Source organism: Flavobacterium sp. (assembly GCF_004295795.1).
GTDB lineage: Bacteria > Bacteroidota > Bacteroidia > Flavobacteriales > Flavobacteriaceae > Flavobacterium.
In genome coordinates this window covers 1-115,343 of sequence record NZ_SEBR01000003.1, presented here as the reverse complement: position 1 = coordinate 115,343, position 115,343 = coordinate 1, and the positions used below count along the sequence as shown (strand labels likewise).

At 46.6% G+C, this 115,343-nt stretch carries 95 protein-coding genes, 2 tRNA genes and 1 pseudogene (1 of these 98 running past the window's edge); 46 read left to right on the top strand and 52 right to left on the bottom strand.

Annotated features, from left to right (window positions below; all coding sequences use genetic code 11):
* A protein-coding gene (locus tag EOO49_RS02945; protein WP_290842570.1) for a PQQ-dependent sugar dehydrogenase crosses the window boundary here: on the top strand, nt 1-1,295 show its 3' portion. The gene continues 85 nt to the left of window position 1, outside the view; 1,295 of the gene's 1,380 nt are visible here — the last part of the coding sequence; its start codon lies off the left edge, out of view; its stop codon occupies nt 1,293-1,295.
* A 70-nt stretch (nt 1,296-1,365) separates the two neighbouring features.
* On the opposite strand, the gene EOO49_RS02940 is transcribed toward EOO49_RS02945, so the two are convergent.
* Both EOO49_RS02940 and EOO49_RS02935 read right to left on the bottom strand, forming a co-directional pair.
* Nucleotides 1,366-2,325 carry an OmpA family protein gene (locus tag EOO49_RS02940; RefSeq protein ID WP_290842568.1) on the bottom strand — a complete coding sequence of 320 codons (960 nt, stop codon included), beginning with the start codon at nt 2,323-2,325 and terminating at the stop codon, nt 1,366-1,368.
* Nucleotides 2,326-2,638: 313 nt separating this feature from the next.
* A complete protein-coding gene (locus tag EOO49_RS02935; protein ID WP_290842566.1) occupies nt 2,639-3,400 on the bottom strand; it encodes an exodeoxyribonuclease III in 762 nt (253 codons plus the stop codon).
* A gap of 324 nt (nt 3,401-3,724) precedes the next feature.
* Here EOO49_RS02935 and EOO49_RS02930 point away from each other — a divergent pair, with 324 nt between their 5' ends.
* Nucleotides 3,725-5,533, top strand: coding sequence for a lysophospholipid acyltransferase family protein (locus EOO49_RS02930; protein WP_290842564.1), 1,809 nt, complete (start codon nt 3,725-3,727; stop codon nt 5,531-5,533).
* Between the two features lie 307 nt (nt 5,534-5,840).
* Here the strand turns inward: EOO49_RS02930 and EOO49_RS02925 are convergent, their stop codons facing one another.
* The 12 genes and pseudogenes from EOO49_RS02925 to serS form a co-directional block, all read right to left on the bottom strand.
* Nucleotides 5,841-6,680 carry a M48 family metallopeptidase gene (locus EOO49_RS02925; RefSeq protein WP_290842562.1) on the bottom strand — a complete coding sequence of 280 codons (840 nt, stop codon included), beginning with the start codon at nt 6,678-6,680 and terminating at the stop codon, nt 5,841-5,843.
* The gene (locus EOO49_RS02920) at nt 6,677-7,102 is read right to left on the bottom strand and encodes a hypothetical protein (protein WP_290842560.1); all 426 of its coding nucleotides are present in this window, start codon (nt 7,100-7,102) and stop codon (nt 6,677-6,679) included. Before EOO49_RS02920 ends, EOO49_RS02925 begins: the two co-directional genes overlap by 4 nt.
* Nucleotides 7,099-7,503 (bottom strand): DUF2752 domain-containing protein, encoded by a 405-nt coding sequence (locus tag EOO49_RS02915; protein ID WP_290842559.1) that lies wholly within the window; start codon nt 7,501-7,503, stop codon nt 7,099-7,101. The genes EOO49_RS02920 and EOO49_RS02915 overlap by 4 nt, the downstream gene beginning before the upstream one ends.
* Nucleotides 7,504-7,506: 3 nt before the next feature.
* Nucleotides 7,507-7,845: a TM2 domain-containing protein gene (locus EOO49_RS02910; protein ID WP_290842557.1), complete on the bottom strand. Its 339-nt coding sequence runs from the start codon at nt 7,843-7,845 to the stop codon at nt 7,507-7,509.
* A gap of 60 nt (nt 7,846-7,905) precedes the next feature.
* Nucleotides 7,906-8,292: a VOC family protein gene (locus tag EOO49_RS19295; RefSeq protein ID WP_366927230.1), complete on the bottom strand. Its 387-nt coding sequence runs from the start codon at nt 8,290-8,292 to the stop codon at nt 7,906-7,908.
* A gap of 15 nt (nt 8,293-8,307) precedes the next feature.
* Nucleotides 8,308-9,252, bottom strand: a pseudogene (locus tag EOO49_RS02905) (2-hydroxyacid dehydrogenase); the annotation flags it as partial.
* 35 nt (nt 9,253-9,287) lie between these two features.
* Nucleotides 9,288-9,935, bottom strand: a complete 648-nt coding sequence (locus EOO49_RS02900) for a hypothetical protein (protein WP_290842555.1) — start codon at nt 9,933-9,935, stop codon at nt 9,288-9,290.
* Between the two features lie 177 nt (nt 9,936-10,112).
* Complete coding sequence (gene mgtE / locus EOO49_RS02895; RefSeq protein WP_290842553.1) at nt 10,113-11,465, bottom strand: magnesium transporter; 1,353 nt, start codon at nt 11,463-11,465, stop codon at nt 10,113-10,115.
* Complete coding sequence (gene rsmA, locus EOO49_RS02890) at nt 11,446-12,234, bottom strand: 16S rRNA (adenine(1518)-N(6)/adenine(1519)-N(6))-dimethyltransferase RsmA (protein ID WP_290842551.1); 789 nt, start codon at nt 12,232-12,234, stop codon at nt 11,446-11,448. Before rsmA ends, mgtE begins: the two co-directional genes overlap by 20 nt.
* Before the next feature lies 1 nt (nt 12,235).
* Nucleotides 12,236-12,556 (bottom strand): DUF4286 family protein, encoded by a 321-nt coding sequence (locus EOO49_RS02885; protein WP_290842549.1) that lies wholly within the window; start codon nt 12,554-12,556, stop codon nt 12,236-12,238.
* A 114-nt stretch (nt 12,557-12,670) separates the two neighbouring features.
* The gene (locus EOO49_RS02880; protein ID WP_290842547.1) at nt 12,671-14,449 is read right to left on the bottom strand and encodes a tetratricopeptide repeat protein; all 1,779 of its coding nucleotides are present in this window, start codon (nt 14,447-14,449) and stop codon (nt 12,671-12,673) included.
* 384 nt (nt 14,450-14,833) lie between these two features.
* Nucleotides 14,834-16,105 carry a serine--tRNA ligase gene (serS, locus tag EOO49_RS02875; RefSeq protein ID WP_290842545.1) on the bottom strand — a complete coding sequence of 424 codons (1,272 nt, stop codon included), beginning with the start codon at nt 16,103-16,105 and terminating at the stop codon, nt 14,834-14,836.
* 616 nt (nt 16,106-16,721) lie between these two features.
* Here serS and EOO49_RS02870 point away from each other — a divergent pair.
* The gene (locus tag EOO49_RS02870; RefSeq protein ID WP_290842543.1) at nt 16,722-18,629 is read left to right on the top strand and encodes a M1 family aminopeptidase; all 1,908 of its coding nucleotides are present in this window, start codon (nt 16,722-16,724) and stop codon (nt 18,627-18,629) included.
* A 111-nt stretch (nt 18,630-18,740) separates the two neighbouring features.
* Here EOO49_RS02870 and EOO49_RS02865 read toward each other — a convergent pair whose 3' ends face one another.
* A complete protein-coding gene (locus EOO49_RS02865; RefSeq protein ID WP_290842541.1) occupies nt 18,741-19,067 on the bottom strand; it encodes a helix-turn-helix domain-containing protein in 327 nt (108 codons plus the stop codon).
* Nucleotides 19,068-19,178: 111 nt separating this feature from the next.
* Here EOO49_RS02865 and EOO49_RS02860 point away from each other — a divergent pair, with 111 nt between their 5' ends.
* Nucleotides 19,179-19,952, top strand: a complete 774-nt coding sequence (locus tag EOO49_RS02860) for an SDR family oxidoreductase (RefSeq protein WP_290842540.1) — start codon at nt 19,179-19,181, stop codon at nt 19,950-19,952.
* Nucleotides 19,953-20,119: 167 nt separating this feature from the next.
* Here the strand turns inward: EOO49_RS02860 and EOO49_RS02855 are convergent, their stop codons facing one another.
* From EOO49_RS02855 to EOO49_RS02830, 6 genes are all read right to left on the bottom strand, one after another.
* Nucleotides 20,120-21,103, bottom strand: coding sequence for an alpha/beta hydrolase (locus tag EOO49_RS02855; protein WP_290842539.1), 984 nt, complete (start codon nt 21,101-21,103; stop codon nt 20,120-20,122).
* Nucleotides 21,104-21,291: 188 nt separating this feature from the next.
* A complete protein-coding gene (locus tag EOO49_RS02850; RefSeq protein WP_290842537.1) occupies nt 21,292-22,074 on the bottom strand; it encodes an SDR family oxidoreductase in 783 nt (260 codons plus the stop codon).
* Nucleotides 22,075-22,111: 37 nt separating this feature from the next.
* Complete coding sequence (locus tag EOO49_RS02845; RefSeq protein ID WP_290842536.1) at nt 22,112-22,624, bottom strand: cupin domain-containing protein; 513 nt, start codon at nt 22,622-22,624, stop codon at nt 22,112-22,114.
* A 38-nt stretch (nt 22,625-22,662) separates the two neighbouring features.
* Nucleotides 22,663-23,628: a D-glycerate dehydrogenase gene (locus EOO49_RS02840; protein WP_290842535.1), complete on the bottom strand. Its 966-nt coding sequence runs from the start codon at nt 23,626-23,628 to the stop codon at nt 22,663-22,665.
* Entirely contained in the window at nt 23,629-24,576 is a 948-nt protein-coding gene (locus EOO49_RS02835; protein WP_290842534.1) for an aldo/keto reductase, read from the bottom strand.
* Between the two features lie 12 nt (nt 24,577-24,588).
* The gene (locus EOO49_RS02830; protein ID WP_290842533.1) at nt 24,589-25,632 is read right to left on the bottom strand and encodes a Gfo/Idh/MocA family oxidoreductase; all 1,044 of its coding nucleotides are present in this window, start codon (nt 25,630-25,632) and stop codon (nt 24,589-24,591) included.
* A gap of 145 nt (nt 25,633-25,777) precedes the next feature.
* Here EOO49_RS02830 and rseP point away from each other — a divergent pair, with 145 nt between their 5' ends.
* Both rseP and EOO49_RS02820 read left to right on the top strand, forming a co-directional pair.
* Nucleotides 25,778-27,121, top strand: coding sequence for an RIP metalloprotease RseP (gene rseP, locus EOO49_RS02825; protein WP_290842532.1), 1,344 nt, complete (start codon nt 25,778-25,780; stop codon nt 27,119-27,121).
* Nucleotides 27,122-27,204: 83 nt separating this feature from the next.
* Nucleotides 27,205-27,278 (top strand) — tRNA-Asn (locus EOO49_RS02820).
* 166 nt (nt 27,279-27,444) lie between these two features.
* Here EOO49_RS02820 and EOO49_RS02815 read toward each other — a convergent pair.
* Together EOO49_RS02815 and EOO49_RS02810 are read right to left on the bottom strand one after the other, a co-directional pair.
* Entirely contained in the window at nt 27,445-27,990 is a 546-nt protein-coding gene (locus EOO49_RS02815) for a serine acetyltransferase (RefSeq protein ID WP_290842531.1), read from the bottom strand.
* 76 nt (nt 27,991-28,066) lie between these two features.
* Nucleotides 28,067-29,254, bottom strand: a complete 1,188-nt coding sequence (locus tag EOO49_RS02810) for an erythromycin esterase family protein (RefSeq protein WP_290842529.1) — start codon at nt 29,252-29,254, stop codon at nt 28,067-28,069.
* A gap of 91 nt (nt 29,255-29,345) precedes the next feature.
* Here EOO49_RS02810 and EOO49_RS02805 point away from each other — a divergent pair.
* Nucleotides 29,346-29,417: transfer RNA gene (locus tag EOO49_RS02805), tRNA-Arg, on the top strand.
* Between the two features lie 96 nt (nt 29,418-29,513).
* Here EOO49_RS02805 and EOO49_RS02800 read toward each other — a convergent pair.
* Nucleotides 29,514-29,915: a hypothetical protein gene (locus EOO49_RS02800; protein ID WP_290842527.1), complete on the bottom strand. Its 402-nt coding sequence runs from the start codon at nt 29,913-29,915 to the stop codon at nt 29,514-29,516.
* A 415-nt stretch (nt 29,916-30,330) separates the two neighbouring features.
* On the opposite strand from EOO49_RS02800, the gene EOO49_RS02795 reads away from it, so the two are divergent.
* Nucleotides 30,331-31,266 carry a fibronectin type III domain-containing protein gene (locus EOO49_RS02795; RefSeq protein WP_290842525.1) on the top strand — a complete coding sequence of 312 codons (936 nt, stop codon included), beginning with the start codon at nt 30,331-30,333 and terminating at the stop codon, nt 31,264-31,266.
* A gap of 286 nt (nt 31,267-31,552) precedes the next feature.
* On the opposite strand, the gene EOO49_RS02790 is transcribed toward EOO49_RS02795, so the two are convergent.
* From EOO49_RS02790 to EOO49_RS02775, 4 genes are all read right to left on the bottom strand, one after another.
* Nucleotides 31,553-32,986, bottom strand: a complete 1,434-nt coding sequence (locus EOO49_RS02790) for a TolC family protein (protein ID WP_290842524.1) — start codon at nt 32,984-32,986, stop codon at nt 31,553-31,555.
* Nucleotides 32,979-36,146, bottom strand: coding sequence for an efflux RND transporter permease subunit (locus tag EOO49_RS02785; RefSeq protein ID WP_290842522.1), 3,168 nt, complete (start codon nt 36,144-36,146; stop codon nt 32,979-32,981). Before EOO49_RS02785 ends, EOO49_RS02790 begins: the two co-directional genes overlap by 8 nt.
* 21 nt (nt 36,147-36,167) lie before the next feature.
* Nucleotides 36,168-37,250, bottom strand: a complete 1,083-nt coding sequence (locus tag EOO49_RS02780; RefSeq protein ID WP_290842520.1) for an efflux RND transporter periplasmic adaptor subunit — start codon at nt 37,248-37,250, stop codon at nt 36,168-36,170.
* A 157-nt stretch (nt 37,251-37,407) separates the two neighbouring features.
* Nucleotides 37,408-37,716, bottom strand: coding sequence for a hypothetical protein (locus tag EOO49_RS02775; protein WP_290842518.1), 309 nt, complete (start codon nt 37,714-37,716; stop codon nt 37,408-37,410).
* 296 nt (nt 37,717-38,012) lie between these two features.
* On the opposite strand from EOO49_RS02775, the gene EOO49_RS02770 reads away from it, so the two are divergent.
* Both EOO49_RS02770 and EOO49_RS02765 read left to right on the top strand, forming a co-directional pair.
* Nucleotides 38,013-39,635, top strand: coding sequence for a DUF6377 domain-containing protein (locus tag EOO49_RS02770; protein WP_290842516.1), 1,623 nt, complete (start codon nt 38,013-38,015; stop codon nt 39,633-39,635).
* A gap of 182 nt (nt 39,636-39,817) precedes the next feature.
* Entirely contained in the window at nt 39,818-42,037 is a 2,220-nt protein-coding gene (locus EOO49_RS02765; RefSeq protein WP_290842514.1) for a glycoside hydrolase family 3 C-terminal domain-containing protein, read from the top strand.
* A 97-nt stretch (nt 42,038-42,134) separates the two neighbouring features.
* Here the strand turns inward: EOO49_RS02765 and EOO49_RS02760 are convergent, their stop codons facing one another.
* On the bottom strand, nt 42,135-43,256 hold the full coding sequence (locus EOO49_RS02760) for an aldo/keto reductase (protein WP_290842512.1): 1,122 nt from the start codon (nt 43,254-43,256) through the stop codon (nt 42,135-42,137).
* 129 nt (nt 43,257-43,385) lie between these two features.
* Between EOO49_RS02760 and EOO49_RS02755 the strand changes: the two genes are divergently transcribed.
* Complete coding sequence (locus EOO49_RS02755) at nt 43,386-43,925, top strand: hypothetical protein (protein ID WP_290842510.1); 540 nt, start codon at nt 43,386-43,388, stop codon at nt 43,923-43,925.
* A 57-nt stretch (nt 43,926-43,982) separates the two neighbouring features.
* On the opposite strand, the gene EOO49_RS02750 is transcribed toward EOO49_RS02755, so the two are convergent.
* Complete coding sequence (locus tag EOO49_RS02750; RefSeq protein ID WP_290842508.1) at nt 43,983-44,459, bottom strand: hypothetical protein; 477 nt, start codon at nt 44,457-44,459, stop codon at nt 43,983-43,985.
* Nucleotides 44,460-44,975: 516 nt separating this feature from the next.
* Between EOO49_RS02750 and EOO49_RS02745 the strand changes: the two genes are divergently transcribed.
* From EOO49_RS02745 to EOO49_RS02730, 4 genes are all read left to right on the top strand, one after another.
* Complete coding sequence (locus EOO49_RS02745) at nt 44,976-47,015, top strand: M13 family metallopeptidase (RefSeq protein WP_290842506.1); 2,040 nt, start codon at nt 44,976-44,978, stop codon at nt 47,013-47,015.
* Between the two features lie 416 nt (nt 47,016-47,431).
* On the top strand, nt 47,432-47,731 hold the full coding sequence (locus EOO49_RS02740; RefSeq protein WP_290842504.1) for a hypothetical protein: 300 nt from the start codon (nt 47,432-47,434) through the stop codon (nt 47,729-47,731).
* A gap of 73 nt (nt 47,732-47,804) precedes the next feature.
* Nucleotides 47,805-48,191, top strand: a complete 387-nt coding sequence (locus EOO49_RS02735; protein ID WP_290842502.1) for a (deoxy)nucleoside triphosphate pyrophosphohydrolase — start codon at nt 47,805-47,807, stop codon at nt 48,189-48,191.
* Nucleotides 48,188-51,322 (top strand): DEAD/DEAH box helicase, encoded by a 3,135-nt coding sequence (locus EOO49_RS02730; protein ID WP_290842500.1) that lies wholly within the window; start codon nt 48,188-48,190, stop codon nt 51,320-51,322. The genes EOO49_RS02735 and EOO49_RS02730 overlap by 4 nt, the downstream gene beginning before the upstream one ends.
* 295 nt (nt 51,323-51,617) lie before the next feature.
* On the opposite strand, the gene EOO49_RS02725 is transcribed toward EOO49_RS02730, so the two are convergent.
* Entirely contained in the window at nt 51,618-52,784 is a 1,167-nt protein-coding gene (locus EOO49_RS02725; protein ID WP_290842499.1) for an MFS transporter, read from the bottom strand.
* A 171-nt stretch (nt 52,785-52,955) separates the two neighbouring features.
* On the opposite strand from EOO49_RS02725, the gene EOO49_RS02720 reads away from it, so the two are divergent.
* From EOO49_RS02720 to EOO49_RS02695, 6 genes are all read left to right on the top strand, one after another.
* Entirely contained in the window at nt 52,956-54,116 is a 1,161-nt protein-coding gene (locus EOO49_RS02720) for a PQQ-dependent sugar dehydrogenase (protein WP_290842496.1), read from the top strand.
* A 4-nt stretch (nt 54,117-54,120) separates the two neighbouring features.
* Nucleotides 54,121-55,077, top strand: coding sequence for a gluconolaconase (locus EOO49_RS02715; RefSeq protein WP_290842494.1), 957 nt, complete (start codon nt 54,121-54,123; stop codon nt 55,075-55,077).
* A gap of 76 nt (nt 55,078-55,153) precedes the next feature.
* Nucleotides 55,154-55,693: a Crp/Fnr family transcriptional regulator gene (locus tag EOO49_RS02710; RefSeq protein WP_290842492.1), complete on the top strand. Its 540-nt coding sequence runs from the start codon at nt 55,154-55,156 to the stop codon at nt 55,691-55,693.
* 57 nt (nt 55,694-55,750) lie between these two features.
* Nucleotides 55,751-56,299 carry a DinB family protein gene (locus EOO49_RS02705; RefSeq protein ID WP_290842490.1) on the top strand — a complete coding sequence of 183 codons (549 nt, stop codon included), beginning with the start codon at nt 55,751-55,753 and terminating at the stop codon, nt 56,297-56,299.
* 176 nt (nt 56,300-56,475) lie between these two features.
* Nucleotides 56,476-57,873, top strand: coding sequence for an ammonium transporter (locus EOO49_RS02700; RefSeq protein ID WP_290842488.1), 1,398 nt, complete (start codon nt 56,476-56,478; stop codon nt 57,871-57,873).
* A 91-nt stretch (nt 57,874-57,964) separates the two neighbouring features.
* Nucleotides 57,965-58,450, top strand: coding sequence for a nuclear transport factor 2 family protein (locus EOO49_RS02695; RefSeq protein ID WP_290842486.1), 486 nt, complete (start codon nt 57,965-57,967; stop codon nt 58,448-58,450).
* 339 nt (nt 58,451-58,789) lie between these two features.
* On the opposite strand, the gene EOO49_RS02690 is transcribed toward EOO49_RS02695, so the two are convergent.
* On the bottom strand, nt 58,790-59,740 hold the full coding sequence (locus EOO49_RS02690; RefSeq protein WP_290842484.1) for an L-threonine 3-dehydrogenase: 951 nt from the start codon (nt 59,738-59,740) through the stop codon (nt 58,790-58,792).
* A 126-nt stretch (nt 59,741-59,866) separates the two neighbouring features.
* On the opposite strand from EOO49_RS02690, the gene EOO49_RS02685 reads away from it, so the two are divergent.
* Both EOO49_RS02685 and mfd read left to right on the top strand, forming a co-directional pair.
* Complete coding sequence (locus EOO49_RS02685) at nt 59,867-60,538, top strand: hypothetical protein (protein ID WP_290842482.1); 672 nt, start codon at nt 59,867-59,869, stop codon at nt 60,536-60,538.
* Complete coding sequence (gene mfd / locus EOO49_RS02680; RefSeq protein ID WP_290842480.1) at nt 60,535-63,894, top strand: transcription-repair coupling factor; 3,360 nt, start codon at nt 60,535-60,537, stop codon at nt 63,892-63,894. The genes EOO49_RS02685 and mfd overlap by 4 nt, the downstream gene beginning before the upstream one ends.
* A gap of 176 nt (nt 63,895-64,070) precedes the next feature.
* Here mfd and EOO49_RS02675 read toward each other — a convergent pair whose 3' ends face one another.
* The 3 genes from EOO49_RS02675 to EOO49_RS02665 form a co-directional block, all read right to left on the bottom strand.
* Nucleotides 64,071-66,257 carry a M12 family metallo-peptidase gene (locus EOO49_RS02675; protein WP_290842478.1) on the bottom strand — a complete coding sequence of 729 codons (2,187 nt, stop codon included), beginning with the start codon at nt 66,255-66,257 and terminating at the stop codon, nt 64,071-64,073.
* Nucleotides 66,258-66,345: 88 nt separating this feature from the next.
* The gene (locus EOO49_RS02670) at nt 66,346-66,705 is read right to left on the bottom strand and encodes a YraN family protein (protein ID WP_290842476.1); all 360 of its coding nucleotides are present in this window, start codon (nt 66,703-66,705) and stop codon (nt 66,346-66,348) included.
* A gap of 64 nt (nt 66,706-66,769) precedes the next feature.
* A complete protein-coding gene (locus EOO49_RS02665) occupies nt 66,770-67,729 on the bottom strand; it encodes an LD-carboxypeptidase (RefSeq protein WP_290842474.1) in 960 nt (319 codons plus the stop codon).
* A 405-nt stretch (nt 67,730-68,134) separates the two neighbouring features.
* On the opposite strand from EOO49_RS02665, the gene metG reads away from it, so the two are divergent.
* From metG to EOO49_RS02635, 5 genes are all read left to right on the top strand, one after another.
* Entirely contained in the window at nt 68,135-70,207 is a 2,073-nt protein-coding gene (metG, locus tag EOO49_RS02660) for a methionine--tRNA ligase (RefSeq protein WP_290842472.1), read from the top strand.
* 48 nt (nt 70,208-70,255) lie between these two features.
* On the top strand, nt 70,256-70,951 hold the full coding sequence (locus EOO49_RS02655; RefSeq protein WP_290842471.1) for an HAD family hydrolase: 696 nt from the start codon (nt 70,256-70,258) through the stop codon (nt 70,949-70,951).
* Nucleotides 70,948-71,574 (top strand): chloramphenicol acetyltransferase, encoded by a 627-nt coding sequence (locus tag EOO49_RS02650; RefSeq protein WP_290842470.1) that lies wholly within the window; start codon nt 70,948-70,950, stop codon nt 71,572-71,574. The genes EOO49_RS02655 and EOO49_RS02650 overlap by 4 nt, the downstream gene beginning before the upstream one ends.
* Nucleotides 71,575-71,657: 83 nt before the next feature.
* Nucleotides 71,658-72,176: a ferritin gene (locus tag EOO49_RS02645; protein WP_290842468.1), complete on the top strand. Its 519-nt coding sequence runs from the start codon at nt 71,658-71,660 to the stop codon at nt 72,174-72,176.
* Between the two features lie 341 nt (nt 72,177-72,517).
* Nucleotides 72,518-73,873 carry a hypothetical protein gene (locus tag EOO49_RS02635; RefSeq protein WP_290842466.1) on the top strand — a complete coding sequence of 452 codons (1,356 nt, stop codon included), beginning with the start codon at nt 72,518-72,520 and terminating at the stop codon, nt 73,871-73,873.
* Here EOO49_RS02635 and ssb read toward each other — a convergent pair whose 3' ends face one another.
* The gene (gene ssb, locus EOO49_RS02630; protein WP_290842464.1) at nt 73,874-74,209 is read right to left on the bottom strand and encodes a single-stranded DNA-binding protein; all 336 of its coding nucleotides are present in this window, start codon (nt 74,207-74,209) and stop codon (nt 73,874-73,876) included.
* 268 nt (nt 74,210-74,477) lie between these two features.
* On the opposite strand from ssb, the gene EOO49_RS02625 reads away from it, so the two are divergent.
* From EOO49_RS02625 to EOO49_RS02615, 3 genes are all read left to right on the top strand, one after another.
* Entirely contained in the window at nt 74,478-74,825 is a 348-nt protein-coding gene (locus EOO49_RS02625) for a hypothetical protein (RefSeq protein ID WP_290842462.1), read from the top strand.
* 28 nt (nt 74,826-74,853) lie between these two features.
* Nucleotides 74,854-77,280: a M28 family peptidase gene (locus EOO49_RS02620; RefSeq protein ID WP_290842460.1), complete on the top strand. Its 2,427-nt coding sequence runs from the start codon at nt 74,854-74,856 to the stop codon at nt 77,278-77,280.
* A 75-nt stretch (nt 77,281-77,355) separates the two neighbouring features.
* Nucleotides 77,356-78,159 (top strand): NAD(P)H-binding protein, encoded by an 804-nt coding sequence (locus EOO49_RS02615; protein ID WP_290842458.1) that lies wholly within the window; start codon nt 77,356-77,358, stop codon nt 78,157-78,159.
* A gap of 54 nt (nt 78,160-78,213) precedes the next feature.
* Here EOO49_RS02615 and EOO49_RS02610 read toward each other — a convergent pair whose 3' ends face one another.
* Entirely contained in the window at nt 78,214-78,624 is a 411-nt protein-coding gene (locus EOO49_RS02610) for a BrxA/BrxB family bacilliredoxin (protein ID WP_290842456.1), read from the bottom strand.
* A gap of 102 nt (nt 78,625-78,726) precedes the next feature.
* Entirely contained in the window at nt 78,727-80,979 is a 2,253-nt protein-coding gene (locus EOO49_RS02605) for a TonB-dependent receptor (protein ID WP_290842454.1), read from the bottom strand.
* Between the two features lie 85 nt (nt 80,980-81,064).
* Between EOO49_RS02605 and EOO49_RS02600 the strand changes: the two genes are divergently transcribed.
* The 3 genes from EOO49_RS02600 to EOO49_RS02590 are packed head-to-tail and all read left to right on the top strand — an operon-like array spanning nt 81,065 to nt 84,483.
* Entirely contained in the window at nt 81,065-82,945 is a 1,881-nt protein-coding gene (locus tag EOO49_RS02600; protein ID WP_290842452.1) for an Nramp family divalent metal transporter, read from the top strand.
* A gap of 47 nt (nt 82,946-82,992) precedes the next feature.
* Nucleotides 82,993-83,646 carry a metal-dependent transcriptional regulator gene (locus EOO49_RS02595; protein WP_290842749.1) on the top strand — a complete coding sequence of 218 codons (654 nt, stop codon included), beginning with the start codon at nt 82,993-82,995 and terminating at the stop codon, nt 83,644-83,646.
* A gap of 24 nt (nt 83,647-83,670) precedes the next feature.
* Nucleotides 83,671-84,483 (top strand): hypothetical protein, encoded by an 813-nt coding sequence (locus tag EOO49_RS02590; RefSeq protein ID WP_290842450.1) that lies wholly within the window; start codon nt 83,671-83,673, stop codon nt 84,481-84,483.
* Between the two features lie 111 nt (nt 84,484-84,594).
* On the opposite strand, the gene EOO49_RS02585 is transcribed toward EOO49_RS02590, so the two are convergent.
* The 7 genes from EOO49_RS02585 to EOO49_RS02555 form a co-directional block, all read right to left on the bottom strand.
* Nucleotides 84,595-84,717, bottom strand: coding sequence for a FeoB-associated Cys-rich membrane protein (locus EOO49_RS02585; protein ID WP_290842448.1), 123 nt, complete (start codon nt 84,715-84,717; stop codon nt 84,595-84,597).
* On the bottom strand, nt 84,714-86,804 hold the full coding sequence (gene feoB / locus EOO49_RS02580; protein ID WP_290842446.1) for a ferrous iron transport protein B: 2,091 nt from the start codon (nt 86,802-86,804) through the stop codon (nt 84,714-84,716). Before feoB ends, EOO49_RS02585 begins: the two co-directional genes overlap by 4 nt.
* Nucleotides 86,805-87,029, bottom strand: coding sequence for a FeoA family protein (locus EOO49_RS02575; protein ID WP_290842443.1), 225 nt, complete (start codon nt 87,027-87,029; stop codon nt 86,805-86,807).
* A 272-nt stretch (nt 87,030-87,301) separates the two neighbouring features.
* The gene (locus tag EOO49_RS02570; RefSeq protein WP_290842440.1) at nt 87,302-87,820 is read right to left on the bottom strand and encodes a hypothetical protein; all 519 of its coding nucleotides are present in this window, start codon (nt 87,818-87,820) and stop codon (nt 87,302-87,304) included.
* Nucleotides 87,804-88,256, bottom strand: a complete 453-nt coding sequence (locus tag EOO49_RS02565) for a hypothetical protein (protein WP_290842437.1) — start codon at nt 88,254-88,256, stop codon at nt 87,804-87,806. Before EOO49_RS02565 ends, EOO49_RS02570 begins: the two co-directional genes overlap by 17 nt.
* Nucleotides 88,257-89,600 carry a DUF2130 domain-containing protein gene (locus EOO49_RS02560; protein WP_290842435.1) on the bottom strand — a complete coding sequence of 448 codons (1,344 nt, stop codon included), beginning with the start codon at nt 89,598-89,600 and terminating at the stop codon, nt 88,257-88,259. It lies immediately after the preceding gene.
* Nucleotides 89,601-89,940: 340 nt separating this feature from the next.
* The gene (locus EOO49_RS02555) at nt 89,941-90,615 is read right to left on the bottom strand and encodes an SCO family protein (RefSeq protein WP_290842433.1); all 675 of its coding nucleotides are present in this window, start codon (nt 90,613-90,615) and stop codon (nt 89,941-89,943) included.
* A 156-nt stretch (nt 90,616-90,771) separates the two neighbouring features.
* Here EOO49_RS02555 and EOO49_RS02550 point away from each other — a divergent pair, with 156 nt between their 5' ends.
* Nucleotides 90,772-92,823, top strand: coding sequence for a M13 family metallopeptidase (locus EOO49_RS02550; RefSeq protein WP_290842431.1), 2,052 nt, complete (start codon nt 90,772-90,774; stop codon nt 92,821-92,823).
* A gap of 54 nt (nt 92,824-92,877) precedes the next feature.
* Here the strand turns inward: EOO49_RS02550 and EOO49_RS02545 are convergent, their stop codons facing one another.
* Both EOO49_RS02545 and EOO49_RS02540 read right to left on the bottom strand, forming a co-directional pair.
* A complete protein-coding gene (locus tag EOO49_RS02545) occupies nt 92,878-93,309 on the bottom strand; it encodes a hypothetical protein (RefSeq protein ID WP_290842429.1) in 432 nt (143 codons plus the stop codon).
* A gap of 152 nt (nt 93,310-93,461) precedes the next feature.
* On the bottom strand, nt 93,462-94,346 hold the full coding sequence (locus tag EOO49_RS02540) for a cation diffusion facilitator family transporter (RefSeq protein WP_290842427.1): 885 nt from the start codon (nt 94,344-94,346) through the stop codon (nt 93,462-93,464).
* 577 nt (nt 94,347-94,923) lie between these two features.
* Between EOO49_RS02540 and EOO49_RS02535 the strand changes: the two genes are divergently transcribed.
* The 7 genes from EOO49_RS02535 to EOO49_RS02505 all read left to right on the top strand — a co-directional run bounded on the left by EOO49_RS02535 (nt 94,924) and on the right by EOO49_RS02505 (nt 103,543).
* Nucleotides 94,924-96,279 carry a rhodanese-related sulfurtransferase gene (locus EOO49_RS02535; RefSeq protein WP_290842425.1) on the top strand — a complete coding sequence of 452 codons (1,356 nt, stop codon included), beginning with the start codon at nt 94,924-94,926 and terminating at the stop codon, nt 96,277-96,279.
* Nucleotides 96,280-97,314, top strand: coding sequence for a radical SAM protein (locus tag EOO49_RS02530; protein WP_290842423.1), 1,035 nt, complete (start codon nt 96,280-96,282; stop codon nt 97,312-97,314).
* A gap of 360 nt (nt 97,315-97,674) precedes the next feature.
* Entirely contained in the window at nt 97,675-99,261 is a 1,587-nt protein-coding gene (gene ricT / locus EOO49_RS02525) for a regulatory iron-sulfur-containing complex subunit RicT (RefSeq protein ID WP_290842421.1), read from the top strand.
* Nucleotides 99,245-99,727, top strand: a complete 483-nt coding sequence (locus tag EOO49_RS02520) for a gliding motility lipoprotein GldH (protein ID WP_290842747.1) — start codon at nt 99,245-99,247, stop codon at nt 99,725-99,727. Before ricT ends, EOO49_RS02520 begins: the two co-directional genes overlap by 17 nt.
* A 3-nt stretch (nt 99,728-99,730) precedes the next feature.
* Nucleotides 99,731-102,058 carry a penicillin-binding protein 1A gene (locus EOO49_RS02515; RefSeq protein ID WP_290842419.1) on the top strand — a complete coding sequence of 776 codons (2,328 nt, stop codon included), beginning with the start codon at nt 99,731-99,733 and terminating at the stop codon, nt 102,056-102,058.
* 122 nt (nt 102,059-102,180) lie between these two features.
* A complete protein-coding gene (locus EOO49_RS02510; protein ID WP_290842417.1) occupies nt 102,181-102,882 on the top strand; it encodes a CoA transferase subunit A in 702 nt (233 codons plus the stop codon).
* Between the two features lies 1 nt (nt 102,883).
* Complete coding sequence (locus tag EOO49_RS02505) at nt 102,884-103,543, top strand: CoA transferase subunit B (protein ID WP_290842415.1); 660 nt, start codon at nt 102,884-102,886, stop codon at nt 103,541-103,543.
* 30 nt (nt 103,544-103,573) lie between these two features.
* Here EOO49_RS02505 and EOO49_RS02500 read toward each other — a convergent pair whose 3' ends face one another.
* Nucleotides 103,574-104,584 (bottom strand): hypothetical protein, encoded by a 1,011-nt coding sequence (locus EOO49_RS02500; RefSeq protein WP_290842413.1) that lies wholly within the window; start codon nt 104,582-104,584, stop codon nt 103,574-103,576.
* Complete coding sequence (locus EOO49_RS02495; RefSeq protein WP_290842411.1) at nt 104,578-105,324, bottom strand: NUDIX domain-containing protein; 747 nt, start codon at nt 105,322-105,324, stop codon at nt 104,578-104,580. Before EOO49_RS02495 ends, EOO49_RS02500 begins: the two co-directional genes overlap by 7 nt.
* 549 nt (nt 105,325-105,873) lie before the next feature.
* Between EOO49_RS02495 and EOO49_RS02490 the strand changes: the two genes are divergently transcribed.
* From EOO49_RS02490 to EOO49_RS02475, 4 genes are read left to right on the top strand one after another with little or no spacing between them, the layout of a single operon-like run.
* The gene (locus tag EOO49_RS02490) at nt 105,874-107,043 is read left to right on the top strand and encodes an esterase (protein WP_290842409.1); all 1,170 of its coding nucleotides are present in this window, start codon (nt 105,874-105,876) and stop codon (nt 107,041-107,043) included.
* Nucleotides 107,043-108,179 carry an acyltransferase gene (locus EOO49_RS02485; RefSeq protein WP_290842407.1) on the top strand — a complete coding sequence of 379 codons (1,137 nt, stop codon included), beginning with the start codon at nt 107,043-107,045 and terminating at the stop codon, nt 108,177-108,179. Before EOO49_RS02490 ends, EOO49_RS02485 begins: the two co-directional genes overlap by 1 nt.
* A gap of 17 nt (nt 108,180-108,196) precedes the next feature.
* Entirely contained in the window at nt 108,197-110,569 is a 2,373-nt protein-coding gene (locus EOO49_RS02480) for a glycoside hydrolase family 3 N-terminal domain-containing protein (protein WP_290842405.1), read from the top strand.
* On the top strand, nt 110,566-112,029 hold the full coding sequence (locus EOO49_RS02475) for a glycoside hydrolase family 30 protein (protein ID WP_290842403.1): 1,464 nt from the start codon (nt 110,566-110,568) through the stop codon (nt 112,027-112,029). Before EOO49_RS02480 ends, EOO49_RS02475 begins: the two co-directional genes overlap by 4 nt.
* Before the next feature lie 184 nt (nt 112,030-112,213).
* Here EOO49_RS02475 and EOO49_RS02470 read toward each other — a convergent pair whose 3' ends face one another.
* The 3 genes from EOO49_RS02470 to EOO49_RS02460 form a co-directional block, all read right to left on the bottom strand.
* Nucleotides 112,214-112,966 (bottom strand): hypothetical protein, encoded by a 753-nt coding sequence (locus EOO49_RS02470; protein WP_290842402.1) that lies wholly within the window; start codon nt 112,964-112,966, stop codon nt 112,214-112,216.
* Nucleotides 112,967-112,968: 2 nt separating this feature from the next.
* Nucleotides 112,969-114,408 (bottom strand): nucleoside recognition domain-containing protein, encoded by a 1,440-nt coding sequence (locus tag EOO49_RS02465; protein ID WP_290842400.1) that lies wholly within the window; start codon nt 114,406-114,408, stop codon nt 112,969-112,971.
* 114 nt (nt 114,409-114,522) lie between these two features.
* On the bottom strand, nt 114,523-114,810 hold the full coding sequence (locus EOO49_RS02460; RefSeq protein WP_290842398.1) for a hypothetical protein: 288 nt from the start codon (nt 114,808-114,810) through the stop codon (nt 114,523-114,525).
* Nucleotides 114,811-115,343 lie beyond the last annotated feature (533 nt).

Below are 115,343 nucleotides of genomic sequence, written 5' to 3'. Positions count from 1 at the left end.
TTACGAATCCTGTCGCAATTGAAAATGCTGGCGACGCACGCCTTTTCGTCGTACAACAAGGAGGCGCGATCCGAATACTGAATCCGGTAACGGGAACCATAAATCCTACGGCCTTTCTGACGCTTACAAATACGACGATTGCCACAGGTGGCGAACGCGGTTTGCTTGGACTCGCCTTTCACCCGAACTACGCGACCAACGGTTACTTTTACGTCTATTACACAAGAGCCGGAGATGGAGCGATCCAGATTTCGCGTTACACGGTCAGCGGAAATCCAGATGTAGCCGATGCGACGACAGGAACGCCAATAATCACAGTCTTGCACCCAACCAATTCGAACCACAACGGCGGAACACTGCGTTTTGGCCCGGACGGCTTCCTATATATAGGAACAGGCGATGGCGGAGGCGGAGGCGACACGTCGAACAACGCTCAGAATCTGAGCCAAAACCTTGGGAAGATGTTGCGCATCGACGTAAATTCGGCTTCTCCTTATGGAATTCCGTCTGGAAATCCTTACGTTGGAATCGCCGGAAATGATGAGATTTTCTACACCGGAATCAGAAATCCATGGAAATGGTCTTTCGATAAAACAACAGGCGATTTGTGGATAGCCGACGTGGGCCAAGGCGAAGTCGAGGAAATCAATAAATTGAGCGCACCTTTGACGCCAGGCCAGAATTTGGGTTGGAGATGTTATGAAGGAAATGTTCCTTATAACACATCGGGTTGTCCTGGAATCGCGACTTTCACTATGCCATTGACGCAATACACGCACACTGCGACGGGCGGATGTTCGATCACTGGCGGATTCGTCTATCGCGGAACGGCTTACCCTAATTTCGCCGGACGCTACTTTTTTGCAGATTATTGCACAAGCGATTTCGGATGGATCGCTCCAGGCGGAACGACAATCAACTGGATCACGAATTTGTCGACAGCCGGAAACGTGATGACTTTTGGAGAAGGTGCAAATGGGGAAATCTATGTAAACGGTGGCGGAACGATCTACAGGATCACCGATACTTCATTGGCCACAGACGACTTTGCAAGAAACGGACTGCGACTTTATCCGAACCCGAGCGAGGGCGAAGTTTTTCTCGAAGCTCCAAACTTGCCTTTCCCGGCCACTTTCCGACTGTATGAAAACACGGGCAAAATGGTCGTTCAAAGAACACTTGAAAACACGATGGCCGGACATTTCGACACGGGCGATCTGGCCAGAGGCGTTTATCTCGTTTACCTAGAAGACAGCCAAGGAAACAGTTACAAGACCAAATTGGCCATTGACTGATAACTTACACCTTAAACAAATAAAAAAAGGTTCCTCGTTTGGGGAACCTTTTTCGTTGTATTTCTATTGGTTAAATCTCGTTGAGCATTTTGGAAATCTCATCGAGTTTTGGCGTAAGGATGATTTCGATGCGACGGTTTTTGGCCTTTCCTTCGACCGAATCATTGCCTGAAATTGGAGAGAATTGGCTTCTTCCGGCGGCTGTGAGATTGCTTGGATTGATGTTTTTGTTCTCGAGCAAAATCTGCACGATTGCCGTTGAACGCTTCGTGGACAAATCCCAGTTGTCAGCGATTGGGCCGGTTCCTTGGTATTTCACGTCGTCTGTGTGGCCTTCGATCTGGACGGTGATGTCAGGATTAACTCCCAGGACTTTCCCGACTTCGGTTACCGCGCGGCGACCTTCTGTTCCGACTGCCCAACTTCCTGAACCAAAAAGCAATTTGTTCTCCATAGAAACATAGACTTTGCCGTTCTTTTGTTCGACCGTAAGACCTTTTCCTTCGAAACTGTTCAGTGCTTTTGACAAGGTTTCCTTGAGTTTTTTCATCGCCGCGTCTTTTTGAGCCATAATATTCTCGAGTTCGGCGAGTCGCTGCGAGCTTGACTGAAGATCGCCTTTGAGTTTGTCAAGACGCGCTTGTTCTGCCGCCAATGCTTTCTCCTTGGCCTCAAGTTTGGCCAAAAGTTCGCGGTTTTTGGTCATGTTCGACTGAAGCTCGTCGCTGCTGTTTTTCTCAAGTGCCGAATAAGAAGACTGCAGATTCTTGAGATTGTTCGAAGCGGCCGTGTAGTCGTTTTGCAATTTGTCGCGGTCTGATTTGGTCTTGGCCAATTCATCCTGGAGCTTTTTGTAGTCGAGGTCGAGCTGGTTTTTCTCTTTGTTCAGTCCGTCGTTTTTGTCTGCAAGGGCGTGGTTTTCCTTTTTGAGTTTGGCGTACTTGTCTTCGAGTTCGGTGTAGAGCTTTTTGGAAACGCAGCTCATCGAAAGTGCCGCCATCAAAAGTGCAACAGAGATTTTCTTGGTCATTTTGAATTTTTTTTGATTCGCTTACGGAATCTGGTTCTGCAATATATGTTTGGTTGAATTGCCGATTGGTAGAACATCGCACAACGCTTGGCGAATTTGCCCGTTGAACGATTGCCTAGCCCGGATAGCCGCGGAAATCCTTTTGCACAAGAAGGCTTGTTTTTGCCGGTTTGCGACAGCGACCGAAGGAAGCTCGTTGCAGACCGCGCAAAAACTGCGTTCTTGAAGAAAGATTGCAGCGGAAAGCCGGAAATAGCTCCTGACAAAAATAAAAACCCACATTCGGCAACCGATGCGGGTTTGGAAAAGTTATTCACTCGATTTCAACAAGCACGGGACAATGGTCCGAATGGAAAGCATCGTTGAGGATTTTGGCCTGCTGCAGCCGATGTTCCATTTCGCGCGTCACCAAAAGGTAATCGAGACGCCAGCCCTTGTTGTTCGCCCGGGCGTTTGCGCGATACGTCCACCAAGTGTAATTGTGCGGATCTTTGTTGAAATGACGGAACGAATCGATGAATCCGGAATCCATAAAAACGCCCAGCCATTCGCGCTCGCGCGGCAAAAAGCCCGAGACATTCGCGTTTCTGATCGGATCGTGAATATCGATCGCGTTGTGGCAAATGTTGTAATCGCCACCGATTATCAGGCTCGGAATTTCGCGTCTCAAATTCGTTATGTACTGGTGGAAATCGTCCATGTACTGGAATTTGTGGTCGAGACGCGCGATGTTCGTGCCTGACGGCAAATACAAACTCATGACCGAAAAATCGTAAAAATCGAGTCTCAGGTTGCGACCTTCGGCGTCCATTGTGGGGATTCCGGTTCCTCGCGCGACGTGGTTCGGTTTAATCTTGGACAGGATTGCTACGCCGGAATAGCCTTTTTTCTCTGCCGAAAAATAGTATTGGTACGGATAACCGGCTGCTGTAATGAGTTCGGTGGGAACCTGATCTTCCATGGCTTTTATTTCCTGAAGGCAGATGACGTCAGGATTTGCGTGCTTGAGCCATTCGATGAAACCTTTGTTGATTGCGGCTCTGATTCCGTTTACGTTATAGGAGATGATTTTCATTTTTGGACAGATAGAGAATAGACGGATAGATGATAGATGCTTTCGCCGTTCAAAGATAAGAATTGGAATTTTTACTCGGATTGCGATTCACGATTAGCAGTTGTTGGAATACACAAGTGCTGTCGATTCGGCAGAATGTCCATTATCTATCCGTCTATCATCCATTATCTCGATCTACTTCTGTTTCTAGACTTACGACGCTAACACCAATTATCTTTTCGATATTTTCTTTGCCAAAAAAGCCCTAATTTTTGTGAGAAATGCAAAACTAACACTCGCTTAACAAACGCTAGTTTTCCTATCTTTGCCGTTAAACCAAACTAAATGGAGCTCGTCACCTCTAAGGAAATCGCTCGTGCGATAAATGCTGACAAATACGGTGCTTTGGGAACTTTTGCCGGCTGGTTGCTGATGAAAGTGCTTCGAATTTCGACCCTCAAAAAAATCTACGATCGGCACAAGGAAGAGCCGGTCAGAGACTTTCTGAACTCGGTCATAGGCGAATTCCAGATCAAGTTTGACATTCCCGAAGAAGATTTCAAACGCCTTCCCAAAGAAGGTCCCTATATCACGATCTCGAACCATCCGCTTGGTGGCATCGACGGGATCTTGCTCCTGAAAATGATGCTTGACCGCGAGCCGAACTTCAAGATCATCGCCAACTTCCTGCTACACAGAGTCGAACCGCTCAAACCGTTTATAATGCCGGTGAATCCGTTCGAATCGCACAAAGAGAAATCGAGTGTCATAGGACTCAAAGAAACGTTCAGGCATTTGAAGGACGGACATCCGCTGGGCATGTTTCCGGCCGGAGAAGTCTCGACTTTCAAAGACGATAAATTGATGGTTGACAGACCGTGGGAAGAAGGCGCGATAAAGGTAATTCGCAAGGCGCAGGTTCCGGTTGTCCCAATTTATTTCCATGCGAAAAACAGCAGGATGTTCTATTTCCTGTCGAAGATTTCAGACACACTTCGAACGGCGAAACTACCGTCAGAGTTGTTAACGCAGAAAAAACGCGTGATTCGTGTACGCATCGGGAAACCGATTACAGTGGCCGAACAGAACGAACACGCAACGCTCGAGGAATACACCGCTTTCCTTCGCACCAAGACTTATATGTTGGCGAACGCTTTCGAGGACGATTCGGTTTTGAACGCCAACAAATTGCTTTCGGCATCGGCCAAACCGCCAAAACAAATCGTGCATCCAGCCAATCAGGACAAGATCTTGCAGGAAATCGAGATGTTGCGCGCCACCGACGATTCCTGTTTTACAAGAAGCAAAAACTACGAGGTTTACTTTACCGAAGCCGAAAAAATTCCCAACATTCTACACGAAGTCGGGCGTTTGCGCGAGATCACTTTCCGCGAGGTCGGTGAAGGCACGAATGAATCGATCGACCTGGACAAATACGACCAATATTACCACCATATGTTTTTGTGGGACGACGAGGCCAAACGCATCGCGGGCGCTTACCGCATGGGATTGGGTTCTGAAATCTATCCGAAATACGGCATCGACGGCTTCTATCTGCACGAACTTTTCCGCTTCGAACCCGAACTTTTCCCCATGATGAGCCAATCGATCGAAATGGGTCGCGCGTTCATCACATCCGAATACCAACAAAAACCGATGCCGCTTTTCCTACTCTGGAAAGGCATCGTGCACACGACTTTGCGTTACCCCGAAAACAAATTCCTGATTGGCGGCGTGAGTATTTCGAACCAATTCTCGAATTTCTCGAAATCGCTCATGATCGAGTTCATGAAGTCGCATTACTACGACCCTTACGTAGCGCAATATGTGTCTCCAAAAAAGGAATTCAAGGTAAAACTGAAGGACGCCGACAAAGATTTCGTGTTCAACGAAGCCGAGGCCGATTTGAACAAATTCGACAAAATCATCGACGAGATCGAACCGGGAAGTTTGCGTTTGCCTGTGCTCATCAAAAAGTACATCAAGCAAAACGCGAAAGTGATCGCTTTCAACGTCGATCCATTGTTCAACAATTCGGTCGATGGTTTGATGTACATCCGGATCGCCGATTTGCCTGACAGCACTGTGAAACCTGTACTTGAGGAATTCCAGGCGGAGCTTGAGCGCAAGCTGGAGAAAAAAGGCGAGATTTAGTCGCGGTTGCAGACTTTCGAAGTCTCGAAAAGAACGCTAAACTTTAACGGAATTTCTTTTGTTTTTTTGGGCGTGCCGGCGGCAGGCTTGAAAGACCGATTTTTTGATTGCGTTTATAGACGTTGAGCGCAGTCTAGGAGCCGCCGTCGGGCTGAACGGCACTCGCTTTTGCCCAGCTTTAAGGGCTGGTCAAAGAGCTTAAACAAAGCCGTCATCCCTCACGCAAACCCGAGTAAAATCCGAATTCTAGGTTTGCAATAGAAAGCACTCCTTAGAAAAACGCGGTGAAAAGGGAGTATCGCCCAAGTTATTCTTCGTCGTCGAAATCGATCTCAATATCGTCTTCGTTCGTAGCCTTGGCGTTTTTGGTAGCTTTTTGCAACGCTTCCCATTCCTTTTTGGTCAAGACGTCGTTCACGCGCAGTTTTTTGCCTTCTATCGCTTTAAGGATTTTCACGGCTCTTTCCTCGCTCTCCGGATGCGTGCTTATCCAATAAACGACGCCCGGAAGTTGCTGATTTCGCGACATTCCGTACATGAACTCGGCAAATTTCTCGACGTTGAGTTTGGCTTTGACCAAATAGTTTACCGATGTCCGGTCGGCTTCAGATTCCAGTTCGCGATCGTAAGCCGATGAAGAAAGCGCCCGTAAAACTTCGCCTCCAACCTGAGCGCCTTTTCCGCCCGTTGTCATGTTGACCAAAACCGCGAGTCCGAACTCTTTCATGAGTTTTTTCATCACGTGGTCTTTCTCGATGTGAGCGATTTCGTGCCCGATTACGCCCGCAAGTTCCGATTGGTCTTTGCAGTTTTCGATCAATCCGGTGTAAACGACCAAATGTCCATCGGGCAAAGCGAATGCGTTGATTTCGCTGCTTCGGACGATATGAAGCTTGATGTTGTCGTCGTTGATGTCGTTCTTCTCGACAAGTCTTTCGAATATCCGCTCGACGGGATCGACCACCGAATCGTTCGTGATCACGTCTTCGGTTTCCTTAATGGTTTTCCAGATGAGTTTCCCGAGTTTCTTTTCGGTCGCACCTCGGTCAAAATCGACGCTTCCGAGGAAATCGATCTGCGACAATCCGAACCAGATCGCCAAAAATATAGCAGCCAGAGCCGCGCCTTGAAGTAGTGTCTTGATCATTTGCGCACGAGTAAATTGGTGAGTCCGCCAACGAACCACAGTTCTACATGTTTTCCTTTTCGCGTCTGTACGGCCGAGTAGATCGTCGTTCCGAATTCCACGATATTGAATAGGATAATCGTAATGGCATAGGCAATGTACTCGTTGCTGATTTGCTCGTCACGGAAAATGATGGCGATCGTCCACCAGAACAATCCGCTGTTGAACGGAATCATCACAAGTTGCGAAAGCAAAGCCTGTGAACTGTGCCAGCGCACGAAATAAGTTGATTTCCTGACTGCGATCCAATAGAAAAAGGTCGCCAGTAAATTCACGACGGGCAAAGGAAGCCCGACGACAATGGCGATAAGCGACATGAGATAGCTATTCGAAGCCTTCTCTGTCTCGTGCTCGCCCGGAACGTAAGCAAATTGGGTTGTCATAATCCTTTAGATATTCCCCAAACCCAGTTGGCGACGACCAAAGCGACTAACGTGATGGCAACCGCGGGTTTGCGTAAGCGTTGTTCTGATTTTAAATAGAAATTGTAGAAAGATTGGTGGTTTTGGATTTTGTCGGATAAGATCCAAATTGGAATGAGTATCATGAAAACCGCGAGAATAATCCCAATCGGATTCATCAAAAGCGATTCCCAAAATTCACCGTGAACCAGCAATTTGAGCGCACGTGTCGCTCCACAAGAAGGGCAAGGTATCCCTGTTGCGTTCTTGAACAGGCAAACGCCGAAAGGAGATTCTTTCAGCACGAATCCGAACAGTACGAAATAAAGATACCCAGCCGCACAAGCCCACCCTGCGAGAGAGTACAACTTGTCTTTTTTCATGGTTTATCCCGCAACTTGGTTAAACGCAGCGAAGTTCTTCTCACGAGTCGCGCCCATGATCAGGAACCAGTCTACGATCTGCCAGATGCCAAGTCCGCCGCACGTGAGCAATTTCGCTACGCCAAGACCTGTATCGCCGATGTAGAAACGGTCGATTCCAAGACCGCCGGCCAATAGTGAAATGATAAGTGCAGTCGTTGGATCTTTGTAAGCTTGTGATTGGACTACAACCGCTTTCGAGTCGTCAAGATTCGTAAGACGCTCACGGATACTTGGCATTTGGTGACTTTCGAAAAACTTGGTGTTCATCATCACGAACATGTCTACTTTTTGTGCTTCCATTAGATTTGTTTGATTGGTAAGGTGAATATTTATTGATAGTCGGCGGCTAATATAGCAATTTCATTGAAAAGCCGAATCATTTGGCTGCCAGAGTTCGATTTTGTTTCCTTCCGGATCGAGAATCCACGCGAATTTCCCATAGTCATGTGCTTCAGGTTGACCGATTATCGCTATGTTTTCCGATTTCAATTGCTCCAACAAACGGTCGAGATTCTCCACTCTCAAATTTTGCATAAACGGTTTTTCGGACGGAGCATAATAAGCCGAATCTTCCTTAAAGACAGACCATTGCGTAGCACAGTCGTTTCCATTTTCATCTTTCCACCAAAACGTCCAGCCATATTGGTCGACGGGAATTCCAAGGTGTTTTGCATACCAATTCTTGAGCGTTTCCGGATCTTTCGCCTTGAAAAAAAAGCCGCCGATTCCCGTGACGCGTTTTTCCAAAGCTTCGATTTTTGGCTTCCCGAAATACAATTCCTTGATCTTGTCGACGATGACTTGCGCAAGACGTTCCTTGCTTTCCAGCGTCCAACCGGCGATATGAGGCGACAAAAGCACGTTTTCAGATTGGATCAGATAGGCTAACGCTTCGGGCATATCACCTTCAAACAGATTCTCGAAAGACAGTTTTTCGTATTCGAGCACATCGAGTCCGGCGCCGAGGATTTTCCCCGATTGCAATGCGTCGGCCAAATCTTGCGTCACGACATTTTTGCCGCGCGAAGTGTTGATCAGCCAGAACGGTTTTGCGAAAGAGGCGATAAAGTCGGCATTCACCATTTTGTCGGTTTGCTGCGTCCATGGAATATGCAGGCTCAAAACGTCGGCTTTTTGTTGTAATTCCGATAGGGAAACCTGGCGCGCATTGGCATCGGACACCTCATCCAAAATATCATGACACAAAACCTCAACGTCGAATCCACGCAGTTTTTTGGCGAACGATTTACCCATATTCCCATACCCGATAATCCCGACGGTTTTCCCATCGAGTTCGTGTCCACGGTTTTTCTCGCGGTTCCAGTGTCCCGATCTTATTTCGCGATCGGCCTGATTGAGTTTGTTGAAAAGGCTCAGAAGCATTCCCAGCGAATGTTCGCCGACGGCGTTTCGATTGCCTTCGGGCGCGGCGATAAGCGCGATTTTTTTCGATTCGGCATATGGAAGATCGATGCTTTCGAGTCCGGCTCCGACGCGTGCTATGAATTTCAGGTTCCGGGCGGAATCAAGGAACTTTTTGTCGATCTTGAACCGACTTCTTATGACAATGCCGTCGTAGTCAGCGATCTTGGCTTCTACTTGTTCTTTCGAAGACGAATAATCTTCGTGGTTCTCGAATCCGGCTTGGGCCAATTGTTGCAGTAAAATAGGATGATTGCTGTCTAAATGCAGGATCTTGGAACTCATGTGGCGCAGTTTTGCCCAAAGTTACCAAATTCGGACTATTCCTTGACGATGATCATATCGGCATAAATCCCAATATCGGCAAACCACGAATCTGACAAAAGCGAACGGCCTTTGTCGTCAACGACCTCATAGAAAATCGAACTCGGGTAAACTGTCCCGACGTTGGTCACCTTGAGCAAAAGTTTGTTGAAACCCGGTTGCAGCGGCACTTCGAAAGCCTGTCGAGAGCCGTTGATAAAAAGCTCCTTGACGAGTTTGTCGTTTACGTAAACCGCAATGCGTTCGCCGTCGATGTAAGCGCCGATGTCCTGATAATAAACCGTCACCATTGAACTCGTCACGCGAAATTCGCCCATGTGTTTGTTCATGCGCAAGTCCTTGAAATTTCCTCCGGACGCTTCTTTGTTCAGCTTGTCTGCGATCTCGTCTCCGGGATTGATGAATTTGGGTTTCGGCGCTCCAAAGTTGATTTTCTGATCGGTGTCCAAACTATAGCTTTTCGAAGGCTCGCCTTTGATGGACGGCGGAACGTAATAAGGATCGGCTTTTGGCGGAACGACTACGGGCGCGGTTGTTTTAGGCGGCAAAATTGGCGGAATGTTCAGCGAATTGTTCCCAGAATCGAGCTTTTGCGCAAAAGCAACGCCGGCAAAAAGCAAAAAGATGGGCAACAAAAATTTCATGAGGTCTGGCAAACAAGTGAGTGGGACAAAAATAACAGAGAAATCACGGCTTCGGCATCGTTTAACGAAAAATTGTATAAAACGTCTGATGCAAATACGGAGCCAAGAGTTGGCGTGGATGCGAACTTTTATCCGACGGGAAATACCAATACCAATTCGTGGATTTTGAGTCGGAAACTAGAAGCCCAAAATCAATTTGGCAATCGAGAAGTAAATCAGGATTCCGCAAATATCGTTGCTCGTCGTAATGAACGGACCAGTCGCAAGCGCTGGATCGATTCCGAATTTATCGAGCAAAATAGGGATAAAAGTGCCAATCAAAGAAGCGATCACAATCACCGAAACCAACGCGATCGTAACGATGAATCCGACGATCATTTCGACGTCGAGCAAGAAATGGCTTCCGGCGAAAAGGATGATCGCGAGAATCGATCCGTTGAGTAAACTAAGCGAGATTTCCTTGACCAATCGATTGAACAACGAACCGCTGATCGTGTTGTTGGCCAAACCCTGAACGATGATCGCCGACGATTGTACTCCGACATTTCCCGCCATCGCCGCAATCAAAGGCGTGAAGAAAAAAAGGTGTCCGTGTTCGGCCATCGCGCCTTCGAAAAGTCCTAGCACACGAACTGTGATGAATCCGCCAAGCAGTGCCAAAACCAGCCACGGCAAACGCGCTTTGGTGAGATCGAGAATGCTGTCATCCGAATCGACGTCTTGCGAGATACCGGCCGCCAACTGGTAATCTTTGTCGGCTTCGTCCTTGATTACGTCTACGATGTCGTCGATCGTGATCCTTCCGACAAGTCTTCCCATTTCGTCCACTACCGGAATCGCTTCCAAATCGTATTTCTGCATGATACGCGCGACTTCGACGTCTTCGGTATCGATCTTGACCATGTTCAGTTTCCTGATGTAAACGTCTCCGATCGCTGTTTTGGTAGAAGTCGTGAGCAAGTCTTTGAGCGAAAGTCGGCCTTTGAGCCTGTCTTCGTCGTCGACCACATAAATCGAATGGACTCGCGAAACGTTCTCGGCCTGGATTCGCATTTCTTTCACGCAGGTCAAAACGTTCCAGTTCTCGTTGACTTTCACGAGTTCCTTGTGCATCAAACCGCCGGCCGTGTGCTCGTCATAACGCAAGAGTTCGACGATGTCCTTGGCGTGTTCGACGTCCTGAAGTTCAAGGATTACTTCTTCCTTGATGTTCTGCGGAAGTTCAGAGATGATGTCGACGGCGTCGTTCGTATCGAGCGCGTCAAGTTCTTCGGCAATCTCTTTCGGGGAAAGGCGCTCGAGAATGTCCTCGCGCACTTCGTCGTCGAGTTCGAGAAGGATTTCGGCTGTTTTTTCGGTGTCGAGAACCTTGAAAATATAGGTCGCCTCGTTGGCTCCGAGTTCGTCGAGAATCTCGGCTACGTCGGCAAAGTGCATATCGTTCAACAAGGCTTCGAGTTCCTTGTCGTCTCTCGCCGTGATCAGCGATTCGATGTGAGAGATTAGCTCTTTACTGACTTTGAACTCCATCGGCCTGGATGTTTTGGGTTACCGAAATGAACTGCGCTACGTCCAGTTGCTCCGGACGGAGGTCAAAGATAGGATTTTCGCGCAATTTATCGGAAAGGCCGAAGGATTTTAAGCTGTTCCGAAGCTGTTTCCGGCGTTGGTTAAAAGCCGTTTTCACGACCCTGAAAAACAGTTTCTCGTCGCACGGAAGCGTGTAGTCTTGCTTCCGCGTCAAGCGCAAAACACCTGATTTCACTTTTGGCGGCGGATTGAAAACGGTCTCGCTCACGGTGAAAAGATAGTCGGCTTCATAGAACGCCTGAACCAAAACCGACAAGATTCCGTAAGCTTTGCTGCCTTTTTTCTCGCAAATCCTTTCGGCGACCTCTTTTTGGAACATACCCGAAAATTCGGGAATCTGGTGTCTCAATTCCAAGGCGCGGAACACGATCTGGGACGAAATGTTGTAGGGAAAGTTTCCGATGATCGCAAACGGACGATCCTCAAAAACCTCGTTGATATTGTATTTGAGAAAGTCTTTCGAGATGATTTTCCCGTGCAATTTCGGATAATGCACGTTCAGGTATTCTACCGATTCCGTATCGATCTCGATCACGTAAGTCGTGTAGTCTTTCTCGAGCAAGTATTTCGTGAGCACGCCCATTCCCGGCCCGATTTCGAGCACGTCCGAATAGTCTTTCCCGACAAGTGAATCGGCGATGTTGCGGGCAATATTCTCGTCGGTCAGAAAGTGCTGTCCGAGGTGTTTTTTGGCTTTTACCTTGTCCATCTTAAATACTTGAATGGTCAGAAATCAATTCGAGTTCGGTTCTGAACGCGAGCATCTTATCGCCCCAAAGCGCGGCACTTTCCTCTCGCAAACGAGGTGCGTCTTCCTCGTAATAGCGTTCGAGCAAATCGCGGTTTTCTGCACAGAATTGCACGGCATACGTTTGTCCGCCCATTTCTTCCTCGACCAGGACTTTTACCATTCTTGCGGTCGTGAATTTTCCGGTGGCCAAAACATCTGAAATGTGTTTGTGTTGCATCCATTCCATCCATTTGTCGTGGACAGATTCGTGTATGTTGATGGTGACGTTATAGAGTATCATGATTGAAATGTTTGGAAGTGCGAAAATTTTTTAGGTCAAAAGTTGCGGCGCGATTGGAATTTGGAATTTGATTTTTGGGATTTGGGATTTGATTGGAATTTACAACCAGCGATTTTACAAGTTCGTGTCGCCTCTTAAAGTTCGGTACTTCTTTCGCGCCTCGACGAAGTGGATGCTGTCCTGATGTTCGAAAATCATCTTCTCGTACAAAGGTTTTGCCTTTTCGGGATCTTTGAGCTTGAAATTGTAGATATCGGCCGAAAAATACAGGGCTTCGTCCACGTAAATGCCGTCGGCGTGGTTGTCGATAATGTTTTTGTACAGATTCAAAGCGGTGGTGAAATCGCCTTTTTTCTCGCAGATTTTCCCGAGTCGCAACAACGTCACGGCTTCAATCGGTTTGTCTTTGAACTCTTGCAGGATTGCCTGGAAAGCCGCTTCGGATTCCTTGGCCTTATTCTGATACAACAAATAGTCGGCGCGCGCGAACTTCTTTAAGGCGGTTTGCGTGGAATCTTCTACGGTGTTGTCCGAAACCAAAAGAAAATACTCCAAAGCATCGTTTGCGATCAATTGTGTCGAGGCCGATTTCAGCGTTTTGAATTGCGCCTGCGCCCAAGTGAAGTCACCTTTGAAATAACTCGTTCTGGCCGATTTCAGGCTGGCTTCGTGTCCGACGGGATCATTTTTGAGATCGTCCTCGATTTGGGAATAGTAAATCAACGCCTGATTGAACTTTTCCTCGAACAGCAAAATGTCGGCAAGTTCCATTTTGACTTCGGCTTGTTGATAGCGGTTGAGTTGCAACTCCAAAGATTTCTTTAGCAGATTTTTCCCGAGCTCTGGATTTTTGGTATTGAAAGTCACGAAATGCGCCTGAAGAATCTGTAGATCGAGCGTGAACGGATTGAGTCCGAATTCGTCCGTCAACTTCTTGAAGTCTAATGAAATCTGGGCGTTGTCTTTGTCTGTCGCCGAATCAACCCGCATTTTCATCAGATAAAAATTGGCCTTGACGCGCAATTCGATATCGGACGTATTGGCCAAAACCCACGTGAAAACCTCGATCGCCGTCTCGGAATCGTTCTCCTGAACCGCCAATTCGGCCAGATTCACGATGTTGTAGAACGTCTCAGGATCGCGTTTATAGATCGCTTTTTCTTGAATGAATGCCTTTCCGTATTCTTTCTGTTGCACATAAAACCAACTCAAATACTGGTTCCAGAAAATGTCCTGATTCTTTTGCGCCCGCAACAGCAAAGCCTTTCTAAGCGTATCGTTGAAATTCGCTGCGGCTTCGTCGGCCATAAAACGCGACAATTGGTTTTGCACGACAATCGAGCTGTTGGGATTCGCGTAGGCTTCGTCGAGAAACGTATTTATCATCAAATCGGTGTTGCCTTGTTGGCCGTAAAGCAATGCCATTTGGTAATTGAAGTTCATTTTCGGCTCCTTCTCGAGCGCCAATTTGTATGCTCGCAACGCGTAATCGAGCAGCGATTTTTTCTCGAAAGTCGCGGCCACGCTGTAAACGTCGCCCACATTTTGCTTGATTCTCTCTAGCGCATCCTCGTAATATTTCTTGGCTTTGGCGTCTTCTTTCTTGAGCTGGTAATTGTATCCGATCTCGACCAAAGTGCCGCCTTGCTTGTAGCGGTCGTACCGTTCGCGCAGCATTCTTTCGGCTTCCTCGAGCTGTTGCAATTGCTGGAAAGACTCGACCAATCGTTGAAAGTAAATGCTGTTCGACGGTTGGTTCTTGAGCAATTCCTGATAGCTGACTTTGGCCTTTTCAAAATCGCCTTTCTCGAAATAATTCTGGGCAAGTTGTTCGTTCTGGGCAAAAGCCGCAAGCGAAAACAGCAATGCGATAAGGGCAAATTTGAGTTTCATTTCGAGTTTCCTAGGTTTTCCAAGATAACACTTTTTTGGTCGGTTTAGTGTGGTTGGAAGTCGCAAAGATACGGGCGCGGTTGGGATTCTTTGTCAAAGTTTTGTAAATATTGCGCTTGCATTGCTTCGTTCGGCTGCTTTTGATCTCTTGGATTTGTGTTGGCCGATAGTATTGTCCAAGACTTCACTATTTTGAACTTTTTAAGGCTTGATACGGCTTACGGTGGATTTCAGATTTGTTCCGATTTTTTGGGTAGCTTTTGTTTTCGGCTTTGGGTCGCGAAGTTTTCAACTTCGCGAAGGTGTTTCCGAGTCTGCGACTCGGGCAACAAAAGTCGTGGTCGGAATCTCATAAAAAAGCCTCCCGAAATTGGAGGCTTGAATTTAGTCGATAATGTCGAAACCGGTATATTTTCGCAACACTTCCGGAATCACGATTCCTTCGGGCGTTTGATAATTCTCGATGATTCCCGCCAAAACCCTAGGAAGTGCCAATGAACTTCCGTTCAAAGTGTGAGCCAAGTGGTTCTTTCCGTCTTTGTCGCGGTAACGCAATTTGAGTCGCGTCGATTGGAATGTCTCGAAGTTTGAAACCGATGAGATTTCGAGCCAGCGATCCTGAGCTGTCGAGAAAACCTCGAAGTCGTAAGTCAAAGCTGATGCAAATCCCATATCGCCTCCGCACAGACGCAAAACGCGATACGGAAGTTTCAGTTCCTCGAGGATTTCCTTCACGTGTTCGACCATTCCGTCGAGAGCGGCGTAAGAGTTTTCAGGTTTTTCGATTCTTACGATTTCCACTTTGTCGAACTGGTGCAGACGGTTCAGTCCGCGCACGTGCGATCCGTAAGAACCGGCCTCACGGCGGAAACAAGGCGTGTAACCCGTTGCCAGCACAGGCAATTCGCTTTCGGACAAAATCACGTCTCTGTACAAGTTCGTCACCGGAACCTCAGCCGTCGGAATCAAGTACAAATCGTCCACACCAACGTGGTACATCTGGCCTTCTTTATCCGGCAATTGGCCCGTTCCGTAGCCCGAAGCCTCGTTGACCAAATGCGGAACCTGAAATTCCTTGTAACCTGCATCTGTGTTTTTGTCGAGGAAGTATGAAATCAGCGCGCGTTGCAGTTTCGCGCCCTTACCTTTATATACAGGAAATCCGGCGCCGGCGATTTTCACGCCGAGCTCGAAGTCGATAATGTCGTATTTTTTGACGAGATCCCAATGTGGTTGGGCTTCTCCATGCAATTCCGGAATTTCCCCGCTTTGGAAAATAGTCTCGTTTTCCTCGGGCGTTTTGCCAAAAGGCACGATGTCGGCCGGAGTGTTTGGGAGCGTGTAAAGTTTGGTGGTCAAATCGTGCGCGAACACATCGAGTTTTTCGCCCAGATCTTTGCTTTTTTCTTTTAGGGCGACCGTTTTCTCTTTGAGGATCGCGGCTTTCGATTTCTCTCCGTTTCTCATCAATTCACCGATGTCTTTGGACAGCTTGTTCGATTCGGCCAAGGTGTTGTCGAGTTCTACTTGTGTAGCGCGTCGGTTTTCGTCGAGGGCGACTACTTCGGCTACGGTGGCGGCGGCGTCAATATTGCGCTTGGCCAGTGCGTCGATCACTTTTTGCTGGTTCTCGCGAATGTAAGCTATTTGTAACATGGCGTTTTTGTTGATTTTTTTCGATGAGTGGCAAATTTAGTCAATTGTTTTTATGGTTGAAGATTTTGGACAGATTTCGTTATCGGGATGAAATTTGGTTTTTTTGCTCGCGGACACACAGATCAAAAATCGAAAAAACCGAGTGCTTTCAACCGTAATTTTGGGCGATGTGGTTTTGTAGTGTTGGGCGAAAAAACACATCAATTTGCGAGGTTTGCCAGACCTGTTAGGTTTTATCAAACCTAACAGGTCTTGGCAAGTTCGGGCATAAAAACACATCAGCCTTACAGATTTTCTGTAGTTTTTGTTAAACTTTTGGCGTCATGAAAATGATTGTAGTTTCATGGAAAATCGCAGTTGGTTTCTCCAAAACCTAGCCCCGATCGCAGCGGCAGCCCCGAAGTTTCGCCACCGTGTTTTTGCCGCAGTTTTGACAGCGACCAACGGAAGCTCGTCAAAACGCGTGCAAAAACCGGTTGGGAAACGAGGGCTACAGCGAAGAGCGGGATTTGGCTCCTAAAAAACCCGTGAACTTGAAGACCGCGTTAATCTTATTACGGCATTAACATCTTGATTTTCAAATATTGATTACTTTCGCTAAAATTTTCAAATTTCAATGAAAAAACTATACTTTTTGGGGTTGCTTTTTGCGGTATCCGCTTTTGGACAAAATCCGGTGGAGCGCATTGCCCAAATCGCGGAATCGGAGATGAAATCGGCTAACGCACTTATGTCGGTTCAGGCAAATCCGAACACTTTGAACTACGATATCACTTACCACAAGCTCGAGTTTATGGTGAATCCTTCGGAATATTTTATCTCCGGAAAAGTCACCACGACTTACACGGCTTTGGCTGCGATGACGAACATCCACTTCGATTTGACAAATTCGCTAACGGTGAGTTCGGTGAAATTCGGTGCGGCGAACCTTACTTTCAGCCAGACGAACTCTGAGTTGATCGTGAATTTCACGACGCCCCAAGCTGTGGGCACTTCGCGTACTTTGGAAATCACTTATTCGGGCGCGCCAGCATTCAATCAGGATTCGTTTACGACCGAAGAACACAATGGTTCACCTGTTTTATACACGCTTTCGGAGCCGTTTGGAGCTCGCGATTGGTGGCCTTGCAAACAGGATTTGAACGACAAGGTGAACAGCATCGACGTTTACATTACCGCTCCTTCGCAATACGTCGCCGTTTCTAACGGACTTGAGGTTGGACAAACTACTTCAGGAGCAAACAAGACCACACATTTTCACCACGGTTACCCGATTCCGGCTTATCTGATCGCCATCGCGGTGACGAATTACACGGTATTTACCCAAACCGCAGGCACGGCGCCAAACGAATTTCCTATCGTGAACTATGTCTATCCCGAAAATCTTGCGGCGGCCCAAACAGGTTTCGCACAAACGCCGGGAATCATGGATTTGTATGAGGAACTGTTTGAGACCTATCCGTTCTCGAACGAAAAATACGGACACGCCCAATTTGGTTACGGCGGCGGAATGGAACACACGACAGTTTCGTTCATGGCCGGATTCTGGAGAGAATTGGTCGCGCACGAACTCGGCCACCAATGGTTTGGCGACAAAGTCACGTGCGGAAGCTGGAAAGACATTTGGCTGAACGAAGGCTTCGCGACGTACATGTCAGGCTTGGTCGTCGAGCACATGGACGGAATTCCGCAATTCGTGGAATGGAAATCAGACTTGATAAACAACATCACTTCGAACCCGAACGGCGCGGTTTACCTCACAGATCTTGAAGCCACGAACGTGAGCCGCATTTTCTCGAGCCGACTCAGCTACAACAAAGGCGCGATGGTCGTGGAAATGTTGCGTTGGAAATTGGGCGACACAGCATTCTACCAAGGTTTGAGAAATTACTTAGCCGATCCGGATCACGCCTATGCCTACGCACTTACCACAGATTTGCAAGCGCATCTGGAAGCGGCGTCAGGCCAGGATTTGGACGGATTTTTCGACGACTGGGTTTTCAAGCAAGGTTATCCGACGTATGCGATCACGGCCGCGAATTGGTCTGGCGGGATTTGCCATTTGACGGTGAACCAAACGCAGTCGAACGCCTCGGTCAGTTTTTTCGAAATGCCCGTTCCGGTGCGCGTTTTTGGCGCAGGCGGACAGCAACTTGACTTGGTTTTGAACAATACTTTCAACGGACAGACTTTCGACATGCCGGTTCCATTTGCCGTGACTGCGATTCAGTTCGATCCTCAAAAACACATCATTTCCCGCGATAGCAATGCGTCTTTGGGCGTGGCGAATTTTACGACTTTAGCCGGAGCGAACATTTATCCGAATCCTGCGAAAGACATTTTGAACGTGAATTTGCCTACTGGCGTAAACTTGAGGAAAGCGGTGGTTACCAATCCGCTTGGGCAGGTTGTTTTGGAAGGAAATTCCGATGAGCTGAATGTTTCAGGATTGCCATCTGGCGTACATTTCGTAACGGTTTATACCGATGGCGGAAATCGCACGTTCAAGTTTGTGAAAGAGTAAAGACTTTGTCAGATATAAAAGATCCGCTGCAAACAACAGCGGATTTTTTCGTTTTTGCAGATGTCGTATCGGATTTGCCAACGAATTTTCTGTCCGAAACCATCCGAAAACCTATGCCACAAATTCCCTTCCCCAATTATACAACTCATTGATTATAGGTTCGAGCTTTCGGCCTTTTTCGGTCAAGTCGTATTCGACAGTCGGCGGAACGGTCGCGAAAACCTGTCGCGTCACGATCTTGTTTTCTTCCATATTCTTGAGTTCCTTGACCAGCATTCTCGTGTTGATTCCGGGAATCATCCGCTCCAATTGACTGAAACGCATCTTTCCCGAGAACAAGGCGTAGATGATTGACATTGACCATTTTCCGCCGATTACGCCCAAAATTTCCTGAAGCGCGCACTTCTCCTGAACTTTTTTCAACATCTTTTCGCTCATAACCATCTGATTTTAACCAAGCCTTTACTTTTTGTTATTACTTAACATTCGTGTAACTACTTGCAAAAGTAAAGTATTGAATCTAGTTTTGCTGCCAAATCAACAAGATATATGGAAAATTCACTTCAAGGAAAAATCGCTTTGGTAACTGGCGGCACAAAAGGCATCGGAAAAGCCATAGCGGACAAACTCAGCGAGTCCGGAGCGAAAGTCATCGTAACGGCGAGAACGCATCCGACAGAACAAATCGGAAATCACTTTATCAAATCAGATCTTGTCCAACCCGAAAGCGCCCAAATCATCGCTCGGGAAATCCTCGAAAAATTCGGCAAAATCGACATCATCGTAAACAACGCCGGCGCCAATTTGAGTCCGGGCGGCGGTTTCAATTCCCTCACCGACGAACATTGGAATAACGAAATCCAACTCAACCTGATGTCGGCGATTCGCGTCAACAAAGCGCTTCTGCCTGCGATGATTTCCCAGAAAAGCGGCGTGATCATAAACATTTCGACAGGCGCGGCCACCAAACCGATTTGGGAAATGACGATGGCTTATTCTACGGCAAAAGCGGCGTTGAACATGTACAGCAAAGCCTTGTCGAACGAAGTCGGGCCAAGCGGAATTCGCGTCAACACGGTTTCGCCCGGCGTCGTGAAAACACCGCTGATGCAGGAATTTATCGAGAGTATCGCCAAATCATCGAACACGACTGTCGACGAAGCTTACGACACCGTTATGGAAAAAGTGGGCTACGTACCGCTTGGAAGAATGGCGGAATCTGAGGAAATCGCAAACTTGGTCGCGTTCTTGGTTTCGTCCGAAGCGCGCTATATTACGGGCGTGAACTATCACGTCGACGGCGGGACTCTGGCCGTGGTCTGATTTGGATCGGAGACAATTATATGGAACAGTTTTATCGGACGCTAACCGCTTTTGAAACTTTAAGATTTTTTACAGATTTTCTGTAATCGGAAATGTCGCGACTTCCTTACTTTTCTAACCCTGTCAGGGTTATAAACAGTGACAGGGTTAGAGTAGAATCGGGAAATTTACCGCGCCAAAAAAGCAAGCAAAGGTGAAATAAACTGCGGATAAGCCTCGATATGAGGCAAATGGCCAACGCCATCGATCTCGACCAATTCGGAACCTTTGATTTTCGCCTTGGTTTCGCGTCCCAATTTTGGATAATTGCCAAGCGTTTCCTGAACGTCTTTCGGAGCTTTCGCTTTCCCCAAAGCCGTGCGGTCGCGCTGTCCGATGATAAGCAACGTCGGAACGTTCAAATTCCCGAATTCATAAACCACGGGCTGCGTGAAAATCATGTCATACGTCAAGGCCGCGTTTTTGGCGATGACCGGATATTCCTTGTTCACCGTCCAACCGGCAAGCAATTGCACGCCTTTTTCATATTTGGGTTTCCACTTGTTGTCGTAGTAAAATTTGAGCTGATAGTCTTTGATCGACCGGTAATTCTGCTTGAGTTCCGCCTGATACCAATCGTCGACCGTTTGATAAGGCACGACCGTTTTCCAATCTTCCAACCCGATCGGATTTTCGAGGATCAACTTTTCGACCTTTTCAGGAAACATCAGCGCGAATCTAGTCGCGAGCATTCCGCCCATCGAATGCCCCAAAACGACGACTTTATCGATTTTCAATTCGTCCAAGATCGCTTTCGTATTCAAGGCCAAAAGCTGGAAACTGTATTGGATGTCAATTGGTTTGTCCGATTTCCCAAAACCGATCTGATCCGGAATCACAACCCGAAAACCCGCTTTGGACAAGTCTTTAGCGGTCTGTTCCCAATAATATCCGGCGAAATTCTTTCCGTGCAAAAGCAAGACCGTTTTTCCGTTCGGCTTGGCTGAAACCACGTCCATGTACGCCATTTTCAAGGTTTTGCCCTGAATCTGCAACGCGATTTCCTTGACCGCGAACGGATACTCGACGTTTTCCAACCGCAATCCGTTTTCCTTGACGTTCTGGCCAAATGCGAAAAATCCGACCAACAAAAACAAAACTAATTTCTTCATGACTTTTACTTTTTTGGGCGCGTCCCCGCCGCGGAAAATCCGGTGAAAAAAAAGCGACATTTTGCTGCGGCGCGGTCGGGCTGCAGGCACTCGCTTTTTGCCCGGAAATCCTAAAACCCGAAAACAAAATTTTGTTTGGGCAAAAGAGCTCAGACAATGCCGGCATCCCTCGCGCAAACCAGTATAAATCAAGCGATAGTCGTGACCAAGCCGCCATCGGCGCGAACCGACGTCCCGTTTGTAGCCGAAGACAAAGGACTGGCCAAGTACACGATCATATTGGCGATCTCGTCCGGTTCGGCAAACCGCCTAATCAACGAACTCGGGCGCGCGTTCTCGAAAAATTCCTTTTCCTTTCGCGCCTTGTTGTTTGCGTCCAAATCGATGAAATCGGTCAAACCTTCAGAAGCCGTCGGGCCGGGCAAAACGCTGTTCACGGTCACGTTCGAGTTTTTGGTCAACTGCGCCAAACCACGAGCTACGGCCAATTGCGCCGTTTTGGTCATGCCGTAATGGATCATTTCCTCGGGAATATTCAACGCGCTTTCCGAAGAAACGAAAATGATTCTTCCCCAATTTTTCCGGAGCATTTTCGGGAAATAATGGCGCGACAGGCGAACGCCGCTCATCACGTTGACCTCGAAGAACCGGAACCAATCGTCATCTCGAATATCGACGAAATCCACAGGTTGAAAAATCCCGACGTTGTTGACCAAAATATCGACTTCGGGCAACTTTTCCAAAAGCGCATTTATGGCTTCGGGATTCGAGAAATCGCAGCGAATTCCTTCCACTTGCGCTTCGGGAACTTCTTGTTTCAACCGCTCGATCGCTTCGTCGATCCCGGCTTGCTTTCTTCCGTTTATGAAGACTTTCGCGCCTTCCTTGGCCAAGAGTTTCGCCGTGGCAAAACCTATTCCGGCGGTCGATCCTGTGACGAGAGCCGTTTTGTTTTTGAGTTGTAAATCCATGATCTTGAAAATTTCCGGCCGAAACCGCATCGTGAAATCAGTGTACCAATTCGCCGCTCCAAACCTCGAGCAAACCTTGTGATTTGCCGTAAACAGGATCGTTTTCGGGCATCGCAACATTGGCGATATTCTCGTCGGCTTTTGGACGTTCTCCGGGTTCGCCTCTCAAAACGTCATAATCGCAACCGTTCGGATAAGCGCCAACAACGGCAAAGTCCTCCGATTGCGTAACGCGCCGGTGTCCGACTCCGGCCGGAATCACGACGACATCTCCAGCTTCAACCTCGAATTTTTCACCGCTTTCACCTCCAAATTGCAAAACTGCATCTCCCTGATAAATCCCGATCACTTCGTGCGTGATGCTGTGGTAATGATGGTAATCGTACACGCCGTTTTTCCATGCATTGCGCCATCCGAAGTCGCGAAAATGCGCGATTATGGCATCGGCGTCGATGTAGTCTTCCTCGAAAACGCCTTTGTAAAGCAAAAGCGGCAAGTTGCTGTTCGGGATTTTCCCGTCGTCTTTGAAAGTGAAAGTGTGTGGTTTCATGGTGGCAGTTTTAGTTTAGGCGTTGTAGTTGTCGTTGTTTATGTCGTGCGCACTTGTCGCGGCAATGTCTCGTTTTTGAGTCCGGCGATCGCGTTCTTGGCAGAAAGTTCGGCCATGGCGTTTCGCGTTTCTATGGTTGAAGATCCGATGTGCGGCAAAATGCACACATTGGGAAAATCGAGCAATTCGTCGTTTTTGTCCATCGGTTCGGGATCTGTGACGTCCAGACCTGCGCCCCAAATCGTGCCGTTTTCGAGTGCTTTTTTAAGATCCGATTGGTTATGTATTGGGCCGCGTGCGGTGTTTACGAAAATCGCGGTAGGTTTCATTTTGGCGAATGCTTGCTCGTCGAAAACTTTCTCGGTTTCCTTGGTCAAATTCGCGTGAACCGAGATCACATCTGACTTTTCGAGCAATTCGTCAAACAAGACTTTTCTCGCCTTGAGCTGGGATTCAGCTTTTTCGTTGGCGCTTCGGTTGTGGTACAAAATGTCCATCGCAAAAGCGCCTTTCGACGATCTGGCCATTTCGTATCCGATGTTTCCGAGGCCGAAAATCCCCAGCGTTTTTCTCTGTAAATCCTGACCCAGATCCTGCAAAGGATCAAAAAATTCCCAACCGCCTTTCGCGATTCTCTTGTGATGGTGAAACGCCTTCCTCGCCGTGGCTTGCATGAGCAAAAACGCAGTATCTGCTGTAGCTTTGCTCAAGACTTCGGGCGTGTTTCCAACTGGAATTCCCAGTTCGTTCGCTTTCTTGATGTCGACATTGTCGTATCCGACCGAAAACAGCGAAATCACCTTCAAATGCTTGCAGGCTTCGAGAAATTTGGCGTCCAATGTCGTTCTCCCGACAGCCAGAAGCGCATCCGCTTGACGGCACTTATCGATAAGCTCGTCTTGCGTCAAATCGCGTTTTTCCAGCCATTGTTCCACCTCGATTCCGGCCTTTTTAAAAAGCGCAAGACCGATTTCCGGGAATTGTCTGGTGATGAAAACTTTCATTTAGTACGTGCTTGCTTCGTTGAGTTGCTGGATGTTTTCGTGCGTGAGTTCCAAATTTGGGGCGGCGATGATGCTGTCGAGTTGTTGCACGCTCGTCGCGCTTACGATTGGGGCGGTAATCGATGGACGGTTTATCAGCCAGGCCAATGCCACGGCGGCCGGAGTCGAATTGTGCAAGCTCGAGACTTCGTCCAAAGCGTTTAGTATTTTGAGGCCGCGATCGTCGAAATATTTGTCCATGTCGCCACCGCGCGGACTTTTGTTCAAGTCTTCCTTGGTGCGATATTTTCCTGTGAGAAAGCCGCTTTCCAGAGAGAAATATGTGATTACGCCCAATTTTTGTTCGAGCGCAATCGGTTCAAATTGTTTCTCGTAAGCTTCTCTTGCGTACAAATTGTAATGCGGCTGAAGCGTCTGGTATTTCGGGTAGTGTTTTTCGTCAGATTTGGCCAAAGATTGCAACAACCGTTCTGGCGTCATGTTCGAAGCGCCAATCTCACGCACTTTTCCATCTTTCACCAATTGGTCGTAGGCCGACAGCGTGTCATCGACGGAAGTGTCATCGTCGTCGAAATGCGTCTGGTACAAGTCGATGTAATCTGTTTTGAGTCTTGTCAATGAAGCTTCGACCGCTCGCAAAATGTAGTCTTTTTTGAGGGATTTGCCTTCGCCCATGTCGCTTCCGACCTTTGTCATAAGCACGACAGCATCGCGGTTTCCTCTCGATTTAAGCCAATTTCCTATCACTTTCTCAGATTCGCCTCCCGAATTTCCGGGCGCCCATCTCGAGTACACGTCGGCGGTGTCGATTGCGTTGAAACCCGCACCAACGAACGCGTCGAGGATTTCGAAAGATTTGTTTTCGTCGATCGTCCATCCGAAGACGTTGCCTCCGAAGACGATCGGGTAAATATTTAAGTCGCTTTGTCCTAGTTGTCTTTTTTGCATTTTCTGTATGGATTAGAAGGTGATGTATTTTTTTTCGGAGGAACTTTCGAGCGCGGCTTCGATGATCTTCATGGTTTTGATTCCGTCTTGAGCCGAAACCGGAACTTCTTTGCCCTTTTTGATCGCCTGATAGAGTTCGTCGAAGAAATGGTAATAATTTCCGGGAATCGTTGGTACGTGTTCGCGTACTTCTTCGCCTTCTATTTCGGTGTTCAGCACGCCTTTTTTGAAATCGGGTTCTTTTCCCCAATCGGTTACCATCGGTTTTTTTCCTGTTTTGAGTTCGTCTTCCTGTATGTCGCCGCGGCTTTTGATGAACGAGCCTTTTTTGCCGTGGATGACGTAAGCCGGAAGCGGTTCGCGTACGAAAAAACCTGCTTTCAACCGAACGCGGAATTTGGGATAAAACAGCGTGATGTCGAACCAATCGTCCACCACGGAATGCTCTCGCGTCATTCTCACATCGGCGAACAATCCGTCGGGAAAACCGAACAAAAACAAGGCTTGGTCGATGATATGTGCACCCAGATCCTTGAGCACGCCTGATCCGGACGACCGCACTTCTTTGTGCGCCTTCGGACTCAAATTTGGATTGTATCTGTCAAAATGGAATTCGGCTACTACCGTTTCTCCTAAAATATTCTTGTCGAAAATGTCTTTCACGGTTTTGAAATCGCTGTCGAAACGGCGGTTTTGGAATACCGAAAGCTTTAGGTTTTTTTCCTCGGCGAGTTCGTTCAGTGCTTCGGCTTCGGCTACTGTCGCAGTAAATGCTTTCTCTACAAGCACGTGTTTTCCGGCGTTTAGCGCGGCTTTTGCGTATTCGAAATGGGTTTCTATCGGGGTATTTACGATGACCAATTCGACGTTTTTGTCCGAAAGCAATTCTTCGAGACTCGCGTAACTTTTGACCATTGGGTAATCTTCCTGGATGAGTTTTTTGGAGCGTTCCCAACTTCCGATAAGTTCAAATCCGGGATGTAATTCAAGGAAAGGTGCATGGAATACTTTGCCCGACATTCCGTAAGAAAGCAAGGCTGTGGAAATTTGCTGCATTTGTCTGGTTTTTTGCTTCTCGTAAATTTAACCCCGCGGGCGCGTGCATTCGGAACTATTAACAAACTTTTACCAGTTCAACCGATATAGTAAATTAGGGCGTTATGCAGAAAACACTATTTTTGCCCCAATTCAACATTTTAAAATGGATATTGTAATTAAACTTTCCCAGTTTTTGCTGAGCCTTTCGCTCCTTATCATCTTGCACGAACTCGGGCACTTCATACCGGCGAAATTGTTCAAGACCAGAGTCGAAAAATTCTATTTGTTCTTTGACGTGAAGTTTTCGCTTTTCAAGAAAAAAGTCGGGGAGACCGTATACGGAATCGGTTGGTTGCCACTTGGCGGATATGTCAAGATTTCAGGCATGATCGACGAAAGTATGGATACCGATCAAATGGCGCAAGAGCCACAGCCGTGGGAATTCCGATCTAAACCGGCTTGGCAGCGACTTATCATCATGCTTGGCGGCGTTACTGTGAACTTTATCCTGGCCTTTTTGATTTACATCGGAATCGCTTATTTCTACGGGGAAACTTATGTTGCAAATACTGAAGTAAAGGACGGAATGTGGGTCACGAACCCGATTGGCGAAAAAGTTGGTTTCCAGAACGGCGACAAGATCGTGAGCGTAGACGGGAAAACGTTTACGGCTTTTGACGATGCGGCTTATGCGACGCTTTTCGGAAGCAAAGTAGTTGTGGAAAGAAACGGACAGAACAAGGAAATCGAGTTGCCTGTCGACCTTACCGGACGCATGATGGACGGCGATAAAATTCCTTTGTTCACGTTTCGCATGCCTTTCGTCGTTGGTGATTTTGCAGAAGGTTCGCCCAACAAGGACATTTTGCAGAAAGGCGATATTTTCAAGACCATAAACGGAGAGTCGATTCGCTATTTCGACCAAGTGAAAGGTTTTGGTGAAAAGCACAAAGGACAAACCTTGGACGCCGTTATTTTGCGCGACAAGAAAGACGTGAGCGCCAAGGTTTCTTTCAACAAAGACGGAAAATTGCTGATCCAACCCGCGATCCCAACATTGAGAAATCTCGAGACACTTGGTTACTATAAACTGAACGTCCACACGTATTCGTTTTTGGAGTCTTTTCCTGCCGGAGTGGACAACTTCCGCGAAAGCATGAGCAAATACCTCACGCAGCTCAAAGCGATTTTCACGCCTTCGACCGGAGCTTACAAAGGCGTCGGCGGATTCTTCGCGATCTTCAATGTTTTCCCTGACGAATGGGTTTGGCAGAACTTCTGGAACATTACAGCCGTGCTTTCGATCATGCTTGGTGTGATGAACCTTTTGCCTATTCCGGCCCTCGACGGCGGACACGTGATGTTCTTGCTATATGAAATGGTCGCAAGACGCAAACCAAGCGACAAATTCATGGAATATGCGCAAATGGCTGGTTTCGTGTTACTAATAGGCTTGCTTTTGTTCGCCAACGGAAATGACATCTATAAAGCTATCGTCAGCAAGTAAATTTTCTCGAATTTTTTTTCAAAATTGTTTGCAAGAATCGATTTTCATTCTATCTTTGCAACCGCTTAAAAGATACAACATCTTCCTCCTTAGCTCAGTTGGTTAGAGCATCTGACTGTTAATCAGAGGGTCCTTGGTTCGAGCCCAAGAGGGGGAGCAAAAAGAAAGCCATCCAAATCGGATGGCTTTTTTGTTTCTGTGAAGTTCGCAAATCCATTTGTGTATTTTATCTCATAAAACAATTCGAAACCGGTTTTGTATCCGAAGAAAAACAAAAAAGCCACCCAATCAGGACGGCTTTGTTTTAAACGCTATCAGACAAATCAAATCGTATAAACGAGATATTCGGCACTGGCGTTTTCGCGAGGAATGATTCTCCCGGGATTTCCCAACACCAGAGCGCCTTTTGGTACGTCGAAGTTCACGAACGCGTTTGGAGCGATCAAAACATCGTCTCCTATCGTGATGCCGCCCACGAGTACCGCATTGGCGTGAATACTCACATTATCGCCAATTTGGGGCGCGCCAGCACGTCTGCCCTGAGCATTTCCGATCGACACACCTTGGTGGATGTTGAAATTCTTTCCGATCGTCGCCAAAGGATTCACGGCCATCATCCCAAAATGCGCAATCCTGAATCCTGGCCCGATTTTGCAGGAAGCCGGAATCTGGATTCCCGTGCGCATCATGCAACGCCGCAACATGATTTTCCAGAAAAGACGCGTGATCAGCGTACTTGCCAATTGCGTGCGTCGGAAATAGTAGATGTAGCGGAAAGCTGGTGTGAAAAAGAAATAGCGTAGAAAAATGCCAAAAGTGCGTTTGCCTTCGTAGCGATAAAGATCGTCGTAAATAATGCCTTTGCCCATGAATTTTTAGAAAGTGCGGTAAAGATAGGCAAGATGTTTGACGCCCGCATTTCGGCAGTGTAAAATAACACCTCGGTTAGCGTTTTATCGTGATCGTTGGTGTGGTTTCTCGTATGAAAATCAACGCGTCGAAGTCGATTCCGGGGCGCATTGTGAGTGAAAGATTGCGTCCGAAGTTGGCGAAAATGTTCGTGATTTTGGAATCTTTTCCGTAAATCGGATTTTTCGTGTCATCCAACAAAAGCAAAAATGACGGGCTTTTCGCCTTGGACAATTCAGCCGAAAACGAGTCTGGTTTTGCCTCGAAATCCTTGTGTTCAAAATCGTTTTCGCCCAAAATCGTGACCTTTCCCCTGAAGGTGTCGAATCCGACGGCGTAGTATTTATCGGAAAGTTTTTCGCGCAAATAAAAGCCCATTCCGCGGCATTGCGCCATCGTTGTGTCTTTTGCCAAGTGCACGTTGTGTCCCCAAACGATCATTTTGTTTTTGGTGTCCGATTGGAAATCGAGTGCATTTTTTGCCATGAATTCGTCCCGCGCCAAAGGATCCGATAGCAAAGTTCCCTGAAAAAGCAAGGAGACCGATTTCTTGAATTTTCGGCTTTCGGCATCGGACAACTTCAAAAGCGACAATTCCAACTGCAATTTGGCGATCGCAGATTTGTCTTCGTCCGACAAAAATGCCACATAATCTACTTTCGTAACGTTTTCGAAGGCTTTCGCCGATGCCTTTCCGTTCTTGAACTTATCCGGATTTTTCAGCAGATAATCAAGGCAAAATTTAGCCGATGCGTCGTTGTCTGACTTGTAGAAATCAGTGTCGAATCCGTAAAGGTCGACTTTGTCTTTTGGGGATTTTCCGACGTTGAATTTCCCAATTGATTCGAATAAATCGAAGAATTCCTGCGTATCAAACAATTTGAGCGGAACCATCAATTCCTTCAAATCGCCTTTTCCGGTCAAAACGTATTGGTTGATTTCCTCGATTGCCGAATATCCGAACTCAAAACCGATCGTCCTGAAGTTCGATTTGGCGATCAAATGGCGGATGATCTTGCTTTTCTCAGCCGAAAATTCATGCGTTCCGTGAGACGCTTCGCCAAGCGCGACAACGGTTTTGGACTTCACCTCATCTGACAAAACCGACAGATAATTGCCAGACGCGAGATCGATCGAATTCTTGTCGACAAACGCAAGCGTCGACTGCTGGCAAAATCCGATGCAAAAACAAAAGAACGCGATTGCAGGAATGATTTTCGTCATTTGGAAGTTTTTCCGTAAGATATAACTTATAAACCACATTTCAGGAATTGTCGCGAAACGACTTTGTTTCGTATATTCGCCCCACATTCAAGGCCTCGTAGTTCAACGGATAGAATGGGAGTTTCCTAAACTTTTGATCCAAGTTCGATTCTTGGCGGGGCTACAAAAAACGGGATGACTTCTTTAGATTTTGTCCCGTTTTCAACTAAAAAAGCACCGGTTTCCCAGTGCCTTTTTCTCATGATTTTACCGAAAATGTTTAGTCGACCACAACAGACTTGGTCAAGAATTCCGTCGCCGATTTCTTGAACTTGAGGTTGTAAGTTCCTACTGCTGTCGGCTTGAATTTGTAGACTGTGTCTTTAACGACTGGCGTATTTCCGCAGTTGTTTCCTACGTAACGCGCTACAAGTTCGATGGTTTTCGTGTTTCCGGCAGTTGCCTCGACGTAACGGTCGAAAGTTCCGCAAGCGTTCGTCACCGAGTATTTCACCGCGTATGACAATTCCTGGTTCACGTCTCCGGTTTCCGGTCCGGTTACCTCGGTCGCGTAAACTGTTCCGAGGTTTGTTGAAGGCGTCGCATCGTCATCGCTGCACGAAACCGCGCCCATTGCCAAGAATGCCACTAAAGCCATTGCTTGAAATTTGATCTTTTTCATAGAAATTATTTTTAAAATTCTTCTGTAAGAGTGACGGAAGAAGAAACGGTTGCGCGTTCGAAAAAGTTAAAAAATCCTAGCAATTGCTAAGGTTCATGCAACAAATTAATGCTCAAATGTTTCCTGCAAGCTTACAAATTCGTCGGCTGGAAACTTTAACAGAAATTGCGATATTTCCACTAAAAAATCAGCGTGGCGGGAAATCACATCTCAGTTTGGAATTTCGGCTAACTAAAATTCACCGATTTGTCATTTGTTCAGGTCTTGGAATTTATCCGAAAAACTACATTTCTGACAATCAGAGAATTGATGCAATTACTCGAAAATAAAGGCTTCCAAACTGTAAACAATTTTGTTTATCCTACACAAAATCATAGTTTTGCCCGCTTTTTAAAATCTAAACGAAAAACAAATTATGTTCAAAAAAGGAATTTTGGGTCTCGCCGTCATCGCGATCATGGCTCTTACCAATTCGTGTTCCGGCGGCAGCGATGAGGCCGGATGCGGAAAAGTCAAGGACGTCACTTTCCAAACCGGATCGACGAGCGTTTATATTGCTTTTAATGCTCCATCTGACGCAAACAGTTTCAGGATCGAATACGGTCCTACTGGCTTCGCCGAAGGAACAGGCCAATTTACTACGTCGTCCAGCCAGCAAATCACGGTGCAGAATCTTTCTCCATCTACAACTTACGACTTTTACATCAAGACAATCTGTAGCGCCGACGCCAGCGGAAAATCCGTGAAACTTCCGAGCGTAACCACAGAGCAAAGTACATGTACAGGCCAGGTGAACCTCACGATCTCGCAATTCACTTCTTCTACGGCGAGCCTATATTGCACGATGCAATCCGGTTCTGCAGAAGATTACGAAGTAGAATATGGCTTACAAGGTTTTGCGATTGGAAGCGGAACTAGAATTACTGTTGACGGAACTTGGGGCAACGCCGACATTTCAAACTTGCAGCCAAGCACGAACTATGATTTTTATGCCAGAGCGATCTGCTTCGACGGCGACAAAGGTCCTTGGAAAAAAGTGCAATACACGACCGTTACAAGTTGTCCGACGCCGAATAACCTCAATTCTTACAACATTTCGGGCTCCTGCAACGCCGGACTTGGAGAGACGCGTGCTTTCACCTGGCATTACGATTTTGCCGTACCAACTAGCTACGAAATTTCGGTCGTTACTGCCAGCAATATCAACCAACCGGGATCGGGTGACACGTTTACGACGTCGAACACCTCGATCTCGTTGTCTGGAATGTACTGTCTTTGGGATGCATTTTACGTAAGAGCCAATTGTTCGAATGGTCAAAGCAGCGCTTGGGCCGGACCTTATTATTGGTGACCGATATTTCTTATAAATCAAATCCGCTTTTATTGGCGGATTTTTTTTTGCTTCCGATTTTGGGTTTGGTGTTTTTTGATATGGTGGTCGTCCGCGAAAAAACAACGCTGTCAGGGTTTACAACGGTGACAGGGTTTATAACCCTGACAGGGTTAGAAAAGTAAGGAAGTCGGACAATTTCCAATTACAGAAAATCTGTAAAAAATGTTAAATCCAAAAAATTACATCCAACCAAAATAGAAAGAGCCGGCAAAAACCGACTCCTTCACGTGATTGTTTCTGAAAATCACTTCCATCCACCGCCCAAATCGCGATAGACGTTAACCACTGCATTGAGTTGTGCTTTTTTGGTTTCGACGAGTTCGAGTTTGGCTTCGAGCGCATCGCGTTGCGTCATCAAAACCTCGAGATAATCGGCTCTGGCAGATCGGAACAAATCACCCGAAATGTCGATCGAAGTCGTCAAAGCCTGCACTTGTTGCGACTTCAAATCATAGCTTTTCTGCAGGTTTCCGATGTTCGACAACTGGTTCGAAACTTCGAGATAAGCATTCAAAATTGTCTTCTCATAATTGTACAAAGCCTGCAACTGGCGCGCGTTCGCACTTTTGTATTCGGCTTTTATCGCATTCCTGTTGATCAGCGGCGCGGCCAAATCTCCAATCACCGAAAACAGAACAGATTCCGGGAATTTGACCAAATACGAAGGTTTGAAAGCCTGCAATCCGACGCCGGCAGAAATGTCAAGCCTCGGGTAAAACTCGGCTCTGGCTGCCTTCACGTCGAGTTTCGCCGCGGCAAGTTCGAGTTCGGCTTGCTTGATATCGGGACGATTCTGCAAAAGTTGGGATGGGACGCCGCCATTCACGGTCGTGGGAATCATCGTCAAGAACTCCGACTTGGTTCTTGTGATTTCCTGCGGATAACGTCCAAGCAAGAAATTGATGCGGTTTTCGGTTTCGGTAATGTCCTGAAGGATTTTGAACTCGAGACTGCGCGAACCCAAAACTTCGGCATTGAACTTCTGAACGGCGAGTTCGTTTGCGCGAGCCGCCTGTTTTTGCACCTTGACGATCTCGAGTCCGTTTTTTTGGATGTCGATATTTTGGCGCACGATGGCCAATTGCGTGTCAAGCGCCTCAAGTTCGTAATACGAATTGGCCACTTCGGCGATCAGGTTTGTCAGCACGAAATTCTTGCCTTCGACCGACGCCAAATAGCGATTTACTGCCGCTTTTTTGGAATTCCGAAGTTTTTTCCAAATGTCGACTTCCCAATTGGCGACTGCCGCAACGGTAAAATCACCAAGCGGATCCGGCGTTTCGCGACCCGGCGTGATATCGGTGGAAGCGTCGCCCGCACCTTGGCTCGTGTAGCGCCCGACTTTTTCCACACCAGCGCCTGCAGCAAGTCCGACGGTTGGCAAATACGCGCCTTTCTTGATTCGGATCTCATTTCTGGCGATCTCGATTTCCTGCAAAGTGATGTTCAATTCCTGATTGTTGTGGATGGCGACATCGACCAATTGCTGCAAGTTCGGGTCAGTAAAAAACTGGCGCCATTGCACTTTGCCCGAGTTTACCGTATCGGTGGCAGTCGCGAAATTCTGTGGCATCGGTTTGCTTTCTGTCGCGGTCGCAGCCGATGGGACTTTGCATCCAACGACAATACTTCCAACAGCAAAACCTACTATATATGTGGCTTTTCTTAGCTTATTCATGGTTTTCAAGTTGTTCGGTTAACGGACTTTCTTCTTCGTCCTTCACAAATTGGGTTTTCGAAGCGATGGTTCCGAAGATGTAATACAATCCCGGGATGATCACGACTCCGAATACGGTTCCGAAAAGCATTCCGCCAGCCGCCGCCGTTCCGATGGTTCTGTTACCAACCGCGCCCGGACCGCTCGCCAGACACAACGGGATCAATCCGGCGATGAACGCGAACGACGTCATAAGGATCGGACGGAAACGCACGGCCGCGCCTTCCATTGCCGCTTCGAGCACTGACGCGCCTTCGGAGTGTTTCTGCACCGCGAATTCCACGATCAGAACCGCGTTTTTACCCAAAAGTCCAATTAGCATCACCATCGCGATCTGGGCGTAGATGTTGTTTTCCAAACCCGTTATCTGAAGTAGGAAAAAGGCTCCGAAAATTCCTATCGGAAGCGACAACAAAACCGCGAACGGCAACACGAAACTCTCGTATTGAGCCGACAGGATGAGATAGACGAATCCGAGACAGATCAGGAAAATCCAAATCGCCTGATTTCCTTGGGCAACCTGATCTTTCGAAATTCCCGCCCAATCGATCGCATAGCCGCGTGGCAAGGTTTTGGCCGCGACTTCGTTGATGACGTTGATCGCCTGCTGGCTGCTGTAACCGGCGTTCGGTGAACCTGAAATTTCAGAAGCCGTGTACATGTTTTGCCGCGTGATTTCTGACAATCCGTAGACTTTTTCCATCTTCATGAAAGCCGAATACGGTACCATTTCGTCTCTGTCGTTTTTGACGTACAATTTCAAGATATCGTCTGGCAAGGCGCGATATTGTGGCGCGGCCTGAACGATCACCTTGTAAGCGCGTCCGAATTTGATGAACGAGATTTCGTAGTTACTTCCCACCAAAGTCGACAAAGTATTCAACGCGTTCTCGATCGAAACGCCTTTCTGTTGGGCGATGTCGTTGTCGACCTTCAACATGTATTGCGGGAAACTCGCGCTGAAGAAACTGAACACAGACGACAATTCCTTACGCGATTTGAGCTCGCGCACGAAGTCGTTGTTGACTTGCTCCATTTTCTTGTAGTCGTTGGTTCCGGTTTTGTCCAGCAGACGCAACTCGAATCCGCCCGCGGCGCCATATCCCGGAACGGCCGGCGGTTGAAAGAACTCGATTTGCGCTCCGGCGATGTCCTTGGATTTTTCTTCCAATTCTTCGATGATCTCGCGAGCCGTTTGCTTTCTGTCCTTCCAGTCTTTAAGGTTGATAAGACACGTTCCCGAGTTCGCACCTGTACCTTCGGTCAAAACTTCGTAACCGGCCAAAGACGAAACCGAGGAAACGCCGTCGACGCTTTCGCAGATTTTTTGCAGACGTTCGGCAACTTGGTTGGTTCTCTCCAAAGACGAACCCGGAGGCGTTTGGATGATCGCGTAGAACATGCCCTGATCTTCTCCCGGAATAAATCCTGTCGGAACGCTTCCACTAAGGAAATACGTGGCGATACAGAAAACGAGCAACGTTCCGAAAGTTACCACGCGACGGTTCACGATTTTCTTGAGAATGCGCTCGTACTTGCCCGACATTTTATCGAAACCGCGGTTGAATGCGCCAAGGAATCTTTCGATAGGCGTTTTCTTTTTGGGTCTTCCATGGTTGTTTTTCAAGATCATTGCACACAAAGCCGGCGTCAAGGTCAAGGCGACGATACCCGAAAGGATGATTGCCGTTGCCATCGTGATCGAGAATTGTCTGTAGAAAATCCCGACCGGACCGCCCATGAACGCGACCGGAATAAATACTGCGGCCATCAGGAACGTGATCGCGATGATTGCTCCGGCGATTTCCTTCATGGCCTTTTGGGTTGCCTTTCTTGGTTTCAGATGTTCTTCCTCCATCTTGGCGTGCACGGCCTCGATTACAACAATCGCGTCATCGACCACGACTCCGATCGCCAAAACAAGTGCGAACAGCGTGATCAGGTTGATCGTGATTCCGAAGAATTGCATGAAAAAGAACGTCCCGACAAGCGAAACAGGCACGGCCAAAGCCGGGATAATAGTGGAACGCCAGTCGCCAAGGAAAATGAAAACCACCAATCCGACCAAGATGAAAGCTTCTACCAAAGTGTGCAAAACCTTTTCGATCGACGCGTCAAGGAACTTGGAAACGTCATAGCTGATCTCGTAGTGCATGCCTTTCGGGAACGAACTTTTCTCGATTTCGGCCAACTTGGATTTCACGTTGTCGATAACTTGTTGAGCGTTACTTCCGTAAGACTGTTTGAGCGTGATCGCCGCAGACGGTTTTCCGTTCAGATTCGAGTAAATGTCATACATCGAGCTTCCGAATTCGACATCGGCTACATCTTTGAGACGCAGGATTTCACCGTCGGAAGTCGAGCGCAAAATCACGTTCTTGTATTGATCGATCGTCGTAAAACGACCCGAATATTTCAAAACATACTCGAAAGATTGCGAGCGTTTACCCGAACTTTCACCCGTTTTTCCAGGTGACGCTTCGAGACTTTGTGCCGAAAGTGCTTCCATGACTTCATCGGCAGAAATCTTGTAGGCGAGCATTCTGTCGGGCTTCAACCAGATTCGCATCGCGTATTCGCGCGTTCCCAAAATGTCGGCGACTCCAACTCCGTCTACTCGTTTTAGCTCTGGCAAGATGTTGATGTCGGCGAAATTGAACAGGAATTTCTGGTCTGTGTGCGGATCATCCGAATACAAATTCACATACATAAGCATGTTCGATTCCTCACGCGTAATTTTGACTCCTTCGCGGATGACAAGCGGCGGAAGCTTGTTCGTGACCGATGCCACGCGGTTTTGCACGTTCAAGGAAGCGACGTTCGGATCTGTTCCCAAATTGAAAACCACCTGGATCGTTCCTTCTCCGTCGTTTCCGGCATCCGACGCCATATATTTCATTCCCGGAACGCCGTTGATGGCGCGCTCCAGCGGCAAAATCGCCGATTTGATAAGCAATTCGTTGTTCGCTCCCGGATATTCGACCGTAACGTTCACCTTTGGTGGCGAAATCGACGGAAACTGCGTGACTGGCAACTGCACGAGTGCCAACACTCCCAAAAATACGATGATTAGGGATATGACGATAGAGAGAACGGGTCTCTGGATAAACCTGTTAAACATAAGATTCTTGTTTTAGGTTGCTTATTCGGCTTTGAGTCTCAAATGGGCGATGACGTCTTTCGGTTTTTCGAAAGTGTACTCGATCTTTTCGTCGTCACGCACTTTCTGGACGCCTTCCAAAACGATTTTGTCCGAGGCCTTGATGCCGCTTTTCACGACGTACAAGTCTGGCAGATCGCCCGTGATCTCGATCTCTTTTGAAGTGAGTTTGTTGTCGTTCCCAACCACGAACACGAACTTTTTGTCCTGGATTTCATAAGTGGCTTTCTGCGGAATGATCAGCGCATTTTTCACCGGAACGTTCATCATGACTTTTCCGGTTTCACCGTTTCTCAGCAATTTGTCGTTGTTCGGAAAAGTGGCGCGAAACGCGATGTTTCCGGTTTCGTTGTCGAATTCTCCTTCGATCACCTCGACTTTTCCTTTGTATTTCAAAGGTTGTCCGTTTGCCAAAAGCAGTGTCACGTTCGCGTCGCCACGATCTTTCACATTTTGCATATAGTCGATGTATTCCGGTTCGGAGACGTTGAAATAGGCGAACATGTTGGTGTTGTCAGACAAGCTCGTGAGCAATTCACCTTCGTCTATCAAGCTTCCGAGTTTTTTCGGGATTCTGTCGATCGTTCCGGCAAAAGGCGCGCGGATTTCAGTGAAACCAAGGTGCAATTTGGCCATTGCCATTTCGGCTTTCGCCTGATCCAGTCTGGCTTGGGCGACTTTTTGCTCGTTTCTTGAGACGACGTTTTTGTCGGCGAGCAATTTTGTGTTCTGGAGTTCGACTTCGGCCGCTCTGGCTTCGGCTTCCGATTTTAGATATTCGGCTTGATACATTTTTGGCATGATCCGGAAAAGCACTTGTCCGGCCTGGACGAATTGGCCTTCATCCACATAAATATTCTGCAGATAGCCTTTCTCCTGGCTTCTGATCTCGATGTTTCTTACCGACTTGATTTGGGAAACGTACTCTTTCGTAAAAGTCGTGTCGATTTCCAACGGACTGGTTACCGTAAATTTCGCCTCTTCGACCTTTTCCTCGGTTTTGGACGAACAACTTGTGATTGCCAATGACGCGAATGCGCCCATAAGCATGATGATTCTTTTCATGTCAATGAATTTGGTGATGGGATGTTTGGATAAATCAGAAACAATTTGTGTGCGGCTGCACGAAAAAAAATCGGTCAAAACCAAAACATGAAAAGGCAGAAACGAAAAGTCATCCTACGCGAGACAAGTCAGAATGTTGACCGATGCGGGGATAAAATCAAATGCGGATAACCCGTTGTACGATGTACTTGGGAGTGGAATTGCCCGGTTGAGGCGCAACGACGTCGGGATTGTCGTGTGAATTTTTGAGAAGCTCCGGAGTCGCGAGCAAGTAGTAGAAATGAGAGGCGAGCGCAAGATCTGGCAACGTCGCTTTCGAGACATCTGACAAATCGTCGCCAAATGAATGCTCTTCTTCCGAATCGAAACTGTCGTCAACGCCAATATACCCTTGCGGATTGACGAACTTCTGACGGTGATTCTGTTCCAGATGCGTTTGGGCGCGGCCGGCCTGACTTTGTGCCACCAAATAGTAATTCTTCCCCGAAAGAAGAAGAAAACACAACTGGACAAAAAGGATAGCAGCTCTCATTATGCCGCCAAAAGTATAAAATCGGAAAACGCGACTTTCTAAAAATTCGTTAAAAAATTCACAGCGAATTGGCAAATACGGCACGAAATCGTTTAAGTACAGGATTTTATTTTTGCTTTGGATGCGACTTCCTCAAAACCAATTCGTTAAACGGTGTTTTTTGCCAACAATCTGATTTCCGACAGCTTCCAAACTAAAAACTTGTTCCAACAAATCCTACCTTTGGGACGATGCGAATTTCCTTTTCACTCTTTTTGCTGCTTTTGAATTTTGCCGTTTCTGCCCAAAACGATTCGGTATTTTCTACTTTGGACAACGCCATCGCCGACAAACCGATCTACGACAAACAAAAGCGCCATCGCATCGCAGAACTTGGCCGCGACCTCGGGCAACTTCAGGAATATTACTACAACAAGGCGATGTATGAGGAATATCGCAAGTTCCGACTCGATTCTGCGATTTACTTCATCAAACGCAACTTGACGCTGGCCAAGGAAAAGAACAGCAAGGACTTTATCGATGCCTCAACAATCCAACTGGCCAATCTTTATTCGTCTTCGGGTTTGTTCAGGGAATCTGAATTGCTTCTGAAATCATTGGATCCGAAGAAACTCGCGCCCGAACTTCTCCCGGATTATTACGAAAATTACAGCCAGTTTTTCGAGCATTATGCCACGCACAGCCTCGACGGACACTATGTCAAATATGTCGAAACGTACCGCGATTCGCTGCTTTCGGTCTTGAACAAGAAAAGTCTCAAGTATGTCATTAACCTTTCCCAAAAGAATATTTCACTCAAACATTACGATTTGGCGCGGCAATCGCTCGAGCCTTTGCTCAAGAATGTCAAACCCGATTCTCCAGATTTTGCGATGATCTCGTATTTGCTCGGAGACATTTTCTGGGCGCAAGGCAATCGCGAATTGGCCACGCAATACTACGCGCGTTCGGCAACGGCCGATGTCAAAAGTGCGGTCAAGGACAATGCATCGGCTCAAACTTTGGCGCTCATTTTCTTTGCGAAAGGTGACATTGACAAAGCTTACCGTTACACGAAATCGGCGATCGAGGACGCTACTTTTTGCAACGCCAAATTCAGAACGGTCAAGATTTCGGAGTTTTATTCGATCATAAACACGGCTTATCAGGAAAAGGAAACCAAGCGAAACGAGCAATTGACGCTTTACCTGACGTTGATTTCGGTTTTGTCGGTTTTGCTGCTGATTGCCATCGGATACGTTTTGATCCAGATGCGCAAGCTGGCCAAAATTCGCGTAAAGCTCGATGCATCGGGCAAAAAGCTGACTTTCCTCAATTCGGACATTTCGCGAACAAACCAGGAATTGCAACTGCGCAACTCCGAATTGTCCGAAGCCAATCACGTCAAAGAAGAATACATTGCCCAATTTTTCGACATGTGCTCGAGTTACATCAACAAGCTTGAAAGCTATCGCAAAATGCTCAACAAAAAGGCGACCGCCAAGCAGTTTGACGAATTGTTGTCGGTGCTCAAATCGAACACTTTGGTCGAGAATGAACTCGAGGAATTGTATCGGAATTTCGACACGATTTTCCTGAATCTGTATCCGACTTTCGTCAGGGATTTCAACACGCTTTTGATTCCCGATGAACAGATTTCGCTAAAGCCCGCAGAACTGTTGAACACCGAATTGCGAATCTTTGCGCTGATTCGTCTGGGCATTACTGACAGCGTGAAAATCGCGGCTTTCCTGCGCTACTCGATCAGTACGATCTACAACTACCGGACGCGCGCCCGAAACAAGTCGGCGGTATCTCGCGATGAGTTCGAAACGATGGTGATGAACATCGGAAATGCCAATACGACAGCTTAACATCGGCAAAAATCCTACTACTTTTTTACAGATTTTTTAAAATACAATAAACTGTTTTTCAGAATCTTGAATAATTTAACGTACTACTTTTTCAGATTACAATCACATAAAGTCACTATATCGTTATAGTTTTACAAAGCGAAAGGCTTATTACTTTCGCGAGCCAACTAACATTCTACGATATGACAATCAAACGAATCATTTTTGCCGGATTCTTGGCGTTTCTTGCGTTGCAGAACATCGGCGCCCAAACCCAAAAACCGGTTTATCTCGACGACACCAAATCTTTGGAAATTCGAGTGGAAGACGCTTTGAAGCGCATGACACTCGAGGAAAAAATCGCGATCATACACGCACAATCGAAGTTCTCGTCTCCGGGCGTGGAACGTCTCGGAATTCCTGAAAACTGGATGACCGACGGCCCGCACGGAATCCGCTCTGAAGTAAAATGGGACGAATGGGATCAAGCCAATTGGACAAACGATTCGTGTATCGCATTCCCGGCCTTGACTTGCCTGGCCGCAACCTGGAACCGCGATTTGTCTTCCCTTTATGGAAAATCGATCGGGGAAGAAGCGCGTTACAGAAACAAGAATGTACTTCTCGGGCCAGGTGTGAATATTTACCGCTCGCCTTTGAACGGACGCAATTTCGAATACATGGGCGAAGATCCTTTTCTCTCCGGACAAATGGTCGTGCCTTACGTGAAAGGCGTGCAAATGAACGGCGTGGCGGCTTGCGTAAAACATTTCGCGCTGAACAATCAGGAAACTGAAAGACACGGCGTCGACGTGATCGTAGACGACAGAACGTTGTATGAAGTGTATTTACCAGCGTTCAAAGCGGCCGTAATCGACGGAAATGCGTGGGCGATCATGGGTGCATACAACAAATACAAAGGACAGCATTTGTGCCACAACCAATATTTGCTCAACGATGTTCTCAAAGGCGAATGGAAATTTGACGGCGTCGTGATCTCAGATTGGGGCGGCGTCCACGATGTGAAACAAGCCATCACGAACGGACTCGACATGGAATTTGGAAGTTGGACAGATGGTTTGGCTTGGGGAAAATCGAACGCTTACGACGGTTATTACCTCGCGCGTCCTTACTTGGAAATGATCAAGAAAGGCGAAATCGGAACGAAGGAACTGGACGACAAAGTGCGTCGCGTGCTGCGTTTGTCGCTAAGAACTACTATGGACAGAAATCGTCCGTTTGGGTCGTTCGCAACCCAGGAACACGCCTTGGCCGGACGCAAGATCGCCGAAGAAGGCATCGTGCTTTTGAAAAACGACAAGAACGTGCTTCCGATCGATCTCAAGAAAACCAAGAAAATTGCTGTAATCGGTGAAAACGCGGTCAAGATGATGACTGTAGGCGGCGGAAGTTCTTCGTTGAAAGCACTTTACGAAACTTCTCCGCTCGACGGATTGAAGAAACGCGTCGGGAAAGAGGCCGAAATCGTCTATGCCCGCGGTTATGTTGGTGATGCGAGCGGCGATTACAACGGCGTGGTCACCGGACAAAACTTGAAAGAAACGCGTTCGGCTGCGGAATTGTTGGCCGAGGCGAAAAACGTCGCGAAATCTGCCGACTACGTAATTATCTTCGGCGGACTCAACAAATCGGATTTTCAGGATTCGGAAGGAAATGACAGAAAAGGCCTCGAGTTGCCGTACAATCAGGACAATTTGATCCGCGAGATCGCGAAAGTGAATAAGAACACGGTTTTCGTGAACATTTCCGGGAACGCCGTGGCGATGCCTTGGGTCAACGAAGTTCCGTCGATCGTGCAAGGTTGGTTTTTGGGCACGGAATCAGGTAATGCTTTGGCCGAAGTTTTGGTCGGAGACGTGAATCCATCAGGAAAAATCACGTTCACTTTCCCTGTGAAATTGTCAGACGTCGCGGCTCATTCTGTCGGAGAATTCCCTGGCGGAAAAACCGTGAACTACAAAGAAGGCCTTTTTTACGGCTACAAATGGAACGACCAACAGAAAATCAAGGCTTTGTTCCCGTTCGGACATGGATTGAGCTACACGACTTTCGAATACGGAAAAGTCATGGCTGACAAGTCGAAACTATCCGTATCGGACAAAATCACGTTTACCGTTTCTGTCAAAAACACCGGAAAACGCGAAGGTTCGGAAATCGTGCAACTTTATATTTCCGATCTCAAATCGTCGCTTCCGCGTCCTATCAAAGAATTGAAAGGCTTCGAAAAAGTGAGCCTGAAAGCCGGAGAAACCAAGACTGTTTCGATCACGATCGACAAATCGGCGTTGAGTTATTTCGACGACAAAAAACACGATTGGGTCGCCGAACCTGGCGATTTCGAGGCGATTATCGGTGCTTCGTCCACGAACATAAAATCAAAAGTGAAATTCACGTTACAATAAACGCTATAGCATTTCTGATAAGGTTAGCGCTCCCGAAAGGGGAAAAAGGTGTCCGTACAAGACACCTTTTTTTGTTTGGTGGATTTCGTTTTTTGCTCTATTTCTTCGGAACAGGTGCGTCTTTTGAAATCAAATCCTGACTTTTCAGATCATCCCAAAACGCCGACGGAATCACATCGGTCATGGATTTGGCGTTCGCGAGTGCTTGTTCAGGCGTACTCGCTCCCGGAATCACAGCTGCGACGACCGGATGCGATGCGGAAAATTGCAAAGCTGCAGACCGCAAATCTACTTTGTGCTTGTCAGCGACAACTTGCATCTTCTTGCGTTTCCCGAGCATTTCCTGCGGAATTTTTGGGCCATAGTTGAAACGGTCGCGTCCGGCGAGGAAACCGGCGTTCAATGGCGCGCCAATCACGGCTTTGACGCCTTTTTTCTGCATGGCCGGAAACAGTTCGTGCAAAGCCGGTTCGTGAACGGCGAGCGAATATTGGGTCGCGACCAGCATTACGTCGGGATCGGAAACTTTTAGCGCTTCGAGAATCGGCTGTGGTGTATTCACGCCCAATCCCCACGATTTTATGAGGCCTTCTTCGCGCATTTTCGTCAATTCCGGAAACGCTCCTTTTTTGGCGATCTCGAAATAGTCTTTCCATTTTTCGCCCATGTCGGCGTTGTCTGGCGAAAGATCGTGTATGAAAACGGTGTCGATCGACGAAAGTCCGAGGCGTTGCAAGCTGTCTTCGATCGAACGTCTTATGCCGGAAGCCGAATAATCATACTCGAACTTGAAGTTGAGTTGTCCGAACCACAGGCTTTTCGGGTCTTTTTTATAATTCGGATCGGTTTTGAACACACGACCCACTTTGGTCGAAAGCACGAATTCCTCTCGCTTTTTCCCGAACAGGAAATGGCCCATTCGTCTTTCGCTCAACCCGAAACCGTAAAATGGCGAGGTGTCGTAATAGCGAACTCCCGCGTTCCATGCGGCTTCGAGCGTTTTCTGGATTTGTCCGTCGGGATTTTCGTGAAAGCCGTTTCCCGCCGCCACGCCACCAATTCCGAAGTTTCTGACCAGTTTGAAATCTTCTTCCGAGGTCGATCCGAAAGCTAAGATTTGCGGTTTCTCCCTATCCATTGCCAGACTTTCGAACGGTTTTGCCGCGAGAGCCGCCGCCGCGAGCGAAGTTTGTGTCAAAAATGTGCGTCTTGTATTCATGAGGTTGTGTCGTTTCGTTTAAAATTACGACGCGAGGTTTGAAATTACTAGCAGATTTCGGTCAATAACGTTTTTTTGGCACTGCATTTTTGTCCCGATAATTCCTAACTTTAGGCAAAATTCCAACTTATGAAACGCATCGTACTACTTTTGATCGCCGTTGTTTTCGCTTCTTGCAAACAGGAAAAAACCGAGACTGCCGCCGGCGACCAACCTTTTTTCATTTTCGACAAAGTCGTCCATTATCACAAGGAAATTTCGCGTCAATACCTCGACACTTTGTACGACAAGCCTGAAAAATCGCGAAACGATCTCGGTTTGATACAGATCGTGACAGGAAATGTTCCGGTGAATCCGGCCGATACGCTTTTCGTGAAAAATATGTCGATTCTCGAATTCAGCCAACATGAGATCGAGGCTTCAAAAAACGCTGAAATCTCCAAACTTTTCTCGCAAAAAACACCAAAAGAAACTGTCGCCGAGTCGGCAAACTGCAAAGCGATTTACGCCGATGTGCTAGTGTTTCGCGGAAAAGGAAAAATCGTGGGTGTGGCAAAAATCGACTTCAACTGCAAAAAAGCACAGATCGTAGGAATGCGATACAGTCCGGAAAATTTCGGGAAATCGGGGGAATTTGACGAATTGCAGAAATTGGTCGGCTCAAAGTGATCAAGGCCTGACTTTTTTAGAATAGGTGGAAAGTCCTGTTAGTTCGACGGGACTTTTTTATTTCACGATTGTGATTTCGCGGGCCAGCGCTTGGTTCGCGCCCGGCGCTTGCCAAACCAAATCGCCGTTAAGCCAGACTTTTTCGATAATGATGGACGAGGTCGACAGTCTGTAACCGGCTCTCAAAGTGTCAGATTGTGTCGCGTTCCATTTTACGATCGTCTCCGGAAATTCCATGCGCTGGTTGTCGTTCAGGAACAGTCGCATCACCGTTCCCGATTCGGCTTCGATCATCATGAAATTCCTTGGATAATCGAGATTTCCGTTGCTCACTTCTTCGGCTTGACCGTCGATGATGTTGAAAATGCGAAAATCGTCGGGATTGAAATTTGGCGTGTTGAATAAATTCTCGCCCGAAGCGTTTTGGAGTTTGAGGTGAACCGTTGTGTCCAAAGTGAATCTTTCGGGAGAATCGCTGTCACTTGAGCACGAGAACAAAATCGGAAGCAAAAAAATCAGGAAAATCTTTTTCATGGCGCAAATGATTGAGAATCAAATGTAAAAAAAAATCCCCGCCAAATTGACGAGGATGATTTCTTAGCTGAAATTGTCTTATTTAGCTGGAGTAGCCGCTTTCGCTGTGTCAGCTGGTGCTGTAGCTGTGTCAGCCGGCATTGGAGCCGCTTCTGGAGCTGGAGCTGTAGCTGTATCAACTGCTGTAGTGTCTGCAGCAGTTCCGTCAGTAGCACCTTCTTTACCTTTGCAAGAAACAAGTGTAGCGGTACCTACCAAAGCTATCGCCATAAGACTAAGGAAACGATTTTTCATAATTAGTATCTGTTTAAAGTTTGGTCTAAATATAGAAAAAATATAATCTGGCTATCGAAATGAGCGTATTAAGTTTCGAAAAAACTGCCAACAGATGTTAAAATGGGACATTTTTCGCAGTGTTTGAATTTATCCGATGTAACAAAATCTCGGCTGTATCGACTCATTCCTGTTTGAAATATCTAAATTTAGCACTTACGAACAATCAGTAAACAAAGTAATATGACCAACAAATCATTGATCAGAATTCCGATCTTGACCGGATTTGCCTTGCTGTCGCTGGCCTCGTGCCAATCTGACAAAAAAGAGGCGACCGTTTCGGGAATCCTTAAACAAAACATGGACACGCTCGTGAAACCCGGCGACAATTTCGACGCTTTCGTAAACGGCGCCTGGATCAAGAAAAACAAGATTCCGGCCGACAAATCTTCTTACGGAGTTGCCGAAATCCTCGACGACGAAGCACAGGCTAACGTCAGGAAAATTATCGAAGCTTCGGCCAAAGGCGATTTCAAGGACGGATCGAACGAGCAGAAAATAGGCGATTTCTACAATTCCTACATGGATCAGAAGGCGCGCGACGCCAAAGGTATTTCTCCGTTGAAAGCTGAACTCGACGCGATTGCTGCAATCAAGAACCAAGACGATTTAGCCGCTTACTTCGGAAAGGCGAATGCTTCCGGCGGCACAATTCCGTTTGCGGTTGGCGTTACCGAAGATTTCAAAGATCCGACGAAATACATGCTTTACACTTGGCAAAGCGGACTTGGACTTCCGGAGCGCGAGTATTATTTCCTTTCGGATGCGAAATCGGCCGAAATCAGAAGCAAATATGTCGCCCACATCGAGAAAATGCTGGGGTTTTTGGGTGATTCGGACGCAAAAGGCAATGCCCAGAAAATCATGGCACTTGAAACGTCGATCGCCGCACAACACTTCACCAAAGAGTTGACTCGCGATGTGACCAAGATGTACAATCCGTATGAAATCGCGAATCTGAAAAAAGAAATGCCCAATTTCAACTGGACTTTGTTCCTAGAAAACGCCAAGATCAAAGGACAGAAATCGATTGTTTTCCCGCAGGTTGCATTCATGAAAGCCATTGACGGAATCATCAAAACGACGCCGCTTGAAACTTGGAAAACCTGGTTGAAATGGACCGCGATCCACGGATCGGCAACGGTTTTGTCAAGCAACGTGGACGCCGAAAATTTCTCTTTTTACGGAAAAGTCCTTAGCGGCATGGAAAAACAACGCGAGCAATGGAGACGCGCCGTGGGCGTAGTGAACGGAAGTCTCGGCGAAGTCGTGGGCGAAGTTTACGTAAAGGAACACTTCTCTCCTGAAGCCAAAAAACGCATGGAAGAACTCGTCCAAAACCTGCTCAAATCTTACGAGGAAAGCATCAAGGAATTGACGTGGATGACGCCTGAAACCAAGAAACAAGCGTTGGAAAAACTGTCGAAATTCACCCCAAAAATCGGATATCCGGACGCTTGGAGAGATTATTCGGCGCTGAAAGTCGTAAAAGGCGATCTCTTCGGAAACGTCGAACGCGCAGGCGAATTCGAATACAACAGACAAATCTCGAAACTGGGCAAGAAAGTCGACCGAGCCGAGTGGACGATGACGCCGCAAACGGTGAACGCTTACTACAATCCGTCATTGAACGAAATCGTGTTTCCGGCTGCGATCCTGCAACCGCCTTTCTTTGATTTGAACGCCGACGACGCCGTGAACTACGGTTCGATCGGAGCGGTAATCGGACACGAAATCGGACACGGATTCGACGACCAAGGAAGCTCATTCGACGGAAACGGCGTACTGAGAAATTGGTGGACAGAAGCCGACAACAAAGCCTTCAAGCAAAGAACCAAAGCATTGGTCGACCAATACAGCGCGTTCAATGTCTTCCCAGACCTGAAAGTGAATGGCGACTTTACATTGGGCGAAAACATTGGCGATTTGGGCGGCGTAACGATCGCTTACCGCGCTTACAAACTCTCGCTAAAAGGAAAATCTTCTCCAAAAATGGACGGTTTCACGGGCGAACAGCGCTTTTTCATCGGATACGCACAATCGTGGCTGAGCAAGCAGCGCGAGGAATCTTTGCGCAATCAAGTGGCTTCAGACCCGCATTCTCCGGCGCATTTCCGCGTGAACGGAATTGTAAGAAATATTCCTGAGTTTTATGAGGCTTTTGGGGTAAAGGCTGGCGATAGTCTTTATTTGGCTCCTGCGCAGCGTGTTAAGATTTGGTGATGCGTCGCTAATTTTGAAATTGAAAGATCCCGATTTAGTTCGGGATTTTTTTTTTGGCGCGGAGTTTTTAACTCCGCGGAATGTGTGGTGAAGTCTGCGACTTCAGATTTTTTGTTTTGAAACCGATATTCATTTGAAGCCAAATCCCGCTTCCGCGATTAACTTTCTTGAAAAAGCCAGGTTTTCTAGAGGGCGAGGCGAGCTTCCTTCGGTCGCTGCCTCGCCCCAAGAAAACCAAGTCTTTTTCCGCAAAAGGCTAATTCGCTAAAATCGGGGCTAGTTGGGTTCCAAAACGCCGTTTCCTCAAAAGAGAATCTTGTTCGGACAAACTCCAGAATTCGTTTTAGCGAAACTTTGGCAAGTCCGTCTCAATTGAAATAGTAACTTCATAACCAATTGACCAAAAACCCAAAACCATGACCGATAAATACAAAGAAATCCTAGATGCCATGATGGAAGAAGGATTCCACCAAATCGCAGACAACACCAAACCCGGCTACGATTTCGACTTCAAACTCACACCCTATTCCCTAAACACAAAACTGAGCTTCCGCTTCGACAGTTTCGACCACTTCATAGAATTCCTAAAAAACGCCGACGCCCACACCGAAAAACGCGAAGACGTCTTGCACGCCACGTTTTTGGAATTAGGCCTTAAAGAGGCTGAGTTTTTTTGGGTGAATTTTTATGCTAGTGGGAAGGATTTGGAGATGTAGAAATCTTCAACAAAAAAAAGCCTTGCTTTGTTAGGACTTTTGTTTTTATTAGATTCGGCCAAATCAGTTTTACATGATCGATGTGACCTGCGGGATAATCTTTAAGGATGAAAAAATTCTTGTTGCACAAAGGAGCCCAAATATGTCAATGCCTTTAAAATGGGAATTTCCTGGTGGAAAAATCGAACTTTTCGAAACCGAAGAAAATTGTTTGCGACGCGAAATTTTAGAGGAACTCAATCTTGAAATAGCGATTGTCGCAAAATTAACTCCGAACATCCACGAATATCCAACCCTTTCTATTAGGCTTATTCCTTTTGTAGCTAATTATCTTCGAGGTGAAATAAAATTGTCAGAACATTCGGCTTACAAATTTCTATATTTGGAAGAATTACCCAACTTAGATTGGGCCGAAGCAGATATCCCAATCCTTAAAGAATTTCTAGAAAAATATTCATGACCGAAGGAATCTATGAAAGTCTCGTAACAAAACTCATCGCGACGAAATTAGAAGAAGTTGATAGTTCTTCCTTCTACATAAATGAAGTAAGAATCGACAAAGAAGAAGCGGCACTAATCCTTGCTGGACATGTATCTAAAATATTACGCTACGCGCTTTCACTAGTAAAGACCGGTATCGAACGGCAAATTGAAATTGCCAACGCAATCATTTTACTTGTCAAAAAAGAGATTGGAAAACAAGAATTTGAGGATGATCTGATTCTTGAAGATGGAAAAATATTAAAGGCTATTTTCAAAAAACTCAACAGTGATTTCTCCGATTTAGATTTACGTTTAAAACAAATTACGCCCTCGTCGCGCTTACTTCACAGTGAACTTTTTGTAGGAGGAAACTCTGAAATAACACTAGAAAGTGAACTTCGAAAGGAGATACTATCTTCAGATAAAATCAATTTGCTGGTTTCTTTTATAAAATGGAAAGGTATAATCATTCTTGAAAAAGAGCTCAGAGAATTTACTGAGAGAGGTGGGAAACTCAGAGTAATTTCCACCACATATATGGGCGCATCAGATCACAAAGCGATTCAACTTCTCTCATCAATGAAGAACACTGAAGTCAAAATTTCATACAATTCTGGAAACGAGCGACTTCATGCCAAAGCTTATTTGTTTTTGAGGAATACTGGGTTTCATACTGGTTACATTGGCTCGTCCAACTTTTCAAGATCCGCTTTGACTGATGGTTTAGAATGGAACTTAAAAGTTACAACGAACGAAGTGGGACACATAATAGAAAAATTTCAGAACACATTCGAAGCTTATTGGCAAAATTCCGAATTTGAACTTTACGATGATCGACAGCACTTTGAAAAACTACAAAATGCTCTAAGTCAGGCAAAGACCTCAAAAGACATCATTTTGCAGACGTCTTTCTTTGATATAAAACCGTACCATTATCAATCTGAAATTCTTGAAAAACTAAATGCCGAAAGAGTTCTTCATGGCAGATATCGAAATCTTCTTGTCGCGGCAACTGGAACAGGCAAAACTGTTTTATCTGCATTCGACTATAAACGATTTGCCGAAGAAAATCCCAATGCATCGTTGCTTTTTGTCGCTCATAGAAAAGAAATCTTAGTTCAGGCAAGATCGACGTTCCAAGGAATTTTACGAGATAATAATTTTGGAGAAATTTGGGTTGACGGCTATCGTCCAACAAACTTCAAACATTTATTTGCATCTGTTCAATCGCTAAACAACTCTCTAGGAGAATTATCCCTTGACAGAAATTATTACGATTTTATAATAATTGACGAAGTCCATCATATCGCGGCGAAATCTTACCGTCCAATTCTTGAGTCATTCTGTCCGACGGTTTTGCTCGGACTTACCGCAACACCAGAGCGAATGGACGGTGAAGATATTCTCGCGGATTTTTGTAATCGAATCGCTGCAGAAATTCGTTTGCCAGAGGCGCTAAATAAAAAGCTACTGTGTCCTTTTCATTACTTTGGAATCTCGGACAGCATCGACCTTTCTGACGTTAGATGGATAAACGGACGTTATTTGGCTAGCGAACTCACAGATTTGTACACCTCAAATGATAGACGAGTTGGCGACGTTATTTCAAGTTTAAATAAATACACAAACGATCCGACAAATGTCAATTGTTTAGGATTTTGTGTTACAGTTGAGCATGCAAATTACATGGCTGAAAAATTCCTGTTAGCAGGATTCAAAGCCGCAGTATTAACTAGCAAAAATTCGATTGAGAGAGATGTGATTCTCAGACGATTCAGATCGAAAGAAATAAATTATTTGTTCGTGGTCGACATTTTCAATGAAGGTGTTGATATTCCTCAGATAGATACCTTGCTGTTTTTACGCCCTACGGAAAGTTTAACAGTGTTTCTTCAACAACTTGGTCGCGGCCTAAGACTTTTCGATGGAAAAGATGTTTTGACCGTTCTAGATTTCGTTGGAAATGCCCGACCGGAATATGACTTTGAAATGAAGTTTCGGGCCTTAATTGGTAAAACAAATTCCTCAGTACAGAAAGAAGTTGAAGATGAATTTCCACATTTGCCACTTGGCTGTTCAATCATTTTAGAGAAAAAAGCGAAAGAACACATTTTAGAAAATATCAGACGTGCCACTTCCACAAATCGTAAACAACTGCTTCTTAGAATTCTGAATTTTGAACACCAATCACATTTACCGCTTACATTAAACAATTTCTTGGCTGTAACGAATATTAAGATAAATTCAATTTACAAAAGAGATAGTTGGAGTCGACTTTGTGTTGAGGCGAAAAGACTGCCAGATTATTCAGATAAAAACGAAAAAGAAATTTTAGCTGCTATTCGGAATAAATGGCTTTCGACTGTCTCTGCATCTTACTTTAGCTTTATTTTGACTCTTGCAAAAAAAGGCTTCGATATTGACCTTTCCGAATTGACGAGAAATGAGCAAAAAATGGCACTAATGCTACATTATGACATTTGGCAAAGTGCTGGCGGTTTTGACAATCTTACCCAAAGTATTAAGGCAATAGGAAACAATAAGGTTCTTGTTGAGGAAATTATTTCAGTCCTTGAGTATCTATTAGACGATATCGGCTTTATAGAAAAGGATATTAGTTTGCCATACGATCAGCCTCTAAAAGTGCATGCACGTTACACGCGAGATCAAATTCTTGTCGCTTTCGAAGACAGTAATTTTGAAAAGAAATCATCCAACCGCGAAGGTGTTTGTGAAAATAAATCACTCAATACAGAATTGCTTTTTATCGATTTATTTAAATCCGAAGAAGATTATTCGCCAACGACGATGTACAAAGATTATGCGATTAGCGAAACAATTTTCCATTGGCAGTCTCAAAACCAAACCAGAGCAGATAGAGGAAAAGGTTTAACATATATCAATCAAGAAAGCAATAGAAAGATTGTTCTTCTTTTTGTACGTGAACAAGCCAAAGATGAGTTCGGAAACACAATGGGCTATGTTTTTTTAGGCGATGGAACTTTGGAGGATTATTACGGTTCGAAGCCTATGAGTATAAATTGGAAATTATCAGAGCCAATGCCAAATTATCTGTGGAAGCAATCTGCAAAATTATCTGTTGGCTAAAGCCTTTCGAATAGCTTGGATAGACAAAATTGGATTTTTGAAATTAATTACTCCACAACATTCCTTGGAAACGCCAACAAAACACGTCTGCCGAAAATCTCTCAAATCGCAAACTTCGCGACATAATGGGGAAGTTCTTTGCTCAAAAACTTGGAACAAGTCACAAACTATTTCTTATATTGAAAACAGGAAAGACATAAGCAAAAAAACTAATTTAGCTCTTTCCTGAAACGACATTGTGGAGTTCATGCTTTAATTGGCATTGCTTCTACAATACATCCAAAGACTTAACATCTCACTCCACAACCAAACTCCTAGCCCGACCCGTCCGCAACAACAAAACCAAAACAACAACAGCGCCAAGCAAACTCATCGAAACACCAACCAAATTGGGAGACGCAAAGCCGAATCCGTATACCAAAGGAAGTCCGCCGAGAAAAGCTCCAAGCGCGTTGCCGATGTTGAAACTGGCCTGAATCACCGCCGAAGCGATCATTTCCGCACCTTTTGCGGTCTGGATCATCAGCATTTGGATGGGCGCGGCCATCGCGAACGCTGCGCATCCGGTGAGGAAAACCAAGGTGAGTGAAACTATTTGGTTGGCCGAAAACAGAAACACCGAGAAGAGAATGAAAGCCATCACGACTTGTATGGTCAAAACGGCTTTCAACGGTGAGAATTTGTCGGCTAGTTTTCCTCCGATAAAGTTCCCGACGAGCATTCCAACGCCGGCCAACATCATAATATAAGGTACCGAATCTTCTGAAAATCTCGAAACTTTCGTGAGCAAAGGCGCGATGTAACTGATCCAGCAAAACAGTCCGCCGAAGCCGATCGCCGTGATCAAAATGATGAGCCAGGCCTCGATTTTACCGAAGAATTTGAGTTGCGTTCTGAGATTTTCGGTTTTCTCCTTTATCAGATTCGGCATCAGGAAATACATCGAGATCAAAGTCAAAAATCCGATGATGGCGATGATCACGAACGTGTAACGCCAACTCAGGTTGTGCCCGATGTAAGTTCCGATGGGAACGCCGATCACATTCGCGATCGTAAGTCCTGACAACATAATCGAAACAGCCTGGGCTTCTTTTCCTTTATCGGCCAATCGGCTTGCCACGACTGCTCCAACGCCGAAAAATGCGCCGTGTGGCAATCCCGACAGAAAGCGCGTGAGCAACAACATTTCGTAATTGGGCGCGACGATTGACAGTCCGTTCAAAAATGCGAGTCCGAACGCTAGCCAAAGCAGCATTTTCTTCGGTGGAAAATTGCGTCCGAGAATGACCAAAATCGGTGCTCCAACCACAACTCCAAGCGCATACAACGCAATCAAGTGTCCGGCTTCGGGAATCGTCACATCCAAATCCAGAGCGATATCGGGCAACAAACCCATTACGACAAATTCGGTAATTCCTATCGTGAGACCGCCAAGCATCAGCGGCAAAAGACTCTTTCTCATAATATTGCTTCAAAAAGAAGCGGCAAATTTACGACCGATTTCCGTTTTGGCCTAGCGTTTTATACTTAAGTGGACGAATGCAACTCGTCCGAACCTTACCACGCTCGAGGCGAATCCTATAACGACAACCTGCAATTGCGAAACTACCTTCGTCATTCTAAAACTCAAGAAATGAAGTACTTGCTACTATTGCTCTTTCCGATTGCGTTGTTGGCGCAAAAAGGCATTCCGCCCAAAGAAGTTGTGAACGCGACAATCACGACCAAATATCCGCAACCGATTCCGTTCAAACCCGAAATGGTCAAACAGTTGAAAGCGCCATCCGGATACGAGGTTACCGCAGCCGCGACGGGATTGGGAAAACCGCGAATGTTGTATCTCATGAACGACAAGCTTTACGTGACAAGGCGCGACGCGGGCGATGTTTTGCTATTATCCGAACCAAAACCAGACGGCACTTTTGGCAATTTGACAACCGCGGTTTCAGATTTCAAAGGCGTTCACGGCATCACGATGAAAGACGGTTGGATTTTCCTGCTGAACAACAACGAATTGCGCCGTTACAAGCTTTTGTCAGACGGAACAGCCGACATGGAATCCAAACAAACCCTGATAAATGACTTGCCAAGCGGCGGACAACACTCGAACAGAACGCTCGATTTCGGGCCCGACGGCATGTTGTATCTAACGGTCGGAAGTGTTTGCAACGACTGCGTGGGCGACAAGGAAACGGCCACGATTTTGTGGGTCGACCCGAAAACTTGGGAGCGCGGCATTTTCGCCTCGGGATTGCGCAACACGATCGGTTTTGACTGGCATCCGAAGACGAATGAACTTTGGGGATTGGACAACGGCTGCGATTACAAAGGCGACAATTGGCCGCCGGAAGAACTCAATAAATTGGTGAAAGGCGCCGATTACGGTTTTCCTTTCGGATACGGGAAGCGCGAAATCGACAAGACGCGCGAAGATCCGGGCGGAAGCACGAAAGAAGCTGTCGTGGCGGCGAGCGTTCCATCGACCATGGAATTTCCGGCTCACGGCGCTCCGATCGCTTTTCAGTTCTTTACATCCGGCAATTTCAACGGCGACGGACTCGTTTGCTGGCACGGCTCGTGGAATCGCAGCGAACCTGACGGTTTCAAGGTCGAGCGCATCAAATTCAAGGACGGACAAGCAGTTTCATCTGAGGATTTCCTTTCCGGATTTTACTTAAAAGCTTCCAATGAACAATTTGGGCGTCCGGCAGGTTTGGTCATCTCAAACACCGGAATCGTTTATGTTTCGGACGACTCGAACGGCGTCATTTATCGCATCCAACCCAAAAAATAACGACATGAAATATCTACTTTTTGCCGCCGCGGTTTCGCTTTTCGGAATGAGCTCGGCACCAACCGACAAAATCGAGTTCGAAGCTCCGGAATCTTATCCCGAAGGCGTGGTTTTCAACGCTTCGACCAATTCCTATTATGTTTCGTCGGCGCGATTCGGCACGATCGGGAAAGTTTCGTCTGACGGAAAATACACCGAATTTTATAAAGACAATTCGCTCAAATCGACTTACGGATTGAAGATTTCATCTGACGGAAAACGCCTTTTCGCATGTGTGTCCGATGCAAATTATTCCAAATTCCAGTCGCCCGACACTTTCCGGAAAATGGCGCGTTTAATCAGCATCGACCTAAAATCAGGCAAGAAGCTTTCAGATGTCGATTTGTCGAAACTCTTCAACGGCAAGCACTTCGCGAACGATTTGACGCTTGACGACAAAGGAAACGCCTATGTGACCGACAGTTTTTCGAACGTGATCTACAAAGTCACACCTGACGGAAAAGCGAGTCTGTTTTCCCAAAGCGAACTTTTCAAAACAAACGGCGTCGGACTCAATGGAATCGCTTGGAACCAAGGCAATTTTCTGCTCGTGGCCAACAGCGGAAAAGGTTGTGTTTTTAAAGTCGATGTGAACAATCCTGCGAACGTACAAAAAGTGAAACTCGACCAGTTTTTCATCAACGCCGACGGTTTGCTCCTAACCGACAAAAACACTTTGGTGCTCGTCCAAAACGGAAGCGTCAACAAAATCCACGAACTGGTTTCTACCGACAATTGGGTTTCGGCAAAAGTCAAGCGCGCCACGACTTTGGAACAACGCTTTACTTATCCGTCGACGGCGACTTCGAACAAGAATGACATTTGGGTCGTCGAGGCAAAATTCAACGAGCTCAACGACAGTACGATGGTCGCTTCCAAAAAGTTCTGCATCCAAAAAGCCAATTTCAAGCCTGTTCCATAATCCGCTTGACGGACATTCCAAAAAACGAAAAGATTGCGGTTTGCGCCAATTCGTATCTTTGGGAAAATGTCGCCCGATGCACGAAAAGCATTTTTTCCACCAAAAACTCACGCAGGCCATCTTGTCGATCGGCGTCCAAAAAACGTTCGGCAAACGCGAGACAATCCTGAAGGAAGGCGAAATCGAGCGCCATATTTACGTCATTGAATCGGGCGCGGTTCGGCTTTCGCTGCTTTCTGAAACGGAAGAACAAAGTATTAGATTTGGATACGCCGGCCAAATGATCACTTCGCTTACTTCATACATCAAAGGAACGCCTTCGCAATTTTCGCTAGAAACCATCCGAAAAACGACGTTGCGCATGGTGACAAAAGACGAACTTGAAGCTGTGATTTACCGAGATCGCGACAGCATGAAAGCTTACATCGACATGCTCGAAAATATGCTTGTGGAATTGATGGAACGCGAAGTCGACCTCTTGACAAGTTCTCCCGTCGAGCGGATGCAACGCGTCTTGAAACGAAGTCCTTTGCTATTCCAGGAGATTCCGCTCAAATACATCGCTTCGTGTTTTCGCATGACGCCCGAAACTTTGAGCCGCATCCGGAATTCTTGATTTCGATCAAGGTTGATTTGAAACCGACGTCGCAATTTTGTCCCACAAGAATCAATCATGAAAATCAAATCACAATCGTTGATCGACGAACTGTTGCTCAGGCTTGACAAAACTACCGAGACGGTGGAGAAATTTCGCGAACTCGAGACGTCCGAAATGCTTGCGAGAAAGGATCCGTCAAGCTGGAATCTTTTGGAATGTCTCGAACATTTGAATAGATACGGGAATTTTTATCTGCCGGAAATCGAAAAACGCATTCTCCAACAGGAATTGAAAAGCACAAACGAGATTTTCCGATCGGGAATTTTGGGAAATTTTCTCGTGAATGCGGTGCGTCCAAAAGGCGTTAAGGTCAACAAGATGAAAACCGCCAAAGCGATGAATCCGATCCAATCGCAACTTTCTGACAAAACCATTTCGATTTTTCTCCAACAACAAACCCGGCTGCAATCTTTGCTAGAACGTTCGCGCAAGGTCGATTTGTCAAAAACCCGAACCGATACGACCTTGTCGCGTTTTATAACATTGCGGCTTGGCGATACATTTCGCTTTATGGTAAACCATATCGAAAGACATGTGGCGCAGGCCGAGGCGACGCAATTTTAGAGGTTGTTTCCCGCTTCTAAAAAGTCCGCCGAAATTCTCTGGATTCTTAAGACACTCTCAAATTTTGAGACAAAATTAAATTCAGCCATAAAATTGGTCGGGTTAAAAAATCATTAGAAGTATTTTTGCTAATTTTACCCCATCAAAAAACAGGGTTGTTTTAAATTGCAGAAATTATGAAGAAGCTCGAGAAACGTTGGATCATTTCATTCCTGATCATCACGATTATCGCTGTTGCCGGACTTTTCTGGCCCGAATCGCACGAAAACGCACATTTGTCAGAGCAATTCGGCACGACCGACGACATCAAAGCAGCAGACGTCGCCTGGCTTTTGGCTGCCTCGAGCATGGTTTTGTTCATGACGCCCGGACTTTCGTTCTTTTACGGCGGAATGGTCGGCAAGAAAAACGTGATTTCGACAATGTTGCAAAGCTTTATTTGCCTTGGCGTAGTGACTTTGCTTTGGGTTGTCGTTGGTTTCAGTCTTTCGTTTGGCGATCCCATCGGATTCACGATTGACGGGAAATTCTACAGCGTTTTGGGCGATCCGACCTCTTTTATGTTCATGGACAACGTTGGCGTTTTGCCGCACAAGGTCATGGCTTCGACCGTGCCTTTTATGCTTTTTGCCTTGTTTCAGATGAAATTCGCTGTGATCACGCCCGCGATCATCACAGGTTCTTTCGCCGAAAGAGTGCGCTTCATTTCATTCATGTTGTTCATTTGCCTTTTCATCATTTTCATTTATGCACCGCTTTGCCACTCGGTTTGGCATCCGAACGGGATTTTGGCGACTTATTTCGGAGTCAAGGATTTCGCCGGCGGAACTGTCGTCCACATGTCGGCCGGATTCGCCGCTTTGGCCGGAGCGATCTTGCTCGGGAAGCGCAAAAACGCGAGACATATTCCCACTAATATTCCATTTGTTCTGCTTGGCACCGGAATGCTCTGGTTCGGTTGGTTCGGATTCAACGCCGGAAGCGCTTTGGCCGCAAACGGAACGGCCGCGATGGCTTTTGCCACAACAACTTCGGCATCGGCCGCAGCTATGTTGACCTGGATTTTCTTCGAAAGATTGAACGGGCGAAAAGTGTCGGCTTTGGGCGCTTGCGTCGGAGCGGTCGTTGGATTGGTTGCCATTACGCCGGCCGCGGGTTTTGTGACGATTCCGCAAAGTATTTTCTTCGGATTCATAACAGCGATCGTCTCGAATAAAGTCCTTACGTCAAAATACATGCAGAAAATCGACGATACTTTGGACGTTTTCGCTTGCCACGGCGTGGGCGGAATCATGGGAATGATCCTCACGGCGATTTTTGCCCAAGGAGAAAACGCAAGCTTGATGCACGGCGGATGGGAAGTTTTCGGACACCACATGATGGCGCTCGTGCTCGTTTCGGTTTTCACTTTCGTCGGATCGTGGATCTTGTTCAAAGTCACCAATTATTTCATTCCACTGCGGGTTTCAGAAGATTCCGAACACCTCGGACTCGATCTTTCGCAACACGACGAGACGATCGACCCGTCGAAACCCGATCAACCTCTTGGCATACTAAACCTTGTGCAATCATAACACCAAATACAACTGCGAAAAACTCCCGTTCCTAAAGCGGGAGTTTTTTATTTACACGGGTTGATTTCTTACATTCGCAAAAACACTTGCCATGAAATACCTTTTCGCTCTTTTGCTTTGCTTCGGCTTGACCGCGACTGCCCAAAAATCGGATATCGATAAAGTTTTGAACGATTGGCACAAAGCGGCCGCCGACGTAAAATTCGACGCTTATTTCGATGCGTTCACCAAAGACGCGATTTACATTGGAACGGATGCGACCGAAAATTGGAAAGTCTCCGAATTCAAAGCTTGGTCAAAACCGTATTTCGACAAAGGCACGACGTGGAATTTCAAGGCTTTGGAACGCAATATTTACCTAAGCGCAGACGGAAAACTCGCTTGGTTCGACGAATTGCTCGACACGCAAATGAAGTTGTGTCGCGGTTCGGGCATTCTCAAAAAGGAAAACGGCAAGTGGAAAATCGCGCATTACGTTTTGTCGATGACCGTTCCGAATGAGAATGTCGATGAAGTCGTAAAAGCGAAATCGAAGCTTGAGGACTTGGTTATCGAGAAAGTGAAGGCGAAGAAGTAGTCGTTTCGGAGCCCTTTTTTGCGTGAGGGATTTTAGCGGATATCCTTTTTGGCATTCCGATTTTTCTCTCAACCCTATTCTTTCTTGCCAAAAAGATAGCAGCGGAAGCCCGACGGCGGCTTTCAACAAGCGCGTTCGAAAGATTGGAAGTTTTGGCATTTAGAAGCGTCTGCCGAAGCCCGGCCGCCGGCACGCCCAGATCAAAAGCAAAAATTCCTTTGTCCGCAAGAAATTTCAGCGAGTCACAGACTCGCCCACACATCCTGCGGAGTTAAAAACTCCGCAAAAAAAGCCGCCCAAAACCAAAGTTCCAAGCGGCCAATCCCAAAACGGAAAAAATCACTTCCCGTATTCTTCCTTCAAATGCAGCAACATATCTTGTGTCATGTTCTGCAAATCAAATTCGTGTTTCCAACCCCAATCTTCGCGAGCCGGCGAATCATCGATGCTCGAAGGCCAACTGTCGGCGATTTTTTGTCGGAAATCAGGTTTATAGGAAACCTCGAATTCCGGAAGATGTTTCTTGATTTCGGCCGCAATTTCGGTTGGCGTGAAATCCATGGCCGACAGATTGTAGGACGAATGTATCTTGATTTTGTCGGCCGGAACTTCCATGATGCCAATTGTCGCGCGAATCGCATCGTCCATGTACATCATCGGCATTCTCGTGTCTTCTTTGAGGAAAACTTCATAGTTGCCGTCGGTTATCGCTTTGTGGTAAATGTCGACTGCGTAATCTGTAGTTCCGCCGCCAGCAGGAGTTGACCACGAAATCAAGCCCGGATAGCGAATGCTTCGAACGTCTACGCCGTAAATGTTGTGGTAATATTCGCACCAACGCTCGCCTGTTTGTTTGGAGATTCCGTACACCGTCGACGGTTCCATGATCGTGTATTGAGGCGTTTGGTTTTTTGGAGTAGTCGGCCCAAAAACCGCGATGCTCGATGGCCAGAAAATCTTCTTGATCTTTTTGGCTTTCGCCAGATTCAACACGTGAAACAGCGAATTCATGTTCAAATCCCAGGCAAAGGCCGGATTTTTCTCTGCCGTAGCCGACAAAAGTGCCGCCATCAGATAGATTTCGTCTACTTTGTACTGTTCGACGATGTGTTCGATCTGGTTAAAATCCAAGGCGTTGATCACTTCGAAAATCCCGTTGTTTACCACATCATTGTTGAGTTTCCGAATGTCTGAAGCGATCACGTTCTCGACTCCGTACTTTTCGCGGAGCTTGTGCGTGAGTTCGGTGCCTATCTGTCCGCAAGCGCCGATTATCAAAATTTTGGGCATAGTTGTGCTGTATTTTGCACAAATATACATTTTGGAAGCTTTCGGTTATCGATTCGTTAATAATTACTAATGGTTATCGCGTATTTGCCTTGTCGTGATTACATTTGTACTCCTAAATTTGTGACGATGCACAAACGCCTTCTTTACCTTGCCTTTATCGGTCTTTTCCTGATTTCTTGTGCCGATGAGGACAAGCGCGCGGCCGAACAGCAAAAAGAGGAAAAAAAGAAGGGACAGGTTTTTGCGAGTATCAGTAACAACTGGCGTTTCAATACGAATCCGGTGAATCCTTCGGCACAAAAACTCATTGCGACCTGGCCGGCTTGGCGCGATCTTTTGAGGGAAATGTCGCAAAAACCGCAGAGCAATATTTCGGCATTTCAGAAAAAGTCAAAAATCCTGTCGGAACGCGTGCTTGAACTTCCCAAGAATATTCCGCCAGCTTACAACAAACCTGCTGTCAAATCTCGCATTGCCGTGCTTACGACGAAAATAAACTCCATCAACCTGTTCATCAACCTCAAGGATATTCCGGCAGCTAAAATCAACAAATTGGTGGCTGACGTGAATATCGAACTGAACGGTTTCCAAGGTCAATTGGACGAAATCGACCGCAAGGCAATCGTTCCGAAAGAACAAGGCGAACAGGATATGTTGCGATTGCTTGACACCGCTCGCGCCATTCCGGACAAAGGTTTCAAGCCCGAAGAAGTCGCGCCTCAAACACAAAATCCACAAATGCCAATGCCTCGTCCCAACGGACTTTTGGGCGGCAGGAACAAAAAATTATCGAATTGAGCAAAACGGCCTTATTAAACAAATACGACTCGTGGCCAAAATTGAACCGAATCGCCGAACGGCTTGAGCAAAAAGGCTCGAAGTCACAACTTTCGGGTTTGGTCGGATCTTCCATGTCTTTTGTCGTCAGGACTTTGTTCAAGAAGTCGGAATTGCCTTTTTTGCTGGTTTTGTCTGACAAGGAAGAAGCGGCTTATTACCTCAACGATCTCGAACAATTGGTTGGCGAGGAAGACGTTTTGTTCTATCCGGGCTCGTACCGACGTCCGTACCAAATCGAGGACACCGACAACGCCAATGTTTTGTTGAGAGCCGAAGTCCTGAATCGGATCAATTCGCGAAAACGTCCGGCCTTGATCGTGAGTTATCCCGAAGCTTTGTCAGAAAAGGTTGTCACGCGCCAACAACTCGAGAAAAATACGCTCAAAGTTGCCGTCGGTGACAAGATTTCGATCGATTTCATCAACGAGGTTTTGCACGAATACGAGTTCCGTCGCGTCGATTTCATTACCGAACCCGGAGAATTTTCGGTGCGAGGCGGAATCATTGACGTGTTCTCTTTCTCGAACGAAAATCCCTATCGCATAGAGTTTTTCGGAAACGAGGTCGATTCCATCCGAAGCTTTGATGTCGAGACGCAATTGTCCATCGAAAAGAAGAAAAAAATCACGATCATCCCAAATGTCGAGAACAAGTTTTTCGCCGAAAGCCGCGAGAGTTTCCTTGACTACATAAGCGACAAGACGGTTGTTTTGGTTCAGGATTCGGACATCGTCTTGTCCAAACTCGACAAGCTCTACTCGAAGGCCGAAGAGGTTTTCGCCACCTTGGATTCCACGATCAAACACATAGAACCGAACCAACTTTTCGTCGACGCGAAGAATTTCCAGAAGCGGGCCGAATTGTTTTCGGTAATCGAATTCACCGAACGCGCAGCCTTTGAATCGGAGAAATTTGCGTTCCATACCAAACCGCAGCCTGCTTTCAACAAGCAATTCGATTTGCTTCTGAACAATCTCGCCGACAACAATTCCAACGGACTACGGAATTATCTTTTTTGCTCGAACGACAGTCAGGCCAAGCGTTTCCACGACATTTTCGAGTCGATGGACGAAAAGAACCACGAAGATTTCCGAAAGCAATACGAGACGATCGTTTCGCCTTTGTTCCAAGGTTTCATCGACGACGAAATCCAGGTCGCGTGCTATACCGATCACCAGATTTTCGAGCGCTACCACAAGTTTTCGATCAAGAACGGCTACTCGAAAAAACAGACGCTTACGTTAAAAGAACTCAATACTTTGTCGGTTGGCGATTATGTGACGCACATCGATCACGGCATCGGGAAATTTGGCGGATTGCAAAAAATCCAGGTCGAAGGCAAGACGCAGGAAGCGATAAAACTCGTGTATGCCGACAACGACATCGTGTATGTGAGCATTCATTCGCTTCACAAAATCTCGAAATATACGGGCAAGGACGGCGTGCCGCCAAAGATTTACAAACTCGGATCGGCTGCTTGGAAAACCCTTAAAAACAAGACCAAAGCGCGCGTAAAACACATTGCTTTCAACCTGATTCAATTGTACGCGAAACGCCGTTTGGAGAAAGGTTTCCAGTTTGGGCCTGACACTTACATGCAACTCGAGCTTGAATCTTCGTTCATTTATGAAGACACGCCAGACCAATTGAAAGCGACGCAAGATGTGAAAGCCGATATGGAAAGCGACCGTCCGATGGATCGCTTGATTTGTGGCGATGTCGGATTCGGTAAGACCGAAGTGGCGATTCGCGCGGCATTCAAGGCGATCGATAACGGAAAACAAGTCGCGATTTTGGTTCCGACGACCATTTTGGCTTACCAACACTTCCGGACTTTTTCGGAAAGACTCAAGGAAATGCCGGTTTCTGTCGGCTATCTGAACCGATTTAGAAGCGCGAAGCAAAAGTCGGAAACCCTAAAACAACTCGCCGACGGCAAACTCGATATCGTCATCGGGACGCACCAATTGGTTTCGAAAGACGTCAAGTTCAAGAATCTCGGGCTTTTGGTGGTGGACGAAGAGCAAAAATTCGGAGTGAACGTCAAGGACAAACTCAAGACGCTTGGCGCGAACATCGACACTTTGACGTTGACGGCGACTCCAATTCCGCGGACTTTGCAATTTTCGCTTATGGCTGCGAGAGATTTGTCGGTCATTACGACGCCGCCGCCGAACAGATATCCGATAGAAACGCACATCGTCGGATTCAACGAAGAGACGATTCGCGACGCGGTTTCGTATGAAATTCAGAGAAACGGACAGGTTTTTTTCATCCACAACAGAATCGAGAACATTCGCGAAGTTGCCGGAATGCTGCAACGTTTGGTTCCGAATGCGAGAATCGGCGTCGGACACGGCCAAATGGACGGAAAGAAACTCGAGGAACTGATGTTGTCTTTCATGAATGGCGAATTCGACGTTTTGGTCGCCACGACAATTATCGAAAGCGGACTCGACGTTCCTAACGCGAATACGATTTTCATCAACAACGCCAACAATTTCGGACTTTCGGACTTGCACCAGATGCGCGGTCGCGTGGGCCGAAGCAACAAAAAGGCTTTCTGTTATTTCATTACGCCTCCATTTTCGGTAATGACCGAAGACGCGAGAAAACGGATTCACGCGCTTGCCCAATTCTCGGATCTCGGAAGCGGTTTCAACATCGCCATGAAAGATCTCGAGATTCGCGGCGCCGGCGATTTACTCGGAGCCGAACAAAGCGGTTTTATCAACGACATCGGTTTTGAGACATATCAGAAAATCATGGCTGAAGCGATCGAGGAACTCAAGGAAAACGAGTTCAAGGATTTGTACCGCGAGATTGAAGGCGAGAAAGAAAAAGAATACGTCAAGGACATCCAGATCGATTCAGATTTTGAACTTTTGTTCCCTGACGAATATATCAATACGGTTTCCGAACGTCTGAATTTGTACAACGAGCTCAGTTTGATCAAGGACGACGAAGCTTTGTTCCTATATGAAAAGCGTTTGGTGGACAGATTTGGCCCTTTGCCAAAACAGGCTCAGGCTTTGTTGAACAGTTTGCGCATCAAATGGATCGCGGCCAAGATCGGAATCGAGAAACTCGTGATGAAACAGGGCAAGATGATCGGTTATTTCATTTCGGATCACGACTCTGATTTCTTTCAGACCAAACAGTTTGATCAGGTCATAAACTTCATCCAACGCAATCCGAATGTAGCCAGAATCAAGGAGAAACAAACCACCAGCGGCCTGAAACTGCTTTTGACCTTCGAGGACGTGAAGTCTGTGAGCAAGGCATTGGATTTGATGCAACGCGTGGTTTCTTAACAATTTCTACGTATTTTCTCTAATGCGAGTTGGGAATTCTGCGAGACATTTGAGGTTCCGGAAACCGCAAAGGTCTAGAGAGAAAATCACGAAATAAACTTTCCCACCTCAAAAAATTGAGGTCATAAAAAAGCCCTTCCGTTTCCGAAAGGGCTTTTTCAATATTTACTCATTCCTTAGAATTTCATCACCTTGAAATTGGCGCTGTATTCTCCGAATTTGACTTTGAAGAAGTAAGTTCCGGTCGAATATTTCATCATGTCTACTTTCGTCTCAAGCGCGTTGGCTTTATTCGAATATAGCAATTGTCCTGCGACGTTGTAAACCTCGACATTCGTGATTTGCGTTTTGGATACGATGTTCACCGCATCTTTCGTCGGGTTTGGATAGTAGGTGAAATCGATCATCTGATTTTCGTTCACTCCCAAATTATCGAGACATGAAACGGTCGCAGTGTAACCGCTTTCCACGACGCCTTGGTCAGAGAAGAAACGCAAGGTCAACGATCCGTCGGCAGCCGATGATTCGTAAACCGGGAACGGCGCTTGCATGTTCTCGCCTGTTAATCCGCCGTTTGTCAGATCTGTTGCAGATGTTGACGATCCGTCGTACACGTACAGATAGTCGTAGTCGGCTTCAAGATCGAATTGTGTGAACGCCAATCGGATTTTCTTGCTTGCCACATTCGGAATCATCACGCGAGTGTAATTTTGGTCATTCGTGTAGTCACCGTTGGCGCCGCCTGTATCAGTAATCGTGATTCCAGTACACCAGTTTGCGGCTGTAGCGAAAACCACTTGGCGCAAAGCGGATTGCATGCCAGTGCCACAAACAGGACGGATTCTGGCTTTGTAAAATGTATTGGCCGACAAACCTGTGGCGTTATAAGAAGGCGTACTTACAGTTTGATAAACGCCGAAGTTCGAAGCGAAAGGATTTACCAAAATTTGCCACTGCGTAACCGACGGTAGATCTGTCCACGTGATGGTCGCTCCACTTGCGGTAATATTGGTCGCTTGAATATTGGAAACTGTGTTGATACAAGTATTGATACAATCTGTACTCAAGCAGTTGCCACCGTTGACAGCAGTAAAAATACGCGCTGTCGGTTGAGGACCGAAACCGTTGTTAAAGTTAATTCCGACGCCTGAAACCAAGTGGCAATAACTCATGATCGTTCCTTTTACCGAACTGGATGGGATTGGACCGATGGCGCAATTTCCTTCCTGATAACCGGCTTGCGTACCACATCCGTCAATCGCTGTGTTGTTGTTGTTCCAATAACAGCCGTGTGTGTGAGGTGATCCCAATAGGTGACCCAATTCGTGAGTGATTACTTCTACTGTCCACGAAAAAGTCGGGACGGACGCGTAAGAAAAATCCACATCGGAATAACTGAAATTATTGGCCGTACAAAGACCGTTTATTGTTACGGCAACACCTCCGAGTCCTCCCGGATCGATTCCAACCAACATACCGACGTCACCGTTGAAAACCGGACGAAATTCATTGAATCCGTATAGATAATCGCCCGAACTTGTTCCGGAATATGGATCTTGTGTCGTCCAGATGAACATGCTTTTCAATGAAGTGGAAATTCCATCGTTGGCGTAAAGCGTGGCCGTGTTGTTGAAAACACTTGTCATCCAGTTTGTCGCAGTGGCTGTATTGCTCCCATTTTGAAGATATAGGTTGTAGTCGAGTTCGAAGTAAATCGTTACGCAACGGGTGCTTTCGATAGATCTGTCAGTAGTTTGTTGATCGCCCGAATAGTTTGCGTCATCGGCATCGATCTTCATTCCGCAACTGAATGGATTCATGACTTTCATGTCAGCGTCGCTGTACACAATGTAATTTTGGGTATTTCCCGGTTCGTCGATTTTTCCGACAACAACATTTCCTACATTATCAGCAGAAATTATCCCGCTTAATTCGCCTTGGAAGAAGTTCATTGAAACCACGGAATGTGCGTCGTTCTTGACGATACCTCTGTAGTAAGCGCCCGCGTTGTATTCGATGTTCTTTCTTTTATCGGTATCGATCTGGAAATCATCGTGCAAAAGATCGACACGATAAAGTTCGATGGTAAGCTCATTGCCCAAATAAGGAACATTTACCTCAATGGCTTCTGGCTTTTGTGATACGATTGCGTTCACGTCGGAAGTTCTGATCGAAGCGAAACTCGCCTTTTCGACAACATTGGCAATTTTGGACGATGGCGTGCCGACCGACGGAGTCAGGATCGAATAAGGTTTAAAAACAGTTTTCGCTGTCTTGAGCTCGGCAACTCTTTGCGCTATTTTCTGCTGTGAAAAGAGGGTGGTCGTAAAAATACAGACCAAAAGAGTAAGAAATTTTTTCATTATTATACGGTTGTGTAGGTCAAAGTGCGCAAATGTAAGGAAATAATAGATTTGTGGTGATTTTATGCCAAGCGATACTGTTAATTTTTCAGAAATAATAGAACGCATCAGGAAGCCTTTCAAGTTCGTAGCCCGTGTCTGTTTTGGTGATTGCCACAATGTCGAAATGTACCTCACAGTCAAAGTCATACGATTGTACGAATTCGTTTACAGCCGACATCAGAAGTTTGATTTTCTTTGGAGTGACAAAGTTTTGTGGCGACCCGAAAATCGCCGATGATCGCGTTTTCACTTCAACAATATGCAGCCCTTTCCCTTTTTGGGCAATGATGTCGATTTCGGCTTTCCCGGAAACCCAGTTCGTGTGAAGAATCTTAAAACCCTCGCGCGCCAAATGCGAAACGGCGAGCTCTTCACCGAACTTGCCCAAATCGTTATGCGAAGCCATGAGACCAAATTACGCACTTATGCAATCTCCCGATTACAGATTTTCTGTAAAAATTGTTAAAAGGTTACTCGAATTTTACGGTCGAGCCTGCTGCGGAAACGTCTATGGAAACCGTTCCTCCTATGATCAATGCGCGGTTGTCACGAATGTGTCCGGCCGGAAAATTGTAAATGACCGGAAAATCGTAGTCCTTGAAGATGTCTTGCGCGATTTGGAACGCGTCTTTTCCCCACGGGATGTCGTTGTCGTTCATTTCGGTCATTCCGCCAATGATTACAGCCTTGACATTGTCGAAATAGCCGCTTCTTTTGAGGTTGAAAAGCATTCGGTCGATGTGGTACAGATATTCGTCGAGATCTTCGATAAAAAGGATTTTCCCTTTGACATCCGCTTCAGACTTGGAACCGAGAATGCTATATAAAACCGATAGATTTCCACCGACGAGTTCGCCCTTCGCCTTGCCTTTCTTGTTGTACGGATGCGCCGAAATCTCATATTCCGGTTTTTGGCCAAAAAGCGCCTTTTTGAGAGATTCTTTGGCCGCATCGGTGGCATTTTTCGCGCTTACGCCTACGAGTCCGTGGATGGTTTGGAACCCGAGCGCATTCATATGGCTGTGCAAAACCGTCATATCGCTGAAGCCGACTATCCACTTGGGTTTCTTCTTGAAATTGTCAAAGTTGACCCGATCGATTATGCGCACAGTTCCGTAACCGCCTTTGGCTCCGACTATCGCTTTTATTGAAGGATTGTCCAGCATTTCCTGCAAATCTGTGGCGCGTTGCCAGTCTGGGCCGGCGAGTTGGTTTTCGCTTTTCCCGATGGATTTGCCCAACACGACGTTCAAACCCCAACTTTTGAACAGGTCGATCGCAGGTTGTAGATTGATGGCATCGACTTTTCTTGCCGTTGCGATAAGGGCTATCGTATCGCCTTTTTTGAGTGCGGGCGGCGCGATCGTTTTTCGGGTTTGGGCTTGGAAAAGCTGACTTGTGAACAGCAGCAGTAACAGAAATGATCTCATGTTTTCAAAGATAGGTTCGAATGCCGAAAGACGAAATGGCTTTAACGAAAATTGTTCCGGAGGTCACAGACCTCATCACGCGCTGTTCGGAGTCACAGACTCCGAACCCACGGCAACCTGTATGCAAAAAACAAGATTTGCGTTTAAACAAAAATCTCGAATTCCTGTTAAAAACCAAAACCTCCACAAAAAAACCAAACCCTAGCCCGGATGGCAGCGGCTAGCCTTTTGCAGAAAAAGACTTGGTTTTCTTGGGGCGCGGCAGCGACCGAAGGAAGCTCGCTGCGCCCTAAAGAAAACCTGGCTTTTTCAAGAAAGCTAGTAGCGGACAGCCGGAATTTGCTCCCGAAAACAACCTAAATTCTTCGGAACTTTATACGTATTTTTGCACACATTTATTCCACTATGATCCAAAATCCTAAAAGATATACGATTACGGCCGCGTTGCCGTACACGAACGGCCCGATTCACATTGGGCATCTGGCTGGCGTTTACGTGCCCTCGGACATTTATGCTCGCTACCAGAGAATTCAGGGAAAAGACGTGGCGTTCATTTGCGGAAGCGACGAACACGGCGTTGCAATCCCAATGAAAGCTCGCAAAGAAGGTTTGACGCCTCAACAAGTCATCGACAAATACGACGGGATCATCCGCAAGTCTTTTGCGGATTTTGGGATTTCCTTCGACAACTATTCCAGGACTTCGCGCCAAGTACATTATGATACTGCCTCGGAGTTTTTCAGGAAATTGTACGACGACGGAAAATTCATAGAAGAAGAAACCGAACAGCTTTACGACGCAAAAGCCAACCAGTTCTTGGCAGATCGTTTCGTGACGGGAACTTGCCCAAAATGCGGAAATGAGGAAGCTTACGGCGATCAGTGCGAGCGCTGCGGATCATCTTTGAACGCGACTGATCTGATCAATCCAAAATCTACGATCACAGGCGAAACCCCGATCATGAAAAAGACCACGCACTGGTTTTTGCCACTCGATCAATATGACGCTTTTCTGAACAAATGGATCTTGGAAGACCACGCCAAAGATTGGAAAAAGAACGTGTTGGGTCAAGTGAAATCGTGGCTTGACGACGGCTTGAAACCTCGCGCTGTCACCAGAGATCTCGATTGGGGAATTCCGGTTCCGGTTGAAGGCGCGCAAGGAAAGGTGCTTTACGTTTGGTTCGATGCGCCAATCGGTTACATTTCTTCTACGAAAGAATGGGCCGAACGCCAAGGCAAGGACTGGGAACCATATTGGAAAGACGCCGATACGAAACTCGTACACTTTATAGGAAAGGACAATATCGTTTTCCATTGCGTGATTTTCCCGGCGATGTTGAAAGCGGAAGGCAGTTATATTTTGCCCGACAATGTTCCGGCGAACGAATTCCTGAATCTCGAGGGCAACAAATTGTCGACTTCGAAAAATTGGGCGGTCTGGTTGCACGAATATCTCGAGGATTTCCCGAATCAACAGGACGTTTTGCGATATGCCTTGACATCGAACGCGCCTGAAACCAAGGACAATGATTTTACGTGGAAAGATTTCCAGGCCGGAAACAACAATGAGTTGGTGGCCGTTTTGGGGAATTTCATAAACCGCGTTGTCGTCCTTACGAATAAATACTATGAAGGAATCGTACCTGAACCAGGTGATTTCAACGAAATAGACGAACAGACTTTAGCCGAAATGCGAGCTTATCCCGCGGTGATCTCGAGTTCAATCGAACGTTATCGCTTCCGCGAGGCTTTGGGAGAATTTATGAACGTGGCGCGTCTTGGCAACAAATATCTCGCCGACGAAGAACCTTGGAAGCTCGTCAAGGAAAATCCGGAGCGAGTCAAAACCCAGATGTTCGTGGCGTTACAGATCGCGACGGCATTGGCCGTTTTGGCCGAACCTTTCTTGCCGTTCACATCTGCCAAACTTCGAAAAATGCTCGGAGTTCATGCATCTCCGGCCGGTGTGAATGATTGGGATGAAGTGGCGAAACCTCAGACGATTTTGTCTCCGGGAACTCAAATCGGGACAGCGGAATTGCTTTTTTCGAAAATCGAGGACGAAGCCATCCAAAAACAGATCGACAAACTCGAGGCAACGAAATCGGCCAATAAAATCGAAAATAAAAAAGTGGAAGCACAAAAAGACTTGATCCAGTACGAAGATTTCGCCAAGATGGATTTGCGCGTCGGGACGATAATCGATGCCGAAAAAATGCCTAAAGCCAACAAGCTTCTGGTGTTGAAAGTCGACACAGGAATCGATGTGAGAACCATCGTCTCAGGAATCGCCGAAAGTTTTTCTCCGGAGGAAATCATCGGAAAACGCGTGACTGTTTTGGCCAATCTTGCTCCGAGAGCTTTGAGAGGCGTGGAATCACAAGGCATGATCCTTATGACCAACAACCCTGACGGAAAATTGGTTTTCGTGAATCCTGATGCCGAGGGCGTGACTAACGGCGAAACGATCAATTAGCATCGCAAGTTGAGTTTTGAACAAAATTCTTATCAAGAACCGAAAATAATGCGAACTGACATCAAAGTCATAGCCTTCGACGCCGACGACACGCTTTTTGTAAATGAACCTTATTTCGTGGAAACAGAGGAAAAATTCCTTGAGTTGATGCAGGATTATTTGTCCCGCCAAAGTCTTTCACAGGAATTGTTCAAGATTGAAATAGACAATCTCGGCCTTTACGGATATGGCATCAAAGCCTACACACTATCGATGATCGAAGCCGCGCTGCGTATTTCAGAAAACACGCTAAGTGTGGAAGCCGTCGCAAAGATAATCGGATACGGAAAAGAACTCCTGCAACGTGAGATCGAACTTTTGGACGGAGTAGAACACACCCTAGAATCGCTTTTCGGGAAATACCGACTCGTGGTTGCCACAAAAGGCGATCTGCTTGATCAAAGGCGCAAGCTGCACAATTCCGGGCTGGGAAAATATTTTCACCACATCGAAGTCATGAGCGACAAAAAAGAGCAGGATTATCTCGATCTTTTGAAACGTATGGACATCAAACCCGAGGAGTTCTTCATGATCGGAAATTCCTTGAAATCGGATGTCTTGCCAGTATTGAACATCGGCGGACACGCGGTTCATATTCCGTTCCACACCACTTGGGCGCATGAGAAAATCGACCACGAAGTAAAGCACGAGAACTTCCGATCGCTCGAAAAAATCTCAGACATCTTACCGATTTTCGGACTATGAAAACCTTGCTCGATCTAGAAAGTTGGCCGCGTCAGGAACATTTCCACTTCTTCCGCAAGTTCAGCGAACCTTTTTTTGGCGCAGTCGTGACCGTCGATTGCACGAATGCTTACGAAAAGGCAAAAGCCGACGGAATTCCGTTCTTCGTCTATTATCTGCACAAAACCCTGATTGCGGTGAACGAGGTCGAGCCTTTCAGATATAGGGTCGACGACGACCAAGTCGTAATTCACGATAGGATCGATGCCTCGGCCACAATCGCAAGAGAAAACGGTTCTTTTGGATTTTCATTGATCAAGTTTTACGAAGACGCAGCTCTTTTTGCCAGGGAAACCAAGGTTGAAATTCATCGGGTTCAAAATACTCCGGGCCTTTTTACGCGAGAATTCCCGAATGACAACCTCATCCATTTCTCTTCGATTCCGTGGCTCGATTTCACCTCGCTTTCGCACGCCAGACATTTCGATTTTCCGGACAGTTGCCCAAAAATCTCTTTCGGGAAAATGACAATTGATGCCGATGGAAAACGGTCGATGCCGATGTCTGTTCACGTGCACCACGGGTTGATGGACGGTTATCACTTGTCTATTTTTGTCGAAAAATTCCGCGAGCTGATGGCTTAGGCTTATCGGGAATAAATCTGTATAAGCGCCCAAACTTCCCATTTTGCAAGGGTTTTCGTAACTTTACTCAAAACCTGGAAATCATGTTGACAAAAGATATCGAACGTTTGCTCAATCAGCAGATCAGAATTGAAGCCGAGTCTTCACAAATTTATTTGTCGATGGCTTGTTGGGCCGATACTCACGGTCTCGACGGAATCGCGCAGTTCATGTACACACAATCGGACGAAGAACGCACGCACATGCTAAAACTCGTGCGTTATGTAAACGAGCGCGGCGGACACGCACAAGTGACGGAACTCAAAGCTCCGAAAACGACCTTTACGAACTTTCAGGAAATGTTCGAAGAACTTTACAAGCACGAGGTTTTCGTTTCGGAATCCATCAACAACCTTGTTCACGAAACCTTGACGGCCAAAGATTACGCAACTCACAACTTCCTGCAATGGTACGTTGCCGAGCAGATCGAGGAAGAAGCTCAAGCCAAAACCATCCTTGATAAGGTGAACATGATCGGAGATGACAAAGGTGGACTTTACCTGTTCGATCGCGACATACAGGCGCTTCCGGTGATGAACGCTTTGAACTACAATGCCAAATAGTTAAAGTTTATTTCCTTGCGTGGAAACCCTTTATCTTTGAGTAAAGATTCGCGGTTTTGGGCAAAAAGGAAAAAGAGAAGGATAAGCAAAACAAGGAGTACAAAAAGCTCCTTAAAAAGCTAAAGATCGCCGACAACTGCAAATCTACGTGTTGCGAGAAATATAAAAAAAGCGAGGATAAGCGCTGCGGGCGTTGCCCAATGTTCGATTTGATCGAAAAGCGTCTCGCCCATAAAAAATGACCCTCCGCTTTGGAGGGTTTTGTTTTGGATATGAAACAACTCTTATTCCTATTTTTGCTATGTTTCGGAATCGGCCATAGCCAAACGCTGGTTTCGTCTTTGAAACTTGAGCTCAAAAAGCCTTACGACAAACGTCAGATATTGGCTTCGGCTTCTCCCGACGGAAATTTCTACACATTCGCTTCGGACAAAAACAAGGCCTACTGTCTTAGATACAACAGCGCGCTTTTTTTTCGCGACAGTCTGTCAATGAACGTTCCTGACTCTGACGCCTTCGCAGCAGGATCAAGCTTTGATTCTGGAGGTGCCTATCTGTACTGGCAATCTCAAAACCACGACAAGCTTTGGGTAACCGGATTTGATTTCCAAAAGCGTCAATCTTCCAAAAATGCTTACACTTTCTCTTTCGAGAAGGAAACGTATTTGGGCAGTTTTTCCAATGACGGAATTTTTTACCTGCTTACCGTTTTCGACGAGGAACAGAAGCTGAAAATCCGCACTTTCCACAATGGAAATCCTCAAGAACAGGTCGTCGATTTGTCTAACTTTGAAATCATCGACCGACAAGACAAAAAGCTAAAACTTTTCAAGCTATTCGAGCAGTCGCCTTTGCAGATCATCGCACCTGGAAGTTTTCCGTCTTTGACCCAAACCGCTTCGGCAACCAAACTTTTTTATTCCAAGGGTCAAATTCTTTTTACGTTCGACATGTCCCCGAATTTCACCCAAGTGTTCAGCATTTCAACAGCTGACTTTTCCGTGACGGAAACCCGTTTCGCACAACCGTCGCTGACTGAGACTGACGCTAGCAGCGCAAACTCCTTTGTCATCGATTCGCTTTTGGTGCAGATCAGGGTTTCTTCTTCCGAACTGGTTCTTGAAAGCAAAAAACTTGAAAAAAACGCATCGGTTTTAAAACAGTATCGCGTTGAAACGAATCAGGTCGTTGATTTCAAGAACTCTCCTTTGCTTGTTCAGAACGGCAATCGCAAACCTTTCGAGCTTTCCTCCACCAAAAAGTTCCTCTCGCGCCTCGACGGAAGCCAACCGGCCGTTTCCGCTTACGCCACGCCGCAAGGGATTTTACTCAATTGTGGTGGCGTAAGGGAAATTCCCGGAACCGGCGGAATCATCCTCGGAACGATAGGCCTTGGCGTTGCCATAACAGGAAACGGCAGTTTCGATCCTGATAGCCTTTACGACTCCAAAATTCCCCAAGTGATCTATTTCGAATCGCTGTTCGACGCAAATTTCGCTCATTCGAAAAAGGAGCAGAACGCGATCGCTTTCGATTTCCTTTCGACCTTTCTATCAGAAAATGAGTCTATTGTGACTTACTCTTTATCTCTTTATAATAAAGCGCAGATTCTTGCGTACTATGATTCGCGTTCAAAGATGATCATCCTGAGAAAGTTCCAGGAAGAATCGCCCGAGGATAACATGTTCGGAAACTGATTATTTTCCACCCAGAAGCATAAGCTCATCAACCACGATTTCTGTGATGTATTTCTTGTCTCCGTTCTTGTCGTCGTAATTGCGATGTACGAGTTTCCCTTCGACGGCGATTTCCTTTCCTTTACCCACATACTTTTCGATGATTTCGGCAGTTTTTCCCCAGGCGATGACGCGATGCCATTGGGTTTCTTCCACTTTATCACCTTTCTCGTTCCGGTAAACCTCTGTCGTGGCGAGGTTCAGATTTGCCTTTTTGCGATCGTTCTCGAAACTCTTGATTTCAGGATCTTGTCCTACATGTCCGATAAGTTGCACTTTGTTGCGTAATGAATTCATGGCGTATAAAAATTTAGATGGTTTAAAAATGCGGAGCCTTTCCGCAGTTCGATTTGGCAAATATGAAACATCGATTGCCAATTAGTCGGTATTTAAACGTTTACTGTCGTTTATAATCGTTTGTAAACGTTTACTGTCGGATAAAAATGAGATAAATTCTTATATTTGATAGCCCGAGAATTTGGCATATTTCCTGAACTACAAGCATTTATGTTACAATTTGCGAGCAGTTTACCATCGAATCCATACAATCTTAATTACACGCCTTATGAAAAAATGCACGGAATGCGAGCGCCGCATCGTCGGTCGTCAGGATAAAAAATTTTGCAGTGACGGCTGCCGAAACGTTTACAACAACAGAATCAACAAAGACAGTAACTGCTTTATGCGAAACGTAAACAGGTTATTGCGTCGGAATTACCGGATTTTGAAAGAAATCAACGCGCATGGAGAGTGCACGGCTTCCAGAAAAGAACTCCTGAATAAGGGTTTCGATTTTGGCTATTTCACCAACATCCGGACGACGAAAAAAGGCAAAACTTTCTATTTTCTTTACGACCAAGGCTACCACAATCTTTCGGACGACGCCTTCATGCTAGTGAGAAAACCAGAGTGATTGCCAAACAAACAACGACAAAGCCACCATGAAAAAAACCTACGCCTCATTGCTTTCAACCCTTTTCCTGTTTGGAATTTTGTGTTGGATGTATTTCGACTTGATGCCAAGACACGTCTCAAGCGATGTTGCGCCACTTTCAGAATTTTCTACAAAACGCGCACTCGAAACCGTCAGGGAAATGTCAAAAGAGCCGCATTACGTAGGTTCGGACAACCACAAAAACGTCGAAAGTTATCTGGTAAAGGAATTGCAGCAACTCGGACTCGACACCGAAATCCAGGAAGGCACGACACTCACCGATTGGGGAAATCTCGTCAAATCGCGAAATATCATCGCCCGAATAAAAGGAACGACGAATGCAAAAGCGTTGTTGCTGCTCTCGCATTACGACAGTGCGCCTCACTCCTATTCGCATGGAGCGGCCGATGACGCCTCGGGAGTTGCCGTGATCATGGAATCCATCAGGGCTTATCTACACAACAAAACCGCTCACCAAAACGACATTTTCGTTGTTTTTACAGATGCGGAAGAACTGGGATTGAACGGCGCGGCCTTGTTCGTGACCCAAAGCAAATGGGCAAAACAAATCGGTTTGGCGTTGAATTTCGAGGCGCGCGGAAGCCAAGGTCCGGGTTACATGTTGATGGAAGTCAACGGCGGAAATTCGGGAATGGTCGAAGGCTTTGACGACGCGGGAACATCTTATCCGGTTTCGAATTCGCTCATGTACAGCATCTATAAGATGTTGCCGAACGACACTGATCTGACCGTTTTTCGCGAGCAAGGAAAAATCCAAGGTTTCAATTTCGCCTTTATCGACGGGCATTACAACTACCATACGGCTCAGGACGATTTTTCGCACTTGGGCGTCGAGACGATTCAACATCAGGGCTCTTATCTCGTGCCTCTGCTGAATTATTTTGCAAACACGAACCTGTCGACTTTGGATGCCGACGACGACCAGGTCTACTACAACACGCCAATCGGGTTTTTCCACTATCCGTTTTCGTGGAATTTTGCGCTTTTAACCGCCGCGTTCTTACTGTTTTTGCTTTTGGTTTTCGTCGGAATGGGCAAGCGATTGCTGCAACCGGCAGAAATGGGAAAAGGTTTCATCCTGTTCTTTGGAGCTTTGGTTACCGCCGGAATTCTGGGCTTTTTCGGATGGCGTACGGTTTTGGCGATCTATCCGGAATACACCGAAATATTGCAAGGATTCACCTACAACGGGCATTGGTATATCGCGTCGTTCGTGCTCTTGAGTATCGGGATTGGATTTTTGTGGTATGTAAGTGCGGCGACCGAAACATCTGTCGGAAATTATACCGTCGCGCCTTTGCTGGTCTGGCTTCTAATAAACCTCGGACTGATGGCGTTCTTACCCGGCGCAGGGTTTTTTATCATTCCGGTTTTCTTCGCGCTGTTGATGTTTGCGTTTTACGTCGCAACCCAACGGTCGAGCGAGTTGTTGAACGCACTTTTTGCGATTCCTGCATTTTTCGTTTATGTGCCTTTTATCGCGATGTTTCCGATTGGGCTTGGACTCAAGATTTTATTCGGAAGCGCGATCCTGACGATTTTGGTCTTCGGATTGCTTTTGCCGATTTTCGCTTCGTTTCCGAAAAAAGGTATTTGGGCAGCGATTTTCATTCTGGGTTCGATCGGATGTTTTGTTGGCGCGAATACTTATTCGGATTTCGAACCGGGCAAGGCCAAACCAAACAGTTTGGTCTATTATTACGACGCTACAACCGACAAAGCTTATTGGGCGACCTACGACAAACACCTTGACGAGTGGACGAAAACGTATCTGACGGAAAATCCGAAAGATGCCGAACCACTCAATAAAACGCCGCTTTTCTCCAAATATAATTCGGTGTTCACACATTCTTATGACGCAATGTTGCGCGACATTGACGAACCTTATGTCGATTTCCTTTTCGACAGCATCATCGGAAATCAACGTTATCTGACAATTAAAATCAGTCCGAACCGAAAAGTGAACCGATACGATATTTTCGCCAACGAAGGCTTGGTTTTCCACAATCTCAAAGCAAACGGCGCAGAACTTTTGGGACAGAAAGGATCGGCTTATCCCCGGAATGGCAAAAAGTTGTTGAGTTATTATGTCGTCGACAACGAACCTTTAACGCTTCAATTCAGCATTCCAAAAGGAAAAGCACTCGACATGGAACTTTTGGAAGCTTCTTTCGATTTGATGACCAATCCGTTATTCATCATGAAAAAACGCGCCGATTGGATGATGCCGAAACCTTTTGTACTCACCGATGCGATCTGCGTGAAAAAGAAAATCGCGCCAACTCCAAAAACCGTAATTCCGGTGCCATCGCGAAGAAATTTCCAGCTCCCATCGGCACAAGGCGATACGATTCCAGATATGGACGAGGAAGTTGAAACGACGCCAGTTCCGGTCGCGCAACCGATGCAATAGATACGAAAAACCTGCCAAGTCCGTTATAATCCGGACAAGCGAATGAGAATTTGAAAAACGATTGAAGGAAGCATTTTGGCAACAAAAAACAACATCAGTATTTTAGGCTGCGGCTGGCTCGGATTGCCATTGGCGAAAACTTTGTCAGCTCACGGCTTCCATATCAAAGGATCGACGACTTCGGACGAAAAATTGGAAGTGCTCGCAAATTCGGGAATCGAGCCGTTTTTAGTGACATTGGAAACCGATTCGGTCAAAGGTGACCTCGAGCAATTTCTCGAATCTTCTTCCACTTTGATTATAGACGTTCCGCCAAAATCATCGGCTGGCTCGTATTCCGACAAGATCAAAAACCTGATTCCATACATCGAAAACGCCAAAATCAAGAACGTGCTTTTCGTGAGTTCGACATCGGTTTATGGAGACGAAACGGGTACGGCTTCTGAAGAAATCGAACCCAAACCAGTTACAGAAAACGGAAAACAATTGCTTGAAGCAGAGACTTTCCTGCAAATCAGCACGCATTTCCATACTACGATTTTGCGCTTCGGCGGACTCATCGGCAACGACCGACATCCCGTGAAATATTTGTCCGGAAAGGAAAACGTCGAAAATCCCGATGCTCCGATCAACCTCATCCATCGCGAAGATTGCCTGAACATTATCATCAAGATCATCGAAAACAAGATCTGGGGTGAAGTTTTCAATGCTGTCGCGCCTTATCATCCGACAAGGGAAGAATATTACAGCCGAAAAGCGCGTGAAATGGAACTGCCTTTGCCGAGTTTTACGCGAAAAAATGCGTCTGTTGGAAAACAGGTCGCTACCGGAAAGCTGATCCGTTTCATCAAATACAATTTTCTGCATCCCGAACTTTGAATCCACAAAAAAAGGCCACCGATTGGCGACCTTTCAAACTTTTGTAACGGATAATCAGCAATATTCGTCGTACGCGTCTTTCAAGTTGTCGGCGATCAATTCTGCCGGACGACCTTCAATGTGATGGCGTTCGAGCATGTGCACCAATTCACCGTCCTTGAACAAGGCCATACTTGGCGATGAAGGCGGGAAAGGGAACATTTTTTCGCGGGCTGCATCGACTGCATCGCGTTCCATTCCGGCGAAAACGGTTACCAAATGGTCGGGTTTTTTGTCTCCCGTAAGGCTCATTTTCGCTCCAGGACGCGCGTTTCTGGCGGCGCATCCGCAAACTGAATTTACTATAACCAAGGTCGTTCCCGGTTGCGTAAGTGCCGATTCAACTGCATCGGCTGTATATAATTCCTGGAAACCGGCAGAGACAAGCTCCTCGCGCATCGGTTTTACCAAATCTTCTGGATACATATGAAATGTGCTTGAGTTAGGTTGCAAAGATACGCAGAAATGCCGATTCAAAATCGATTTCCGTCAATCGTAAAAACTGATTGACCCGATAGTTTCAGCCTATTAGCGAAACGTGTACCGAATTCCGCCAAAAGTCCTCAAACCTTGATTTGGACCGTAAACATAACCTGTGTCAAAAGTCAGGCCGTAAGGGTTGTCGGGCGTTGCGAGCACGTTTCCGTTCGGGCCGTATTGCACATTTTGGTCAAACGGATCGTTGGAACGCGCAATCAGGAAAGGTGAATTTTTGGCTGGCGTCCAATCCAGAAGATTTTTGACTCCGAAGTAAATTTCGAAATTTCGGATCTTGGTAAACGTAAACTGGATGTTCTGGATGCTCCAAGTTGGCGAATATTCCGGCCGCGGATCGAGTTCGCCGGCAAGCGGAAGCCGCATCGGGCCGTAAAGATTTCCGGAGTAATCGATCGACAGGAACAACTTCGGAAGACTGTAGGAAATCGTCCACGTTCCTGAAAATCTTTCGGTTAAGATCTGACGTTCTTTCACGCCGTTTTCGGTTCTCGAAACATCCATAAAAGTCGCGCCTATCATGGCTTTCAAACCGAAACCTGTTATCACGTCAATGTTTGCACTTATGCCTTTTGTCACAGCATTTCCGTCGAGATTTTTGTAGATGATCGCGTTCGGATTCGTGTCGTAATCTGGCAATATCGAGTTTGAAAAATGTGTGTACCAAGTTGCGATTTCGGCAGTTATCAGTCCGTTTTCGAGCGGAAATTTCTGGAGTAGATTTAAATTCACGTTCATGGATCGCTCGGGTTTGAGATCGCCTTCAATGATAACTTCGCGAGATCCGGTCAAAGCGGCGTGTTCTTCGGTGAACAGATTCACGACGCGAAAGCCAGTCCCTGCATTCAGGCGAAGAATTGAGTTTTTGGAAATTTTCCAGCGATGCGCGAGTCTCGGCGTAAAAATCGAACCGTGACGACTGTTGTAATCGTAGCGTGCGCCAAGCAACAAATGGTGTTTTTCGGCAAGCTTGATCTCATCCTGGGCGAAAATTCCGGGAATCGTGGTTTCGTCAGCCGAAGCCGTGGCCGTCGTGTTGTCGTTATAATATTGGTAGCGCATCGCAGCTCCGAACAACATGTCGTGTCTCCCGATTTTTTTGTCCCAGGTCAATTGGGCAAAGCCGATTCGCTGCTGTGCAAGATATTGCGTCTGTCCGTAAACCGAATTCTGGTCGTGATCGGTGTAAGAAAAATTGAACAGGAATTTTTCCGGAAGCGGCAATTCGTAAGCGCCGACAAATTCCCAGCGATTGGTATAAATGCTTTCTCCGTAAATCTCGTTTCCACCTCGAAAACTCTTGTTCCATCGCATATCGCCGCCCCATCGGTCTTCGTAAAAATAGCGCGCCATTACCGAAAACAGCTTCTCACTCTCTCTATTCAGGTTCCATTTTTGGAAGATCGAGATGCGATCCTGCAAAGTCACATCGGTAAAATTATCGCCATTTTCGTCTATAGGATTGGAGTAATTGAAGTAGTTGATTCCCGTCAGCACACTGAATTTTTCCGATGGGTTGAGCTTGAAACCGACATCGGCATTGACTTCGCCCCAACTCGTCGAGAAAACATCGGCGCTGAAAACCGGTGTATTTTTAGGACTTTTGGTAATGATGTTGATCAGTCCTCCGACGGCTTCGCTTCCGTAAAGTGACGAGGCCGGACCTTTCACGATTTCGATTCGGTCGACCAGCGAATTTGGGATTCCCGACAATCCGTAAACCGTCGAAAGTCCGCTCACGATTGGCATTCCGTCGATCAAAACCAAAGTATACGGACCTTCGAGCCCGTTTATGTGGATGTCGCCCGTGTTGCAAATATTGCAGTTGAATTGCGGCCGTACGCCGTTCACGGTCTGCAATCCCTCGAAAATATTGGCCGTTGGATTCTTTTTGAAAAAGGTGCTCGAATAAATCTCGACAGGCACAGCGCTTTCCGATCGCGTGACGGCTTTGAGCGTTCCGGTGACGACGACTTCCTCGAGTGAATTTTCCGCTTTCAGTGCAAAATTTACGACAATTTCGGTGGAATCTTTTACCGAAATCTTGCGCTCGACCGACTGCAGTCCGATGAAACTTGCCTTCAAAGTGTAATCGCCAAAAACGACTTCCGAAAAGCTGAAATTTCCGTTTTCATCGGTCGATGCCGATTTGGACGTTGGAAGTAAGGAGACGTTCGCGCCCGGCAATGGCAAGCCGTCCGAGAGGATTTTTCCGGAGATTTTTCCTTGTCCGAAGCAAATTATCGGCAAAAACAAGATCAAGACCAAAACAATATTTAGCTTCACTATAATTAATTTTTAGACAAACCTAAAAATAATAATTTGCTTTAGCTAAAAAAAATATTCATATTTGCTATAATTTAGGAAATACATGAAAGGCAAGTCTTTAGAAGAAGTCCACGGATCGATCGCTACGTCTGACAAAAAAACGGGATTTCGAAAAATTCTCGCGTTTTTGGGTCCGGCCTATTTGATTTCTGTCGGATACATGGATCCCGGAAACTGGGCAACCGACATCGCCGGAGGCAGCCAATTCGGGTATGCGCTGATTTGGGTTTTGCTGATGAGCAACATCATGGCGCTTTTATTGCAAAGTTTAAGTGCGCGCCTCGGAATCGTCACACAACGCGATTTGGCCCAGGCTTCGCGCGAAACCTATTCGCCTTTTGTCAATTACATCCTTTATTTCCTTGCCGAAATTGCCATTGCTGCCTGCGACTTGGCCGAAGTCTTGGGAATGGCGATCGGACTCAATCTCCTTTTCGACATTTCACTGCTCAACGGCGTTTTCATAACCGTTTTGGACACTTTTCTACTGTTGTTTTTGATCAATAAGGGAATGCGGAAAATGGAGGCTTTTATCATCGCATTGGTCGCCATCATTGGGATTTCGTTTGTTTGCGAGATGATTTTCGCCCAGCCCGAACTCGACAAGATCGTCGCCGGATTGGTTCCGTCCTTGCCCGGAGAAGCCGCGCTTTACATCGCCATCGGGATTATCGGGGCGACTGTGATGCCTCACAATTTGTATCTGCATTCGTCTTTGGTGCAAACGCGAAAATTCGATCGGACGAAAGAAGGCGTCAAACAAGCCCTGAAATACAATTTTATCGATTCGACGATTGCGCTCAATTTGGCGTTTTTCGTAAACGCCGCCATTTTGATTCTTGCCGCGGCGACTTTCTACAAAAACGGAATGCACGAAGTGGCAGAAATCCAGGACGCACACAAGTTTCTCGCGCCTTTGCTCGGAACGAAATGGGCTCCGATTTTGTTCGCCGTCGCCCTGATCGCAGCCGGACAAAGCTCGACGGTAACCGGAACGCTGGCCGGACAAATCATCATGGAAGGTTATCTGAATTTGCGCATCCAACCTTGGGTTCGGCGCATTGTGACGCGGTTGATCGCAATCGTTCCGGCGGTGATCACCATTACGATCTTCGGCGAAGGCATTACCGGAAAATTGCTCGTTTTCAGTCAGGTCGTTTTGAGTTTGCAGCTTGGTTTTGCAATTATTCCGTTGATTCATTTCGTGTCCGACAAGACCAAAATGAAAGGTTTCCATATCAGTCGTGTCACGCAGATTGCGGCTTGGCTCATCGCGGCGATCATTGTTTCGTTGAACGCGAAATTGGTTTACGACGAGATTAAAGGCTGGCTCGAGCTTTCGGAAAACCCAATCTGGATTTGGCTTATCGTCGTTCCTTTGGTAGTCGGATTCGCGATTTTGCTCTTATATATTATCGTGAAACCGTTCGTGATCAAGCCGAAAGAACACATTTACAACCATTCGCCTCACAGCTTGAAACTGCAATATGCGCGTTCGGGCGAATCACAGAAACAGAAAATTGCCGTGACTGTAGACTTTTCGCGCGCCGACGAAAACGCTTTGAACCACGCCTTCTCGCTTGGCGGAACCGATGCGAGCTACACTTTGATTCACGTAGTGGAAACCGTCGGAGCGATCATGTATGGCGACAATATCGTCGATCACGAAACTTCGGTTGATGAACAATTGCTGTTGCAATACGACGAAATGCTGACCCAAAAAGGCTATAGAATCGAGACGAAACTCGGCTTCGGAAATCCTGGCAAAGGCATCGCCAAGGTCGTTAATGAGGGCAATTTTGACGTTTTGGTCATGGGAACGCACGGACATTCCGGCTTCAAGGATTTGCTTTTTGGAACGACAGTAGGCAAAGTTCGACACGGGATTTCGATTCCGCTAGTGATTGTCAAAAAAGGCCGATAACAGACTTTTTCTGGCCAATGAATTCTTCTTACGACTTGATTTTTGATATGACTTTTTCTGAAGAAAATTACCTCAAGACTATTTTTCACCTCACGGCCATTCACGACAATGACGTCAGTACGAACGCGATTGCCGAAAAAATGGAGACCAAAGCGTCGTCCGTGACCGATATGCTTAAGAAGCTTTCGGACAAAGAATTGGTGAGTTACAAGAAATACCAAGGCGTTTCGCTTACCGACAAAGGTTTGCTTGCCGCCAAAATGATCGTTCGCAAACACAGGCTTTGGGAAGTCTTCCTGGTGGAAAAACTCGATTTTAATTGGGATGAAGTGCACGACATTGCCGAACAGCTCGAGCACATCCAATCGGAGCAACTCATCAATCGCCTGGACGATTTTCTCGGAAATCCGACCGAAGATCCGCACGGCGATCCAATTCCGGACGCTCACGGACGCATCGTGAAAGTCGAGAAACACCTGTTGTCTGAACTCGAGGAAGGACAATCGGGGATTTGCGTTGGCGTCAAGGACACGACTTCGGAATTTCTGCAATATCTCGACAAACAAAAAATCTCTCTTGGCACCAAAATCACGATCTTGGCCAAGGAAAGTTTCGATTTATCGCTTCGAATCGACATCGGAAGTTCCGAATTAACGATTTCTAATAAAATTGCGGGCAATTTGTACGTGCGAAAGGCGTAAATTGGCGGCATAAACACAAAAACAATGAAAAATTCAATTGCCGTTTTGGCTTTTTTGGTGACAGGTTTCGCATCTGCACAAAAATCTCAGGTCTTCGAAATCAAGGTTCAGCCACAAAAGAAGTACACGCTCGAATCTACGACTTTGAACAATATGAACATGGACGTTCCGGGTCAAGGTCCGATGAACATTATGCAGGACACGAAAAGTCCGATGACGATCACGGCTTCGAAAGCTGATGCAAGCGGGAAAATTCCTGCGGAGATCAAATACGGAGACGTCGTTGTAAAACAAATGGTCGGCGGACAAAACCAGGAGCAAAAAAGTCCTGTCAGCAACATGACTGTTACCGGAAGTTTTGATGCTGACGGCAAATTCACGATGACTGACGTCAAGGGCGAAAATGTCACCGAGGAAGTAAAAGGCACGCTTAACATCGCTTTGGAATCTGGCTTGAAACATATCAATTTTCCAAAAACCGCTCTGAAAGTGGGCGACACTTTTGACGATACGACTCCGTTGAAAATTCCGCTTGGACAATTGGGAACCATGAACGCAACGATCAAGACGAATTACAAACTCACGAAAATCGAAAACGGAATCGGGTATTTCGACACGGTTCAAACCATGACTTTGGACGGCGACATGAAAGACATCAACATGAAAGCGACAGGAAGCGGAGCCGGAAAAGTTGAAGTGAGCATAGCCGATAAGTACCTAAAGAAAAATTCGACTACGATGGACATGGACATGGAAATCGAAGCTGCTCCGGGCATGATGTTGACCGTTAAGAGCAAGGCCACGAACTCAACTGTGGCGACTGTTTCAAAAATCTGATCTAAGAAAATAGTTGTTTAAAGCCGATTGCATTTGTAACGCGATCGGCTTTTTTTTTGGAAAAATGTCAGCAACGGATTGTGATTTCAGGAAACAATCTGATGTGAAAAATCAATCACATTTGCAGTCAGAACCGCCACATCCGTCCTTTTTTTTCTTCTTGAAAAAGAACTTTCGCGCCAAGAAGTACACGGCGACAAACAGGATTCCGAAAGCGATTATTTGCTGTATCATTTTAGGAATTGATAGGCGAGCAAGGCCGAAACGTAGGCGATTGCGCTCATTAACACGAATTGGATCGCGGGCCATTTCCACGAATTCGTCTCTTTTTTTACGATTGCCAGCGTGCTCGCGCATTGCATGGCGAACGCGTAGAACAACAGCAGTGAAATTCCTGTCGGAAGGTCGAACAGTTTCGAGCCGTCGGGACGGATTTCATTGGCCATTTTGGTCTTGATCGGATCTTGTTCTTCGGTTTCCCCAACGCTGTAAATCGTGGCCAAAGTTCCCACGAAAACTTCTCTCGCAGCGAACGAACTCAAAACGGCAATACCGATTTTCCAGTCGTAACCCAGCGGCCGAATTACGGGTTCGATGACTTTTCCGGCTATTCCGAGGTAGGAATTTTCGAGTTTATAAGATGCGACTTCGGTGTTGATTTGTTCTTTCGAGAAATCCGGATGTTGCGTTGTCAGCACTTTTTCGGCATTTTCAAAATCCTCTCCCGGACCGTAAGACGCCAAAAACCAAAGCACGATCGAAATCGCCAAAATGATTTTCCCGGCTCCGACCACGAAAGCTTTTGTCTTCTCAAGCACGTTGATCCCGACATTTTTGAACAAAGGCAATTTGTAGTTCGGCATTTCAATCACAAAATAGCTCTTGCCGTTTACCTTGAGAATTTTGTTGAGAATGTATGCTGCGAGAATCGCCATCGTGAATCCGGCGACGTACAACGACATCAGTACCAAACCTTGCACATTGAGGAATCCCAAAACGGTTTTCTCCGGAATCACGAGCGAAATGATGATCGTATAAACCGGAAGTCGAGCCGAACAAGTCGTAAACGGCGTAACCAAAATCGTGATCAATCGCTCTTTCCAGTTCTCGATATTCCGCGTGGCCATAATCGCCGGAATCGCGCATGCCGTTCCTGAAATGAGTGGCACGACGCTTTTGCCCGAAAGTCCGAAGCGTTTCATGATCTTGTCCATCAAAAACACGACGCGACTCATGTAGCCGCTTTCTTCCAGAATCGAAATGAACAGGAACAAAAACGCGATCTGCGGAATGAAAATTACGATTCCGCCGATTCCCGGAACGATTCCCTGGGAAATCAGATCGGTCAAAATCCCGGCCGGCATGTGTTCCTGAACCGCCGTCGAAAGCCATCCGAAAGCGCCGTCGATCAAGTCCATCGGCAATTCTGACCAACTGAAAATACTTTGGAAAATCAGGAACAGAATCGAGAAGAAAATCGCGTAACCCCAAACTTTGTGCGTGAGGATTCGGTCGAGTTTGCTTCCGAAATCCTGAGCCGATTCCTTGTCGATAGTTTGTCCGACGCGCAAGACATCGTTTATGAACTGATAGCGTTTTATCGTCTCTTTTTGCTGCATGCGCTTGAGTTCCGAGTCAGACTTTCGCGAGGCAGACAGGATTTCCTTTTTCTCGACGCCACGAAAATTCACGTCTTGCGTAATCACGAGCCAAAGCTTGTACACAAGTTCGTTCGAAAAAGTTTTGCGAAGTCGGTCAAAATAGTCCGGATCGATCGCCGAAGCGTTCAAACAAGGTTCGGTCGAAAGATTTTTATAATAAACGATCAGGTTTTTGAGCTCGTCAATCCCTTTTTTCTTGCGCGTACTTATAAGTGCGATTTTGGTATTCAGACGTTGTTCGAGATACGCAATGTCGAGCGAAATGCCTTTCGGAACCATTCTGTCCGACATATTGATCGCAAGAATCACCGGAATTTCCAGGTCTTTTATCTGTGTGAAAAGCAACAGGTTTCGCTTGAGGTTTTCCACATCGGTGACAACCACGGCCACGTCCGGAAACAATTTGTCATTCTTGTTCAGCAGCAATTCGATCACGACATTTTCGTCCATCGAACTCGCGTTCAAACTGTATGTTCCGGGCAAATCGAGAATGTTCGCCTTTACGTGATTCGACAGTTTGCAAAATCCGACCTTTTTCTCGACCGTAATTCCCGGATAATTCCCTACCTGTTGGTTCAAGCCCGTAAGTGCGTTGAAAACAGAAGTCTTTCCAACGTTGGGATTTCCTATCAGCGCGACATTGATATTTTCGTTACTCATTTAGATTTCTACGGCAATCAGCCTTGCGGTTTCCTTGCGGATCGCCAAGCGCGCGCCGTTTATGTCAAGATACATAGGATCGCCGAGTGGCGCGATCTGCAATAATTCTACACTGTTCCCGGGCAAACAACCCATTTCCAGCAATTTTAGCGGCAGCGCGTCCGAATCGATTTCGGTGATTATGGCCTTATCGCCTTTTTTCAGTAAATCGACCGTCGTGTGCAAACCTTATTTAGATTGATTATGCGCAAAAGTACGACAAAAGTTCCGAGCGCAAAGTTTCACGACCGACGAAGATTTAACCTTGTGATAATTTTAAGAAGCAAAATCCCGCTGCCCACTTTTAGTTTTCTCGCCAAATCCGCATTTTGCAAAACAGGCTGCAAAGAGCTTCCTTCGGTCGCTTTTGCAGCCTGGCAAAAATGTCGGCTTTGACTTCGAAAAGCTAACCGCTTGCATCGGGGCTAGGAATTCGTCCGTTTGACAAAATCAAGTTGTCATTTGGAGAAAATTTCCCTTACCTCGTCCCAAAAAACAAACTGGATATGTCCGCTGTTCTTTACTTTCAAGGCGATTTGGTCTTTCAACTCGCGATAGTTGGCGTGGTAAGCCTCTGAGACCTTGATGCGCTTTTTGTCACCTTTCATCAAATAAAGGTATTCGTGCACTACGTTTTTGGTGGCGATGTCACAGGTGAGAAATCCGTCAAACTCTGAAAATCTGAAGTTGACCTTGCCTCCAAATCCCAAAAAACCGCTTTTTTCCATTCCGTTTTGACCGATGACAATTTTGATTGCTTTCGTTCGCAACTCACCCAAAAACAAATAGCAGCAGGAAAAAAGGATCAAACTCATCACGTAAATGTCGATTCCTCGAATCTGCATCGGCGTCCTGACCAAAACATTCAGTCCGAAAATGAGCGCCGCCAAAATCGAAGCGACTCCCAAAATCGCTGTGAGATACGCCCTGAACGTGAATTCGGATTCAACTTGCTTTGCGTCAGATTCGTTTCTCATCGGCATTATTATTTTTTCTCGATACTTCAATTGTCCACTTGTCCAATCTTTTTTGGGCATATCCGGCAACTTTCGGATCTTCATTTTTAGAGATTTCCGTCAATGCCGCTTTTGCTTCTCCGGTTCCGATATCGGCCAAAGCCCAAACGCATTTTCTCGCCAAAGCATGCGAATCGTCATAAGCCAAATAACCAAATTTCAGGGTCGTGGCGTCCAACAAAAATCCAACAGATTTAGGGCTCGCGATCGTTTGCAGCAAATGAGCGATATCTTCGTGCCTGAAATGCCAATCAGAAACGAGCAACACACTGAGATAGTTCTCAAAAATGTTAGGCTTTTCTTGCGAAAAAACGGCTGTAATCGCTTCTTCGGCCAAATTTGCGTCTTTTAGCAAAATCGCCCTTTCGAAAAAAGCGTTCAATTTATCAGTTGCCATTTATTCGTCAGTATCCGAAAGCGCATCGAACTTCGCGCGCATCGTAGGATTGTTGTGCGTAAGTTTCTTGATCGTCAAATCTTCGGCTTTGTTGTTGGCCAAACGCAGGTTGTTTTCAGATGACAACAGAGCGTCTTTCGTCTTCTGCAAATGAATGATCGTCTTGTCGATTTCGTCTATCGCAGTCTTGAATTTTCGGCTTGCCAATTCGTAGTTTCTCGCAAATCCTTCCTTGAAAGTATTGATGTTTTCTTCGAAGTTCGTGATATCGATGTTTTGGTTTCTCACCATCGCGAGTTCCGCTTTGTACCTCATAGAATTCATGGCCGCGTTGCGCAAAAGCGTGATTATCGGAATAAAAAACTGCGGGCGCACGACGTACATTTTTGGAAATCTGTGCGAAACATCGACGATTCCCGTGTTGTAGAACTCGTTTTCGGCTTCGAGCAAGGAAACCATAATGGCGTATTCGCACTTCTTCTCGCTTCGGTCTTTGTCCAATTCCCTGAAAAAATCCTCGTTCCGCTTTTTCGTGGCCGTTTCGTCGCCTTCGTTTTTCATTTCGAACATGATCGAAATGATCTCGTTTCCGGCTTCATCCGATTCGCGGTAAATGAAATCGCCCTTGCTGCCCGAACGCGAGTCGTTGTCTTTCTCGAAATAAGCGCGTTGGAACGCCGTCGCACGCAATTTATTGAACTCCGATTCGCAATGTTGCTCGAGTGTTTCCCCAATCATTTTCGTCGAAAGCTTGAGTTTCATGTCTTTGCGCAAAGCGATTTCCTCGTCCTTCATTTTGATGACGTCGTCTTTGGTGCGCAATTCGGCCGAGAACTTCTCTACCAACGATTTTTCCAGCAATTGCGACTCGGTTTCCTTGACTTTTAGGTTGTTGGCCAATCCGTCGCGTTCTTTCTCGATTTGCTTTATCGCTTCAGTAACCGATAATTGTTTCTCGATTTCCGCGTGTTCGATCTTGGCTCGCATTTGCGCGATCTCCGACTGTTTCGTGGCCAATTGCTGTGAAAGCTCGCGCTCGCTTTTCGATTTCATTTCGGCGATTTCGGCTTCCTTTCGAGCCAATGTCTGGGCCAGATCGCGTTCGGCTTTCGCTTTGAGTTCAATGATTTCCTTGTCCTTGCCCGCAAGATTTTCCTGTATGGAATTCCTAAGATTCGCCTCTGCAAGCTTGATTGCGCTTTCTTTTTCGCGTTCGGCCAACTGCAAACGCGCCAGCAATTCTTCCTCGAATTGGTGATCGCGCACTTGTTTCAATATATCGGCGAATCCGGCCTCATCGACTTTGAATGCTTTTTTGCAGCTCGGACAGATTATTTCGTTCATGACAAATGTTGTTTGTATAAAAGTGGGAAAAAGCGTTTAGATGCCATCGCGAGATTGCGGTATTTTATTAACAGTGAAAGAATTCCGGAAAATAGAATCGAGGCAAGTTTCGCATTCCGACGTTTTTGTGTTCCAATTTGGCCTTCTTCGGGCGCATCAAAAACACATCAAATTTTGAGGTTTTGCTAGACCTAACAAATCTTCGAGATTTGTTAGGTCTGCAAAGTTCGGACGTAAACCAATGCCAGCCTTACAGATTTTCTGTAGTTTTTGTTAAATGTAGGTGTGCGAAGTCTGTGACTTCGCAAGGTGCGTTTCCGAATCTGCGATTCGGGGAATCTCAGTCATTTCCATCCATACTCAACCAGTTGATGTCCTCGATCAAGCGCTTGACGTCTTCAGGTTTCGTGCCGTCATAAAATCCCCGCACGCGACGTTTGGCGTCGACAAGCACGAAATTCTCGGTGTGAACCATATCGTACAATTCCTCGGGTTTGCCCAATTTCACGGCCAGATAAGACTTTCTCGCCATTTCGTAAATCTTGCTGCGATCGCCCGTCACGAGATTCCATTTGGCATCGTTCACGCCTTTTTCGAGCGCATATTTCTTAAGAATCGGCACGCTGTCGACTTCGGGCATGACGGTGTGCGACAAGATCATTACTTTCGGATTATTCGCGATCGCCTTTTGCACCTCAACCATATTCGATGTCATGATCGGGCAAATCGATTGGCAAGTCGTGAAAAAGAAGTCGGCGACATAAATTTTGCCCTCGTAATCCTTTTGCGTGATGGTTTTTCCGTTTTGATTGACGAAAGAAAAGTCGGCAATCGTGTGTGTTTTCCTTATTTCCTGAAGCGTCGAGTCGACCATTTCAGGATTCACGTCGGCCGGAGAATAGATCTTGAGGCTTTTCTTAGGTTTCAAAACCACATAAAATGCCGAGATCGAAAGGACTGCGACCAATCCCATGGCGATGAAAAAAATGCGGTGTTTTCTTAAAAAGGACGCCATGAATATAGATATCGTTCGGTTCGGGCGCAAAAATACGACAGAAGTTTGAGCAACATCCAAGATTTTAACACCGATTTTTGCGGTCAAGCCGAAACAAAATTGGCGTGCGAGCGACTAACTCCTTACTTTTATGACTTTGCACATAACCCAATCTTTATGAGAAAAAACAGCAACAAACTTTGGCTGATGTTGCCTGTGATTGCCGCTTCTGGCGCATTTGCACAATCGGCACAAAAAAATCCGGGCATAAACCTTTCGCTCATGGACACGAAAGTCAAACCCGGCGATGATTTCTTCCGATTCGTAAACGGAACGTGGTTCGACAAAACCGAAATTCCCGCCGACCGCACGCGTTGGGGAAGTTTCGACGAACTCAGACAGAATACAGATGCCGACGCACTCGCAATCCTCAAATCGGCGGCTATCGATCCAAAATACACGTCCAAAACCGACCAGGGAAAAGCGGTCGCTTACTACAACTCTATTTTAGACACTGTCGGACGCAACAAAGCCGGCATCAAGCCTTTGAAACCGTATCTCGACAAGATCAATGCGATCAGGTCGGTAGCTGATTTGCAGGCTTTCTTGATTTGGATGGAACCGAAAGGCGGCCTCGGATTCTTTGGCGTCGGCGTTGGTCCGGATTCCAAAAACAGCAATAAGAACCAAGTCGGGCTCGGGCTCGGAAGCCTCGGTTTGCCCGATCGCGATTACTATGTGTCCGACGATGCCGATTCGAAGGAAAAACGCGAGAAATATGTGGCTCACGTCACGCGAATGTTGCAATATCTCGGGGAAAATCCGACGAAATCAAAATCGGATGCCGAAAAAATCCTGGCTTTGGAAATCGCCATGAGCAAGCCAAGACTCGACCGTGTAGAACGTCGCGACCGCCGAAAAACCTACAATCCGATGACCGTTTCGGACTTACAGAAACTCATGCCGGCAATCCAATGGGAAACTTATCTGACTGGCGTAGGAATGCCGAAACTCGACACGATCAACGTTTCCCAACCCAAATACATGACGGCGCTGAACGACATTTTCAACGAGAAAAAAGTCGAGGACTGGAAAGCGTATCTGCGTTGGATGTTGCTCAACCGTTCGGCCGGCGCGCTTACGACCGAAATCGAAAACGCCAATTGGGAATTCTACGGAAAAACGTTGACTGGAGCGGTAAAACAACGCCCGAGAGACGAACGCGCGCTGCAATCGGTGAACGGATCGATAGGCGAAGCTTTGGGCAAATTGTATGTCGAACAGAAATTTCCGCCAGAAGCCAAGGCCAAAGCCGAAGAACTGATCCAATATTTGTTCCGCGCTTACGAGACGAGAATCAACGCACTTCCCTGGATGGACGAAAAAACGCGTGCCATGGCAATCGCCAAACTCAAGAAATACCGCGTGAAAATCGGGTATCCGGACAAGTGGAAAGACTATTCTGATTTGGGCATAAAATCGCCGAAAGAAGGTGGAAGCTATTTCTCGAATTTCACGGCAATGGCCGAATGGCGCCACCGCGAAAGCCTCAAAGATCTCAAGAAACCCGTCGACAAGGAACGTTGGGGAATGTCGCCACAAACCGTGAACGCGTACTACAATTCGACCAACAATGAAATCGTGTTTCCGGCTGCGATCCTGCAACCGCCATTTTACGATTACAGAGCCGACGCCGCCGTGAATTTTGGTGGCATCGGAGCGGTTATCGGACACGAAATTTCTCACGGATTCGACGATTCGGGCTCGCGTTTCAACGCCGACGGAAATCTCGTGAATTGGTGGAGCGAGGAAGATCTGAAGAAATTCACTGAATTGGGATCGGCTTTGGCTGCGCAATATTCGGCCCTTGAACCGCTTCCGGGCACTTTCGTCGACGGAAAATTCACGCTTGGCGAGAACATCGGCGATCTTGGCGGAGTCAATTCGGCTTACGACGGACTGCTTTTGTATCTCAAAGAAAAGGGAAATCCGGGAAAAATCGACGGCTTCACGCCGGAACAGCGTTTCTTCATTTCTTGGGGAACGATCTGGAGAACCAAAATGCGCGATGAAGCGATCAAAAACCAAGTGAAAACCGATCCGCATACGCCGGGAATGTTTCGCGCTTATGTGCCTTTGCAGAACGTGGAAGGTTTCTATCAGGCCTTCGGAATCAAGCAAGGCGACAAATTGTACGTTGCTCCGGACAAACGCGTCAAGATTTGGTAAAAACCGAATGTCCATAAATAAAACAGGCTGTCTCAAAAGGACAGCCTTTTTAAATCACATTTCATAAAGTCCCTCGAAAAAAATCTTCAGAGGAAACAGTCTATAGCCATCTTTGCCTTTTTGAACCATGTAATAGCGAAGATTTGGAGAATCAAGTTTGTACTTCACTAGTAATGACTCCGATAGCCCCTTGTCATTCAGTTCATTCAAGGATATGATCCTGTCATGAACGATTTTCTTACCTTTTTCCCCTTTGAGTACAGTAGCTTCCATGCCTGGAGTAGACAGAATAATGTATTTACCTGTAGTTTCACGAATTACATACATTTTCCTGGCAGCATTTGAATGATCTTCAATCCTTATCTTTTCCAAGAGTTTCGAACCCTCGATTTCAAAAAAATAAGCGTCAGAAAAATCAATACATGGCTTTTGCGCACTACAACTAGTGTACAGGAAAAGAATCAGGACTATTGAAAAAAACTTCATCTTAAGATAATTCTGGATTTATCCCTACGCGCTTCCAATTCAACCGATTAGTTAAATCCTACGATATACTTCAGATTGACGACGAAATCATTCACTTGTGATTTATTTGTTCTGTCAAAAATAGAGATGTGTCTCAAAAGGACGATTCTCTTTTATAGGTTGGCCAGATGATGCGGTTCGACGTGCACCAAAACATCGGCGACTTCGGGCATTTCCAGCTGGACTTTGTCTTTGAGATCGTGGGCGATGTCGTGGCCTTCAGTTACCGAAATGTCGCCGTTCACCGTAAGATGCAAGTCGACCAAATACTTCATTCCCGATTTCCTCACGTGCAGTTTTTCGGTGTCGATCACGCCCGGAACCTTTCGTGCAATCACGCGGATTTTCTCGACGACTTCATGGTGCAGATTTTCGTCGAGAATTTCTCCCAAAGCCGGACGGAAAATCAGATAAGCATTGTAGATGATGAATCCCGATGCGAGCAAGGCCGCCCAATCGTCGGCAGTTTCGTAACCAGGCCCGAAGAAGATTGCGATCGAGATTCCGATGAAAGCCATTCCCGAAGTGATTGCGTCGCTGCGATGGTGCCAAGCGTCGGCTTTTAGCGAGGACGAATTTGTATCTTCACTCTTTTTGGACACGACTCGGTAGAAAACTTCTTTGATGATGACGATTCCCGCGAGCACGATAAGCGTGTACGATTCGGGGATTTTGTGTGGCGTCTGGATATGTTCGATGCTTTCGTAAGCGATGACAGTTGCCGAAACTACCAAAAATCCTACGACGCAGAATGTGATCAGTGCTTCGGCTTTCCCGTGTCCGTACGGATGGTTTTCGTCTGCCGGACGCGAAGAATATTTGAGACCGAGAAGTACCAGAAACGATGAAAAAACATCTGAGGTCGATTCGATGGCATCGGCGATAAGCGCGTAAGAATTGCCGAAATAACCAACCGTGAACTTGAGAGCGGCCAACACCAGATTTCCCAAAATGCTCAGGTAGGTTGTTTTAACGGCTTCTTTGGCGTGGTCAGACATGGTTGCAAAGATAAGTGAGCGGCGGTTTTGGAACGGATTTTCGCAATAAATAAATTGTGGTTTTGGAAATCGCGGTTTGCGCAAGGGATGCAAGCGGATAGCCTTTTGCAGGAAAACGCCTGGTTTTGTTGCGAGGCGCAGCGACCAAAGGAAGCTCGCGTCTCGCTTACAAAACCGGCGTTTTGCCAGAAAGCTAGAAGCGGGTCAGCCCGGTCGCGGCGAATTTGGAGTTGTTGCTACTGGAGATTTCCCGCCGCGATGCGCCCAAATCCTTAAAAACCGTAAGATTTTTCGACACATCAAATCCACATCAGTTTTTTGGGTTTGCAGACCTAACAAATCTGTGAGATTTGTTAGGTCTAGCAAAGTTCGAAAGCAAACCGCTCTTATCCTTACAGAAAATCTGTAAAAAATGTTAAATGTAGGTCCAAACGATTGCATGCGAACAAATTATCGTTATTCAAAAGCGATTTTTACGAGTTGCACAATCTCAATAAAGGCGTATCTTTGCGCCCGAAATTACGATTGATCCGGCTTTGCGAAAAGGCCGAAAAGCTCCACTTAAACTGTTTATAGCATGCAACTGTACAACACTTTGAGCGCAGAGGAAAGAGCCGCCCTTATCGATGAGGCCGGGAAGCAACGACTCACTTTGTCGTTCTATGCCTATGCGCGAATTGAAGATCCGAAGAGATTCCGCGACGATTTGTTTTTGGCTTGGGAACCGCTTGAGGTTTTGGGTCGGATTTACGTGGCCAATGAAGGCATAAACGCTCAATTGTCGCTGCCTGCCGACCATTTTTACGAATTTCGCGACACGCTCGAAACATACGATTTCATGCAAGGCATCAGATTGAATATCGCTGTCGAGCACGACGATCATTCGTTCCTGAAACTCACGATAAAAGTGCGGGACAAGATTGTTGCAGACGGTTTGAACGACGCGACTTTCGACGTGACAAACAAAGGAATTCACCTCGGAGCCAAGGATTTCAACGCGATGTTGGACGATCCGAACACGATCGTGGTCGACATGCGAAACCACTACGAGAGCGAGATCGGGCATTTTGTCGGATCGATAAAACCAGATGTCGACACGTTTCGCGAATCGCTTCCGATCATCGAAAACCAGCTTTCGGAATTCAAGGACGGAAAGAATTTGCTGATGTATTGCACGGGCGGAATCCGCTGCGAGAAAGCCAGCGCGTATTTCAAGCACAAAGGATTCAACAACGTTTATCAACTCGAAGGCGGAATAATCGAATATACACGACAAGTCAAATCTGAAGGTTTGCAGAGTAAATTCATTGGGAAAAACTTTGTGTTCGACCACCGTCTGGGCGAACGGATCACCGACGATATCGTCGCGAATTGCCACCAATGCGGGAAACCTTGCGATACGCACACGAATTGCGCGAACGAGGCTTGCCACTTGCTTTTCATCCAATGTGACGAATGTGCTGAAGCCATGCACGGTTGTTGTTCGACCGCTTGCGCCGAAGTAGTGCAATTGCCCGAAGACGAGCAAAAGGCGTTGCGACGCGGGATCAAAAACGGGAACATGGTTTTCAAGAAAGGGAAATCGGACGTTTTGACGTATCGGAACTCTGGTGAAGGCGTGGTTGGAACGGTCGCGGCCGAAACTAGAAAGCGCGTGGCGACGAATTCGAAGCTCAAAAAAGCTTACGTCGGAAAAGGAATTCACTTCTTCCCAAAAGCTTCCATCGGACAGTTTTTGGTCGAGGAAGGCGAACTTTACGTCTCGAACGAAATCCTGATTTCAGGCCCGACGACAGGCGAGCAAAGATTGATCATCGCAGAAATGTTCGTGAACGATTTGCCGGCGACGACCGCAAAAAAAGGCGATTTGGTTAGTTTTAGACTCGATTATCGCATACGTTTGTCAGATAAACTTTATAAAATCCTGGGATAAATGGACATTTATCGTCTGTTAAAACTCAACCAGCGCATCAAAAGCCACCGCGTCAAGTTTCTTGGCCTGTGGCTTTTGTCGGTTTTGGACAGGCGATTTTTGTCGATCCAGATGGATCCCGTTTTGGCGTGCAACCTGCGCTGCAAGATGTGTTATTTCACCGATGCCGAATTCGTGCGCAAAAACATGAAAGGCATGTTCAAGGAAGACGATCTCGAGCCAATGGCCAAATCGTTTTTCAAGAACGCACTCAAACTCCAGATCGGTTGCGGTGCAGAACCTACTTTGTTCAAGCACAACACCAAGCTTATCGCTCTTGCCAAAACCCACGGCGTGCCTTACATCAGCATGATTACGAATGGCAATCTCATCGATGAAAAAGATATCGAGGCTTTCGCCGATGCGGGTTTGAACGAGATCATACTTTCAGTGCACGGCGTAAAAAAAGAGACGTACGAAGATTTGATGGACAAAGGAAATTTCGAGAAATTCCACGAAATCCTGCAAGCGATCACAAACGTGAAAACCCGCTTCCCGAATCTTCGCCTTCGCATGAATTACACGTTCAACGAAGACAATTTCTACGAACTCGAGCAGTTTTTCGAGGTTTTCGGAAAGTACTCGATCAACATCATCCAATTGCGCCCGATCGACAAAATAGGCGAAACCACTTACGACAATTTCAGCCTCAAAAAAATCGAGAGTGAATACATCAGAATTTCTTCGGGCATGAAAACCGAGAGCGAGCAACGCAACATCACTTTGCTTTATCCACAGTCTGTGGTGCGTAACGAGACCGAATCCTTGAAGGTCAAATCGCGAAACGACAGTTCTTACCTTATTCCTTACACCTATTTTTACATTTCGCCCCGCGACGCCTGGAAAGAAGGTTTCGACTGGAGAAACGAGACTTTTGGCCATTGGCGAAAACGCACCAAATGGAGTGCTGAGCTGTTTCGGAACGTTTTTGTGTCTCGGGAAAAACTCGATTCGGAGAACCGAAACATGCTGAATTATTCGGTGGAAATCAATTAATTCGGAGGTTGGCGCCCATCTGTTCGGCGATTTGGATCAAACTCGCGAATAGCAATCCAGTCTAACGTTTTTTAACAAATTTTACAGCTTTTCTGTAATCAAGTCCGTTTGGAATTTCGTAGGGATACAATCGCCCCTTCCCTGAAGGTAAGATCGGGATTTTGAGAATACGATCATTACAGAAAATCTGTACTTTTTGTTAAAGGTCATATCTTCCAAAAGCGCATCATTTTAGCCGCGCAGCTCTGTTTCCAACCCTTGCGCCATTCGATTTTCACAGTCGACTTTAAGACGAAAACACTATCTTTACCGGCAATTCTATTTCGAAACGTAGCGGAAATCCGCGATCAATATATAAATATGGCATGTACATCCTGTTCAACCAATAGCGGCGGATCCGTTAAAGGTTGCCAAAATAACGGCACGTGCGGAACTGACAGTTGTAACAAACTGACGGTTTTCGACTGGCTGGCAAACATGAATCTTCCTAATGGTGAAGCACCTTTTGACTGTGTTGAGGTGCGTTTCAAGAACGGAAGGAAGGAATTCTACCGCAACGGCGAAAAGCTCACTTTGAGCATGGGCGATATCGTGGCAACCGAGGCTTCTCCGGGACACGACGTCGGGATCGTCACTTTGACCGGCGAACTGGTCAAGGTCCAGATGAAGAAAAAGGGCGTGAAAGTCGATTCGCCCGAAGTCAGGAAAATTTACAGAAAAGCGTCCCAAAAGGACATCGATATTTGGTCGACGGCTCGCGATAAAGAAGAACCGATGAAGGTTCGGGCGCGCGAATTGGCGATCATGCTGAAACTCGAAATGAAGATTTCCGATATCGAGTTCCAGGGTGACGCATCGAAAGCCACGTTCTATTATACGGCCAACGATCGCGTGGATTTCCGTCAGTTGATCAAAGATTTTGCTCGCGAATTTTCCGTCAGGATCGAGATGAAACAAGTCGGATTCAGGCAGGAAGCAGCTCGCTTGGGCGGAATTGGCTCTTGCGGACGCGAATTGTGCTGTTCGACCTGGTTGACAGATTTTAGAAGTGTGAATACGTCGGCGGCGCGTTACCAGCAACTTTCGTTGAATCCGCAGAAATTGGCCGGACAATGCGGCAAACTCAAGTGCTGTCTCAATTACGAGCTAGACACTTATATGGACGCGCTTCAGGATTTCCCCGATTTCGACACCAAACTCGATACCGAAAAAGGACTTGCCGTCTGTCAAAAACAAGACATCTTCAAAGGCTTGATGTGGTTTGCTTACACCGACAGTTATGCCAACTGGCACACGCTGAACATCGAGCAGGTCAAAGAAATAGTTGCCGAGAACAAACAGAAACGCAAAGTTTCTTCGTTAGAGGATTATGCGGTAGAAGTCGAGGTCGAGGCCAAAATGGAATTCAGCAACGTCGTGGGCCAGGAAAGTCTTACGCGTTTCGATACGCCAAAGCGCAGCAACAAGAAGCGCAAGAAAAAAGGTGGAAGTGCGCCAGAAGCAGTCGCAGGTGGCGCGCCGACTCAAAATCGCGATCGTGGACCGAGAGAAAATCGCGGTCCGAGACCCGATGGCGCGAAACCGCAACGCGATAGAAAACCTCATGGCGATCGTCCGAAAGGAGAACGTCCGCAAGGCGAAAGAAATCAGGGCAAACCGCAAGGTGAGCGCGTGCAAGGTGAACGTCCGCAAGGCGAAAATCGTCAGCGAAACGACAGAAACCGAGACGCGAAACCGATTGAAAATAGACAGCAACAGCCAAAGCCGCAGCAGGAAAAGCAAAATCGTCCGCAGCAGCAAAAGCCAAAAAGTGAAGGTGAAAGTGCGCCAAAACCGCAAGGCGAAGGACAAACAAATCCAGATGGCACACCAAAAAAGAACAACAACAGAAATAGGAACAGAAACCGCAACCGTGACAAAGGAAGCAGCAGTGAACCTCAAAACTAGTATCCTACTTTTATTGGTCGGAATTTCGATCGTCTCTTGCGACAAGAAACGCGTTTTCGACGAATACAAAACGGTCGGTCGCGCCTGGGACAAAGATTCCACGGTGAGTTTCGACTTGCCAGAACTCGATCCGCTCAAGAAGTACAATTTGTTCGTGAACATCCGTGACAACGACGATTACAAGTTCAACAACCTGTTTTTGATCGTCTCGATGGAACAACCCAAAGGCGTCGTGAAAGTCGATACGCTCGAATACGAAATGTCCGATCCCGAAGGCAACTTGCTCGGCGACGGATTTTCTGACATCAAGGAAAGCAAACTGTTCTATAAAGAAAACGTGCATTTTCCAAAAGGGAAATACAAGGTCAACATCAAGCAAGCCGTGCGCCAAAACGGGAAAGTTTCAGGCGTGGACAAGCTTGAAGGCGTGACAGAAGTCGGTTTTAGAATAGAATCAACAAACTAAGCCATGAAAAAATACATCCCAAAAAAGTACGTTCCGAAGAAAAACTGGCTGCAGCGGGACGTGTCGTTCTACAAACGCAAATTCTGGCAATTTTTCTTTTACGGACTTGGGTTCGTGACACTTTTCTTCCTGTTGGCGTCTTGGGGCGTCTTCGGGAAAATGCCCGATTTTGAAGATTTGGAGAATCCGGAGTCGAATCTGGCAACCGAAATCATTTCGTCTGACGGCGTGACCATCGGTAAATTCTACAACGAAAACCGGACGATGGTCAAGTATGAAGCGCTTCCGAAACATCTCGTGAATGCTTTGGTCGCCACCGAAGACGAGCGTTTTTACGAACATTCGGGAATCGATGGCAGACGTACGATCAGCGCGGCGGTAAAACTCGGAACCAGCGGCGGCGCGAGTACGATCACACAACAGCTTGCCAAATTGCTTTTCCACGGAGAGCGTTCGAGAAATCCTATCATCGGTTTGACGCAAAAGGTCAAGGAATGGATTATCGCCGTGCGTCTTGAAAGACAATACACCAAAAACGAGATCATCGCGATGTACTTCAACAAAGCCGATTTTGTCAACACGGCCGTTGGAATCCGTTCTGCGGCAAAAGTTTATTTCAACAAAGAGCCGAGAGATTTGACCGTTGCCGAAAGTGCTATGCTTGTCGGAATGTTGAAAAATCCGTCGTTGTTCAATCCGATCCGTCGCATGGAAAAAACCAAAGCGCGTCGCAACACGGTTTTGGGTCAAATGGTGAAGAACAACTTTTTGACGTCGGCTCAAAAATCGGAACTCGAAAACAAACCGATCGTGCTCGATTTTCATCCGGAAAGCCACAAGGAAGGAATCGCGACTTATTTCCGCGAGTATTTGCGCGATTATATGAGAAGCTGGCTCAAGGAAAACAAAAAACCGGACGGATCAGATTACGATATTTATTCCGACGGACTAAAAATCTACGTCACGCTCGATTCGCGTATGCAAGAATATGCCGAAGAAGCAGTAATGCGCCACTTGCCTAACCTTCAGGTGGAATTCGACAATCAGCAAAAAGACAACAAAAACAAACCTTTCGTTAGGATTTCAGATGCCGAGACCAAGAAAATCATGATGTCGGCCATGAAAAATTCCGATCGTTGGAAAGAGATGAAAGCCAACGACAAATCGGAAGAAGAAATCATCGCCTCTTTCGAAAAACCGACCAAAATGACCGTGTTTACCTGGAAAGGCGAGAAAGACACGACAATGACTCCGACGGATTCCATTCGTTATTACAAAAGTTTCCTGCAAACGGGAATGATGGCGATGGAACCAAGAACCGGCCACATAAAGGCTTGGGTGGGCGGAATGAACTACAAATATTTCCAGTACGACCACGTTGGCCAAGGCGCGCGACAAGTGGGCTCGACGTTCAAACCGTTCGTTTACGCGACGGCAATCGAACAACTCAACATTTCGCCTTGTGACTCGGTTCTCGATGCGCCGTTCACGATCCCGAAAGGTCGCCACAACGTCACCGAAACCTGGACGCCAAGCAATTCCGATCACCAATATCGCGGAATGGTCACTTATAAAAAGGCACTTGCGCTTTCGATCAACACGGTTTCGGCCAAATTGATCGACAAGGTCGGGCCGGATGCCGTTGTCGACATGACGCACAAACTCGGCGTAAAATCGCAAATTCCTTCCCAACCTTCGATCGCGCTTGGAGCCGTTGAAGTCACAGTTATGGACATGGTCGCGGCTTATAGCACGTTCGCCAACCAAGGAATTTACGTCAAACCGCAATTCATCTCAAGAATCGAGGATAAAAACGGAACCTTGATCTATGAACCGATGCCCGAATCTCACGACGTTTTGAGCAAAGACGTGGCTTTCGCGGTCATCAGATTGCTCGAAGGCGTGACCGAAAGCGGCTCTGGTGTTCGCCTCAGAACGCAAGGCGGCGGTTACGGATACGAAAGAGTTACGGGTTATCCTTATGTTTTCAGAAATCCGATTGCGGGTAAAACGGGAACTTCGCAGAATCAATCTGACGGTTGGTTCGTGGGAATGGTTCCGAATTTGGCCGCCGGCGTTTGGGTAGGATGCGAAGATCGTTCCGCCCGATTCAAGACGATCACCTACGGACAAGGTGCGGTTGCCGCGCTTCCGATTTGGGGAATGTTCATGAAGAAATGTTACGAGGACAAAGATCTCGACGTTTCCACGAAAGATTTTGAACGTCCGGCGAATCTTGGCATCAAAGTCGATTGTTGGGCGCCGGTTCAGAAAGATTCAACTGCTGTCGACAGCACTGCTCAAGACACGGATGAATTTTCGATCCAATAACGTTTTTTGGACTTAAAATTTAGACCTGTCACCTTTATAAACCTGACAGGTCTTTTTTGTGTCCAAAGCTGATTGCGAAATCGTTTGAGAACCCTATTTTTGCATAGATTTTCCACAACACTATGATCAACAAAAAAGTCAATTCGGTACAGGAAGCGCTCGAGGGAATCGAGAACGGAATGACCATCATGCTAGGCGGTTTCGGACTTTGCGGAATCCCTGAAAATTCGATCGCCGAACTCGTCAGGAAAGGCACGACAAATCTCACTTGCATTTCAAACAACGCCGGCGTCGACGATTTCGGGCTTGGTTTGCTGCTTCAAAAGAAACAGATCAAGAAGATGATTTCGTCTTATGTGGGCGAAAATGCCGAATTCGAGCGTCAGATGTTGTCAGGCGAACTCGAGGTCGAACTCACGCCACAAGGCACGTTGGCCGAAAAATGTCGCGCAGCCCAAGCCGGAATTCCCGCATTCTTCACGCCAGCCGGTTACGGAACGGAAATCGCCGAAGGAAAGGAAGCGCGAGAATTCAACGGCAAAATGCACATTCTCGAGCACGCATTCCACGCTGAATTTTCAATCGTCAAGGCTTGGAAAGGCGACGAAGCCGGAAACCTGATTTTCAAAGGAACGGCGAGAAATTTCAACGCGCCAATGGCCGGAGCCGGGAAAATCACGATCGCCGAAGTCGAGGAATTGCTTCCCGTCGGAAGTTTGGATCCGAACGAGATCCACATTCCCGGAATTTTGGTGCAACGAATCTTCCAAGGCGAAAAATTCGAGAAGAGAATCGAGCAACGAACCGTTAGAACCCGCAACTGATATGGCTTTAGGGAAAGAACAGATCGCGAAAAGAATCGCGAAAGAAGTAAAAGACCGCTATTACGTCAACCTCGGAATCGGAATCCCGACTTTGGTCGCGAACTACGTACGCGAAGACATTTCGGTTGAATTCCAATCAGAGAACGGCGTTTTGGGAATGGGTCCGTTTCCGTTCGAAGGCGAAGAAGATGCCGATGTGATCAACGCAGGAAAGCAAACCATCACGACTTTGAAAGGCGCGAGTTTCTTCGATTCGGCTTTCAGTTTCGGGATGATCAGAAGCCAAAAAGTCGATCTCACGATTTTGGGCGCTATGGAAGTTTCCGAAAACGGCGACATCGCCAACTGGAAAATTCCGGGAAAAATGGTAAAAGGAATGGGCGGCGCGATGGATTTGGTCGCATCTGCCGAAAATATAATCGTCGCGATGATGCACGTGAACAAAGCGGGCGAATCGAAAATCCTCAAACGTTGCACCTTGCCGTTAACGGGAGTCGGTTGCGTGAAGAAAGTCGTCACTGAACTCGCCGTTCTCGAAGTCACGCCTCAAGGTTTCAAATTGCTCGAACGCGCGCCCGGCGTGTCTGTCGAGGAAATCATTAAGTCGACCGAAGCCGATTTGATTGTCGAAGGAGAAATTCCGGAGATGGTCATCGATTAAAGTTCAAGCGGAGCAAGTTCTCCGCTTTTTTTATGTGTTTTCCTGTCGGATTTTTTCAAATCGGCGTTTTTGCCAGAACAGATAAAGTCCGTAAAGCAGCGCCAACAAAGGCCAAAATATCCAATAGAAAAAAGTGTAACCGTGGTTTTGCCATTGCTGCAACGCGGAGTCAATCCAAAAATAGGCTTTTTCGAAAACCAGGTAGAAAAGTGTCGGCGCCACGAAAATTCCAGTCCAGACAATTTGTTTGGCCTTTTTCGGATATTTCCTAAGCAACCTGACATTCAAAAATCCAAACAAAATAAATGCGACCGACGCAATTCCGCCGGGTTCAAGAAAAATCAGGAGTTTTCCCAAAACCGATTTGCGTCTGACGAAAGAAATCTCGAGTTCGTCTACGTCCGATGCCTTGATTTTCCAAGTGTGGAACTTGCCGTCAAATTTGGGCTGGCCAATGTTCGCCTTGGTGAATTCGAACTCCGGACTCGCTTTGAGTTGGATTTCGATCGGCCCGAATGACTTCCAATATTTCGCGGGATAAATCGCGTACCTCAGCGTGTATTCGCGCTCGAGACTCGTGAGCCCATATTCGATGTTGACTTGGTAAGAAACCACGATTTGGTTCCTTCCAGATTTAAGATCGGCGTCGAACCGGAATTCGTCCTTAGCTTCATGCGTTTGCCGATCGTATTCCGACACGGAGGCAAAAGTCACAGGTGGAATCGTCGTCTCAACGATTTTCCCGTTTACCGAAACCGTCGGATTTCCGTGGAGTTCCAAACCGATGAATTGCAACGGCATTGCGATGTCTTTTGCGACGAAAATGTCATAAACGACGCGGTATTTTCCAAAGAAAACGTCGTTTTTCGAAATTAGTTCAATGTCGATCTTCTCGTGTTTTACTTGAGCTTCAGTGCTTGTGAAAAGTCCGGAATGTTTCGAGCCGTCAACCCAAGGTTTGGCCATGTTCGCGAACGAAAAAAGTGCCGACAGAATTGCGATCGCGGTAAAAAAACTGATTTTGGAAAATTTGGTTACCATTCCGACTGCAAGCCGTTCTGCAGCGCGTCCCGATATTTCTCAGGATCGAAACGATACAAATCTGGAGCTTTGTGCGCGCCACCTTTTCTCGATTCGTTGAGTTTCTCGAGAATTCCGAACCTGAGGATTTTTCGGTAGAAATTGCCGCGGTTCAGTTTTTTGGCCAAGATGATCTCGTACAACTTTTGTAGTTCGGGCATCGTAAATTTTTCGGGCAACAAACTCATTCCGATAGGTTTATAATTGAGCTGTTTTCGCAATGTGGCGAGCGCTTTTTCGAGAATGCGTCCGTGATCCATCATGAAATTTGGCAGTTCTGCGACGTCGACCCATTCGCAGGCCGAGGAATATTCATCGGGAACCAAACTCACATCCTTGTAATCGACCAAAGCATAATATCCGATCGAAATAAAACGCTGTTTGTGCCATTGTTTGTCGTCGTAATCCGCGAAAAATCCTTCCGAACGGTTCAAATCCCCGAACACGCGAAATTGCTGCAAATAAATATCTTTTGCTCCGGTTCTTTCTTTCAAAATCCGACTTGCGGCTTCGTTGATCGATTCCTCTTTTTTGACATAACCGCCGGGCAAACCCCATAAATCCTGGTCTTTCAACTTCAAAATAAGCACTTTCAAAGCCGATTCATGAAAACCGAAAACGACGCTGTCTATTGAAAGATGCGGCAAATACTGCTGGTAATTGAGCTCGGATTGCTCCTCGAGTTGTTGTTTCAATTTCATGGTCGGACTCAAAAAAAGGTGCGGATTGCGAATGCGAAACCAAGATAGTTTTTTTTCGGGGAACGCGATTCAAAGGTAATGTCCGATGTCCAAAATCAACAAACTAATTGAGTTAATTCTTACATTGTTATCAGATTGAAATCTTGTTTCGATTGCTGTCGATTCCCGATTGGCCATGAAACACACCTTAGCACACGGCTTTCCACAAAGCCGCGATTCCATTGGGATTTTTCGCAAACGAAATAGTTACCATACAGAATTTTAGAACAGCCTTACGACATTATTATCTGAAAATCGTAGAATCCAAATACAAATCCTCTTACAAAAAGTCAATTTCCAGCCAGAATTTTTGTCTAAAAGAAAACAAAATTTTATCATTGCTTAATTAAGAAGCGATAATTGTTACGTCGATTAAAGCATCAGTTCAAGAAGTTCAATTGTTGAAATCTGATCGGAATAAAGTTATCAACCAATGCTTCCGAACGAAGCGATTTTAAACTAAATTCGTGTTTAACCGACTGAATTTTAGTAAAATCAAAAAACATTTCAATGAAAATTACACATCTCTTAATGGCGCTTGTGTTCGCGACTTGCTGTTTTGCTCAGGAAAACGTGAATTTCGGGCAGCAAAAGGAAATCGTTTCTCCCGAAATCCATGCAGACAACTCGGTGACTTTCCGCATGGTCGCGCCCGATGCCAAAAAGGTTCAGATAGAAAGCGATTTTTTACCGCCAAGCGGATTCGCCAAAGGCACGGCCGATTTCAAAAAAGACGCCGACGGAATCTGGACGTTCACGTCTGACAAACTCGCATCGGAATTATACAGTTACCAATTCATCATCGACGGAATCAAGGTGCACGACCCGAATAACGCTTTTTTGATCCGCGATGTTTCGACGATCGTCAATGTTTTCATTATCGGAAACGGAAAAGCCGACGATTACAAAACCAAGGACGTGCCTCACGGAACTGTAACGCGCCGCTGGTACGACTCGCCAACGCTAAAAATGAGCCGACGCGTGACGATTTACACACCGCCGGGTTATGAAACCTCCAACGAAAAATATCCGACTTTGTATTTGATGCACGGCGCCGGCGGAGACGAAGAAGCTTGGATCGCGCTAGGACGCACGGCTCAAATCATAGACAACCTGATCGCCGAAAAGAAAGCCAGACCTATGTTGGTCGTCATGACAAACGGCAATGCGAACCAAACCGCCGCGCCCGGAGAATCGTCGGCCGCTTGGACAAAACCGATTTTCATCCAACCTGATATTTGGTCTGGAAATACAGAAAAAGCCTATCCGGACGTGATCAAATTCGTCGAATCGAACTATCGCGTAAAAAAAGAAAAAGCATCCCGCGCCATAGCCGGACTTTCCATGGGCGGCATGCACTCGCTTACGATCTCGGCCAACAATCCTGATACTTTCGGCTATGTTGGCGTCTTCTCATCGGCACAATTGCAACCCAAAGACGCGAAAGGCGATGTTTACCAGAACTTCGACCAAAAGCTCAAAACCCAAAAGGAAAAAGGCTTCAAGTTGTATTGGATCGCCATCGGAAACACTGACTTTTTGTTCAAGCAGTCGAATGAATTCCGCGCAAAACTGGACGCGATGAAGTTTCCTTACAAATACATGGAATCCCAAGGCGGCCACACTTGGTCGAACTGGAGAGATTATCTGACTGAATTCGCACCAATGTTGTTCAAGTGATGAATCAGCCAGTTTCTACCCGAATCGGAGGCGAACTCGGTGCAACCAAACCGCACTTCCCAATTCTCGACGGACTTCGCGGCGTCGCAGCCGTAATGGTCGTGATTTTTCACTTGTTCGAATCGCATGCGACGAGCCATCAGGATCAAATCGTGAACCACGGTTATCTCGCCGTCGACTTTTTCTTTTTGCTATCGGGCTTCGTGATCGGATACGCTTATGACGACCGCTGGGGAAAAATGACCGTGAAGGATTTCTTCAAAAGGCGTTTGATCCGATTGCAGCCGATGGTTGTCATGGGAATGTTCGTAGGCGGAATTTTGTTCTACTTCCAAGCTTGCGAACTTTGGCCGAGTATCGCGCAAACGCCGCTGTGGAAAATGATTTTGGTGATGGCAATCGGGATGACTTTGATCCCACTTCCGCTTTCGATGGACATCCGCGGTTGGACCGAAATGCATTCGTTGAACGGTCCGGGTTGGTCGCTGTTTTACGAATACATCGCCAATATCTTGTATGCCGTCGCAGTCCGCAAATTTACGATTACGGCTTTGGCACTTTTGGTGATCGTGACCGGAGCCGGATTGGCGCATTACGTCATTACTAGTCCGGGCGGCGATATTGTCGGAGGTTGGGCGCTTACCGCGGAACAGATACAAATCGGGTTCACGCGCGTATTGTTCCCGTTTTTCGCCGGATTGCTTTTGTTCCGACTAGGAAAACTTGCCACGATCAGGAATGCATTCGTTTGGACGAGTTTGCTTATTGTCGGAATTCTGGCCTTTCCAAGAATCGGCGGAACAGAAAACCTTTGGGTAAACGGACTTTACGAGGCGATCTGCATTCTCGCGCTTTTCCCGCTTATCGTTTATTTGGGCGCGAGTGGCGAGATTCGGTCTTCTGTCGGAAAGCGCATCTGCAAATTCACTGGTGACATTTCTTATCCGCTTTACATTACGCATTATCCGCTGGTTTACGTCTATATGGCTTACGTTACGAACAACAAGATTTCGATGGCGCAAGGTTGGCCCTATATGATCCTGACTTTCGTGGTCGCGATCGCTTTGGCTTACGGATGTCTCAAATTGTACGACGAACCCGTTAGAAACTGGCTCCGAAAAAAGTTCCAACGCTAATACAAACAAACAACTATATGAAAAACAGAATACTTACACTTGTCGCATTCGGATTGGTCATCGTCAATGTGCACGCCCAACAGACCGCGAGTTTACAGGCGAAAGAGCAAAAAGCGCCAAAACTCGGGAAAGATCCGGTAGCGCAAGTGATAGCAGCCATGACCGACGATGAAAAAGCGAGTTTACTCATGGGAACGGGAATGCCGGGCTACGACGGGATTACTCCGACGCCAGGCGTAAACGAAGGAAGAATTCCCGGAGCGGCAAGTCTTACCTACGAAATAAAACGCCTTGGGATTCCGGCAATCGTTTTGGCCGACGGACCAGCCGGACTTCGCATCAGCCCGACGCGCAAAAACGACAAGAACACTTACTATTGCACAGCCTTTCCCGTCGGGACCGCTTTGGCTTCGACCTGGAATTTGCCATTGATAGAAAACGTAGGAAAAGCGATGGGTCAGGAAGTCAAGGAGTATGGAGTCGATGTTCTGCTTGCTCCGGCGTTGAACATCCACAGAAATCCTTTGTGCGGACGAAATTTTGAGTACTATTCGGAAGATCCGCTAATTTCCGGCAAAACTGCGGCTGCAATCGTAAACGGAATAGAGTCGAATGGCGTCGGAACATCGGTGAAACACTTCGCGGCAAACAATCAGGAATCGAACAGATTGGGCGTAAATGCCAATGTGAGCGAGCGCGCAATGCGTGAAATTTACCTTCGCGGATTCGAACACGTCATAAAAGAAGCGCAACCTTGGACTGTAATGTCTTCCTACAATCTTGTTGACGGCACTTACACTTCTGCAAGAAAGGATCTGTTGACCGATATTCTCCGCGACGAATGGGGATTCAAAGGATTGGTCATGACCGATTGGTTTGGCGGATTCTCCGGACTCGAGTCACTGAAAACAAGTACGAGCGACGTCGCAGCCCAACTTTCGGCCGGAAACGATTTACTAATGCCAGGAATCCCAGCCCAGAAAAAAGCGATTCTCGATAATATGAAATCGGGGAAACTTCCCAGAGAAGTCGTAGATAAGAACATCAAAAGGATTTTGGAAATCGTGCTCGAGTCGCCCACTATGAAAGCCTACAAGTTTTCTGACAAACCCAATCTCAAAGCCAATGCACAAGTTACCAGAGACGCCGCGGCCGAAGGTATGATCTTGCTTAAAAATGACGAGAAAACATTGCCTTTTTCGAAGAAAGACAAGCGCGTTGCCGTGTTTGGCGTTACTTCCTACAACTTTATCTCGGGCGGAACCGGAAGCGGCAACGTGAACGAAGCCTACACGGTTTCACTACTTGACGGGCTTGCCAACAACGGTTTCAAAATCGATGACGAACTCAAATCGAAATACGTGCCTTACACGCAAAAGTTCGATGCCGAAGAAGTGGCCCGAAAAGAAAAAGAAGGCGTGCTTTTCCTGGCAAACCGACTTCCGGAACTCGATCTTGAGCGCGACCTGATAAACAAAAAAGCAGCCGAGTCTGAAATCGCCATCATCACGATTGGCCGAAACGCGGGCGAGGGCGCAGACAGAAAAGTAGCGAACGACTTCGATTTGGCCGATGACGAACAAAAACTAATCAACTCCGTTTCGTCGGCATTTCACAAACTCAACAAGAAGGTCGTCGTGATCCTGAACATTGGCGGCGTAATCGAAACGGCGAGTTGGAAAGACAGAGTCGATGCGATTTTACTCGCTTGGCAACCTGGCCAGGAAGGCGGAAATTCGGTTGCGGACGTTTTCTCGGGAAAAGTGAATCCGTCGGGAAAGCTTACCATGACTTGGCCGGCGAACTATTCCGACACGCCGTCAGCGAAGAACTTTCCGGGCATTCCAGCCGACAATCCGAAGAACGTGAATTACGAAGAAGGCGTTTACGTCGGCTATCGCTACTTCAACACTTTCAACGTGAAACCGTCGTTTGAATTCGGATTCGGCAAATCTTACACGACTTTCGAGTATTCCGGAATCAAGTTGTCTGACAAATCTTTTAAAGACAAAATCACCGTTTCGGTTACGGTCAAAAACACCGGAAAAATCGCCGGAAAAGAAGTCGTGCAAGTTTATCTGTCGGCTCCGACCAAATCGATCGACAAGCCCAAATCTGAACTGAAAGCCTTCGGAAAAACCAAAAGTCTGAAACCCGGAGAAAGCCAAACGGTCGCTTTGACGATTTCGGCCAAAGATCTTGCGTCGTTCCTGGAAAGCGAAAATGCCTGGATCGCCGACGCCGGAACTTATACGGTTTCGATCGGCGCGTCATCGCTCGACATCAAACAAAGCGCAACTTTCCAATTGGCTTCGGATCTTGCCGTAGAAAAAACGCATCCGGCTTTCAAGTTGACAGCGCCGTTAAACGAACTCAAAGCCTCAAAATGAGAAAAACCATCCTATTCGGATTGTTTCTGTCGGCTCATTTCGCGCTTGCCCAAAACGTGATTTGGGTGAGTTCGACCGAGCGTGAACCTTGGCAAAGACAGTCGGTTACGATTCATAAAAAGGTCGACAACGCTTTGTCAATCGACGCTTCGCGACAGTTCCAGGTTATTGACGGATTCGGGAGTTGCTTCAACGAATTGGGTTGGACGTCGCTCTCGGAATTGTCCGAAAAAGATAGAAACGACATTTTCAAGGAATTGTTCCAACCGAATTTCGGCGCCAATTTCAACAGCTGCAGAATGCCTATAGGCGCCAACGATTTCTCTCGCGACTGGTACTCATACGACGAAACCGACCAAGATTTCGACCTCAAGGATTTCAGCATCAAAAACGATTTGGAGACCTTGATTCCGTTTATAAAATCGGCTCAAAAGTTCAATAAAAAGCTTACAGTTTGGGCTTCACCATGGAGTCCGCCGAGCTGGATGAAATACAACAAGCACTACGCATTGAGCAAAGTTCCAGACATGATAAAAGACGTCGATAACGGACTTTCGGAAGACCAAATCGGCAAAGAAGGCAACGATATGTTCATTCAGGAAGACCGATATTTCCAGGCTTACGCGAAATATTTTGGCCGATTCATCTCTGATTACAAAAAGCAAGGCATCGCGATTTCTATGGTCATGCCGCAAAACGAGTTCAATTCGGCACAATGGTATCCGAGTTGCACGTGGACGCCAAACGGTTTGTCGAAGTTCATTTCCTGCCTCGGACCCGAAATGGAAAAATCCAAAACACAGATTTTCTTCGGAACGCTCGAACGCCCGAACGACAAGCTTTTCCAAGAGGTTTTCGACAATCCTGAAGCCGGAAAATACATCAAAGGCGTCGGTTTGCAATGGGCCGGAAAAGAAGCCATTTCGAAAATCCACGCGAAAAATCCCGATCTCAAAATCTACCAAAGCGAGCACGAATGCGGCAACGGAGAAAATTCGTGGGCATACGCCGAATACAGTTGGGATTTGATGAAACACTACTTCCTGAACGGCGCCAACGCGTATTTTTATTGGAATACTTCTTTGCTCGAAGGCGGCGTGAGTCGTTGGGGTTGGAAGCAAAATTCGCTCGTGACGGTCAACAAACACGATAAAACCTACAAGTACAATCCTGAGTTTTACGTGATGAAACACCTGAGCCATTTCGTAAAACCGGGCGCGCATTTAATTGACGCAAGTACAAAGGAAAAAAAGCTTCGCGACGACGTTTTGGGTTGGTGGAAAGGCGAGCTCGACAGCAACAAAGACGACATGCTGGCCTTCGCGAATCCTGACGGAAGCGTCGTGATCGTGGTTTACAACGCAACTGACAACGAAAAAACCTTCGCGTTCAAAACCGGAAAAAGCGAAGTTTCCCAAACGCTGAAAGCCAAGTCCTTTAATACTTTTCTCGTTCTTTAGTATTGATTTGGGCGCCTCCCCGCCCGGAAAGTATCTTGTAAAAAAGAAAATTTCGTTGGGCGGGGCCGGGTTTTCCGCTGTATCTTTTTTGAACGAAAGTCTGAGATAAAAACAAATTCAGTGGCTGCAAAAAAGGATGCCGCTGCAACCCCTGGCGCGGGCCTATCGGCTTATCAAGACAAACTTATTCCGATTTGTAATAGTCGTCAAAAGAGACGACTTTCTTGCGGTAAACTTTTTCTTTGGGAGTGACTCGGTTGCCACGCCACTTTCCGTTTTCAAGCGAATAATCCGTTGAATCCGAATACGCGATTTCCAAAACGGTGCTTTCCTCTGATGAAGTTTCAGCTTCGTCAACATTGACTTTTACCATCGAAAATTTGGTCGCTTTGCCCGATTCCATCGTTGGGAAAAACTCGTAAGACGTTCCGAAACCGCTGTCCATCATCGAGTAATTGGTGAGCACTTGCTGGATTTCGTTTGCGTCCACGAAAAAAAGAAAGTGGTTCCACACGTAGCCGCAAGCCGCATAGCCCGTGCTGACTTCCAAAAATCGCGAGTCGTATTCGGTCTCGCTCGTCTGGATCACTTTGGAATTCACACTCCATTCCGCTCCGCGGTCGGTGTCGATCTTGCCCGAAAAATCTTTCACGACTTTCCCGCTTTTGATGAATTCGATGCGATATTCCAAGTTGCCCGCGCCTTCGCTGTCTTTGTCGTTTTTCCAATCGAGTTCGTACACGCGGACTTTGTCGGCAACCGCTTTCAGGTTTCGATCGAGATTTTCCTCATAGACAAGTTTTCCGGTTTTTTCAACGGCTTTCGCATCGGTTTCCATCGGACTTTCGACCGTTTCAGAAACCACATCGTCGTTCTCAACCGATTCCTTGTGCGAACATCCGAAGGCCAAAAGACCGAATAAAATGTACTTTTTCATGTTTAGAAAAACCATCCGGCCACCAAAATGGCAGCGATTACACAAATCAAATCGACTAGCAACATCGCACCCAAAGTGTAACGCGTGTTCTTGATTTTGATCGATCCGAAGTACACGGCGATTACGTAAAAAGTCGTTTCGGCACTACATTGGAAGATGCAGACCAAGCGTCCGGTGAACGAATCCGGTCCGGCCTGACGCATCGCATCGATCATGAAACCTCTCGATCCGCCCGAAGAAAACGGACGCAAAAGCGCCACCGGAAGCGAATCGGTTATGTCTTTGTTCACGCCCATAGTCGAGAAAAACAGCGCGATCCAATTCGAGATAATTTCAAAAAGCCCGGAATTCCGGAAAAGCGAAATGGCGACCAACATTCCCAAAACATAAGGGAAAATCGTGATCCCGGTCTTGAGCCCGTTATTGGCGCCGGTCACGAAAGAATCGAAAATCGTGGTTTCCTGGGCGACGAATTTCTTCTCGTTCAAAAACGCGAAAACCAACGTCACGCCAATGATTCCAACCAACATTATTCCTGAAAGATTTGACGTAAAGACGTTCTTTCCGATCAAATCGAGACTGTTCACGTAAAACAAAAGCCCGACGATCGCAGCGACAATCGTCATCAATGCCACAATCAGTGACACGCTTTTGAAGTTGATTTTTTGGCGGATTCCGATGATGAGAAAAGCGGCGATCGTCCCGATAAACGACGTGATGATACAAGGAAGCATGACGTCTGCCGGGTTCGTGGCGTTCTCGGCCGCGCGGTATCCGATAATCGAAGTCGGGATCAAAGTCAAACCCGCGGCGTGCAAACACATGAACATGATCTGGGCGTCGCTGGCCTTGTCCTTGTGCGGATTTATTTCCTGCAGACTTTCCATGGCCTTGAGTCCGAAAGGCGTCGCAGCCGAATCGAGTCCGAGGAAATTCGCGGCGAAATTCAAGGTCATGTAAGAAATCGACGGATGGTTTTTGGGAACGCTCGGAAAGACTTTCACGAAAACCGGACTGAGTTTTCTCGCGAGTTTTTCAGACGCGCCCGAATCAATCAAAAGTTGCATCAGTCCGCAGAAAAACGCCAGATAGGCAATCAACGGAATGATCAAATCGAGCACCGTGCTTTTGCAGGTCGGCAACAATCCATCTGACTTTTGAACACCGCTGTAAATTTTGACGGTTTGGCTTTTGTAAGCGTAAGTCGTATCGAGATTTGTGGTATCGCGGTTGATGACGAAGGTTTTCTCGCTCGATTTCTGGATGCTGTCGCGAAGAAAAACCGGAAGTTCGTTGAGATACTTTTCGCCAATCTGGATCGGGTCGTCCTTTTTGCCGTTGATGATGTAATCGAGTCCGTAGTGATGGCCGATCGAAACGCCAACGAGAATAAAAAGTATGGACGAAATGAAAATGGCGAGCCAGAACCTGCTTAGAACCATGATGGGGATTTTTTGCTAAAATAGCGAAAGTTCGCTAGTTGTCCGTTTGGACACGCTACTAGAAATCAACAACCGATCCCAAAAATCGGGCAAAATCAAAATGTGAGGCTTACCTCAAAAAGTTCCCGAATTTACAGCTTGCGTCATATCGCGCTGCGTAAGCACTCTTGCGGCGGCTTTGTGACGTTTCTCAGAAAGAGGCGACTTTGAAAGTGCAAGCAAAGTTTCAGAGTCCATAGTCTCATACTCGGCAACGTAAGCTTCGACCTCAAGGTCTGTTTCGTTCAAATCGTGAATGATTTCCACGTGATTGTCTTTGTATTTTTTTGCCGCCGAACGATTGAAGAAAAACAAGGCGACGATTGCGATCGCAAAAATGGCAAAGATGATTTGGGTTGTCATAGTTGTTGTCGTTTGCGGTGAAGGTAAGGTAATTCGAGTGAGTTTGGGTGTTTTTGGGTTAGAATTGGGTTTATTCAACAAAGTTTGCTTTTAAAAATTTCGTTTTTGAAATACGGTTTCTTTCTTGTTTTTTTGAGCTTTTTCCGGCTAAGTGGCACTAGCTTTCTTTAAAAAACCAGTTTTTCTAAGGTTTAAAACGAGCTTCCTGCGGTCGCTGTTTTAAATCTAGAAAAATTTGGTTTTTTCTGCGAAAGGCTAGTTGCCGTTATCCGGGCTATTTTCTTTTATCACAAAATCTTTTTTTTCATTATTTCCTGAGAAAACCGGAAACGTCGCTCGCTCTCGAGCCGCATAGAACGAGCTGCGCTCGTTTGCTTCTTTCGCCGGCTGCGCCGTCGCTTGCTTTGACTTTCTTTCGTCGCCTTCCGCGGGACTACTTTTGCCTGGCCGCAAAAGTAGCAAAAAGGCCTTGCGGCTCGAACCAAAAACGCGACCTGACAGCCTTGGAATTTGGAAAAGAGGCGAACAATGCG

Coding starts and splice junctions, on each gene's coding strand:
- EOO49_RS02700 (WP_290842488.1), top strand. CDS start 56,476: ATGAAGAAGCTCGAGAAACGTTGGATCATTTCATTCCTGATCATCACG.
- EOO49_RS02795 (WP_290842525.1), top strand. CDS start 30,331: ATGTTCAAAAAAGGAATTTTGGGTCTCGCCGTCATCGCGATCATGGCT.
- EOO49_RS02510 (WP_290842417.1), top strand. CDS start 102,181: ATGATCAACAAAAAAGTCAATTCGGTACAGGAAGCGCTCGAGGGAATC.
- EOO49_RS02595 (WP_290842749.1), top strand. CDS start 82,993: ATGACTTTTTCTGAAGAAAATTACCTCAAGACTATTTTTCACCTCACG.
- EOO49_RS02750 (WP_290842508.1), bottom strand. CDS start 44,459: ATGAAAAAGATTTTCCTGATTTTTTTGCTTCCGATTTTGTTCTCGTGC.
- EOO49_RS02620 (WP_290842460.1), top strand. CDS start 74,854: ATGAAAAAAACCTACGCCTCATTGCTTTCAACCCTTTTCCTGTTTGGA.
- EOO49_RS02885 (WP_290842549.1), bottom strand. CDS start 12,556: ATGATACTCTATAACGTCACCATCAACATACACGAATCTGTCCACGAC.
- rseP (WP_290842532.1), top strand. CDS start 25,778: ATGGATATTGTAATTAAACTTTCCCAGTTTTTGCTGAGCCTTTCGCTC.
- EOO49_RS02495 (WP_290842411.1), bottom strand. CDS start 105,324: ATGAAATTGAAACAACAACTCGAGGAGCAATCCGAGCTCAATTACCAG.
- EOO49_RS02585 (WP_290842448.1), bottom strand. CDS start 84,717: ATGATACAGCAAATAATCGCTTTCGGAATCCTGTTTGTCGCCGTGTAC.
- EOO49_RS02695 (WP_290842486.1), top strand. CDS start 57,965: ATGAAATACCTTTTCGCTCTTTTGCTTTGCTTCGGCTTGACCGCGACT.
- EOO49_RS02480 (WP_290842405.1), top strand. CDS start 108,197: ATGAAAAACAGAATACTTACACTTGTCGCATTCGGATTGGTCATCGTC.
- EOO49_RS02470 (WP_290842402.1), bottom strand. CDS start 112,966: ATGAAAAAGTACATTTTATTCGGTCTTTTGGCCTTCGGATGTTCGCAC.
- EOO49_RS02785 (WP_290842522.1), bottom strand. CDS start 36,146: ATGTTTAACAGGTTTATCCAGAGACCCGTTCTCTCTATCGTCATATCC.
- EOO49_RS02800 (WP_290842527.1), bottom strand. CDS start 29,915: ATGAAAAAGATCAAATTTCAAGCAATGGCTTTAGTGGCATTCTTGGCA.
- EOO49_RS02940 (WP_290842568.1), bottom strand. CDS start 2,325: ATGACCAAGAAAATCTCTGTTGCACTTTTGATGGCGGCACTTTCGATG.
- EOO49_RS02855 (WP_290842539.1), bottom strand. CDS start 21,103: ATGAAGAAATTAGTTTTGTTTTTGTTGGTCGGATTTTTCGCATTTGGC.
- EOO49_RS02645 (WP_290842468.1), top strand. CDS start 71,658: ATGTTGACAAAAGATATCGAACGTTTGCTCAATCAGCAGATCAGAATT.
- EOO49_RS02535 (WP_290842425.1), top strand. CDS start 94,924: ATGCAACTGTACAACACTTTGAGCGCAGAGGAAAGAGCCGCCCTTATC.
- EOO49_RS02930 (WP_290842564.1), top strand. CDS start 3,725: ATGGAGCTCGTCACCTCTAAGGAAATCGCTCGTGCGATAAATGCTGAC.
- EOO49_RS02675 (WP_290842478.1), bottom strand. CDS start 66,257: ATGAAAAAATTTCTTACTCTTTTGGTCTGTATTTTTACGACCACCCTC.
- EOO49_RS02515 (WP_290842419.1), top strand. CDS start 99,731: ATGAAAAAATACATCCCAAAAAAGTACGTTCCGAAGAAAAACTGGCTG.
- EOO49_RS02735 (WP_290842502.1), top strand. CDS start 47,805: ATGATCGATGTGACCTGCGGGATAATCTTTAAGGATGAAAAAATTCTT.
- EOO49_RS02490 (WP_290842409.1), top strand. CDS start 105,874: ATGAAAATTACACATCTCTTAATGGCGCTTGTGTTCGCGACTTGCTGT.
- EOO49_RS02610 (WP_290842456.1), bottom strand. CDS start 78,624: ATGTATCCAGAAGATTTGGTAAAACCGATGCGCGAGGAGCTTGTCTCT.
- EOO49_RS02650 (WP_290842470.1), top strand. CDS start 70,948: ATGAAAACCTTGCTCGATCTAGAAAGTTGGCCGCGTCAGGAACATTTC.
- EOO49_RS02770 (WP_290842516.1), top strand. CDS start 38,013: ATGCGAATTTCCTTTTCACTCTTTTTGCTGCTTTTGAATTTTGCCGTT.
- EOO49_RS02690 (WP_290842484.1), bottom strand. CDS start 59,740: ATGCCCAAAATTTTGATAATCGGCGCTTGCGGACAGATAGGCACCGAA.
- metG (WP_290842472.1), top strand. CDS start 68,135: ATGATCCAAAATCCTAAAAGATATACGATTACGGCCGCGTTGCCGTAC.
- EOO49_RS02560 (WP_290842435.1), bottom strand. CDS start 89,600: ATGAACGAAATAATCTGTCCGAGCTGCAAAAAAGCATTCAAAGTCGAT.
- EOO49_RS02790 (WP_290842524.1), bottom strand. CDS start 32,986: ATGAATAAGCTAAGAAAAGCCACATATATAGTAGGTTTTGCTGTTGGA.
- EOO49_RS02835 (WP_290842534.1), bottom strand. CDS start 24,576: ATGCAAAAAAGACAACTAGGACAAAGCGACTTAAATATTTACCCGATC.
- EOO49_RS02740 (WP_290842504.1), top strand. CDS start 47,432: ATGACCGATAAATACAAAGAAATCCTAGATGCCATGATGGAAGAAGGA.
- EOO49_RS02755 (WP_290842510.1), top strand. CDS start 43,386: ATGAAACGCATCGTACTACTTTTGATCGCCGTTGTTTTCGCTTCTTGC.
- mgtE (WP_290842553.1), bottom strand. CDS start 11,465: ATGGAGTTCAAAGTCAGTAAAGAGCTAATCTCTCACATCGAATCGCTG.
- EOO49_RS02460 (WP_290842398.1), bottom strand. CDS start 114,810: ATGACAACCCAAATCATCTTTGCCATTTTTGCGATCGCAATCGTCGCC.
- ssb (WP_290842464.1), bottom strand. CDS start 74,209: ATGAATTCATTACGCAACAAAGTGCAACTTATCGGACATGTAGGACAA.
- EOO49_RS02715 (WP_290842494.1), top strand. CDS start 54,121: ATGAAATATCTACTTTTTGCCGCCGCGGTTTCGCTTTTCGGAATGAGC.
- EOO49_RS02725 (WP_290842499.1), bottom strand. CDS start 52,784: ATGAGAAAGAGTCTTTTGCCGCTGATGCTTGGCGGTCTCACGATAGGA.
- EOO49_RS02830 (WP_290842533.1), bottom strand. CDS start 25,632: ATGCAGCAAATTTCCACAGCCTTGCTTTCTTACGGAATGTCGGGCAAA.
- EOO49_RS02850 (WP_290842537.1), bottom strand. CDS start 22,074: ATGGATTTACAACTCAAAAACAAAACGGCTCTCGTCACAGGATCGACC.
- EOO49_RS02840 (WP_290842535.1), bottom strand. CDS start 23,628: ATGAAAGTTTTCATCACCAGACAATTCCCGGAAATCGGTCTTGCGCTT.
- EOO49_RS02500 (WP_290842413.1), bottom strand. CDS start 104,584: ATGGTAACCAAATTTTCCAAAATCAGTTTTTTTACCGCGATCGCAATT.
- EOO49_RS02590 (WP_290842450.1), top strand. CDS start 83,671: ATGAAAAATTCAATTGCCGTTTTGGCTTTTTTGGTGACAGGTTTCGCA.
- EOO49_RS02780 (WP_290842520.1), bottom strand. CDS start 37,250: ATGAAAAGAATCATCATGCTTATGGGCGCATTCGCGTCATTGGCAATC.
- EOO49_RS02810 (WP_290842529.1), bottom strand. CDS start 29,254: ATGACGAAAATCATTCCTGCAATCGCGTTCTTTTGTTTTTGCATCGGA.
- EOO49_RS02505 (WP_290842415.1), top strand. CDS start 102,884: ATGGCTTTAGGGAAAGAACAGATCGCGAAAAGAATCGCGAAAGAAGTA.
- EOO49_RS02870 (WP_290842543.1), top strand. CDS start 16,722: ATGAAAAAACTATACTTTTTGGGGTTGCTTTTTGCGGTATCCGCTTTT.
- EOO49_RS02720 (WP_290842496.1), top strand. CDS start 52,956: ATGAAGTACTTGCTACTATTGCTCTTTCCGATTGCGTTGTTGGCGCAA.
- ricT (WP_290842421.1), top strand. CDS start 97,675: ATGGCATGTACATCCTGTTCAACCAATAGCGGCGGATCCGTTAAAGGT.
- feoB (WP_290842446.1), bottom strand. CDS start 86,804: ATGAGTAACGAAAATATCAATGTCGCGCTGATAGGAAATCCCAACGTT.
- EOO49_RS02550 (WP_290842431.1), top strand. CDS start 90,772: ATGAGAAAAAACAGCAACAAACTTTGGCTGATGTTGCCTGTGATTGCC.
- EOO49_RS02475 (WP_290842403.1), top strand. CDS start 110,566: ATGAGAAAAACCATCCTATTCGGATTGTTTCTGTCGGCTCATTTCGCG.
- EOO49_RS02465 (WP_290842400.1), bottom strand. CDS start 114,408: ATGGTTCTAAGCAGGTTCTGGCTCGCCATTTTCATTTCGTCCATACTT.
- EOO49_RS02920 (WP_290842560.1), bottom strand. CDS start 7,102: ATGACAACCCAATTTGCTTACGTTCCGGGCGAGCACGAGACAGAGAAG.
- EOO49_RS02915 (WP_290842559.1), bottom strand. CDS start 7,503: ATGAAAAAAGACAAGTTGTACTCTCTCGCAGGGTGGGCTTGTGCGGCT.
- EOO49_RS02625 (WP_290842462.1), top strand. CDS start 74,478: ATGAAAAAATGCACGGAATGCGAGCGCCGCATCGTCGGTCGTCAGGAT.
- EOO49_RS02765 (WP_290842514.1), top strand. CDS start 39,818: ATGACAATCAAACGAATCATTTTTGCCGGATTCTTGGCGTTTCTTGCG.
- EOO49_RS02565 (WP_290842437.1), bottom strand. CDS start 88,256: ATGGCAACTGATAAATTGAACGCTTTTTTCGAAAGGGCGATTTTGCTA.
- EOO49_RS02685 (WP_290842482.1), top strand. CDS start 59,867: ATGCACAAACGCCTTCTTTACCTTGCCTTTATCGGTCTTTTCCTGATT.
- EOO49_RS02570 (WP_290842440.1), bottom strand. CDS start 87,820: ATGAGAAACGAATCTGACGCAAAGCAAGTTGAATCCGAATTCACGTTC.
- EOO49_RS02545 (WP_290842429.1), bottom strand. CDS start 93,309: ATGAAGTTTTTTTCAATAGTCCTGATTCTTTTCCTGTACACTAGTTGT.
- EOO49_RS02705 (WP_290842490.1), top strand. CDS start 55,751: ATGAAAATCAAATCACAATCGTTGATCGACGAACTGTTGCTCAGGCTT.
- EOO49_RS02655 (WP_290842471.1), top strand. CDS start 70,256: ATGCGAACTGACATCAAAGTCATAGCCTTCGACGCCGACGACACGCTT.
- EOO49_RS02925 (WP_290842562.1), bottom strand. CDS start 6,680: ATGATCAAGACACTACTTCAAGGCGCGGCTCTGGCTGCTATATTTTTG.
- EOO49_RS02530 (WP_290842423.1), top strand. CDS start 96,280: ATGGACATTTATCGTCTGTTAAAACTCAACCAGCGCATCAAAAGCCAC.
- EOO49_RS02730 (WP_290842500.1), top strand. CDS start 48,188: ATGACCGAAGGAATCTATGAAAGTCTCGTAACAAAACTCATCGCGACG.
- EOO49_RS02900 (WP_290842555.1), bottom strand. CDS start 9,935: ATGAAATTTTTGTTGCCCATCTTTTTGCTTTTTGCCGGCGTTGCTTTT.
- EOO49_RS02540 (WP_290842427.1), bottom strand. CDS start 94,346: ATGTCTGACCACGCCAAAGAAGCCGTTAAAACAACCTACCTGAGCATT.
- serS (WP_290842545.1), bottom strand. CDS start 16,105: ATGTTACAAATAGCTTACATTCGCGAGAACCAGCAAAAAGTGATCGAC.
- EOO49_RS02760 (WP_290842512.1), bottom strand. CDS start 43,256: ATGAATACAAGACGCACATTTTTGACACAAACTTCGCTCGCGGCGGCG.
- EOO49_RS02860 (WP_290842540.1), top strand. CDS start 19,179: ATGGAAAATTCACTTCAAGGAAAAATCGCTTTGGTAACTGGCGGCACA.
- EOO49_RS02485 (WP_290842407.1), top strand. CDS start 107,043: ATGAATCAGCCAGTTTCTACCCGAATCGGAGGCGAACTCGGTGCAACC.
- EOO49_RS02880 (WP_290842547.1), bottom strand. CDS start 14,449: ATGAAACTCAAATTTGCCCTTATCGCATTGCTGTTTTCGCTTGCGGCT.
- EOO49_RS02745 (WP_290842506.1), top strand. CDS start 44,976: ATGACCAACAAATCATTGATCAGAATTCCGATCTTGACCGGATTTGCC.
- EOO49_RS02710 (WP_290842492.1), top strand. CDS start 55,154: ATGCACGAAAAGCATTTTTTCCACCAAAAACTCACGCAGGCCATCTTG.
- EOO49_RS02865 (WP_290842541.1), bottom strand. CDS start 19,067: ATGAGCGAAAAGATGTTGAAAAAAGTTCAGGAGAAGTGCGCGCTTCAG.
- EOO49_RS02910 (WP_290842557.1), bottom strand. CDS start 7,845: ATGGAAGCACAAAAAGTAGACATGTTCGTGATGATGAACACCAAGTTT.
- EOO49_RS02670 (WP_290842476.1), bottom strand. CDS start 66,705: ATGGCTTCGCATAACGATTTGGGCAAGTTCGGTGAAGAGCTCGCCGTT.
- EOO49_RS02815 (WP_290842531.1), bottom strand. CDS start 27,990: ATGGGCAAAGGCATTATTTACGACGATCTTTATCGCTACGAAGGCAAA.
- EOO49_RS02935 (WP_290842566.1), bottom strand. CDS start 3,400: ATGAAAATCATCTCCTATAACGTAAACGGAATCAGAGCCGCAATCAAC.
- EOO49_RS02600 (WP_290842452.1), top strand. CDS start 81,065: ATGAAAGGCAAGTCTTTAGAAGAAGTCCACGGATCGATCGCTACGTCT.
- EOO49_RS02665 (WP_290842474.1), bottom strand. CDS start 67,729: ATGAGATCATTTCTGTTACTGCTGCTGTTCACAAGTCAGCTTTTCCAA.
- rsmA (WP_290842551.1), bottom strand. CDS start 12,234: ATGGACAAGGTAAAAGCCAAAAAACACCTCGGACAGCACTTTCTGACC.
- EOO49_RS02845 (WP_290842536.1), bottom strand. CDS start 22,624: ATGAAACCACACACTTTCACTTTCAAAGACGACGGGAAAATCCCGAAC.
- EOO49_RS02555 (WP_290842433.1), bottom strand. CDS start 90,615: ATGGCGTCCTTTTTAAGAAAACACCGCATTTTTTTCATCGCCATGGGA.